Below are 112892 nucleotides of genomic sequence, written 5' to 3' on the forward strand. Positions count from 1 at the left end.
TTCCCCTCACCCTACCCTCTCCCCAAGGGGAGAGGGAAATGGCTTATTCGTCTTCCAGTAGTGCTTCGTACGCGGTCGCATCCAGCAGCGCGGCAACCTGCGCTTCGTCGCTGGCTTTGATCTTGAAGATCCAGCCGCCTTCATACGGTTCGCTGTTCACCAGCTCCGGGGAGTCGCTGAGCGCGTCGTTCACGGCAACAATTTCACCGCTTACCGGGGCGTAGATGTCAGAGGCCGCTTTAACGGATTCCGCCACCGCACAGTCATCGCCTGCGCTCACGGTTGCGCCCACTTCCGGCAGGTCAACAAACACCATGTCGCCCAGCAGCTCCTGCGCGTGCTCGGTGATCCCAACGGTGTAAGTGCCGTCCGCCTCTTTGCGCAGCCACTCGTGTTCTTTGCTGTATTTCAGTTCTGCTGGCACATTGCTCATTGAAGTTCTCCTGATAAAAATAGTTAGGCGACCGGCTTACCGGCGCGAACAAAAATCGGTTTGGTCACGTTGACCGGCATTTCGCGGTTGCGGATCTGCACCACCGCCGTTTCGCCAATCCCCGCCGGCACGCGTGCCAGGGCAATACTGTAGCCGAGCGTCGGGGAGAACGTTCCGCTGGTGATCACGCCTTCGCGATGATTGCCATCGGCATCGGTGAAGCGCACCGGCAGCTCGCCGCGCAGCACGCCTTTTTCTTTCATCACCAGGCCTACCAGCTGTTCAGTGCCCTTCTCGCGCTGCATCTCCAGCGCTTCACGACCAATAAAATCACGGTCAGCCGGTTCCCATGCGATGGTCCAGCCCATGTTGGCGGCCAGCGGAGAGACGCCTTCGTCCATCTCCTGACCGTAGAGGTTCATCCCCGCTTCCAGACGCAGCGTATCGCGCGCGCCCAGGCCCGCAGGCTTCACACCTGCCTCCACCAGCGCACGCCAGAAATCAGCGGCCTTCTCGTTTGGCATGGCAATTTCATAGCCCGCTTCACCGGTGTAGCCGGTGGTGGCGATAAACAGATCCCCCGCCTGCACGCCGAAGAATGGCTTCATGCCTTCGGTGGCTTTGCGCTGCTCGTCGCTGAACAGAGACGCGGCTTTCGCCTGGGCGTTTGGCCCCTGTACGGCAATCAGCGACAGATCGTCACGGACTGTGATGTCAATGGCGTAAGGTTCAGCGTGTTGGGAAATCCAGGAGAGGTCTTTTTCGCGGGTGGCGGAGTTTACAACGAGGCGGAAGAAATCTTCGGTGAAGTAGTAGACGATGAGGTCGTCAATCACGCCGCCAGAGGCATTGAGCATACCGGTATAGAGCGCTTTGCCCGGCGTCTTCAGTTTGGCGACGTCGTTTGCCAGCAGATAACGCAAAAACTCCCGGGTGCGGCTACCGCGCAGGTCGACAATCGTCATATGAGACACGTCGAACATACCGGCATCGGTGCGCACCGCGTGGTGCTCATCAATCTGCGAGCCGTAGTGCAGCGGCATCATCCAGCCGTGGAAGTCCACCATGCGGGCACCGCATAACACGTGCTGTTCGTACAAAGGAGTCTGTTGAGCCATCTTTTCCTCGTTGAAAAATTCACCGTGAAACCCGGTGTCGGCCTCGCGATCGGGGGCCGACGCAAACGTTCTCTTTTACCTGAACTTACCACCGAAACCGGCGGTTAACCATAAGGTAAAACGGGTCATCACATTAGCTTATGACCAAAAATCGCTGAAAAGCCTACAGAGTTATTCACTGGGAAAATGCGATTAAACCCGCATAAAATTAACAATGATCTAACAGGATTTAGCAGATGCTGATATTTCATGCGGAAAAATGGGCCGAATTTCCGTAACATAAAAATAGTAAGATTAGATTTTCTAATGCGAAAAATGACGTGAAATTAGATTATTTCAAACGAGGAAATTTCCCCGGCGCGGAGGCCGGGAAAATAAAGTGTGACGGGGATCGAGATTAACGTAACCAGTCGGGAAGATCGTTGAGGCCCATTGCCTGACGAAGAAGCTGCGGTTTTACGCCGGGAAGGGTGTCGGCCAGTTTGAGGCCAATATCGCGCAGCAGTTTTTTCGCCGGGTTCGCTCCGGCAAACAGCTCGCGGAAGCCCTGCATACCCGCCAGCATCATCGCCGCACTGTGTTTGCGGCTGCGCTCGTAGCGACGCAGATACAGATGCTGACCAATATCTTTGCCTTCCCGATGCAGGCGACGCAGCTCTTCAACCAGCTCAGCCGCGTCCATAAAGCCGAGGTTCACTCCCTGCCCGGCCAGCGGATGAATGGTATGCGCCGCATCCCCCACCAGCGCCAGACGGTGCGCGGCAAACTGACGCGCGTAGCGACCGGTTAACGGAAACGTCTGGCGTTCGCTTTCAAGCCCGCACAGGCCCAGACGGTTATCAAACGCCACGCATAGCGCCTGACTGAAGGCATCCGGCGTCGTCTCCTGCATCTGCTGCGCTTTCTCCGGCTCTAAGGACCAGACGATGGAGCAGAGATGCGGATCGGCAAGCGGCAGGAAGGCCAGAATGCCGTCATTATGGAAAATCTGGCGCGCCACGCCGCCGTGCGGCTCTTCGGTGCGGATTGTGGCCACCAACGCGTGATGACGGTAATCCCAGAAAGTCAGCGGAATATCCGCTTTGTTACGGAGCCAGGAATTAGCGCCGTCGGCACCCACTACCAGACGCGCAGTCAGCATATCGCCACTTTCAAGAGTGATAAACGCGTCGTTTTCGCCCCACGCCACCTGATGAAGTTTCGCCGGTGCGATCAGCGTGACGTCGCTGCACTGCTGCGCTTTCTGCCACAGCGCGTGGTGGATCACCGCGTTTTCAACGATATGTCCAAGGTGGCTGTAACCCATGCTTTCATCGTCAAACGCGATACGGCCAAAGCTGTCTTTGTCCCACACTTCCATCCCGTGATAGCAACTGGCACGGAGCGCCACGATTTCAGACCAGACGCCAAGGTGCGTCAGTAGCTTTTCGCTGGCGGCATTGATCGCCGAGACGCGAAGCTCTGGCGGTGCATCCTGCGCCACAGGCTGCGGCGCTTTTTGCTCAAGCACGGCCACGCGCAGGCCGCTGCCCTGTAAACCACAAGCCAGCGCCAGTCCTACCATTCCGCCGCCCACAATGGCGACATCAACATTTTGCACGGTCAATACTCCTTAACGCGCGACCCAACCCAGGGTCCGCTGCGCCAGCACGTCACGTGCCGGAATGAACAGTTCCATCGCCATAAGCCCAAGGTTGCGACCCGCAACCAGCGGTGCCCAGCGATTGGCAAACAGGTGGACTAAACCGTCGGTGACGCCAATGGTCGCCGCTTTGTCCGCCTGGCGTCGTTTCTGGTAATGGCTCAGCACTGAGTATGCGCCACAATCCTGTTGTTCGCTCCACGTCCGGGCCAGGAGCTCGGCCAGGCTCATCACGTCACGGAGGCCAAGGTTGAAGCCTTGCCCGGCGATGGGGTGTAGCGTCTGCGCGGCGTTGCCGACCAGGGCGACGCGATGGGAGACAGTCTGCGATGCGGTCGTCAGCGCAAGCGGATAGGCCACGCGTTTTCCGGCGTGGGTGATGCGCCCAAGCCGCCAGCCGAAGGCCTTTTGCAGCTCGGAACAAAAACGTTCGTCGGACCAGGAGAGAACCTCATCGGCCCGATCCTGCGCATGGCACCATACCAGCGAGCAGCGCCCGTTCGACATCGGCAGCATGGCCAGCGGGCCGTGCTCCGTGAAGCGCTCAAATGCCCTGCCGTTATGCGCGCCAGCCGTAGAGACATTAGCGATGACCGCCGCCTGTCCATAGGGTTCAGAGCGCCATTCGACGCCGCACTGCGTGGCGATCGCGGAGCGTGAACCATCTGCCGCCACCAGCAGTTGCCCCTCCAGCGTGGTGCCGTTGTCCAGCGTCACGCTGACGGCCTCGTCACGGCGGCTGAAGCTGGCGACGCGCGCCGGACAGTGCAGCGTGACGCCAGGGGCATCCTGTAACAGACGGAACAGCCGCAGCCCCACGTCATGCAGCTCGACGACCTGCCCCAGTGCCTCAATTCGGTAATCGTGGGCATCCAGCGTCACAAACCCGGCGTGGCCGCGATCGCTGACGTGAACGGTGCCGATGGCCGTCGCGCAGTCCGCTATCGCCTGCCAGATGCCAATGCGCGCAAGCTGCTGGCAGGTTCCCTGGGCCAGCGCGATGGCGCGGGCATCGAAGCCGGGATGATCGGCCGCCTGCGGCGCAACCGCCTCAACAAGATGCACCGGAAGCTGGCCTTTGGTTAACTGCGAAATGGCCAGCGCCAGAGTAGCGCCGGTCATGCCTCCGCCAACGATGATCACGCTCATACGCGTGCCGCCGCCATCAGCGCCTCGATGTCGTCGGCTTTTTTCACCACGGTCGCGGTCAGGTTTTCGTTACCGGTTTCGGTGATGACGATGTCATCTTCAATGCGAATGCCGATCCCGCGGTACTGTTCTGGCACGTCGGCATCCGGCGCGATGTACAGCCCAGGCTCAACGGTCAGCACCATGCCTGGCTCCAGCACGCGCGAACGTTCCGGACCGTATGCCCCGACGTCATGCACATCCAGCCCCAGCCAGTGGCTCAGGCCGTGCATAAAGTACGGACGATGGGCGTTTTCGGTTATAAGGGTGTCCACATCGCCTTTCAAAATGCCGAGCTTCACCAGCCCGGTAATCATGATGCGCACCACCTCGCCCGTAACCTCCTGGATGGAGGTGCCAGGGCGGAACAGCGTCAGCGCGGTCTCCAGAGACTCAAGCACGATGTCATAGATTTCACGCTGCGCGGTGGTGAATTTACCGTTCACCGGGAAGGTACGGGTGATGTCGCCCGCGTAACCCTGATATTCACAGCCCGCGTCAATCAGCACCAGATCGCCGTCGCGCAGTTCACTTTCGTTTTCGGTGTAGTGCAGAATGCAGCCGTTTTCACCGCCGCCTACGATGGTGTTATAGGACGGGAAGCGCGCGCCGTGACGGTTAAATTCATGGTGAATTTCGCCTTCAAGCTGGTACTCGAACATACCGGGACGGCACTTTTCCATGGCGCGGGTATGCGCCAGGGCGCTGATTTCGCCCGCGCGGCGCATCACGTTCAGCTCTTCTTCAGACTTAAACAGACGCATCTCATGCACCATCGGACGCCAGTCCGTCAGGGTGGCGGGTGCAGACAAATTCTGACGTGAGCCTTTACGCAGCTTATCCAGCGCGGTGAAGACAATGTCATCCGCATACGCGTATTCGCCCTGCGCGTGATAGAGCACGTCCAGGCCGTTCAGCAGTTGGTAAAGCTGCTGGTTGATTTCGCTGTAGGCCAGCGCACGGTCCACGCCCAGTTTTTCCGGCGCCGCCTCCTGCCCTAAGCGGCGGCCAAACCAGATTTCCGCGGTCAGATCGCGCACGCGGTTAAAAATCACGCTGTGGTTGTGGGTGTCATTGCTTTTAATCAGCACCAGTACCGCTTCCGGCTCGTTAAACCCGGTGAAGTACCAGAAATCACTGCTCTGGCGATAGGGGTATTCGCTGTCGGCGCTGCGCGTCACTTCCGGCGCGGCGAAAATCAGGGCAGCGCTTCCCGGCTGCATTTTTGCCAGCAGCGCCTGACGACGGCGAGAATACTCTTGACTGGAGATAACCATGACACCCTCCTGTGCGTTATTTTTCTTAGTGTAATGTTGGCTTGCGAACTTCCGGCGCGGTCGGCTGCGAGCGCGTAAAGTTGTCGTGGCACAGCAGAGACGCCACGCGCACGTACTCGATAATCTCTTCGAGAGACATTTCCAGCTCTTCCTGGTCTTCGTCTTCATCGTAGCCGAGCTGGGCGATATTACGCAGATCGTCGATCGCTTCACCCGCTTCGCCGGTCACTTTATCCAGTTTAGGCTGGGTTACGCCCAGGCCAAGAAGATAGTGGTTTACCCAACCCGCGAGCGCATCGGCGCGATCGAAGACGCTGACATCGTCGCCTTCAGGCAGATAAAGCTGAAAAAGAAAGCCATCGTCTTCCAGGGAATCGCTGGTTGCGGCGTGCATTTTACGCAGCGCTTCCGCCAGTTCGTGGCCAAACGCCAGCCCTTCGTTGGTGAGGTCGTGGATCAGCGGCTGCCATGAGCTGTCGCTGTTTCCGCCGCACAGTATGCCGCTGATCAGACCGTGCATTTCGGCAGGGGTCAGACCGACTCCCTGCTGGTTCAGTAACTGGTTTAAATCCTTGTAACCAGGCATTTCGTTCTGTATAGACATACGCATTCGTCATCAAAGGGAGGATATTCATGATATGCTACCACTTTGGACCCTGGTGATACCAGAAAAGGGCTTGTATCTTCACATCAGGGTAGCTATAGTGTCGCCCCTTCGCAGCCCCCGGGGCAGTAAGCGAAGGCAGCGCAGTCAATCAGCAGGAAGGTGGCATGTCTGCACAACCCGTCGATCTCCAGATTTTTGGCCGTTCACTGCGAGTGAATTGTCCGCCTGAACAAAGGGATGCCTTGAATCAGGCTGCGGACGATTTGAATCAGCGGTTGCAAGATCTAAAAGAACGCACTAGAGTCACAAATACTGAGCAGCTGGTTTTCATCGCCGCGTTGAACATCAGCTATGAACTGACTCAGGAAAAAGCGAAGACCCGCGATTACGCGGCAAGCATGGAGCAGCGCATTAAAATGCTCCAGCAGACCATAGAACAGGCATTGCTTGATCAAGGTCGCAGTCCCGAAAGACCGGGACCAAAGTTTGAATAACACTTCTCAGTTGACTATGGTAGAGTAACTGTGAAGACAAAATTTCTCTGAGATGTTCGCAAGCGGGCCAGTCCCCTGAGCCGATATTTCATACCACAAGAATGTGGCGCTCCATGGTTGGTGAGCACGCTCGGTCCGTCCGAGAAGCCTTAAAACTATGACGACACATTCACCTTGAACCAAGGGTTCAAGGGTTACAGCCTGCGGCGGCATCTCGGAGATTCCCTCTCTTTTCTTCTACCGACTACCATGACTCAATTCCCTGAAGTTTCTGCTTCACGCCAGGACATCCGTCAGCTTATTCGCCAGCGTCGTCGCGCCTTAAGCGCCGAGCAACAGGCACATTTTGCCCAGCAGGCCGCCGCCCGCATGATGGCCTATCCGCCTGTGGTGATGGCAAACACCGTCGCCCTGTTTCTCTCGTTTGATGGTGAGCTGGATACCCAACCGCTTATCGACCAGCTCTGGCGCGCCGGGAAAAAAGTTTATCTGCCGGTGCTACATCCCTTTAGCCGAGGCAATCTGCTGTTTCTGCACTACCATCCGCACAGCGAGCTGGTGGTAAATCGTCTGAAAATCACAGAACCCAAACTCGACGTGCGCGATGTGCTCCCGCTTTCCGGGCTGGATGTGCTGATTACGCCGCTGGTGGCGTTTGACGAGCAGGGCCAGCGATTAGGCATGGGCGGGGGGTTCTACGACAGGACGCTACAAAACTGGCAGCAGTACGGATTGCAGCCGGTGGGGTATGCGCATGATTGCCAGGGCGTGGAGGTATTACCCGTAGAGAAATGGGATGTGCCGTTGCCGGCGGTGGTGACGCCCAGTAAAACCTGGACCTGGTAGAATAAAGCCGGGTGGCGGCTACGCCTTACCCGGCCTACATAAATCATCGAACATTGTAGGTCGGGTAAGCGTAAGCGCCACCCGACACCACAGACCGCACCATCAGTACAGCAGACGCGCGCGAATCGTCCCCGGAATGGCCTTCATGCTCTGCAATGCTTTCTCGGCGATGTCTTCATCCGCTTCAATATCAATAACCACATAACCCATCTGCGAGTTAGTTTGCAGATACTGCGCAGCAATGTTAACGCCCTGCTCGGCAAAGATCTGGTTGATGGCGGTCAGCACGCCAGGACGGTTTTCGTGGATGTGCAGCAGACGACGCCCACCGTGCAGCGGCAGAGACACCTCCGGGAAGTTCACCGCAGAGAGCGTTGAACCGTTGTCGGAATATTTACTCAGTTTACCCGCCACTTCCAGGCCGATATTCTCCTGCGCTTCCTGAGTAGAACCGCCGATGTGCGGCGTCAGAATCACGTTGTCGAACTCGCACAGCGGAGAGGTGAACGGATCGCTGTTGGTGGCCGGTTCCGTCGGGAACACGTCAATCGCCGCACCCGCCAGATGTTTACGCTTCAGCGCGTCGCACAGTGCAGGAATATCGACCACCGTACCGCGCGCGGCGTTGATCAGCAGAGAGCCCGGCTTCATCAGCGCCAGCTCTTCTGCGCCCATCATGTTTTTGGTGGACGCATTTTCCGGCACGTGCAGGCTTACCACGTCGCTCATGTTCAGCAGGTCAGAAAGATGCTGCACCTGCGTCGCGTTACCCAGCGGCAGCTTGCTTTCGATATCGTAGAAAAACACGTGCATGCCGAGAGATTCCGCCAGAATACCGAGCTGCGTACCGATATGGCCGTAACCGATAATCCCGAGCTTTTTCCCACGGGCTTCGTAGGAGCCCGCAGCCAGCTTATTCCACACGCCGCGGTGCGCTTTGGCGTTAGCCTCCGGAATGCCGCGAAGCAGCAGCAGCAGCTCGCCAATTACCAGCTCCGCCACGGAACGGGTGTTAGAGAACGGCGCGTTAAAGACCGGGATACCGCGTTTTGCGGCGGCATTCAGATCAACCTGGTTGGTGCCGATGCAGAAACAGCCAATCGCCACCAGCTTTTCCGCCGCAGCAATAACGTCTTCAGTCAGTTGGGTACGGGATCGTAGGCCAATGAAATGGGCATCACGGATGGACGCTTTCAGCTCTTCGGTATCGAGCGCGCCTTTGTGAAATTCGATGTTGGTGTAACCTGCCGCACGAAGGCTATCGATTGCTTTTTGATGCACGCCCTCGACCAGCAGGAATTTAATCTTGTCTTTCTCCAGTGATACCTTTGCCATTTACCCGACCCTGTTTTTGTCTGAACTGATGTTGTGCTGGATATAAATCCGCTGTAGCCAACATATCAAAAAAAACTATTGCAGCAATATGAACGTTTGCGTCAGTACGCTGAAGGAAAGTCATACAGCGCAAAATGGCAGAGGAAAATGCTATGGAAATTTACAAACGCGGAAGGATCGGCAAAAGAGACATAAAAACGTGACACAAGTCACCGAATTTAGCGTTTCAAAAATTTTTTAGCGGGGGGAGGACTCCCCCCGTCAGATCATTTTACGATGGTTTTCACGCCGTCAGCGGTGCCGATCAGCGCCACATCCGCGCCACGGTTGGCAAATAACCCTACGGTAACAACGCCTGGAATGCCGTTGATCGCATTTTCCAGCGCAATGGCATCGAGGATCTCAAGGCCGTGAACGTCGAGGATCACGTTGCCGTTGTCGGTCACCACACCCTGACGGTATTCCGGACGACCGCCCAGCTTCACAAGTTGACGGGCAACCGCGCTGCGCGCCATCGGGATCACTTCGACCGGCAGCGGGAAATTCCCCAGAATGTCGACCTGCTTGGAGGCGTCCGCGATGCAGATGAACTTATCCGCCACGGAAGCGATGATTTTTTCGCGGGTCAGCGCCGCGCCACCGCCTTTGATCATCTGCATGTGGCCGTTGATTTCATCCGCGCCATCAACGTAAATGCCCAGACGGTCCACTTCGTTGAGGTCGAAAACGGTGATGCCGAGGCTTTTCAGCTTTTCCGTGGAAGCATCGGAGCTGGAAACCGCGCCCTCGATCTGCCCCTTCATCGTGCCCAGCGCATCGATAAAGTGCGCCGCCGTCGACCCCGTACCAACACCGACAATGGTACCCGGCTGTACGTACTGGAGAGCGGCCCATCCTACTGCTTTTTTCAGTTCATCCTGCGTCATGATCGTTTTGCCTGTGGTGTGAAAACTCAGGGCGCATTATAGAACACGTCGAATGGATTTCGTCTGCCACGAAGGGAAAATTGTGTCATAGTGCAGATTAAGCAAAATTAAGGAGTCAGCCAGAGCAATGAAACGTCCGGACTACAGAACACTACAGGCACTTGATGCAGTTATTCGTGAACGCGGTTTTGAGCGCGCGGCGCAAAAGCTGTGCATCACCCAGTCCGCCGTATCACAGCGTATCAAACAGCTTGAAAACATGTTCGGGCAGCCGCTGCTGGTGCGTACCGTACCGCCGCGTCCGACAGAGCAAGGACAAAAGCTCCTCGCCCTGCTGCGTCAGGTTGAACTGCTGGAAGATGAATGGCTGGGCGATGAACAAACCGGCTCCACGCCGCTGCTGCTGTCGCTGGCGGTGAACGCCGACAGTCTGGCAACCTGGCTGCTGCCGGCCCTTGCGCCGGTGCTGGCCGACTCCCCAATCCGCCTGAACCTTCAGGTTGAAGACGAGACCCGCACTCAGGAACGCCTGCGCCGTGGCGAAGTGGTTGGGGCGGTCAGTATTCAGCCGCAGGCGCTGCCAAGCTGTCTGGTGGATCAGCTGGGCGCGCTGGATTACCTGTTTGTCGGGTCAAAAGCCTTTGCAGAGCGCTACTTCCCGAACGGCGTGACTCGCGCCGCGCTGCTGAAAGCCCCTGCCGTCGCGTTCGACCATCTGGACGATATGCATCAGGCCTTCCTGCAACAAAACTTCGATTTGCCGCCGGGCAGCGTGCCGTGTCATATCGTTAACTCGTCCGAAGCCTTCGTACAGCTCGCGCGTCAGGGCACGACCTGCTGCATGATCCCGCATTTGCAGATTGAGAAAGAGTTGAAAAGCGGTGAGCTGATTGACTTAACGCCGGGGCTGTATCAGCGTCGGATGCTGTACTGGCACCGTTTTGCCCCGGAAAGCCGCATGATGCGCAACGTCACCGACGCGCTGCTGGCGTTTGGGCATAAGGTGTTGAGACAGGATTAATCGCTTGAATTCCCTCTCCCTGTGGGAGAGGGTTAGGGTGAGGGCAAACTACTGCGCCTTAGCCGCCTCAGTTTGCTGAGTTTGAGTTGGCTCCAGCTGGAACACCACATCGACCTGATCGTCGAACTGAATGGTTGGCTGCTCGTAGGTTTCCTGAGCAGAAACCGGCGCGGCGTCCGCCTTCATCATCCGCACCATCGGGCTTGGCTGGTAGTTTGAAACGTGGTAGCGCACGCTGTAAACCGGACCGAGCTTGGTCTTGAAGCCGGAAGCCAGCTGCTGCGCCTGATGAATGGCATCATCTATCGCCGCTTTACGCGCTTCGTCTTTATATTTCTCCGGTTGCGCAACGCCCAGCGAGACGGAACGAATTTCGTTCAGCCCTGCCTTCAGCGCACCATCCAGCAATCCGTTGAGCTTATCAAGCTGGCGCACGGTCACTTCTACAGTACGCACGGCGCGATAGCCTTTCAGGATGCTTTTGCCGTTCTGGTAGTCGTAATCCGGTTGGGTACGCAGGTTCGCAGAGCTGATGTCTTTTTTCGCGACACCGTTCTGTTCCAGGAAAGAGAGGTATTGCGCAACACGATCGTCTGCCTGTTTCTTGGCGGAAGCAGCATCTTTCGCCGCCACGTTCACTTCAATTGCCAGGGTTGCAACATCCGGTACCGCATCCACGCTTGCCGTGCCTGAAGTGACAATGTGCGGGCCGTTCGGCAGTTCATTCGCCTGCACCGACACCGCACCTAAACTTACTAATGCCGCCAGGGCCATCACCTTAAACTTCACTGTCATTCCTCCATGTTGCGAAGAGTGCCCTGTTAACAGGGCTCATGCCAGCAAGCTTAGCGGGTCTTGTTCAGATGTCCATAAGACAACGCTTAGTTGAACAATCCCTGTACGTGATGAATGCCCTCTTTCGCCAGCTGGAAGGCAATAAACCACATCACCAGCCCCACCAGGGTATTGATAATGCGCTGTGCTTTGGCGGTACGCAGTCGTGGCGCCAGCCACGCCGCCAGGATCGCAAGACCGAAGAACCAGAGGAAGGAGGCGCTGACCGTACCGAGCGCAAACCAGCGTTTCGGCTCAACGTCCAGCTGTCCGCCCAGGCTGCCCAGCACCACAAAGGTATCAAGGTAGACGTGCGGGTTAAGCCACGTCACGGCGAGCATGGTGACGATAATCTTCCAGCGCCCCTGCTTCATCACTTCGGCGCTCGCCAGCTCAAGATTGCTGCTCATGGCCGTTTTCAGGGCACCAAACCCGTACCACAGCAGAAACGCTACGCCGCCCCAGGTAACCAGCGCCAGCAGCCACGGCGACTGCATCAACAGGGCGCTGCCGCCAAAAATCCCGGCGCAAATCAGCAGCAGATCGCTCACCGCACACAGCAGGGCAATCATCAGATGATACTGGCGGCGAATGCCCTGATTCATCACGAACGCATTTTGTGGACCAAGGGGAAGGATCATGGCCGCACCTAACGCAAGCCCCTGAAAATAATAAGATAACATGACGTCATTCTCGCAGAGTTGTCCTGGGGCAGACTATACTGCGGGAACGTCATTAGAGGAAATGGATAATATTAATTGGGGATTAGCCGGGCTAATAAAAGAAAAGCCCGGTGTCGCTGACGCTTACCGGGCCTACGGGAGACGTTACTCTGCTTCTTTGACTTTTTTGACGTTTACGTCCATCTGCGGGTACGGGAAGCTGATGCCGTTGGCATCGAAATCACGCTTGATGCGCTCCAGCACATCCCAGTAAACGTTTTGCAGATCGCTGCTTTTGCTCCAGATGCGCACCACAAAATTAATAGATGACGCGCCCAGCTCGTTCAGACGAACGGTCTGCTCGCGGTCCTTCAGAATGCGATCGTCAGAGGCAATGATGTTGGCGATCAGCGACTTCACCTGATCGATATCGGAGTCGTACGCCACGCTGATGATCAGCTCGTTACGACGCACCGGCTCGCGGGAGAAGTTAATGATATTGCCCGCAATGATTTTCCCGTTCGGGACTACCACAATGCGACCATCCACGGTACGCAGGGTCGTGGAGAAAATCTGAACCTGCAACACGGTACCGGCAATACCGCCCAGATCCACATACTCACCGGAACGGAACGGACGGAAGGTCACCAGCAATACGCCCGCCGCCAGGTTAGACAGCGAACCCTGCAATGCCAGACCAATGGCCAGACCGGCAGCACCGAGCACAGCGATGACGGATGCCGTCTGCACGCCGACACGCCCCAGCGCCGCAATCAGCGTAAAGGCGATAATGCCGTAACGGACCAGCGCGGAGAGGAAATCGGCGACTGTGGCATCAATGTGTCGTGCGACCATCACCCGGTTGACAGCGTTCGAAACGATACGCGCCACGATCATCCCGACAATGATGATGGCAATAGCGGCAACAATATTCACGGCGTAGCTCAGCAGTAGCGCCTGGTTGCGCACCAGCCAGTTACCCGCGTTATTGATGCTGTCTACAACATCAAGTTGTTCCATTTATTCTTCCTTTTGTTAAACCAAAACACAAAATCCATCCCCCATGGAGACAGGCAGGTCAGTAAAGGGTAAACAAAAAGCACCGGCTTTGCCAAACAGATCACAAAATCAGGTATTGCAGGATATTGAAAAAGCATAAAAAAAGGCCCGCATATGCGGACCTTCTTGACGCTATGAACAGCTCAAATTACAGAACGTCAACCGCGTTCAGTTCTTTGAATGCCTGCTCCAGACGAGTAATCATAGAAGTCTGGGCAGCGCGCAGCCATACGCGTGGATCGTAGTATTTCTTGTTCGGCTGGTCTTCGCCTTTCGGGTTGCCCAGCTGACCTTGCAGGTAAGCTTCGTTGGTTTTGTAGTATTGCAGGATACCGTCCCAGGTTGCCCATTGGGTGTCGGTATCGATGTTCATTTTCACTACGCCGTAGCTTACGGAGTCTTTGATTTCCTGAGCAGAAGAACCGGAACCGCCGTGGAAGACGAAGTTCAGGCTGTTGTGCGGCAGGTTGTGTTTTTTGGACACGTATTCCTGAGAATCACGCAGGATGGTCGGGGTCAGAACCACGTTACCTGGTTTGTATACGCCGTGTACGTTACCGAAGGACGCTGCGATAGTGAAGCGTGGGCTGATTTTGCTCAGCTCGGTGTAAGCGTAATCAACGTCTTCTGGCTGAGTGTACAGTGCAGAAGCGTCCATGTGGCTGTTGTCCACACCGTCTTCTTCACCGCCGGTGCAACCCAGTTCGATTTCCAGGGTCATGCCCATTTTGGACATACGCGCCAGGTACTTAGAGCAGATCTCGATGTTTTCTTCCAGAGACTCTTCGGACAGGTCGATCATGTGAGAAGAGAACAGTGGCTTACCGGTTGCTGCGAAGTGTTTTTCACCCGCGTCCAGCAGACCGTCGATCCATGGCAGCAGTTTTTTCGCGCAGTGGTCAGTGTGCAGGATAACCGGAACACCGTAGTGCTCAGCCATCTGGTGAACGTGATGTGCGCCAGAGATAGCGCCCAGGATTGCAGCACCCTGAGGAATGTCAGTTTTCACGCCTTTACCTGCGATGAACGCAGCGCCACCGTTAGAGAACTGAACGATAACTGGAGCTTTAACTTTAGCAGCAGTTTCCAGTACGGCGTTGATGGAGTCGGTACCCACGCAGTTAACTGCTGGCAGAGCGAAGTTGTTTTCTTTAGCTACCTGGAACACTTTCTGTACGTCATCACCAGTGATAACGCCAGGTTTTACGAAATCAAAAATTTTAGACATGTTGCTTAGTCCTGTATCTTCGGCCGTTAGAAATGGTGCGAGCTCTGATAAGCGCGCTGAAAATTGGGCAGGTTTCCCTGCCCCTGAATGGCTTACTTCTTAGCGCGCTCTTCGAGCATTGCTACTGCTGGCAGAACTTTGCCTTCCACGAATTCGAGGAATGCGCCGCCACCAGTGGAGATGTAGGAGATCTTGTCAGCGATACCGAACAGGTCGATTGCTGCCAGGGTGTCACCACCGCCTGCGATAGAGAACGCTTCGCTGTCTGCGATTGCGTTAGCCACGATCTCAGTCCCTTTGCGGAAGTTCGGGAATTCGAACACGCCGACAGGACCGTTCCACAGGATAGTTTTTGCGTTTTTCAGGATTTCAGCCAGTTTCTGTGCAGAAACGTCGCCCAGGTCCAGAATCTGCTCTTCATCTTTGATGTCGTTAACAGATTTCAGGGTTGCGGTAGCAGTTTCGGAGAACTCGGTTGCCACGCGAACGTCAGTTGGAACCGGGATATCACAGGTACCCAGCAGACGTTTGGCTTCGTCAACCAGATCCGCTTCGTACAGGGATTTACCCACGTTGTGGCCTTGCGCAGCAACGAAGGTGTTCGCGATACCACCGCCAACGATCAGCTGGTCAGCGATTTTGGACAGAGAATCCAGTACGGTCAGTTTGGTAGAAACTTTAGAACCACCAACGATAGCGACCATTGGACGAGCAGGTTCTTTCAGTGCTTTACCCAGCGCTTCCAGTTCGTCAGCCAGCAGCGGACCTGCACAGGCGACGTCTGCGAATTTACCGATACCGTGGGTAGATGCCTGCGCACGGTGAGCCGTACCGAATGCATCCATCACGAATACGTCGCACAGCGCAGCGTATTTTTTGGACAGGGTTTCGTCGTCTTTCTTTTCGCCTTTGTTGAAGCGAACGTTTTCCAGAACAACCAGCTCACCTTCGGCAACTTCCACGCCGTCCAGGTAATCTTTCACCAGGCGAACCGGGCTGGACAGTTTGTCTTTCAGGTAATTAACAACCGGCAGCAGAGAGAACTCTTCGTTGTACTCGCCTTCAGTTGGACGGCCCAGGTGGGAGGTGACCATCACTTTAGCGCCCTGCTTCAGAGCCAGTTCAATGGTTGGCAGAGATGCACGGATACGCGCGTCGCTGGTCACTTTGCCATCTTTAACCGGTACGTTCAGATCGGCACGGATGAAAACGCGTTTACCTGCCAGATCCAGATCGGTCATCTTAATTACAGACATGGTGAATCCTCTCGTTGATTCTTAAAGTTTTGCAAGCGCAAGGTGCGCTCTACCTGAAACCTTTCGCGGCCATGGCTAACGTGGTGTCGAGCATTCGGTTAGCAAAGCCCCATTCGTTATCACACCAGACCAGCGTCTTGATGAGGTGCGCACCACTGACTCGCGTCTGCGTGCCATCCACGATGGCGCTATGCGGGTCGTGGTTAAAATCTACTGAGACCAACGGTAATTCCGTATAGTCAACTATACCATGAAATGCTCCCTGTGCCGCTTTTTGCAGCAACAGGTTGACTTCACAGGCTTTTACCGGTTTTTTCACCGTCACGCTAAGATCGATTGCGGTGACGTTTATCGTCGGAACGCGCACGGCAATCGCTTCAAAACGATCGTTAAACTGCGGGAAAATACGGGTGATCCCGGCAGCCAGTTTCGTATCCACCGGAATGATTGACTGGCTCGCCGCGCGAGTGCGTCGTAAATCCGGATGGTAGGCGTCGATTACCTGCTGATCGTGCATGGCGGAGTGAATCGTGGTCACGGTGCCGGATTCAATGCCATAAGCATCGTCTAACAGTTTAATGACCGGAATAATGCAGTTGGTGGTGCAGGAGGCGTTGGAGACAATTCGGTGTTCAGCGTGCAGCTCGTGCTGGTTAACACCAAACACGACGGTGGCGTCGAGGTCGTTACTGCCGGGATGGGAGAACAGCACTTTTTTCGCGCCAGCATTCAGATGCGCTTCGCCATGTTCACGGTTACCGTACACGCCGGTACAGTCCAGCACCACATCCACACCCAGTTCGCGCCAGGGCAGCCCTTCAATACTGTTCTCATGCAGCACGCGGATGGCATCGTCACCGACGAACAGCTGTTCCCTTTCCTGGCGAACATCCCAGGCAAAGCGACCGTGGCTGGTGTCATATTTCAACAAATGTGCCATGCCCGCAGCATCCGCCAGTTCATTGATTGCCACCACGGTGATTTCCGCACGACGCCCGGATTCATATAAAGCACGAACCACGTTGCGCCCGATGCGACCGAAGCCATTAATCGCTACGCGTACGGTCATAGATCTCCTGCAAAGCTATCCCTGAGTTTGAGGTGGCTGAAAGAGTAATCCAGCGACGCCCGAAGGGGAATCCTTGCTGTCACAAACTGCGATTGATTGGTCAATTGTCGAACATTTAATCGACTGAAACGCTTCAGCAAGAATAAGCGAATCGGGGAATAAAAGGAATGTCTGTCCAGATGAATAAGCGAGCTATATGACTTGCGTCACATTTTGGGTGGAATAATGCTTACAAAAAAGCCGGGTGGCGCGTTAGCGCTTACCCGGCCTACTTTATTCTCCCTCTCCCCGTGGGAGAGAGCCAGGGTGAGGGCATCAGCCCGCACCGGACAAACAATTACAGCAGTTCTTTCGCCTTAGCGACAACGTTTTCAACGGTGAAGCCGAACTCTTCAAACAGCTGTTCAGCTGGCGCAGACTCACCAAACGTGGTCATACCGACGATAGCGCCGTTCAGACCCACGTATTTGAACCAGTAGTCTGCGATACCCGCTTCCACTGCCACGCGAGCGGAGACCGCTTTAGGCAGTACGGATTCGCGGTACGCGGCATCCTGCTTGTCGAACGCATCGGTAGAAGGCATAGAAACCACACGCGCTTTCACGCCTTCGGCAGTCAGTTTTTCCCATGCGGCAACGGCCAGTTCAACTTCAGAACCGGTCGCGATGAAGATCAGCTCAGGCTGGCCTGCGCAATCTTTCAGCACGTAACCACCGCGCGCGATGTTTGCCAGCTGCTCTGGGGTACGCTCCTGCTGCGCCAGGTTCTGACGGGAGAGGATCAGCGCGGTCGGGCCATCCTGACGCTCAACGCCGTACTTCCACGCCACCGCAGATTCAACCTGGTCACATGGACGCCATGTGCTCATGTTCGGGGTCACGCGCAGGGAAGCCACCTGCTCTACTGGCTGGTGAGTTGGACCATCTTCGCCCAGACCGATGGAGTCGTGGGTGTAGACCATCACCTGACGCTGTTTCATCAGCGCAGCCATACGCACGGCGTTACGTGCATATTCCACAAACATCAGGAAGGTAGAAGTGTACGGCAGGAAACCACCGTGCAGAGCGATACCGTTGGCAATCGCAGTCATACCGAACTCACGTACACCGTAATGGATGTAGTTACCGGCAGTATCTTCGTTGATTGGCTTAGATCCGGACCACAGGGTCAGGTTTGATGGTGCCAGGTCAGCGGAGCCGCCGAGGAATTCTGGAAGCAGAGGGCCAAACGCTTCGATCGCATTCTGAGATGCTTTACGGCTGGCGATCTTGGCTGGGTTCGCCTGCAACTTCGCGATGAACTCGTTCGCTTTGGCGTCGAAGTCAGACGGCATGTCACCTTTCATACGACGGGTGAACTCAGCCGCTTCCTGTGGGAAGGCTTTCGCGTAAGCCGCGAACTTCTCGTTCCAGGCCGCTTCTTTCGCCTGACCCACTTCTTTCGCATCCCACTGAGCGTAGATTTCAGACGGGATTTCGAAGGCAGGGTGTTTCCAGCCAAGCGCTTCACGGGTCAGTGCAATTTCCGCGTCGCCCAGCGGTGCGCCGTGGGAGTCGTGAGTGCCCGCTTTGTTCGGAGAACCGAAGCCGATGATGGTTTTGCACATCAGCAGGGACGGTTTGTCGGTCACGGCGCGCGCTTCTTCTACGGCACGTTTAATCGAGTCAGCATCGTGGCCATCAACGCCGCGCACAACGTGCCAGCCGTAGGCTTCGAAACGTGCTGCGGTGTCGTCAGTGAACCAGCCTTCAACATGACCGTCGATGGAGATACCGTTGTCGTCGTAGAACGCAACCAGTTTACCCAGCTTCAGGGTGCCTGCCAGGGAGCACACTTCGTGAGAAATGCCTTCCATCATGCAGCCGTCGCCCAGGAAGGCGTAGGTGAAGTGGTCAACGATGTCGTGGCCAGGACGGTTAAACTGCGCCGCCAGGGTCTTCTCTGCAATCGCCATACCTACGGCGTTAGCGATGCCCTGACCCAGCGGACCGGTAGTGGTTTCAACGCCAGCGGTGTAGCCTACTTCCGGATGACCTGGAGTTTTGGAGTGCAGCTGACGGAAGTTTTTCAGCTCTTCGATTGGCAGATCGTAGCCAGTGAGGTGCAGCAGGCTGTAGATCAGCATAGAGCCGTGGCCGTTAGACAGCACGAAACGGTCGCGGTCTGCCCATGCCGGGTTCTGCGGGTTGTGGTTAAGGAAATCACGCCACAGGACTTCGGCGATGTCAGCCATGCCCATAGGGGCACCCGGGTGGCCGGATTTGGCTTTCTGTACTGCGTCCATGCTCAGCGCACGAATAGCATTAGCAAGCTCTTTACGTGAGGACATTTTAACTCCAGATCGGACTGTTAAAGGCCATGCCCTTGACGACAGCGCGTTTTGGGCTACGCCGGAAAAAAGTGCCAACAATGTAACCCAAGCCGCAGGGCATGTACATGGACCATTCTTTGGCAGCTTAAGAAATCTCTGGATCATGCTCGCATGTTGCGCAATCTGCTCGCCCGCCCCTGTAGATATTCCTTATACTTAGCCCGACACCGGCTTCGTTGACGGTGCATTTTTCGGAATTAATTCAGATTAACGAGTACGGAAGCAACATCATGAAAATGCGTGCAATCGGGCTGGCTGTGGGAACAACGCTCCTGCTAAGCGGCTGTCAGAATATGGATTCTAACGGCCTGATGACCTCAGGCGCAGAAGCTTTTCAGGCCTACTCACTGAGCGATGCGCAGGTGAAAGCGCTGAGCGACGAGGCCTGTAAGGATATGGATGGAAAAGCTACGCTTGCCCCGGCAAACAGCACCTACACGCAGCGTCTGAACAAGATTGCTTCCGCGCTGGGCGACAACATTAACGGTCAGCCGGTGAACTACAAGGTGTATATGGCGAAAGACGTGAACGCCTTCGCGATGGCTAACGGCTGTATCCGCGTATACAGCGGCCTGATGGACATGATGACCGACAACGAAGTGGAAGCGGTGATCGGCCATGAAATGGGTCACGTTGCTCTGGGTCACGTGAAGAAAGGGATGCAGGTTGCGCTGGGCACCAATGCCGTGCGTGCAGCGGCGGCCTCTGCGGGCGGCATTGTCGGCAGCCTGTCCCAGTCGCAGCTGGGCGACGTGGGTGAGAAACTGGTTAACTCCCAGTTCTCCCAGCGTCAGGAGTCGGAAGCGGATGACTACTCTTACGATCTGTTGCGCAAACGCGGCATCAATCCATCAGGTTTAGCCACCAGCTTCGAAAAACTGGCGAAACTGGAGGAAGGCCGTCAAAGCTCCATGTTTGACGATCACCCGGCCTCCGTTGAACGCGCGCAGCATATCCGTGACCGCATGGCGGCAGACGGTATTAAATAATACTCCGGCCCGGTGCGCGCCGCGCTACCGGGCAACAAGACTCAATCAGTACAGCGTTTTCTGTGGCGGCCCGGCAAACTTAAGGGCGCCAATCTGCCCCATCCGCACCTCTACCACCGACGGCCCCGGCATCGCTAACGCTTCCATCATCACCGCGTCAAAATCCTCGGCCTGCTCAACGCTCCAGGCCTGTAGACCAATCGCCTGCGCCAGCAGGGTAAAATCCGGCGTATGCAGCGCGTTATAATACTGACGCCCGCCAAAATATTTATCCTGAATACCACGCATTACGCCGTAGCCCCCGTCGTTCATGATCAGCAGCGTCACGTTGGCTTTCTCCTGCGCCAGCGTCGCCAGTTCGCCTAAATTGAGGCTCAGGCCGCCGTCGCCCACCAGCCCCACCACCTTGCGCTGTGGGTTGGCAATCGCGGTGCCGATAGCCATCGGCAGGCCCATGCCAATCGCCCCGGCGAGGGAGTGAATATTCATCAGCGGACCGTTAGCCCTGAACAGGCGGCTACCCCACAGGCTGCCGGACACGGTGATATCGCGCACCAGCAGGCCGTCTTTCGGCAGGGCTTTCTCAATGGCGTCGTTAAGCTTCGCATAGGCGCCGCACTGCTCGCGCAGCCCCTGCTCAGCTTGCCCGACAGCCTGCTGTACCTGCGTATCCCACTGGGCGTTGCCCCACTCGCGGCCCTGCACTTTTTCAGCCAGCGCGCCAAGCAGCGCGGAACAATCGGCTATCAACGTGCTATCCATCAGGTAGTTACGGCTTGCTGCCGCCGGGTCGATATCGAGCTGCACCCGCGGGGAAGGCAGCTCAAGCGTCCAGGATCGGGTTTCGTTGCTGCGCAGGCGAGAACCGGCCACCAACGTAAAATCACACTGCGCAATGAGCGCCTCCACCGACGGCGAGTTGTGGAACGCCCGCAGGCTGGCGCGGTGGTTGTCCGGCAGCACGCCGCGCGCGTGGGTGCTGGAAATCACGGTGATGCCCGCATCCGCCAGTTTTTTCACCGCCTCAGCGCTTCCCAGCGCCCCGCCGCCCAGCCACAGCAGCGGCTGTTTCGCCTGTTTGAGCTGCGCCCACAGCGCGTCAACCATTCCGGTATCCACGGCCGGAGCCGATACCGGTTTGATCGGAGCGGTTACCAGCGACAGCGGAATTTTGGCGCTCTGAATATCAATCGGGATTTCCACCGAGACCGGTCCGCACGGCGGGGTCTGCGCGTCCTGGATGGCTTTATGCAGAATCGCTATCGCCTGATTCGCATTGCTGATGCGGTACGCCCGTTTTGAGCTGGCCTTCAGGAAGGTCAGCTGGTCACGGGTTTCATGGATAAACCCGGTGTCGGCGTCCAGCCAGGCTTTCTCAACCTGCCCGGTTAAATGCAGCAGCGGCGTGCAGGCATTCATGGCTTCCACCAGCGCGCCTACCGCGTTCCCGGCCCCCGCGCCGGTGCTGGTCAGCGCCACGCCGAGGCCGGAAAAGCGCCCGTGAGCATCGGCCATGGTGACGGAACCGGCTTCACCGCGCGCGGGCACAAAGCGGATATTGCCCCGCTGCCCAACCGCATCCGCGATCGGCAGGTTGTGAATGGAGATGACGCCGTAGATGGCCTCAACCTGATACTGCTCCAGCGTTCTGGCGATGGCGTCGCCGACGGTTATCATTTCGCTCATTGCTCACCCTTTCTCAGTCGCACCAGTGGTTGACGCTGTTACCCGTCGCCAGATAAATGCTCTTTTGTTGCATCCAGGCTTTCAGCCCCTGGATACCCTTCTCGCGGCCCAGACCGCTCTCTTTAAAGCCCCCGAACGGGGTCGAAATCGCAAAAACCTTGTAGGTGTTGATCCACACCGTGCCTGCCTCCAGCTGCTCGCTGAGACGCAGGGCGCGACCGGTATCGCGCGTCCAGATCCCCGCCGCCAGGCCGTACACCGAGTCGTTCGCCTCGTGGATAAGCGTGGCTTCATCGCCAAACGGCATCGCCACCAGCACCGGGCCGAAGATCTCTTCCTGACAGGCGCGGGCGCTGTTGCTCAGCCCTTCGATAATGGTTGGCAGAAAGAAGCTGCCGTTTACCAGAGCGGGATCGGCGGGGATCTCGCCGCCGCACAGCACGCGGCCCCCTTCACGCTTCGCCAGTTCGACGTACTGGATCACGCTCTGGCGATGTTTTTCGTTGATCAGCGGTCCTACATGGACGCCGTCGGTAAACGGATGTCCGACGCGCAGCCCGCGTGTTAATTCCAGCAGCCTCGCCATCAGCGGGGCGTAAATACTCTCGTGGATAAACAGCCGCGACCCGGCGATACACGCCTGCCCCGCCGAGCTGAAAATGCCGTAGCAGATCCCGCGCGCGGCCTGTTCGATATCGGCATCCTCCAGCACGATGGTCGGCGATTTGCCGCCCAGTTCCAGCGAGGCCGGGATCAGTTTTTCCGCCGCCACGTGCGCCAGATGACGGCCCGTGGTGGTGCCGCCGGTAAAGGAAATTTTCCGCACGCGAGGATGACGCGCCAGCGCATCGCCAATCACCGAGCCTTTGCCCGGCAGGACGCTCAGCAGCCCGGCGGGCAGCCCGGCCTGTTCAAAAATCCGCGCCAGCTCCAGCGCCATCAGCGGCGTGGCTTCGGCGGGCTTGAGGATCACCGCGTTCCCGGCGGCAATCGCCGGTGCGACCTTCTGCATTTCGCTGGCAATCGGCGAGTTCCACGGCGTGATGGCCGCCACCACGCCAAGGGGCTCGTAGCAGCTCAGCGTCAGCAGATCCGGCTGGCGCGGCGTCGGAAGTTCCCCTTCCAGCAGCTCGCAGGCGGCGGCAAAGTAGCGCGCCGTTCCCGCCGCGCTCATCACCAGCCCGCGTGCTTCCGCCAGCGGCTTGCCGTTATCACGGCTCTGCATCTGCGCCAGCGCATCGACGCGGGATTCAATAAGATCGGCAACGTTATGCAGGATCTTCGCGCGCATGTGCGGCAGACTGTTACGCCATGCGGGATCGCGCCAGGCGCGCTCTCCGGCGGCTACCGCCTCCTCCAGGTCATCCAGACTGGCGGCATTCAGCGTCGCGTTGAGCGACCCGTCTGCCGGAAAGTGGCTCTGCATCGGGTTGCCGCCGCCGCGTCGCCACTGGCCGCCGATAAAAATCTTCAGATCGTCCATCGTCACTCCTCAGCTCAGGGCCAGCTCGCGGCAGGCGCGCACCGCGCTCAGTGCCGCCAGGGTGGAGGTTTTAGGATTAGAAGCCAGCGGCAGTCCGCTCAGTTCCAGATGGAACTCGCCGAATAATCCTTCGACATGCAGCGTGTGGGTGTTACGTTTCGTTGCCGGGTCAACCATCAGTTGCACGCGGGTGTCCTCCATCCCGACGCCGCCGAGCGCCACGGTCGCCGCCACGTTGGCGTTCGCCGGGAACAGGCGCGCCGCCTCGCGGGCGCTGCCCTCGAAGAAAACCTTTGCCTCTGACACCGCATTCAGATCGATAAGCTGCTCGGCATAGCTGCCGCGCCAGCTGGCCGGGCTTTTGCGCGACTGATAGGTGACGCGCTCAAGCCCGCCCTCTTTCGCCGCCGCCAGCCCGTCGATACCGGCCACCGCACCGGAAAGCAGGGTCAGTTTTCCGCCCGCGGCGAGCAGACGCTGCTCCAGCGCGCTGTCCGCCAGCGCGCCGGTGGAAATGATGGCCAGATGCCAGCCGCGACGCAGGATCTCTTCCCCGTACTGGGCCACCGCCTCCTGGCTGGCGCATTCCAGCACCAGATCCGGCGTTTGTGCGCACGCCATCGGCGACGTCAGCGCCTCAACCGCATCGCCAAACTGGTCGTGAATGGCGGGATGGTGAGACGCGCGCGCCACGATCCAGCCGATAGCCACACCGGCGGGCAGGCGCTCAATCACCGCCTGCGCCATGGCGCCTAAACCAATCAACATTACCTTTTTCATGATGTGTCCTTACAGATGGCGGCAGAAGCCGCCGGAAACGTCCAGCGCCGCGCCGGTGGTAAACGAGGCCAGCGGCGAGGCGAGGAACAGCAGCGCCTGCGCGGGCTCCTGCGGCTTGCCGAGGCGCGCCATCGGAATGCCGCGCTTGCGCGCGATCTCCGCCGTCCACTCCGGCCAGCTCTGGCTTTTATCCGCCCGGCTTTCAAAGCGGCGCTGCCACTGGCCGGACTCGACCATACCGAGCAGTATGGAATTGACGCGAATCCCTTTGCCCACCAGCTCTTTCGAGAGCGTCAGCGTCATGTTCAACAGCGCGGCGCGGGCTGCCGACGTGGCGATCATGTGCTCTTCCGGCTGAAGCGCCAGCAGGGAGTTCACGCAGGTGATGGAGGCGATGTCGGACCGTTCCAGCAGCGGCTGAAACGCCTGCACCGGGTTAATCACCCCGAACAGTTTGAGTTCGGCTTCGTGCAGCCACGCCTCGCGCGGGGTGTCATGGAAGTGCGCCACGTAGCCCTGCCCGGCGTTGTTGATCAGCATATCCGCCGCGCCAAAACGCGCCTGCACCGCATCCGCGAAGGCCTGAACTTCGTCGGCATTCAGCACGTCGCAGCGGAAAGCGAAAATCTCCCCGTGGGGAAATTCGTTTTGCAGCGTCGCATGGGCGCTGGCGAGCCGGTCCTCGTCACGGCCGCAGAAGGCGACTTTCGCCCCTTCCCCCAGCAGCAGGCGCAGCGTTTCAAAGCCAATGCCGGAAGAACCGCCGGTGACTACCGCTACGCGCCCGTCAATTTGTGCATTCATCGCGCACCTCTTCGTTAATGCGTAAAAGCTGTTGGTTGAAAAACGCGTCGTTATCGAGATAGCTGGCGTGCCCGGCCTGCGGAATGGCGATAAACGGCATGCCGTAGCGCAGCGCCAGACCCTGAACCAGCTCCGGCTGGGTGATGGCATCCTGCTCGCCGCACCAGACTTCAAAACTGCCGGAATAACGCTTCAGCCAGCCGTGGATGTCGTCATGCGCCAGCATCCACGAGGCGGCAAGGTAGCCTTCCGGGCGCAGCACCCGCATGCCCGCCGCGACGGTGGCGATATCTTCCGCGCGCGCGCCGGGGCGCAGCAGCTTCGGGGCGCGGGTCTGGGCGAGGATTTCGCCCCCCAGCGCCATCTGCTGCTCTCGGTTGCGCCAGACCTGCTCCCGCTGCTCCGGCGCGGCATTGCCGTACCCCTGCGCCGCGTCGGCCAGCACCAGATGAATGACGCGATCCGGGAACTTTGCCGCAAAGGCGCTGGCCACCAGCGCCCCCAGGGAATGGCCGACCAGCACTGCCTGCCAGACACCGGCGCGATCCAGCATGGCCGCCAGCGCGTCGGCGTAATCCCCCGCGTTTGCCCGCGCTACGGCCAGCATCGGGCTTTCGCCATAGCCCGGCATGTCCCACGCCAGCACGCGAAAACCGTTCAGCGCCATCTGCTTGTGCCAGGAGGCGGCGCCGGAGCTGATCCCGTGCAGCAGCATCAGCGGAATGCCGCTTCCCTGTTCACGAAAACCCGTCATCATGCCCCCTTAGTTCCGCTTCACTTTGGAAAGCGGATGATCGGACGGATAGGTCGGGATTTCCGGCTTATTGGTCCCCAGCATGACGCACATCAGCGCCTCTTCTTCACCGTGGTTAAACAGGCCGCGATAGATGCCCGGCGGAACGGAGATCAGGTCACGCTCGCGCAGCACGGTTTCGGTGTAGTTGTCGCCGTCCTGGATCATCAGCGTGATCTGCCCCTTGAGCATGAAGAACACCTCTTCCACGTCGTCGTGCAGGTGCAGCGGTCCTTCGCACTTCGACGGCAGCACCATGGTGGAGAAGGTAAAATGGTCCGCCTGCACGGTATTGGTGTCGTTCGCCACGCCGGTTGCGCCGGTGCCGATGTAGCGCATCTGCGCCCGGCGATATTTCGGATCAAAATCGGCCTGGAACTTCAGCGCGTTCCAGTCGTATTTACGGCCTTCGAAGCGCGCGATGCGCGACTCGACCCACTCTTCCATCGTCAGATGGTCAGGTTTGATGCCTGTTTTGTTGGTTACGATTGAATCAGTCATGACACTCTCCTCAGTAACGTCTCAGCAGCGGCAGTAACAGGACGCAGCCCACCGCCGCCATCACCGCCAGAAAAATCAGCCCGGAATCCATGCTGTGGGTAAAGGCGATCAGCGCGCCCATCACCGCCGGCGACAGCGCGCCCGCAAAGTTTCCCAGCCCGTTGAAGATACCGCCCGCCGTGGCGCTCACCCGGGGATGGGTGGCCTTCGCCAGCAGGGCGAAAATGTTGGGTGCGCCGGTGCCCCACATAAAGGTGCTGAAGCTCATCGCCGCAATGATGGCAAGCGGGGTGTCGAGGTGCATCACCGCCGCCAGGCCTACCGCCGCCCCCGCCATCGAGATAAAGCAGGCCGCCGCGCGCTTATCGACCCGGTCAGAGAGCCACGCGCCAATCACTTCCCCTGCCAGCATGGCGATGAACGGCATCGACGACAGCCAGCCCGCATGCTCCAGGTGGATGCCTTTGCCCTTAATTAAGTAGCCAGGCAACCAGCCGTTGATGCCCCACAGGTAGGTCAGGAAAGCGATGTTAAAGATGCAGATGATCCAGAAGTGCGGGCTGACAAACAGCTCGCGCCGTGCGGCGCGCCGCTCGTCCTGTGATGCCTGCGAGGTACCGGGTTTTGCCTCCAGGCGGATCCCGCGCAGACCAATGCGCACAAAGATAAGCACCGGCACGGTAAGCATGGCCATCACAAAGAAAGTGCTCTGCCAGCCAAAGGTGTTTAGCAGCCAGAGGGAGAGCGGGAAACCAATCGCCGCGCCCACCGGGGTGCCCAGCAGCCACAGCATGGTGGCGCGTGCCTGCAAATGCTGCGGGAAGTTGTGGCGTACAATGGCGAAGGCCAGCGGGAACAGCGGTCCTTCCGCCACGCCCAGCAGAATACGCAGGACGATCATCAGCGTGTAGTTATGGGTAAAGCCCATCGCCACCATCAGCACGCACCACACTGCCATCATCCCGGTGAGCAGGCGCAGCGGCGCGATTTTGTCGCCTAAACCGCTTAAAAACACCGATGAGAAGCCGTAGCTCAGCAGGAAAGCGCTCATCAGAATGCCGAGGCGCGTGGTGTCGAAATCAATGCCCATCGCCTGCTGGAAATGGGTATCTGAAAAGAGCGCCGCGATGCTGATTTTGTCGAAAAACGCCAGCAGCACGCAGGCCAGCAGCGACAGCGGGATGGCCCAGCGCACCGCTTTTTCGGGCGTGCGGGTCCCCTCACCGCTCGCCTCAACCGGCGCGGTGTTAGTCTCTAGTGTGGTCATTTCTCCCCCTACGGGTGCGGGTTAGCTATCGCAGTGACATCAGTGAAAATGTCGGGTCGGCAAGCGGTACGTCCGACAGATCCCGCCCTGCCGCCATCCAGCGCTTCGCCAGCTTGACGGTGCGCGCATCGTTGAACGCCACAAGCTGCGTTAGCCGCCCGTTGTCGTCCAGCGAGAAGTACAGCGCCTCTTCACGCAATATCGTTCGGCAGCCTGCCTGCGGAATGCCGAGGATCTGAATGTTGTGCTGGTATTGATCCGACCACAGCCACGGCGCGTCGTCATAACCTGGCGCATCGGGATTGAGCATCGCTTTCGCCGTCGCCACCGCCTGATTCTGGGCGAAGGCCCAGGACTGGATGCACAAGCCGTAGTGATGGTGCTGGGCGACATCTCCTGCGGCAAAGATGAACGGATCCGAGGTGCGTCCCTGGGCATCCACCACGATCCCGCGCCCGGTTTTCAGCCCCGCGTCACGCGCCAGCTCCAGATTGAGATCGACGCCGATCCCCACCACCACTGCATCAAAGGTTTCACGGTTGCCGTCGCAGTGGACGACCGGCAGGCCGCCGTCGTCCTCCAGCTCCAGCGCGCCGCAGCCGGTACGGATCTCCACCCCCTGCTCGCGGTGGATGGCCTCCAGGCGCTGCGACACCTCGCCGCTCACCGAGCGCATGCACAGCGCAGGCTGCTGCTCGAACAGCGTGACCGCCACGCCGCTTTTCCGCGCGGAAGCGGCAATCTCAAGGCCAATCCAGCCGCCGCCGATAATCGCGAGTTTGTGACTTTCCGACAGGCGACTTTTCAGGCGCTGCGCGTCCTGCCAGTGGCGCAGGGTATAGACCTGCGGATGGCTGGCCCACGCCTGCGAAGGCAGGCGCGCCCGACCGCCGGTAGCGATTAAAAGGATGTTGTAACTAAGCTGCTCGCCGTTGCTAAGAAGGACTTTTTTTTCAACGCGATCGACAGATTTTGCGCGCAGCGGTCGGTACCAGGTCAGGTTCAGCGCCTGCTGCACCTCGTCGGTAAACAGCCTTGGAAGCGCCGCGTCCGGTTCCAGCAGAGACGCTTTTGACAGCGGCGGGCGCTCATAGAAATCCCATTCCTCTTCCGCTACCACGCAAATCTCGCCGTCGAAGCCCTCGTCACGCAGGGTTTTCGCCGCCCAGCCGCCTGACTGGCCGCCGCCGATAATGACAATGCGCGATGTCATACCGCCTCCGGCTTTTTCTGCTGACGGCGCGTGTCGTGGTCAATCCCGCCTTCCACCGCCCACTCGGTGAAGGAGACCAGGGAATGCTCCAGCTCGCGCGGCTGCCAGTTTTCCGTCAGGTAATCATCGTTGGTGTAATACTCAAACGCGCCGCCGGTCGCGCTGTTGACGTACCAGAAGTACGCCGACGACACCGGATGACGGCCCGGCCCGATAAAGGTACTCCAGTCATGTTTATTCATCGCGATACCGCCGCCGATCACCTCGTGGATGTCGCGCACGGTGAAGGCCACGTGGTTAAGGCCGCGCTTGCGGTTCGGCAGTTGCAGCAGGAACAGGTTGTGATGGCCGCCACGCACGCCGCAGCGCAGGAACACGGCGCGGTTGATATAGCGATCCGAGACCTGGAAGCCGAGCACCTCGCGGTAGAATTTTTCCACCGCCGCCAGCTCCTCCACGAAGAACACCACATGCCCCACGTTGATCGGCTGGGCGCGATCGTAAACCGGGCTGGGGGTGTCGATACGGCGGGCGTCGCCCCACTGGTTTATTGGCTCGACGTTAAGCTCCACGTCGGTCTGCTGGGTCACCTGCACGCGCAGCGTCATGCCGTTCGGATCGAGGCATTCCAGCGCGTCGCCCACTTCGCGAAAGCCGGGCTGCTGCGCCAGCTTCGGGCGCAGCGCGTCGAGATCGGACTGTGCGGCAACCGCCCAGGTCATGCGGCGCAGGGTGTTGCCCGCTTCAAACGCGGGCGGCAGGTCGGGGCTGTCGATCGGGTTAAGCTCCACGCGCGCGCCGCTCAGGGTGGTGAAACGCTGGCCGCTGGCATCGCCCGTCAGGCCAAAATCACGCATAAATTTGGCGCAGTGCGTCAGGTCTTCCACACCAAATTCCAGCTTTTCAATTCCGGTTACACTCATCGTTCGTTGCCTCATCTGGCCCAGATTGGGCGTAAAACATGCCCGACGCAGTCAAGCGCCTGGCGTTAACTCACTGATTTAACTGGCCTGTGATAGATACCCTAAGAAGCCAGAAATTTTATCCGCCGCAAGGCGAACCTCGTTTTGCAGGCGCTCGCGGTCGCTCTGCGGGATCTCCTCCGACGGCACCAGAATGCTGACTACCGCCGCCACGCGGCCGCTTCGGTCATACACCGGGTAGACGATGGAAGAGATGCCGTGGCGGAAGAAGGATTCGCCGATGACATACCCGCGGGCTTTGTCCTGCTGCACCATCTGCCACAGGGCTTCACGGTCGTGAAGCTGCCCCGGCGTGTTGCCCGGCAGACGCTCATGCGGGAACAGCTGTTCGAAATCAGCGCGGGAAATATCGGTCAACAGCATGCGGCCCAGCGAGGTACAGTGCACCGGCAGACGGGTACCAATGCTGACCTGGTTGATACGCGACCCGGCGGCGCTGACGCGGGCGATGTAGATAATGTCGCGCCCGTCGCGGATCGCCAGATGGCTGCTGCACTGGCTCACGTCGCGCAGTTGCTCGATCACCGGCTGGCCGACCTGCGCCACGTCCAGCGAGGCGATGTACTCAAAGCCAAGACGCAGCACGTTCATGCCCAGCGAAAAGGTATTGGTGCGCGTGTTGCGCTCCAGAAATCCCATGTACTCCAGCGTCTGCACCACGCGATAGGCGGTCGCCTTCGGCATATCCACCAGCCGGTGCAGCTCGGCAAAAGTCAGATCGCGATGCTGCTCGCCAAAGGCCAACAGCAGCTGTAAACCGCGCTCCAGCCCCGGCACCAGATACTTCACTTCCTGATCGTTTGCCATCATCGCCCTACCTTAGTTAAAGACAAAACCGCCGTTGACCGGGATCAGCTGTCCGGTGATGAACCGAGACAGATCGCTTAACAGCCAGACCACGCTGCCGGTGACATCTTCCGGCTGCTGCGCGCCGGTTAACGCGCGTCCGTTTTCGTAGAGCTGATGCCGTTCGGCGGGGACATATTCCGTCGCCTCGACGCGGGTTAACCCCGGCGCGATGGCATTAATGCGTATACGCTTTTCACCCAGTTCGCGCGCCATTGATCGGGTCATGGCAATGACGGCCCCCTTGCTGGCGACGTAGGCCATCAGGCGCGGCGCGCCCCACAGCGCGGTGTCGGACGCCACGTTCACAATGCCCGCCCCTTCACGCAGCAGCGGCACGGCGGCGCACGTCACCAGCCAGGTGCCTTTGACATTGACGCTCATCACCCGATCCCAGAGATCCGGATCGTAATCGAGCATGTTTTTGCCGCCGACGCCCGTCGCCATCGCCGCGTTGTTCACCAGGCCATCGATCTGACCCTGCTCGCCAATGGCGCTGAACACCTGCTCAATGGACTGTGGATCGGCCAGATCGATAACGTGCGGTTCGATCGCATAGCCCCGCTCGCTCAGGGCGTGGGCGCTTTCGGCCAGCTCGCCCTTCAGGATGTCGCACATCACCACCGCCGCGCCCTGCTCCGCGCAGGCTTTGGCAAAGTGAAAGCCCAGCCCGCGCGCGGCGCCGGTTATGACGATGCGCTTGCCGCTCAGCAGCCCGTTCATCAGGCGGCTCCCTGCTGTGCTTCACGCATCGCCAGCTGCTCTTTGGCGGCCTTTTGCATCATGCGGCGCAGGCGCGAAAGACCGACGTCGTGCTGATACAGGTACTCATGATCGCGCGCGTTTGGCGCCAGGCTTTCCAGCACCACGCGGTCCTGCTCCAGCACTTCCCAGTGCAGTTTTTCCAGACGGTTGCGGTACATGAAACGCCACATATCGCGCTGCCAGCCCTGCACCCGGCGAATGCGCCAGAAGAAGACGCGGCAGTTGTCGTTATCTTCCGGCACCACCATGCCTACGATAAAGAAGTGGCCGCCCGGCCCGAAGCGCTTCTTGTACGGAATGGAGAGGCGCATCCAGCAGGTGCCGCTGTTGCCCAGCTCCACCCAGTCAAAATTGACGCCGCTCTGCCCTTTCTTCTCGAAAATAAAACCGGTTTTGGTCGGCTGGAGCACCATGTCGGCCTTGCGATCCCCTTCCGCCATCGAGTGCGACGAGGAGTGCAGATAGGTGCCGTGCATCGGGTCCATCACGTTTTCCAGCGCGTACTGGTAATTGCATTTCCACGCGGCGGTGCAGAGGAAGTTGCTGAAGCTGTCCGTATCGGCGAGCTCGTCCGGGAAGGTCAGCTCGTCCGGCTGCTGGTCCGCGGTGACGCCAAACCAGAGGAAGATGGCGCCGTGCGCCTCCTGCACGTTATAGCTGCGTACGCACTGCTGGCCGACCAGCGGACATTTATCTACGGCGGGCACGTCTTTCACTTCGCCGTTGCCCGCCACCTCTACGCCGTGATACCAGCAGGCAATGCGGTCCCCGAGGTTCCAGCCCATCGACAGGCGCGCGCCGCGGTGCGGGCAGCGGTCCTCCAGCGCCTGCACCTGGCCATCTTTATTGCGCCAGACCACAATCTGCTCGCCCAGGCGGGTGATGCCCACCGGCGCAGACTGCACTTCCCAGCTCGCCAGCACCGGATACCAGAGGCCACGCAGGCCTTTATCCAGATAATGTTGTACGGTCGTCGTCATCGCGTTGCCCTCAGTAGCCGTTAACCTGTAAGAATGCCTGGAAGCTGGCGTCGCTCCACGGCTCGCCCTGCTGGTCGTGCATGCGCACCGCGTTCAGCCCGCTTACCAGCTCCGGCAAGGTTTCAACGCCCTGCTCGAAGAGATCTTCCAGCGTCGCAATCAGCTTCACTTCCCAGCTTTCCGGCTCGCGGCTGCGGGTTTGCCAGATCAGGTTGGTGTAATCACCCGGCTTATGAATGGCGCCATTACCGCCCTCTGCCGGTGGGGTAAACTGGCGGCTTTCCGGCAGCGCCGGGTTGAAGTTCAGGGTGTCGCTCATGCCACGGTCTCCTCGACGAAGGTAATCTGAATCTGGTTTTCAAAGACCCGAACCGGGTAGCGGTTGAGGTTGCGCCCGCCGGGGCCGTGCAGGCACTGACCGGTTTTGACGTCGAATACCGCCTCGTGCAGCGGGCATTCCACCTTGCCGTCTTCCACGAAGCCCTGACTCAGCAGGGCATAGGCGTGCGGGCATACGTCCTCCAGCGCGTAATATTCACCGTCGATCAGGTAAACGCCGATCTCTTTACCGTCGACGTTGCCGCTAAAAGGGAAATCTTCCTGTACTTGCTCTGCGTCACATACGCCTATCCAGCTCATCACGATCCTCCAGGCTTTTGTTTCATATATGAAACTCTGTTTCTTATTTAATACGGTCAATATAAAAGCGATGAATGTTTCGTCAAGTGACAATGTGACGAATTTGTTAATTGATCAGCAATTAATTAACTAAGTGTGCAAGGGATCACGAAAAAATGCAGCGATATGAAATTTTCATTATTGCAGCGTGAGAAATACGTTTTTTTAATGGCCTCTTATTTTGAATAAAAGATATTGACTTCCTTTCTTTTTACTCTTTAAAAATAAATGAACGTCACCTCTTTCGCGTTTCACCTGTGAAACTCATTTTTAATTTATCTTTACTAAACAAAGAGTTTCACAGGTGAACCATTTTAGCTCCGTGACAATCACATTGATGAAAAATATAAGTTACAAAAAACGTAAGGCGGACATGATGACGGCAAGATGGCAAGGCACGATTGCGCTTTTATTACTCATTATTATTTCGTACGTCGATCGGGTAAATATCTCGGTAATGATTTTAAACCCGGAATTTGCCGAACATTTTCAGTTAAATGAAAACAGAATGTTACAGGGCCTGCTCATGACCTGCTTTCTTCTGGGTTATGGTTTTTCCGCTCTATTATTAACGCCGGTTATTGAAAGCAAACTTCATTATCGGCAGGGATTATTAAGCAGCATTGCGATTTGGGCCGCGGTCTGCGCGGCTTCACCTTTGCTCGGCTCGCTGACGGGAATGCTCATTGCCCGCGTGATTCTGGGGATCGCGGAGGGTCCGCTATTTTCGCTGAAAACGCGCTTTATCAGCGATAACTTTAGCGCGCAAGAGATCGGTAAACCCAACGCCGTGACCGCGCTGGGCGTCTCGCTCGGGCTGGCCGTGGGCTTTCCGCTGGTGACCTGGCTGATGTCGCATCTGGGCTGGGCCGGATCGTTTTATGCACTGGCGGCAATCAACCTTCTCCTCGGGGGCAGCTTAATCTGGCGTTTTCTGCCCGCGCCGCGCAAGCTCCCGACCGCGAAAAAACCGGGGTTTGTCCACACCTTCACGCTGGCCTGGCAGACGCCGCTGCTGGGCTGGATCATGGTGGTTGAAATCGCCACCCTGAGCTATCTCTGGGGGAGCAGCGCCTGGCTGCCCGCGTGGCTGCGTGACGAGCATCATTTCTCGCTGCATGCCACGGGCTGGCTTGCGGCGATCCCCTTCCTGCTCAGCCTGGGGTCAAAGTTTCTGGGCGGCGTGCTGCTCGACAAAATGCGTCCGGAACAGGCACCGGTGCTGTTTGTGGTGGCCGGGGCGATGACGGCGCTGTCCGTGGTCGCGCTGATGCTCAGCCATCAGCCTGCCTGGCTGGCGCTGTTTATGCTTTCGGCTAATGTCTTCTGGGGGCTACAGGGGGCGGCTATTCCGGCGGTGATCCAGCATCACGCCGCGCGGGAAGCGGTGGGCAGCGCTTACGGCATAATCAATGGGATCGGCAATATCTGCGCGGCGTTTATTCCGCTGCTGATGGGGATGGTGATGAGATCGGTGGGGTCGGTCAGTTCAGGCTTTTCGGTGCTGGTCGTTTCGCAGGTTATCACCCTGCTTGCCGGGGGAATGTTGCTGCTGCGCATGCGGCGCGCAGCAGCAATCAGCGCGTAAGGCTTATTCGCCTTTTTTCGCCGCCTGGATGTAGAGCATTTCCAGCGCCAGGGTCGCCGCGGCCAGCGCGGTGATCTCGGACTGGTCATATGCCGGAGCCACTTCCACCACGTCCATCCCGACGATGTTCAGATCCTTCAGGCCGCGCACCAGCTTGATGGCGCGGTCTGATGTCAGGCCGCCGATCACCGGCGTACCGGTACCCGGTGCGAATGCCGGATCCAGGCAGTCGATGTCGAAGGTCAGGTAGACAGGCATATCGCCGACGATCTGCTTAACCTGAGCCAGAATATCGTCCACGCCGCGATCGTTCACCTGGCCCGCGTCCAGCACGGTAAAGCCGTTGTCTTTGTCAAACTCGGTGCGGATGCCGATCTGCACGGAGTGGTTCGGATCGATCAGGCCTTCCTTCGGCGCGGTGTAGAACATGGTGCCGTGGTCGAACTCGCAGCCGTTCGCGTAGGTGTCGGTGTGCGCATCGAAGTGCACCAGCGCCATTTTGCCGAAGTGCTTCGCGTGGGCGCGCAGCAGCGGCAGGGTCACGAAGTGGTCACCGCCGAAGGAGAGCATGCGTTTACCGGCCGCCAGCAGCTTCTCGGCGTGCGCCTGCAATTTTTCGCTCATCTCACGCGCGTCGCCGAAGGCGTACACCAGATCGCCGCAGTCCACCACGTTCAGGCGCTCGCGCATGTCGAAGTTCCACGGGAAGCGGTTGTGCTCCCAGGCCAGGTTAGTGGAAACCTGACGGATCGCCGCCGGACCATGACGACCACCCGCGCGACCGGACGTTGCCATGTCGAACGGTACGCCGGTGATCACCCAGTCCGCATCGCTGTCGTACGGCTGGAAGTTCATCGGAAGGCGTAAAAAACCAAACGCGTTAGATACCAGAGAGTTATCGTACTGATGACCTAAAGTGCTCATGTCCTGACCTCTTATAAAGTCGATACATTAAAAACAGATGAAAAAAAATCCCCTCCGCGTCGTTAAACCCGACGAGGAAGGGATTGATTCGTAAATCGCTAATTGGGGCGAATTATCGCCGTTAATTCATACGGGTTCAAGTGAGTATAGGGCATTGTGCGGTCTGTTGCCCTCACCCCGCCCCTCTCCCACGGGGAGAGGGAGTTTACCTACTCATCTTCCAGGTAGGTGTACCCGTACAGACCCGCTTCAAACTCTTCCAGGAACTGCTGCTGCAAGGCATCGTCCAGACCGGTGTTTTTCACCTGATCGCGGAACTGGGTGAGCAGTTTTTTCGGATCCAGCTGAACGTATTCGAGCATGTCCGCCACGGTGTCCCCTTCGTCGGACAGCTCAACCTCCACGCTGCCGTCAGGGAAGACAAACACGTCAACCGCTTCGGTATCACCGAACAGGTTGTGCATGTTGCCGAGGATCTCCTGATACGCCCCCACCATAAAGAAGCCCAGCATTGGCGGGTTCTCCGGATCGTACTCCGGCATTGGCATCGTCGTTGCGATACCGTCACCGTCAACGTAATGGTCAATCGCGCCGTCAGAGTCACAGGTGATGTCCAGCAGCACGGCGCGGCGTTCCGGGGCGTGGTTCAGCCCTTCCAGCGGCAGAACCGGGAATAGCTGGTCGATACCCCAGGCATCCGGCATCGACTGGAACAGGGAGAAGTTGACGTACATTTTGTCCGCCATACGCTCCTGCAACTCGTCGATAATCGGACGGTGCGCGCGGTTGCTCGGGTCGAGCTGTTTCTGCACTTCGTGGCACATATTCAGGTAGAGCTGCTCGGCCCACGCGCGCTCTTGCAGGCTGAATGTGCCTGACGAGTAGCCGACGTGAATATCGTGCAGGTCCATCTGGCTGTCGTGCAGCCATTCGCGCAGGGAACGACGCGTGCCAGGCTCGTGCATCTCCTGCCAGGTTTCCCACATGCTTTGCAGGGAACGTGGGGCATCGTCTGCCGGAGGCGTGGCTTCGGTGATTTCGCTACGCTCAACGCCAATGATGTTAGAGACCAGTACCGTATGGTGCGCCGTGACCGCGCGGCCGGATTCGGTGATCACCGTCGGGTGCGGCAGGCCGTGCTCTTCGCAGGCATCGCCAATCGCCCAGATGATGTTGTTGGCATATTCGTTCAGGCCATAGTTTACCGAACAGTCAGACTGCGAGCGGGTCCCTTCGTAGTCCACGCCCAGGCCGCCGCCCACGTCAAAGCACTGAATATTCACGCCGAGCTTATGCAGCTCAACGTAGAAACGTGCCGATTCACGCACGCCGGTGGCGATGTCGCGAATGTTGGCCATCTGCGAGCCGAGGTGGAAGTGCAGCAGCTGAATGCTGTCCAGACGACCGCGCTCGCGCAGAATTTCCACCAGCTGAAGCACCTGGTTCGCCGCGAGGCCGAACTTGGATTTTTCACCGCCGGAAGACTGCCATTTACCGGAACCCTGCGACGCCAGTCGCGCACGCACGCCAAGGCGCGGGATCACGTTCAGACGCTCGGCCTCTTCCAGCACGATCGCGATTTCGGTCATCTTCTCGATCACCAGATAGACCTTGTGGCCCATCTTCTCGCCAATCAGCGCCAGACGAATGTATTCGCGATCTTTATAGCCGTTACAGACGATCACCGACCGGGTCATGCCCGCGTGCGCCAGAACCGCCATCAGCTCCGCTTTAGAGCCTGCTTCCAGGCCCAGCGGCTCGCCGGAGTGGATCAGGGACTCAATCACGCGACGGTGCTGGTTGACCTTGATCGGGTAAACGAGGAAATAGTCGCCGTTATAACCATACGATTCCCGCGCGCGTTTGAACGCGGCGTTAATAGAACGCAGGCGATGTTGCAGGATCTGCGGGAAGCAGAACAGTGCAGGCAAGCGCTGACCCTGCGCTTCACGGGTTTTCACCAGTTTAGCGAGATCCACGCGCGCTTCCGGGACGTCCGGATCCGGGCAGACACTGATGTGGCCCAGCTCGTTAACGTCGTAGTAGTTATTGCCCCACCAGGCAATATTGTAAGTGCGCAGCATCTTGCTGGCTTCCTGGGAGCTCATCGCAACCTCCTGCATAGAACGTAGTACACCCTGTTCGCCTGCTGACGAAGGCGAAAGCGAAGACATGTCGTCAGACATAGCGAACCTCAACTCTTTGTATTAAGTGTAAAACAGTTGACTACTATCGCAGCGTTATACGGCGATAACAACCCATTAACGGCTCCATTTCCCAGCAGAGTATGCTGAAATCCAGACCGTGCGACCGGTTTCTTATTCATATCATTGTAAAACACGTATCCGAACTCTGTATGACAAGGTTCGGCGAAACCACGAGAAAACTCCTGTATTAACAAGAGCGCCCTTGTTCAGTTTTCACAAAGCGTGACCGGCTCTGGAATCCTGAGAAGCACCGAGATGGGTATAACATCGGCAGGTGTTTAGACCAGAAGTGCGGGTGGGAATCAAATGCGCGCCAGAACGGCTGCGCTGAATGAGCGGAAAACGATGGTTCATTATCTGGTATCACCTCCACGGCCGCCTCTGCTGAAACGGACCACAAGCCAAAGCTAAAAGTTCACTGCTTAACCCGGCTGGAAGTGGCGACACGATGTGTTCATCGAGCGCTTATTTTATATGAGCCGCGCGCCGCGTTTTATACCGAGAAGGTCGCTAAAAAGCAAAACAAAAATGCGCAGGTTGCCAGCGTCGTCAGGAAAAATTTCCAGCAGCGTTTTCAACGCAATGAGAGGTGAGTCAAAAAAAACTGGAAATCGGGTGAAGAAGTGACCTAAAATAGACGTCCAGATGTTAATCCATCCATACCGATTAACACTCAGACTGCCAGTGTCAAAATCCTGTAGGCCTTGGTAGAATTATCTCCTATGGCTATTCCACACAGCAGCTTGAGCTAACCAAATTCCTCTTAGGTGAAATAAAACATGGCAAAACACCTGTTTACGTCCGAGTCCGTATCAGAAGGACATCCTGATAAAATTGCTGACCAAATCTCCGATGCGGTGCTGGATGCGATCCTCGCGCAGGATCCAAAGGCGCGCGTAGCGTGTGAAACCTATGTCAAAACCGGCATGGTTCTGGTTGGCGGTGAGATCACCACCAGCGCATGGGTTGATATCGAAGAGATCACCCGTAACACGGTGCGTGAGATCGGCTATGTACATTCTGATATGGGCTTTGATGCCAACTCCTGCGCCGTACTGAGCGCGATTGGCAAACAGTCTCCGGACATCAACCAGGGCGTTGACCGTGCCGATCCGCTGGAACAGGGCGCGGGCGACCAGGGCCTGATGTTCGGCTACGCAACCAACGAAACCGACGTGCTGATGCCAGCGCCGGTGACCTACGCACACCGTCTGGTGCAGCGTCAGGCTGAAGTACGTAAAAACGGCACCCTGCCGTGGCTGCGTCCGGATGCGAAAAGCCAGGTGACCTTCCAGTATGACGACGGGAAAATCGTCGGTATTGATGCCGTGGTTCTTTCCACGCAGCATGCTGAAGAGATTGACCAGAAATCCCTGCAAGAAGCGGTGATGGAAGAGATCATCAAGCCGGTTCTGCCAACTGAATGGCTGAGCTCTGCGACCAAATTCTTCATCAACCCAACCGGACGCTTTGTTATCGGCGGCCCAATGGGTGACTGCGGTCTGACCGGTCGTAAAATCATCGTAGATACCTACGGCGGCATGGCACGTCACGGCGGCGGCGCATTCTCCGGTAAAGATCCGTCTAAAGTTGACCGTTCTGCCGCGTACGCTGCACGTTATGTGGCGAAAAACATCGTTGCTGCCGGTCTGGCTGACCGCTGTGAAATTCAGGTTTCCTACGCCATCGGCGTGGCTGAGCCAACCTCCATCATGGTGGAAACCTTCGGTACTGAAAAAGTGCCTTCTGAACAGCTGACCCTGCTGGTGCGTGAGTTCTTCGACCTGCGTCCATACGGTCTGATTCAGATGCTGGATCTGCTGCACCCAATCTACCAGGAAACCGCAGCGTACGGTCACTTTGGTCGCGAACATTTCCCATGGGAAAAAACCGACAAAGCCGCCCTGCTGCGTGATGCTGCCGGTCTGAAATAATCGACTGCCAGCAGCTTAAAAAGGCCAGCCTTTGTGCTGGCCTTTTTTATGTCGGGTGGCGGCTATGCCTTACCCGACCTACGGGTAGTGAGTTTTTGTAGGCCGGGTAAGGCGCTAGTAGCCACCCGACAATGTTTGGAACCGTTTACACCTCACTCTCTATATCGCGCTTTCAGAATATTCTCTTTGCATGATCGCATTTCTTCTGCTGTTACATTCCCTTTCAGTTAAGTCTGAAATTTGTGCAAACGCGATGCACATCAATTAATTTACCTCTATATTTTCAAAGCTTTAATTATTTTTACGGTTACAAGCCAGTGTAACCGATTACACCGTTGTGATTTGACTCACATATTTTTATGAGCCGCTCACCTACTCTTTATATCGTAAAAACTGATAACCCAACTGGAGGGCATAATGCCTGACAATAATAAACAGGGGCGTACGTCCAATAAGGCAATGACGTTCTTCGTCTGCTTCCTCGCCGCTCTGGCAGGATTACTCTTTGGCCTGGATATTGGCGTAATTGCCGGTGCATTACCTTTCATCACCGATGAGTTCCAGATTAGCGCACACACTCAGGAATGGGTGGTTAGCTCCATGATGTTCGGTGCCGCCGTCGGCGCGGTCGGCAGCGGCTGGCTCTCCTTTAAGCTCGGGCGTAAAAAGAGCCTGATGATTGGCGCGATCCTGTTCGTTGCCGGCTCACTGTTCTCTGCCGCTGCGCCTAATGTTGAAGTGCTGATCATCTCCCGCGTGCTGCTCGGTCTGGCAGTGGGCGTGGCGTCTTATACTGCCCCGCTGTACCTGTCTGAAATCGCTCCGGAAAAAATCCGCGGCAGCATGATTTCCATGTATCAGCTGATGATCACTATCGGTATTCTGGGGGCTTATCTCTCCGATACCGCATTCAGCTACAGCGGCGCATGGCGCTGGATGCTGGGCGTCATCATCATTCCTGCCATCCTGCTGCTGATTGGCGTCTTCTTCCTGCCGGACAGTCCGCGCTGGTTCGCCGCCAAACGCCGCTTCCATGATGCCGAACGCGTGCTCTTACGCCTGCGTGATACCAGCGCCGAAGCCAAAAACGAGCTGGAAGAGATCCGCGAAAGCCTGAAGGTCAAACAGTCCGGCTGGGCGCTGTTCAAAGAGAACAGCAACTTCCGCCGCGCGGTGTTCCTCGGCGTGCTGTTACAGATCATGCAACAGTTCACCGGGATGAACGTCATCATGTATTACGCGCCGAAAATCTTCGAACTGGCGGGCTACACCAACACCACCGAGCAGATGTGGGGCACCGTGATCGTTGGCCTGACCAACGTGCTGGCGACCTTTATCGCTATCGGTCTGGTGGACCGCTGGGGACGTAAGCCAACCCTGACGCTGGGCTTCCTGGTGATGGCCGTCGGGATGGGCGTGCTGGGTACCATGATGCACATGGGCATTCACTCCCCAACGGCACAGTACTTCGCCGTGGCGATGCTGCTGATGTTTATCATTGGGTTTGCGATGAGCGCCGGTCCGCTGATTTGGGTGCTGTGCTCTGAGATCCAGCCGCTGAAAGGACGTGATTTTGGCATCACCTGCTCTACCGCGACCAACTGGATTGCCAACATGATCGTCGGCGCAACGTTCCTGACCATGCTTAATACTCTGGGTAATGCCAACACCTTCTGGGTCTACGCCGGTCTGAACCTGTTCTTTATTGTTCTCACTATCTGGCTGGTTCCTGAAACCAAACATGTTTCACTGGAACACATTGAACGTAACCTGATGAAAGGTCGTCCTCTGCGCGAAATCGGCGCACACGACTGATCCTCCTGCGGGAGGCGCCTCTTGCGCCTCCCCGCTTCCCGCTTTATGCTCTGCCCCTATGAAAGCACCCCGTCTCCCCATCGCCATTCAGCAAGCCGTTATGCGCAGCCTGCGGGAAAAACTCGCCCAGGCCAACCTGAAGCTCGGCCGCAATTATCCTGAACCGAAGCTGGTCTATCAGCAGCGTGGCACCGCGGCAGGTACCGCCTGGCTGGAATCGTATGAGATCCGCCTCAACCCGGTGTTGATGATGGAAAATCAGCAGGCGTTTATCGAAGAAGTGGTGCCGCACGAGCTGGCGCATCTGCTGGTGTGGAAGCACTTTGGCCGCGTCGCGCCGCACGGCAAAGAGTGGAAGTGGATGATGGAGGCGGTGCTCGGCGTTCCGGCCCGTCGCACCCATCAGTTCGAGCTGGAATCGGTACGCCGCAATACCTTCCCCTACCGCTGCCAGTGCCAGCAGCACCAGCTTACCGTCCGCCGCCATAACCGCGTAGTGCGGGGCGAGGCGACCTACCGCTGCGTTAAATGCGGCGAACCGCTGGTTGCGGAATAATCACGCGAACTTTCAGGAACTTTCCTGATCTGACTGATTGCATACGGGAACAACATTCGTTACGTTGCGGGCTCGTTTTGACACGGAGTGTAAGATGTCCCGTAATGTTTCTCTCGCGGTCGCTTTTCTGGCGACAGCGCTCTCCGGCCATGCTCTGGCCGACGGTATTCACAGTTTCTCTCAGGCAAAAACCGCAGGCGTAAAGATTAACGCCGACGTACCGGGTGATTTCTACTGCGGCTGTAAAATTAACTGGCAGGGTAAGAAAGGGGTCGTGGATCTGGGATCCTGCGGCTATAAGGTGCGCAAGAACGAGAACCGCGCCAGCCGAATCGAATGGGAACACGTCGTTCCGGCCTGGCAGTTTGGCCACCAGCGCCAGTGCTGGCAGGACGGTGGACGTAAAAATTGCGCAAAAGATCCGGTCTACCGCCAGATGGAAAGCGATATGCACAACCTGCAACCCGCCGTGGGTGAGGTCAATGGCGACCGCGGAAACTTCATGTACAGCCAGTGGAACGGTGGCGAAGGCCAGTACGGTCAGTGCGCCATGAAGGTCGATTTCAAAGAGAAAGTCGCCGAACCGCCTGCCCGCGCGCGCGGTAGCATCGCCCGCACTTATTTCTATATGCGCGACCGCTACGATCTCAATCTTTCCCGCCAGCAGACGCAGCTCTTCAATGCCTGGGACAAGCTCTACCCGGTGACGGACTGGGAATGCCAGCGCGACGAACGTATCGCCAAAGTCCAGGGGAATCACAACCCTTACGTCCAGCGGGCTTGCCAGGCGCAAAAGAGCTAACCTACACTACGGCAATTCGCTTATATCGCATGACACATGGAATTTCTGACTATGCGCATCCCTCGCATCTATCACCCTGAACTGATTACCCCAGGCGGCGAAATCGCCCTGTCTGATGATGCCGCAAACCATGTAGGCCGCGTGCTGCGCATGGGTGCAGGCCAGGCGGTTCAGCTCTTTGACGGCTCTAATCAGATTTTCGACGCTGAAATTACGCGCGCCGATAAAAAAAGCGTGCACGTGAAGGTGCTGCGTGGCGACGTGGATGACCGGGAATCGCCGCTGCACATTCACCTGGGCCAGGTGATGTCGCGTGGGGAAAAGATGGAGTTCACCATTCAGAAATCCATTGAACTGGGTGTAAGCCTCATTACGCCACTTTTTTCTGAGCGCTGCGGCGTTAAACTGGATGCGGAACGTCTGAACAAAAAGATCCAGCAGTGGCAAAAAATTGCCATTGCGGCCTGCGAACAGAGCGGCCGCAATCGTATCCCGGAGATCCGCCCGGCGATGGATCTGGAGGACTGGTGTGCAGAAGAGGAAAGCGGGCTTAAGCTCAATCTTCATCCGCGCGCCAGCGCCAGCATCAATACGCTGCCGCTGCCCGTTGAGCGTGTACGCCTGCTGATTGGCCCGGAAGGCGGCCTGTCGGCTGACGAAATTGCCATGACGGCGCGTTACCAGTTTACTGATATTCTGTTGGGACCTCGCGTTCTGCGCACTGAGACAACGGCACTCACCGCCATTACCGCGCTACAGGTGCGATTTGGCGATCTGGGTTGAAGCAAAGACCCATAACCGGAGAAGAAGATGATTAAGCTCGGCATCGTGATGGACCCCATCGCAAACATTAACATCAAGAAAGACTCCAGCTTCGCTATGCTGCTGGAAGCGCAGCGTCGCGGCTATGAACTCCACTACATGGAGATGAACGATCTTTACCTGATCAACGGTGAAGCCCGCGCACGCACCCGCATCGTTAACGTCGAGCAGAACTACGAAAAATGGTACGAATTCGGTACCGAGCAGGATATTGCCCTGGCCGACCTCAACGTCATCCTGATGCGTAAAGATCCGCCGTTCGACACCGAATACATTTATTCCACCTATATCCTTGAGCGTGCCGAAGAGAAAGGCACGCTGATCGTCAACAAGCCGCAGAGCCTGCGCGACTGCAACGAGAAGCTCTATACCGCATGGTTCTCTGACCTTACGCCGGAAACGCTCGTCACCCGCAGCAAAACGCAGCTGAAAGAATTCTGGCAGAAGCACGGCGACATCATCATGAAACCGCTGGACGGCATGGGCGGCGCGTCGATCTTCCGGGTGAAAGAAGGCGATCCGAACATTGGCGTGATTGCCGAAACGCTGACCGAGCTGGGAACCCGCTACTGTATGGCACAGAACTATCTGCCAGCCATTAAAGACGGCGACAAGCGTGTGCTGGTCGTAGACGGCGAGCCGGTGCCTTACTGCCTGGCGCGTATCCCGCAGGGAGGGGAAACCCGTGGCAACCTGGCGGCTGGCGGCCGTGGCGAACCGCGTCCGTTAAGCGAAAGCGACTGGGAAATTGCCCGCCGCGTCGGCCCTACGCTTAAAGCCAAAGGCCTGATCTTCGTTGGCCTCGATATCATCGGCGATCGTCTGACCGAAGTGAACGTCACTAGCCCAACCTGCATTCGTGAAATCGAAGCGGAATTCCCGATCTCGATCACCGGAATGCTGATGGACGCTATCGAAAAACGTTTACAGAAATAACCTGTGACAGCGCCTGTGTTTATCCCCATACTGGGCGCTGTCGCTTTTTAAACCAGGAAACAGTACCTCTGACAATGAATTTACAGCATCACTTTCTTATTGCCATGCCTGCTCTCCAGGATCCGATTTTCCGCCGCGCCGTGGTCTATATTTGTGAATACAACGAAGACGGCGCGATGGGGATTATCATCAATAAGCCGCTGGAAAACCTTCAGGTTGAAGGGATTCTGGACAAGCTGAAAATCCCTGCTGAAGCGCGGCTGCCGGAAATCCGTCTCGATAAACCGGTGATGCTCGGCGGTCCGCTTGCAGAAGATCGTGGTTTTATCCTGCATACCCCGCCGGTTTTCTCGTCCAGCATTCGTATCTCCGATAACACCGTCGTCACCACCTCTCGCGATGTGCTTGAAACGCTGGGCACTGCCAGTCAGCCTTCTGAGGTGCTGGTTGCGCTCGGTTACGCCTCCTGGGAAAAAGGGCAGCTGGAACAAGAAATTCTGGACAACGCCTGGCTGACGGCCCCTGCGGATATGAATATCCTGTTTAAAACCCCTATCGCCGATCGCTGGCGTGACGCGGCAAAACTGATTGGCATTGATATTCTGACCATGCCTGGCGTTGCGGGGCACGCGTAATGAGCGGCACCCTTCTCGCCTTCGACTTCGGCACCAAAAGCATCGGCGTCGCTGTGGGTCAACGGATCACCGGCACCGCTCGCCCGCTCACTGCGCTGAAAGCTAACGACGGCACGCCGGACTGGAACCTTATTGAGCGCTTGCTCAAAGAGTGGCAGCCGGACGACGTGATTGTCGGTCTGCCGCTGAACATGGACGGCACCGAGCAGCCGCTTACCGCCCGCGCGCGCAAGTTCGCGAACAAAATCCATGGCCGCTTTGGTGTCTCCGTTAAGCTGCACGATGAACGTTTGAGCACCGTCGAGGCACGCGCTGGCCTGTTCGAGCACGGTGGCTTCCGGGCGTTGAACAAAGGCAGCGTGGATTCAGCTTCAGCCGTCATTATCCTCGAAAGCTATTTCGACCAGGGTTACTGAGCGCCGGGGCCTACAGCCGCCCCTGCGCCCGTCGCTCCGCCAGACTCTGCTCAAAGTTCTGCATCCCCGCCTGCTGCCCCGTTTGAATAATGCCCGGCAGTTGCCAGGTTTTGCCTTCGCGGATCAGGTTTGCCGCCGCCGACGTATTCACCAGTAGCTCATACAGCGCCACGCGCCCGCCCTGGACATCCTGACGCAGCTTCTGCGCCAGAACCGCACGCAGGCTTCCCGCCAGTTGATTACGCACCGGATCTTTCTCCTGCGCCGGAAAGGTATCGACCAGGCGCTCGATCGCCTGCGCCGCACCGCGCGTGTGCAGCGTGGCCAACACCAGATGGCCGGTTTCCGCCGCCGTCAGCGCCAGGCGTATCGTCTCGCTGTCGCGCAGCTCACCAAGCAGAATCACATCCGGATCTTCACGCAGCGCGCTGCGCAGGGCCTCGGCAAAGGACGGGCTGTGCAGGCCTATCTCCCGCTGCTGGATCAGGCAACGTTCACTCTGGTACATAAACTCCACCGGATCTTCAAGGGTCAGAATATGCCCGTCCGTCTGGTGATTGAGGAAATCGACCATCGCGGCCAGGGTGGTCGATTTCCCACTGCCGGTGGCGCCGGTGACCAGAATCAGGCCATTGTCATTGGACAAAAGCTCCGGGATCGCGCGCGGCACGCCTAACGCAGAGAGCTGCGGGCACGTCAGCGGCAACAGGCGCAGCGCGATCGAAACGCCGTGCATATGCTTAAACGCACTGCCGCGCAGGCGCTGACGGTCTGCGAGGGTAACGGCAAAATCAACCTGCCCATTTGCCCACCAGGCGCCCTGCTGTTCATCGTTGAGCCACGCTTTTAATAACGCCTCCACATCCGGGGGCGGAAACGGCGCAGGTTCAAGACGGCCTGACCTGCGCCAGCGCGAAGGTGAATCACTGCACAGGTGTAGATCGGAGACGTTATGCTTTACACTAAGGGCCACAATTTCTTCCACATCCATAGACTACTCCTCGGAAAATGAACGACATTGCGCATAACCTGGCACAGGTCCGGGACAAAATCTCAGCCGCGGCAACACGTTGCGGCCGTGCTCCAGAAGAAATTACGTTGCTTGCAGTCAGCAAAACCAAGCCTGCGAGCGCCATCGCAGAAGCGATAGCCGCCGGTCATCGTGCCTTTGGTGAAAACTATGTGCAGGAAGGCGTAGATAAGATTCTCGCTTTCCGGGAACGGGGAAATGCAGACCTGCAATGGCACTTTATCGGTCCGCTACAGTCGAACAAAAGCCGTCTGGTAGCAGAGCACTTCGACTGGTGTCACACCATCGATCGTCTGCGTATCGCTACCCGTTTGAGCGACCAGCGCCCTATTGAGATTCCAGCGCTTAACGTGCTAATTCAAATCAACATCAGCGATGAAAACAGCAAGTCCGGCATTACGCTGAGCGAACTGGATGCGCTGGCGGCGGACGTGGCGGCGCTGCCGCGCTTAACCCTGCGCGGGCTGATGGCTATCCCGGCGCCAGAGTCAAGTTATGAAAGGCAGTTTGCCGTAGCACAGCAAATGGCTGTAGCATTTGAGGCGCTTAAAGCGCGCTATGACACGGTAGACACGCTTTCTCTGGGCATGTCGGATGATATGGAAGCCGCCATCGCGGCAGGCAGCACCATGGTGCGCATCGGCACAGCAATTTTCGGTGCGCGCGATTACCCCCAATAATAAGGAAACCTGAGGAACGCCATGAAGACGTTGACTTTCCTGCTTTCAACGGTCATTGAACTGTATACGATGGCGCTGCTGTTGCGCGTCTGGATGCAGTGGGCCCGTTGTGATTTTTACAATCCATTCTCACAATTTATCGTGAAAATCACGCAGCCCATTGTGGGGCCGCTTCGCCGCATCATTCCGGCAATGGGGCCGATTGACAGTTCATCTCTGCTGATGGCGTTTATTCTGAGCGTTATCAAAGCGATCGTGCTGTTTATGGTCATCACTTTCCAGCCGATTATCTGGATTTCAGCCGTTCTGATCCTGGTTAAAACCGTCGGCTCGCTGATCTTCTGGGTCCTGCTGGTGATGGCGATCATGAGCTGGGTAAGCCGGGGCCGTAGCCCGGTGGAGTACGCGTTGATTCAGCTGACAGAACCGTTGCTGCGTCCAATTCGTAGCCTGCTGCCTGCGATGGGCGGAATCGACTTCTCACCGATGCTTCTCGTTCTGCTGCTGTACGTGCTGAATATGGGTATCGCGGAACTGTTACAGGCGACGGGTAATATGCTGCTGCCGGGGCTGTGGATGGCGTTATGAGTGCAGTTAGCCCCTGCGCCGACGGGCTGGTTTTACGGCTGTACATTCAGCCGAAAGCCAGCCGCGACAGTATTGTTGGGCTGCATGGCGACGAGCTAAAAGTCGCCATCACGGCCCCGCCGGTTGACGGCCAGGCGAATGCGCATCTGACCAAATATCTGGCTAAACAGTTTCGCGTCGCTAAAAGCCAGGTCATCATTGAGAAAGGTGAACTTGGCCGGCATAAACAGGTAAAAATCCTTAACCCGCAATCTATCCCGACGGAAGTCGCGGCTCTGACAGAACAGGACTAAACCATGCAGAAAGTTGTTCTCGCCACCGGTAACGCCGGTAAAGTGCGCGAGCTGGCCTCGCTATTAAATGATTTTGGGCTGGACGTGGTGGCTCAGACCGAGCTGGGCGTGGACTCCGCCGAAGAGACCGGCCTGACGTTTATCGAAAACGCCATTCTGAAAGCGCGCCATGCGGCGCAGGTAACCGGACTGCCCGCGATTGCCGATGATTCCGGTCTGGCCGTGGATTTTCTGGGCGGTGCGCCGGGGATTTACTCCGCCCGCTATTCCGGGCCGGACGCCACCGACCAGCAGAACCTGGAAAAGCTGCTTGTGGCCCTGAAAGACGTTCCTGACGAACAGCGTACCGCGCAGTTCCACTGCGTGTTGGTCTACATGCGTCACGCGGAAGATCCCACGCCGATTGTCTGTCACGGCAGCTGGCCGGGCGTGATCACCCGTGAAGCGGCGGGCAACGGCGGCTTTGGTTACGACCCGATTTTCTTTGTCCCGACCGAGGGCAAAACCGCTGCGGAACTCACCCGCGAAGAGAAAAGCGCGATCTCCCACCGTGGACGCGCCCTGAAACTGTTACTGGAAGCACTGCGTAATGGCTAATTTGCCGCCTCTGAGTCTTTATATTCACATCCCATGGTGCGTGCAGAAATGTCCGTACTGTGATTTCAACTCGCACGCGCTGAAGGGTGAAGTGCCGCACGATGATTACGTCGCGCATCTGCTGGCCGATCTGGATGCCGATGTACCGTACGCACAGGGACGTGAAGTGAAGACCATTTTTATTGGTGGCGGTACGCCGAGCCTGCTTTCAGGCCCGGCGATGCAGACGCTGCTGGACGGTGTGCGCGCACGCCTGAACCTGGCAGCGGATGCTGAAATTACGATGGAAGCCAACCCCGGCACCGTTGAGGCCGACCGTTTTGTCGAGTACCAGCGTGCGGGCGTGAACCGTATCTCTATCGGCGTGCAGAGCTTTAGCGAGCCAAAGCTGAAGCGTCTGGGGCGCATTCACGGCCCGGAAGAGGCAAAGCGCGCGGCAAACCTGGCAACGGGGCTTGGGCTGCGCAGCTTTAACCTCGACCTGATGCACGGCCTGCCGGATCAGTCGCTCGAAGAAGCGCTGGACGATTTGCGTCAGGCGATTGAACTGAACCCGCCGCATCTGTCGTGGTATCAGTTGACCATTGAACCGAACACCCTGTTTGGTTCGCGCCCGCCGGTGCTGCCGGACGACGACGCGCTGTGGGATATCTTCGAGCAGGGCCACCAGCTTTTGACCGCGGCGGGATATCAGCAATACGAAACGTCGGCGTATGCGAAGCCGGGCTATCAGTGTCAGCACAATCTGAACTACTGGCGTTTTGGCGACTATCTCGGAATTGGCTGCGGTGCGCACGGCAAGGTGACCTTCCCGGACGGACGCATTCTGCGTACCGCCAAAACGCGTCATCCGCGCGGGTATATGGAAGGCCGCTACCTGGAGCGTCAGCACGACGTCGAGGCGGTGGATAAGCCGTTTGAGTTCTTTATGAACCGCTTCCGTCTGCTGGAAGCCGCTCCGCGCGCGGAATTTACGCGTTATACCGGGCTGCCGGAGTCAGTGATTCGCCCGCAGATTGACGAGGCGCTGGCGCAGGGGTACCTGACCGAGTGTGATGTGTCCTGGCAGATCACCGAGCACGGCAAGCTGTTCCTGAACTCCCTTCTTGAGTTGTTCCTCGCTGAAAATCCTGAAGGCTGATTCAGAATTTTACATCCCGTTCTGCTGGCTGAGGGAAAGGCTGGCAGAGTGTGGGGATGGAAACAATACGTTCATACGCAAAGCAGCTCAGACGCGAGCTGACACAGGAAGAAAGACGGCTTTGGTATTTACTGCGCAGCCGCCGTTTCGAAAATTATAAATTTCGCCGACAGCACCCGGTAGGTAACTACATTCTGGATTTCGCCTGTTGCGCGGCTCGGCTGGCCGTTGAGCTGGATGGCGGACAACATGATGAAAATCAGGAATACGATCGACAAAGGACATTGTGGTTAAACCATAAGGACTGGCACGTCATTCGATTCTGGAACAACGAACTCTGGAATAACGAAGAGGCGGTGTTAGAAAGGATCCTTGTAACGCTGCAAGCGCTGCAACCCTCACCCCGGCCCTCTCCCTGAAAGGGAGAGGGGGCAAACATCCCCTCGCCCCTTTGGGGAGAGGGTTAGGGTGAGGGGCTAAGTGAATTACTTCAGCGTCCCCACCAGCGCCTTCCGGCTGTCTTCCAGCGACACCACGCGCTTACACACGTCTTTGCCGAACTGCTGGAAATCGGCTTCCTGATTCTTCCACTCGTTCTGAATCGAGGTTTGCAGTCCGCCCAGACTACCCAGTACACCCTGCAAAGGATTACCGCCACCCTTCAGCACCGCTTTGGCGCCCATCTCGTTGATGCTGTCCTGGAGAATGCCGCCCATCGCCTGGTTCACCAGCTGCTGACCGTCGGCACGCACCTGATCGATCGCCTTATAATGGAACGTCAGGCCATCAGAGCGCGTCTCGATAATACGGTTCATCTGCTCTTTCAGCTGCTTATCCAGCTTCGTCAGGCGGGTGCGCATATTGCTGCTCTCCCCCACCTCTTTGGTGATGATTTTATCCAGCGCCACGCGGCTCTTTTCAACGCGGGTCAGCGCGCCATCGTTGATCCAGGGCAGCGCGGTACGCAACTCGGCCTGGTAGTCCATCGCCTGCTCGCGCTGGGCGGCCGTCAGGTTTTGCGGTTTGCCGTTAAAGGTCACGTTGCCATCCGGCGTAATCACCAGATTGCCATTCTCGCCCTTAACCTGCACGGTTTGCGGACTCAGCACCACGTCATCACGCGGGGTGACGCTACATTTATACTCCGCATGGGCGGTGGATCCGATTGCCAGTAAAGCAACAGCCAGCAACGTTTTGCGCATCTTAAACACTCCCTCAGACAAAATGGGCCAGCTAATGCTGGCCCCGTTCTTGCTTTATTAGTCCCACCAAACGTCGAAAAGTTCGCTAACGCGGACATCTTCCAGTTTGTGGTCTTCAAGCCATTTGCGTACCAGCGCCTGATGCTCTTCGGTGCATTTCCCCACTTCCTGGGTGCAAATCAGACCTTCCCACGCCAGATAGCCGCTACCGTCGAAGGCCAGCTTGTTTGGCTCGATCACCTCGTTGATGAACGCATCAACGTCCTGATCGATCTGCTCAACGCTGGTGCCTTCCGGGAAACGCCAGGCAACGGAGAAACCCACTTCCTGGAATTCTTCGATGTGCATCTTTTTACGCAGACGACGGCTACGATTCTTTGCCATTATTTCACCCTCTCGAACATTAAGTCCCATACGCCGTGACCAAGACGATGGCCACGCTGTTCAAATTTTGTCACCGGACGTGAATCCGGACGCGGTACGTAGTCGTTGCTTTCAGACTGATTTTTATACCCGTCCAGGGACGACATCACTTCCAGCATATGTTCCGCATAAGGTTCCCAGTCGGTTGCCATGTGGAAAACGCCGCCCAGCTTGAGCTTACTTTTCACCAGCTCGGCAAACGGTGCCTGAACGATACGGCGTTTATTATGACGCGCTTTGTGCCATGGGTCAGGGAAAAAGAGCTGAACCATGTTCAAAGAATTGTCAGGAATCATTTTGTGCAGCACTTCCACCGCGTCGTGACACATGACGCGCAGGTTCTCAACGCCCTCTTCATGGGCCGTTGCCAGGCATGCGCCGACGCCCGGCGAATGTACTTCAATACCGAGGAAGTTCTGCTCCGGGCGCGCTTTCGCCATAGTGACCAGCGAGGTGCCCATACCAAAGCCGATCTCCAGGGTCACTGGCGCGTCGCGGCCAAACAGGTCGGTGAAGTCGAGCGGTTGCTCGCTGAACTCAACGCCCATCACCGGCCAGTAGTTGTCCAGCGCGTGTTGCTGCCCTTTTGTCAGGCGCCCCTGACGGCGGACAAAGCTGCGAATACGGCGCAGCGGGCGACCGTTTTCATCAAATTCCGGTGAAATGACGTCGTTTTTCATAAAAGAGTTGTCTGCTTGTGAGAATGTTCGGGAAACGGGCATTATCCAAAGTTAAGGCTTCTATGCAAGCATGGGAAAGATCCGGTTTACAGCAGATTGACGCTGTGCTGCAATCTGCGTCCCTGATTAAGCGAATCGATGACCATGCAAGCCTCTCAATTTTCAGCCCAGGTGCTGGACTGGTACGACAAATACGGGCGTAAAACCCTGCCCTGGCAAATTGAAAAAACGCCGTACAAAGTATGGCTCTCCGAGGTGATGTTGCAACAAACGCAGGTCGCGACGGTCATTCCTTACTTCGAGCGTTTTATGGCGCGCTTCCCGACAGTCACCGATCTGGCGAACGCCCCGTTGGACGAGGTGCTGCACCTGTGGACCGGGCTTGGCTATTACGCCCGCGCGCGCAACCTGCACAAGGCCGCACAGCAGGTCGCGACGCGCCACAATGGTAAATTCCCGGAAACCTTCGACGAGGTGGCGGATTTGCCCGGCGTCGGGCGTTCGACCGCAGGCGCCATTCTCTCCCTCTCTTTAGGCAAACATTTCCCTATTCTCGACGGCAACGTCAAGCGCGTGCTCGCACGCTGCTACGCCGTAGATGGCTGGCCGGGTAAGAAAGAGGTTGAGAAACGCCTGTGGGAGATCAGTGAAGCGGTCACTCCGGCGAAAGGGGTGGAGCGTTTTAACCAGGCGATGATGGATCTGGGCGCGATGGTCTGTACCCGTTCAAAACCGAAGTGCGAACTCTGCCCGGTAAACAACCTCTGCGTGGCCTATGCGAACCACACCTGGGCGCAGTATCCGGGGAAAAAACCGAAGCAGACGCTGCCTGAACGCACCGGGTACATGCTGCTGATGCAGCATGGCGACGAGGTGTTTCTCGCTCAGCGCCCGCCGAGTGGCCTGTGGGGTGGTCTATACTGCTTCCCACAGTTTGAGGATGAAGCCTCGCTTCGGGCATGGCTTGAACAGCGCGGCATTGCGGCCGAAACCCTGACGCAACTCAACGCGTTCCGTCATACCTTCAGCCATTTCCATCTGGACATTGTGCCGATGTGGCTTCCCGTGTCCTCATTCACGTCGTGCATGGATGAAGGCACCGCTCTCTGGTATAACTTAGCGCAACCGCCATCAGTCGGGCTGGCGGCTCCCGTGGAGCGCCTGTTACAGCAATTACGTGTCGGTGCAATGGTTTAGCATCGGCAAGACAAAGAGGAATGAGTATGGCCAGAACCATTTTTTGTACTTTCCTACAGCGCGACGCTGAAGGCCAGGATTTCCAGCTCTACCCGGGCGACCTGGGTAAGCGCATTTACAACGAGATCTCCAAAGAAGCCTGGGGACAGTGGCAGAAAAAACAGACCATGCTGATCAACGAGAAAAAGCTCAGCATGATGAACCCGGAACACCGCAAACTGCTGGAGCAGGAGATGGTGAACTTCCTGTTCGAGGGTAAAGACGTCCACATCGAAGGCTATACGCCACCGGAAAAATAATAACGCGCAGCTGCTGCCCGGCTGCGCTGCGCTTGCACGGGCCTACGGTTTTGTAGGTCGGGTAAGCGCAGCGCCACCCGGCAACAGCAACCCCAAAGCAAACACAACACGCACTCCCGGAATGATGAAAAAACTTTTAGCGCTAGCCCTTGTTGCGCCGTTGCTTGTGTCTTGTTCTTCCAAAAAAGGCGATGAATACAACGAAGCCTGGGTCAAGGACACCAACGGTTTTGACATTTTGATGGGGCAGTTTGCCCACAACATCGAGAACATATGGGGATTTAACGAAGTTCTTATTGCCGGACCGAAGGACTACGTTAAGTACACCGACGCCTATCAGACCCGTAGCCACATCAACTTTGATGACGGTACGATTACGGTTGAAACCATCGCGGGGACTGAACCTGCGGCGCATTTACGTCAGGCCATCATTAAAACCCTGCTGATGGGCGACGATCCGGGGTCTATCGACCTCTACTCTGATGCCGATGACATCACCATCTCCAAAGAGCCGTTCCTGTATGGCCAGGTCGTTGACCAGACCGGTCAGCCGATCCGCTGGGAAGGCCGCGCCACGAAATTTGCCGACTATCTGCTGCAAACGCGCCTGAAAAGCCGTACCAACGGCCTGAAAGTGATCTACAGCGTCACCATCAACCTGGTGCCAAACCACCTCGACAAGCGTGCGCATAAGTATCTGGGCATGGTGCGTCAGGCGTCGCGTAAGTATGGCGTGGATGAGTCGCTGATCCTGGCGATTATGCAGACCGAGTCCTCGTTCAACCCCTACGCGGTAAGCCGTTCCGACGCGCTGGGGCTGATGCAGGTTGTGCAGCACAGCGCCGGTAAAGACGTGTTCCGCGCGCAGGGGAAATCCGGCACGCCGAGCCGCAGCTACCTGTTTGACCCGCAGAGCAACATTGATACCGGCACGGCCTATCTGGCGATGCTGAACAATGTCTATCTCGGCGGGATTGATAACCCAACCTCACGTCGCTATGCGGTGATCACCGCCTACAACGGCGGGGCGGGCAGCGTGCTGCGCGTCTTCTCGAATGACAAAGTGCAGGCCGCGAACATCATCAACAGCATGGCGCCGGGGGATGTGTACGCTACCCTCACCACCCGCCACCCGTCTGCGGAATCCCGCCGCTATCTGTATAAGGTGAATACGGCGCAGAAGAACTATCGTCGCCGTTAAAAACCAACACCATCCCTCACCCTGCCCTCTCCCCAAAGGGGAGAGGGTGTTCAAGTTCCCTCTCCCCTTTGGGGAGAGGGTTAGGGTGAGGGGGCATCAGGCCGCACTCACTCCACCCCACCCATACGAAAATGCTATTTGCATCACAATCCAGACTGCAAATTAATGTGGATTGCATTTTTTTGCGGGAGGTAACAAAACATAACGTTGCCAACTGATAGAATTGCATCAAATAACAACCCTGAATGTTCCTATAACAACATATCTCCCGCTCACTTGTGAGGAAAGTAACATGAACCTTAAGCTGCAGCTTAAAATCTTGTCGTTTCTGCAGTTCTGCCTGTGGGGTAGCTGGCTGACTACACTCGGCTCCTATATGTTTGTGACGCTCAAGTTCGATGGTGCGTCGATCGGTGCCGTTTACAGCTCGCTGGGCATTGCGGCTGTTTTCATGCCAACGCTGCTCGGTATCGTGGCGGATAAATGGTTAAGTGCGAAATGGCTATACATGCTTTGCCATCTGGTGGGTGCGGGGACGCTGTTTATGGCGGCCGAAGTGACCACGCCGGGGGCGATGTTTATGGTGATCCTGCTTAACTCGCTGGCGTATATGCCAACGCTTGGCCTGATCAACACCATCTCCTACTACCGCCTGAAATCTGCCGGACTGGATATCGTCACCGACTTCCCGCCTATCCGTATCTGGGGCACCATCGGCTTTATCATGGCGATGTGGGGCGTGAGCTTCGCGGGCTTCGAGCTGAGCCATATGCAGCTGTATATTGGTGCCGCGCTCTCCGTGCTGCTGGCGCTGTTCACCCTGACGCTGCCCACCATTCCGGTGTCTAACCAGCAGAAAAACCAGAGCTGGAGCACCATGCTTGGCCTGGACGCTTTCGCACTGTTCAAAAACAAGCGCATGGCGATCTTCTTTATCTTCTCCATGCTGCTGGGCGCGGAACTGCAAATCACCAACATGTTCGGTAATACCTTCCTGCACAGCTTCGATAACGATCCGCTGTTTGCCGGGAGCTTTATCGTCGAACACGCGTCGGTGATGATGTCCATCTCGCAGATCTCCGAGACGCTGTTCATCCTGACCATCCCGTTCTTCCTGAGCCGCTACGGCATCAAGAACGTCATGCTGATCAGTATCGCCGCCTGGATGTTGCGCTTCGGTCTGTTCGCCTATGGCGACCCAAGCGCGTTCGGCACCGTGCTGCTGGTTCTGTCGATGATTGTTTACGGCTGTGCCTTCGACTTCTTCAACATCTCCGGCTCGGTGTTTGTGGAAAAAGAGGTGAAGCCTGAAATCCGCGCCAGTGCGCAGGGCATGTTCCTGATGATGACCAACGGCTTCGGTTGTATTCTGGGCGGCGTGGTAAGCGGTAAAGTGGTTGAGATGTACACCACCAACGGCATTACAGACTGGCAGCCGGTGTGGCTGATCTTCGCCGGGTACTCGCTGGTGCTGTTCTTCGCGTTCATCGCGCTGTTCAAGTACAAGCATGTTCGCGTGCCGAATGGTGCGCAGCCGATCGCGCATTGATTGTTGTGCCCGGTGGCGCTGCGCTTACCGGGCCTACAAAACCAGACCGTAGGCCGGGTAAGGCGTAGCCGCCACCCGGCTATTTTATAGCAGACAGCACCCACCCCACCGACAGCAAATCCGCGCTGCCGCCCGGACTCAGGTTTCGTTCAATCAGTGCCTTATCCATCTTAAGCAACGCCTCGCGATCCCAGCCACTTGCCAGTAATTCACGCGCGTAGCCCTGAACATAGCGCAGCCCCTGAATGCCGCCGCGTGACACGAGATTACTGTCCTGATTGACCGCCATCAGGCGCAACAGCAGGTCGTGAAGCAACTGTCCGTTCCACTGCCCCAGCGCCTTACCCACCGTCGCAAAGCCGCTCTCCGCCTCGCCTCGCGCCCCGGTTAAGCCGTAATGCTGAAACTGCCGCTCCCCCGCCGTTGCCTGCCCGCTGCGCCCGGCCAGCTCCCGCGCCACCAGCCCGCGACAGATGTTACTTACCTCACAACAGAGGCTATCCGCAGAGATATTTTTCACACGACCGGCGGCGAAGCAGAGCAAACCAAGAGCAAAAATACCGCCCTTGTGGGTATTTACCCCGCCCGTGGCGGCGTACATTGCCTGCTCGCAGGCCATTCCCATTGGGCGGAGAATCCGCAACTGCCGATCGGCAGGTTTGGCCGCATGTGCTTCACCCAGTTCCGCAAACCGGGCAAACCACGGCGTAATCGCCATAATGCTGCGGACAAACAAGGCATGGTCCATATCCCGATGCGAGCCGTTATTGAGCCTGTCCACCAGCCCCGGCTTGGGCGTCAGCTCCAGCTCCTGCCACAGCGCCGCTTCGGCAAGCGCAGGCACGTCAACCGGGCGCGGTTTAGTCGCGAGCAAACCAGTCATCGATCATCTTCTCCACGCGGGAAACCACCTGCTCAACGGGATGGTGGCGCGAACGGGAACACGCGTGGGCGGGCTCGTCGCAAATCAGACAGCGTCTGAGGTGTGAACCCAGCGACTGACGGCCCACGAGGCCGTTTTCAGGGCAGATCACGTCCAGATCCCACAGTCTGCCGAGCGGGTGCGTCTGCTCCAGTTCTGCACAGTGCGCTTTGATTTCCGCCGCCGGATGCGCGACGCACCACAATGCTTCAGGTCCGGTGGGTAGCCAGAGCACCAGGCGGTCCAGCACCTGCCAGCGGTTTTCCCATAGCAGCTGGTCGCACATCTGTAACGCCACCCCCATGGTGTTGCGGTAGCGCAGGCTGTCTTTGATTTCCCCGGGCGTGACCAGCGTGAGGGAGATCACCGGTTGTTGATAGTGCGTAAGCCAGTCAGCCTGGCGGGCTGCGCGGCGCTCTTTCGCCGCCAGCAGTTCCTCCAGGCTGACACCCGCCCGCACGGGTGTCGCTAAAGTCATACTTCCTCCTTCACCTGTCGCACAGTGTCGATCACGCTGCCGTCGCGGTAGCGGATCACCCCGACGATTTTGTCGGTGAACTCAATCGGTTTCGGTACGCCTGTCAACGAAATCGCTCGCTCATACAGCGCGTTGATATCTACAACCTTCATCCCTGCTTCCATGAGTCGTTCGCGGATCTCCGGGCGCGCCGGGTTGACCGCAATACCGTGGTCGGTGACCAGCACGTCAATGCTCTCCCCCGGCGTGAGGCGAGTGGTAACGCGCTTCACGACGGTCGGGATGCGGCTTCGCAGCAGCGGCGCGACCACAATGGTCAGGTTGGCTGCCGCCGCCACGTCGCAGTGTCCGCCGGATGCGCCACGCATCACGCCATCGGAGCCGGTGATGACATTGACGTTAAAGTCGACGTCGATTTCCAGGGCGCTGAGGATCACCACGTCGAGCTGGTCGCAGCTTGCCGCCTTGCTGCCGGGGTTGGCGTAGACGTTGGTGGAGATCTCCACGTGGTTCGGGTTGCGCGCCAGCGAGGCCGCTGCCTGGCCGTCAAAGCACTGGGTGTCGAGCAGCTTTTCGATGAGCCCCTTCTCGTGCAGATCCACCAGGCTGCCGGTGATGCCGCCGAGCGCAAAGCGCGCCTTCACGCCGCTGCGCTCCATCTTCTCTTCCATAAAGCGAGTGCAGGCCGTGGCCGCCGCGCCGGAGCCGGTCTGCATCGAGAAGCCCGGTTTGAAGTAGCCGGAGTGTTCAATCACGTCCGCCGCATAGCGGGCGATCATCAGCTCGCGCGGGTTGCTGGTGACGCGCGCTGCGCCGACGCTGATTTTCGCCGGGTCGCCCACGCTCTCCACCTGCACGATGTAGTCCACCTGATCCTGCACCAGGCTGGCGGGCATATTGGGGAACGGCACCAGCGCTTCGGTCAGCAGCACCACCTTACGGGCAAACTGCGCGTCCACCATCGCGTAGCCCAGCGAGCCGCAGCATGATTTACCGTGCGTGCCGTTGGCGTTGCCAAACTCATCGCTGCACGGCACGCCGAGAAACGCCACGTCGATGTTCAGTTCGCCGTCCTGGAGTAGCTTCACGCGCCCGCCGTGGGAGTGAATTTGTACCGGCTCCTCCATCAGCCCGTGAGAGATGGCATCCGCCAGCCTGCCGCGCATGCCGGAGGTGTAAATCCGGGTGATGACGCCGCTTTCGATATGCTCGATCAGCGCGTCGTTGCAGGTCATCAGCGAGCTGGAAGCCAGGGTCAGATTTTTGAAGCCCATCCGCGCCAGCAGCGCCACGACGGTGTTGATCACCCGGTCGCCTTCGCGAAAGGCGTGGTGGAAGGAGATGGTCATCCCGTCCTGCAAGCCGCAGCGCTTAACCGCCTCTTCAATAGAGGCGCAGAGCTTGCGGCTGTGCTTCGCCTCGCTGTCCGCCAGCCACGGCGTCGCGCTGTGGGCGGTATCAAAGGGTTTCAGATCCCGCAGATGGGGGAAATTCATATGGAGAAGTTCTGTCTGATTCATTATGTCATCCTTACCGACGCACGCCGGAGGCCGCCGCGCGCTCCAGCACCACCTGCGCGTGGTTAATAATCGGTGCATCCACCATTTTGCCGTTGAGCGACACCACGCCCAGGCCGTTACGCTCGCCCTCTTCTGCCGCCTCAATCACCCGTTTCGCGTGTTCCACTTCTTCCCGTGTCGGGGCGTAGGCGTTGTGCAGCAGGTCTATCTGGCGCGGGTTAATCAGCGATTTGCCGTTAAAGCCCATCTTGCGGATCAGATCGACTTCGCGCAGGAACCCGGCTTCATCGTTAACGTCTGACCACACCACGTCGAAGGCGTCGATGCCTGCCGCGCGGGCGGCGTGCAGCACGGCGCAGCGGGCGTAGAACAGCTCGGTGCCGTCGCCGCGCTCGGTCTGCATGTCCATCACGTAGTCAAAGGCGGCCAGCGCAATGCCGATCAGGCGCGGGGAGCTGCGGGCAATCGCCACGGCGTTGATGACGCCAATGGCCGATTCAATCGCCGCCATCACGCGGGTGGAACCCACCTCGCGGCCGCACGCCTGCTCGATACGCTCGAGGTGGCCTTCCAGCTCGTAAATATCGTCCGGGGTGTCGGTTTTCGGCAGGCGTATCACGTCCACGCCCGCGCGCACGGCGGCCTCCAGATCCAGCAGGCCAAACGGCGTGCTCAGCGGGTTAATACGCACCACGGTTTCGATATCCTGATACATCGGGTGCTGCAACGCGTGGAACACCAGCATGCGTGCGGTGTCTTTCTCGCGCAGGGCCACGGCGTCCTCAAGGTCAAACATGATGGAGTCGGGACGGTAGATAAAGGCGGTAGAGAGCATGGCGGCATTGGCGCCTGGCAGGAACAGCATACTGCGGCGGAGTTTGCTCATTTCAGCGCCTCCCAGTTGATGGCCTGTTCATCGGCGGCACGCAGAAGCGCGCTTTGCAGGCGGGCGCGAATAACACAGTCCAGCGCCCCTTTGTCTTCAATAATGATTAATCCCTGGTGCACGTTCATGGCGCGCAATGTGTCGTTGACCACCTGGCGAATCTGCTCGCCAAACTGCTTAATCACTTCGCTGTGGATGACGATCTCCAGCTCACCGTGAGCGGGGGCGATTTTCACCATCAGGTCGCTGGACTCCTGCGTTCCGGCCAGCGCCTCCCTTACAATATTCATGATAAATTCCTGATAGTTATGCGACTTCCGCACTCGCACGATAATGTGCTTCGAGGTGCGCGAAGGTGGAGTCCGGGACAATCTCCCGGATCCGGGAAAACTGCTGTGTCTTGAGTAAACGGCGCACTTCCGAGGCCGAAATGGCGTTGCCGGTGGCCTTGATGCGCGGCATCTCCACCACGTCAATATGCGAGGCCAGCAGGTCGTGCAGCGTCTGGTTGTACTGGCGGGTGATATCGCAGAACGGCTCCGAGCCGATGAAGCGGTGCGTGATGCCCAGCGCCGGGGCGATAAAGTCCCGGAAGATCAGCACGTCGATCTCGCTCCACGCCTGCTGCACTTTGCCGGTCTCCTTCAGGAAGTAGGCCGGAAACGTGGCGCGGGAGATGATGTACTGCGAGCCTTCATGCACCACCACGTTCGGCAGATGCGCCACGCCCGCGCGCACCATCTCAAGGCGCGCGCTGAACGGGAAGAACGAGGCGTCTTCACGCACCACAAACAGATGCAGGGCATCGCACTGCGCCGCCGCCTGCTCCACCAGATGACGGTGGCCGAGGGTGAATGGGTTGGCGTTCATCACAATGGCACCAATTTTTTCCCCGCCCCTTCGCATCCGGCTTAAGGTACGGCAGTAGCGCGCGATCCCCTGCGGGGTGTTCTCCATTAGCACCGCGTTGTTCCCGCTCTGGGCAATCGGCCAGAAACCGCTGCGGCCAAAGCGCTCCTTATTGCACGGACGGGTGCAGAGGAAGAGGTGAAAATGGCCGCGCTCCAGCGCCGCATTTTCCACCTCTGCCAGCAGACGCGCGCTGAGGTTTTCCCCACGAAGCTGCTCGTTGACCGCCACGCATTTGATGACGTTGGCAGCCAGCCCGGCGCAACCCACCAGCTGCGCGCCGGACCAGGCTTCGACAAACAGCGTGATGTCGTTGTCCAGGCCAAGGCCGCTGTCTGCCAGCAGGTAGCGGATCTGGCTTAAGCGTTCCGGGTGTTTCGCCACCAGCGTGTGGCGAAAATCGATGGGTTGCGATTGCATGCTGCCGCCTTACTTAATGTGCTGCCGCAAGCCCGACGGCTGGCGCTTCCACGATCACGTTGCTGAGATGACCGATATGCTCGATCTCCACCTCAATGCGATCCCCCTCTTTCATAAACAGCGGCGGGTTGCGCTTTTTACCCACGCCGCCAGGCGAGCCGGTGATGATCACGTCGCCCGGGCTGAGACGGGTGAAGGTGCTGATGTACTCGATCAGCTCCGCCACCTTGTGGATCATGCTGCTGGTGTTGTCTTCCTGCACCATGCGGCCGTTCAGCCAGGTGCGGATTGCCAGTTGGTGCGGATCGGGGATCTCATCCGCCGTCGCCATCCACGGGCCGAACGCCCCGGTCTGCCGCCAGTTTTTCCCGGCGGTGAACCAGGTGTGCTGCCAGTCGCGGGCGGAGCCGTCCATGTAACAGCTGTAGCCCGCCACGTGGCGCAGGGCGTCGTCGCGGCTGATGTTCTCCCCGCCTTTGCCGATGATCACCGCCAGCTCGCCTTCGTAGTCGAACTCGCTGGAGTGGCGCGGCTTCAGCACCGGCTCGTTGTGGCCGGTCTGTGAATCAGGGAAGCGGACAAACAGGGTCGGGGCCGGGTTGTGCTGGTCAAACTCCTTGCGCTTGTCGGCATAGTTCATGCCCACGCAGAGGATTTTTTCCGGCTGTACAATCACCGGTAAGAAGGTGATGGCGTTCAGCGGTACATCCACCGCGTCGTTCAGGAATCGGGTGGCCTGCGCCAGCCCGTTCCCCTGCAACAGCGCTTTAAGGTCGCCATAGCGGTCGCCGAGGCGGCGGCCCAAATCAATCACGCCGTCGGCCTGAACGATGCCGTAGCTGCGTTTTCCCTGGTATAAAAAGCTTGCGAGTTTCATTGTTCTTTCCTGAAAACTTAAACGAGGAAGTTGCCCAGAATCAGCAGAGAGATGGAGACGTTAATCGCCCCGCCGATACGGGTAGCAATCTGGGCGAACGGCATCAGACTCATGCGGTTGCCTGCGGTCAGGATCGCCACGTCACCAGTACCGCCCTGGCCGCTCTGGCAGCAGGAGACGATGGCGACATCAATCGGGTGCATACCAATCTTTTTGCCGACGAAGAACCCGGTTGCCACCAGCGCGGAGACGGTGCTGATAATCACCAGCAGGTTGGTCAGCGTGAAGGCGGCCACCAGTTCATGCCATGGGGTGATGGCTACGCCAACGGCAAAGAGAATCGGGTAGGTCACAGAGGTCTGGAAGAATTTGTACACCACCTGAGAGCCCTCCAGCAGACGCGGAGAGGCACCGTTGCAGAGCTTCACCAGCACCGCCATAAACAACATGCCCACCGGCGCTGGCAGACCAATCAGCTTGTGACCGAGCATACCCAGCATGTACAGCAGCACCGCCAGCAGCGCGCCGGAGGCGATGGTCGTCACGTCCGCTTTGCCGGAGAACGCAGGCTGAGAGACAGTGGCATCGGCATTGGCGCGATTCGGCATCAGCTGGCCTTCACCGGTCAGGTGCGGGTAGCGTTTCCCGAGCTGGTTGAGGCAACCGGAGATAATGATCGCCGTCAGGCCGCCGAGCATCACCATCGGCAGTACGCGGCCGAGCGCCACGCCCTGATCCATATGCAACAGGGTGGCATAGCCGATGGAAAGCGGGATTGCCCCTTCCCCGACGCCGCCCGCCATGATCGGCAGAATGATAAAGAAGAAGATCTGGAACGGCTCGAGGCCCAGCGCCAGCCCAACACCCATGCCGACAATCATGCCGACGATTTCACCGCACAGCATCGGGAAGAAGATGCGCAGGAAGCCCTGGATCAGCACGGTGCGGTTCATACTCATGATGCTGCCGACGATAATGCAGCAAATATAGAGATAAAGAATGTTGGTGGATTTATAGAACTTAGTGGTGGATTCCACTACTACATCCGGCAGCAGGCCGTAATAGACCAGCGCGGAAGGGATAAAGGTGGCGCAAATTGCCGCCGCGCCGAGCTTGCCGACAATCGGCAGGCGTTTGCCGAACTCACCGCAGGCAAAGCCGAAGAAGGCCAGCGTGGCCACCATGACCACAATGTCGCTCGGTAGTTTTCCGCCCAGGCAATCAATCGCAATCAGCGCGCCCGCCAGAACGAACAGCGGCAGAGGTATAATGCCGATTTTCCAGGTATCCATAATATGCCACCAGCGCTCTTTGAGCGATGGCCGCTGAATATCAATCGGGTCGTGGGTAACAGAGAATGAATCGTCAGTTGTGCTCATAATAAGCCCCTTAGTTATTTTGTGCGTTCAGCTTAGAGTCACAAAGGCTTACTTTATGTGAGGGATGGCATATTAAAAGCGAAGTTTTAATGGACACTATGGTTTTAATGGTTTCTTTTATTTAATGTGATTTATGCCTTATTTATTGCCGTGGTTTTTATGGTTTCTTTTCTTAACTGAACAAAGAAATAACATTTATTCATTTAACCTTAAGAGGATGAGACTTTCGGAAAAATCTTTTACAGGCTGCGCTGTGCAAGGGATCACAAGTTTTCGGCAAAGCGGGCATCCTGGCCTTAAAAGATGATATATTCAGCCGACCTGTTGATATCTCGCGTGATAGTTATGAAAGTATCGTTTCAGATCAAGCTGTTTATTTCGCTGGTCGCCTTTTTCTCAGTGCTGTTCGCATTACTGGGCGGATATTATTATGTCGATGTCGGCAGGCAGCTTTATCAGGAAATGAGCGCGCGCGCAAAAATACAGGCTGAAGAAATTGCGCTTATTCCAACCCTGCGAAAAGAAGTCGAACAAAAGGATATCCAGGGCATCCATGACTTTATGCAGAAAATAGCCGCCCGCAGCGACGCCAGTTTTATTGTGATTGGTGACAATAAGGGGCTGCATCTTTTCCACTCCGTGTTTGCCGACCGGGTAGGCAAAACGCTGGTTGGCGGAGATAACGACGAGGTATTACACGGCAAAAGTACCATCACCATCCGCAAGGGCGGGTTAGGCATTTCACTGCGCAGCAAAGCGCCCATTTTTAATGATGCCGGGCAGGTGGTGGGGATTGTTTCGGTAGGCTATCTCACAAGCTATCTGGACACCATCACCGTCAGCAAGGTGGTTAATATCCTGATTGCCGCCGTGCTGCTGCTTATCGCCCTGTTTATTTTCTCCTGGTTCTTCACCCGCAGCATCAAGAAGCAGATATTCTCTCTGGAGCCGCGCGAAATCGGCCTGCTGGTGCGCCAGCAAAAGGCGATGATGGAATCCATTTATGAAGGGGTGATTGCCATCGATGACGATCTCCGCATTGAGGTGATCAACCAGGCGGCGCGTAAATTATTAGGCTTACGCCAGCCCGCCCGCGAACTGCGGGGTCAACTCATCAGCCAGGTGATCGCGCCCGTCCCGTTCTTCAACGCGCAAACCATGCTTGCGAAAGACACCCACGATGAGATCTGTCGCTTTAACGATCTCACGGTCATTGCCAGCCGGGTGCGGATAATGCTGGAAGATGCATTGCAGGGCTGGGTGATCACCTTTCGCGATCGCAACGAGATCGACTCGCTCAGCGCCCAGCTCAGCCAGGTGAAGCGCTACGTTGATAACCTGCGCATCATGCGCCATGAACAGCTGAACCGCATGACTACGCTGTCCGGCCTGCTGCATATGGGCCGTTATGACGAGGCAATTCGCTATATACAGGCGCAGTCGGAACACGCTCAGGAGCTGCTGGACTTTATCTCGTCCCGCTTTAGCTCTCCGACGCTGTGTGGTTTGCTGCTTGGAAAGGCCGCCCGCGCGCGTGAAAAAGGCGTTGAGCTGAGTTTCGATCCGGCCTGCCGGGTGGATAAACCGTTCCTGCCGCTGCTCGAATCGGAACTTATCTCGATCATCGGGAACTTGCTGGATAACGCCATTGAAGCGACCCAGCGTGCACCGCTCCCGCATGCCCCGGTGGACGTGCTGATAAAGCTGAACGAGCAGGAACTGATTATTGAAGTCGCCGACCAGGGCGTCGGCATCACACCGGAGATCCGCGACCGGATCTTTGAGCGCGGCATCACCACCAAAACGCGCGGCGATCATGGTATTGGCCTGTATCTGATTGAAAGCTATGTCACACAGGCTGGCGGTGCAATTGAAGTTGCCGATAACACCCCACGCGGTGCCATTTTCTCACTGTTTATTCCCGCCACGGGAACGGCCCGGCACCCCGTACAGGAACTGGAAGATACCGACTATGCAACATGAACTTATCGACGTACTGATTGTTGAAGACGAGAACGAACTGGCGCAACTGCACGCGGAGCTTATCGGTAAACATCCGCGTCTGAGGCTGGTGGGGATTGCCGCGTCGCTGGCCGACGCGCAGGTACAACTGGAGAGCAAACAGCCGAAGCTGATGCTGCTGGATAACTACCTGCCGGACGGCAAAGGCATCACCCTTATCAGCAACCCGATGCTCACCCGCGCCAACTGTTCGGTGATTTTCATCACCGCCGCCAGCGATATGGACACCTGTAGCCAGGCCATTCGTAACGGCGCGTTTGACTATATCCTTAAGCCGGTCTCCTGGAAGCGGCTCAGCCAGTCGCTGGAGCGTTTTGTGCAGTTTGCCGAACAGCAGCGCGTCTGGAAGATTGTCGACCAGCAGAACGTGGATTCACTCTATCAGTTACAGGCGAAAAACTATCGTCTGGACAACGGCAGCAAAGGGATAGAGGAGAACACGCTGGCGCGGGTGCAAATGCTGTTTAACAACAAGGCGGCGCACTGTTTTACGGTGGATGAGGTGGTGAGCGAGACGGGCCTGAGTAAAACCACCACCCGGCGCTATCTGGAACACTGCGTGGAGGTGGGTTTTCTGACGGTGGAGATGCTGTACGGTAAGATTGGACATCCGAGAAGGATGTACAGGCGTAGTGCGACTTAACTCCCCTCACCCCGGCCCTCTCCCCAAAGGGGCGAGGGTGAAAAGACGGCTCCGTGCAATCCCCTCTCCCCTTTGGGGAGAGGGTGAGGGTCCCTACTTCAATACGTACCCATACAGCCGCTTAATCCCGTCCGCATCCTTCTCGCTGTAAACGCCCTGCAACTCTGGGGAGAAACCCGGCAGCATATTAATGCCCTCTTCCAGTGCCAGGAAGTAGCGCTGTACTGCTCCACCCCAGACTTCCCCCGGCACCACGCACAGCACGCCCGGCGGGTATGGCAGCGCACCTTCGGCGGCAATGCGTCCTTCGGCGTCACGAATACGCACCAGTTCGACGTTCCCGCGAATGTACTCCTGGTTGGCATCCTGGGGGTTCATCACCACGGCAGGCAGGCTCTCCTGACGGAACATCGCCTTCTGTAAATCCTTCACGTTAAAGCTGACGTAGAGATCGTGCATCTCCTGGCATAGCTGACGGATCGTATAGTCGCGGTAACGCACCGGGTATTTCTGATAGATGGTCGGAAGCACATCCGCGAGCGGTGTGTCGTCTTCAATATGCTGTTCAAACTGCCCCAGCATCGCCACCAGCTGCATCAGCTTCTCCGCGCTCTCGGCTGGCGTCAGCAGGAACAGGATGGAGTTGAGATCGCACTTCTCCGGCACAATGCCGTTCTCGCGCAGGTAGTGGGCGAGAATGGTCGCCGGAATGCCGAAATCGGTATAGTGCCCTGTTTCAGCATCAATGCCCGGCGTGGTCAACAGCAGCTTGCACGGATCGACGAAATACTGTTCACGGGCATAGCCTTCAAAACCGTGCCATTTTGCACCCGGTTCAAAACTAAAGAAGCGACGCTCGCTGGCGATAGCCTGCGTGGGGTGATCCTGCCATGGCCGACCCGCCACCACCGGTGGGATAAAGGGTTTGATCATATGGCAGTTGGCAATGATGGCCTTGCGCGCTTCAATGCCCAACTCGACACACTCCGCCCACAGCCTGCGTCCGCTTTCGCCCTCGTGGATCTTGGCGTTCACGTCCAGCGCCGCAAACAGCGGGTAAAACGGGCTGGTGGAGGCATGCAGCATGAACGCGTTGTTCAGCCGCTTGTGCGGGCAGAAGCGCGGCTGACCGCGAATATGGTTATCCTTTTTATGGATCTGCGACGTTTGTGAGAACCCGGCCTGCTGCTTGTGGACCGACTGGGTCACGAAAATTCCCGGATCGTTCTCGTTCAGTTCCAGCAGAAGCGGAGACGTTTCCGCCATCATCGGGATAAATTGCTCGTAGCCGACCCAGGCGGAGTCAAAGAGGATGTAGTCGCAAAGGTGCCCGATCTTGTCGATCACCTGACGGGCGTTGTAGATCGTGCCATCGTAGGTGCCGAGCTGAATGATCGCCAGACGGAACGGGCGCGCCTCGGCGGCTTTCTGCGGCGCGACGTCACGGATCAGTTCCCGCAGCCAGGCCTCATCAAAGCAGTGCTCATCAATCCCGCCGATAAAACCAAACGGATTACGGGCTGCCTCAAGATAGACAGGCGTTGCCCCGGCCTGGATGAGCGCCCCATGATGGTTGGACTTGTGGTTGTTACGATCGAACAGCACCAGATCGCCACGAGTCAGCAGCGCATTGGTCACCACTTTATTGGCCGCCGACGTGCCGTTCAGCACGAAGTAGGTTTTATCCGCGTTGAACACTTTCGCCGCGAACTTTTGCGCGTGCTTGGCAGAACCTTCGTGGATCAGCAAATCACCGAGCTTCACGTCGGCATTGCACATATCGGCACGAAACACGTTTTCACCGAAGAAGTCGTAGAACTGCCGCCCCGCCGGGTGTTTTTTGAAAAAGGCGCCGTGCTGGTGACCCGGACAGGCAAAGGTGCTGTTTCCCATCGCCACATACTGGCTCAGGGTGTCAAAAAAGGGTGGCAGCAGGTTCTCTTCATACCGGCAGGCGGCAGATTCCAGTTCCAGCAATTCCTGTGCTTTACCCGAGATGATCGCCGTGACACCCTCTGGCACCTCTCCTGGCTCTGTTGAGAACATAAATACCGGTAGCTGAAAGCCCGTACGCTTCAGCAACGCGAGAATGCCGCTGTAGCTTTCAACAACCGTAATGACGACTGCCGCCACATCGGTGAAATCAGTGTTATCCAGCATAACCTTTTCGCGATGCGTAGAAACTTTGGATACCAGCTCGCGGCTGACGGCAATTTTCATGGTTTTCATAGGCGCAAATACCCTCACCGAACGGTGAGACAGGAAGGAGAAAATTCGCGCAATCATGTCACCTTTTATTTTCAGGTGCAAGAAGGAATCAGTATGCGTTACGCCTCCCAAAGCTAAGCGTAATCAGGGACGAACGTGCCATAATGATGCAATGCCAGTGCTTAAATAACAGGAGTTAAACGTGGTAATTGGACCCTTTATCAATGCGGGAGCCGTATTGCTGGGCGGTGTACTTGGGGCAGTATTAAGCCAGCGGTTGCCGGAGCGTATTCGCGTCTCCATGCCCTCCATTTTTGGCCTGGCGTCGTTAGGGATTGGTATCCTTTTAGTGGTGAAATGCGCCAACCTGCCGGTGATGGTACTGGCGACGCTGCTCGGCGCGCTGATCGGCGAATTTTGCTATCTGGAAAAGGGCATCAATCACGCGGTAGGCAAAGCCAAAAATCTGATTGCCCGACCGGGCAAGGCGAAGCACGGCACGCACGAGTCGTTTATTCAGAACTACGTTGCGATCATTATTCTGTTCTGCGCCAGCGGCACGGGGATATTCGGTTCGATGCAGGAAGGGATGACCGGCGATCCCAGCATATTGATTGCGAAAGCGTTTCTGGATTTCTTTACTGCCACCATCTTTGCCACCACCCTCGGCATCGCCGTCGCCGCGATTTGCGTGCCGATGTTGCTTATTCAACTGGCGCTGGCCACCTGCGCCACGCTGATCCTGCCGCTGACAACACCAGCGATGATGGCAGACTTTACCGCCGTCGGCGGCCTGTTGCTGCTGGCGACAGGGCTGCGAATCTGTGGCATTAAGATGTTTGCAGTGGTGAACATGCTCCCTGCCCTCCTGCTCGCGATGCCGCTATCCGCGCTCTGGACGCACTTTTTCGCTTAAGTTTGCGACGAAATGGTGAGAGAGTGTGCAGTCTGCACCGAAAGCAACAAATTTCGTTGACGCCGGAGGGAGGATCGGGTTTAATGCGCCCCGTTGCCCGGATAGCTCAGTCGGTAGAGCAGGGGATTGAAAATCCCCGTGTCCTTGGTTCGATTCCGAGTCCGGGCACCACTATTCATAAGGCCTCGCTGAAAAGCGGGGCTTTTTCCTTTTCTGGCTACGGTAGATTTCTGGTCGTTGCATCTCGTTATTAGTTTGCTGGATTTCTCGCCATTTTCTCAGATATTCGTTACTTTTACACACCTCAACACCCTCTGATGTGTCTCTTCCTTACCCCACTGCTACGGTCTTTCTACGGTCCTCTACGGTTCCTTTCTCTAAGATTATTCATAATGAAGCAGAGAATACGGGGGAAATGGGGGATTTCATAATTTACTTTATTTAACAACAAATTACCTTCCATTACCCCCGGGGGAAGACCGGGGAGACTCCTCTTCAGGCAAGGGGGAAGACCGGGGAGACTCCTCTTCAGGCAAGGGGGAAGAACTCAGCGTTATCAACTCCCCTTGTCAGTCGGGTGTTTCCACCATCTACTCCACCTGTAATATTCCTGTTTTTCACCTTATGATTCTTCGCATCAGCAAAATCCCCCGCTTTCCACGTCATTAAAAAATGACTCAGCCCCATCGGAATTCCTTACCTGAACATAAACTTTGAACTGTAATACTTACATTAAACAATGTGTATTACCGATTTAAAATAGCCATAACCCAGCCCCTTTATAAGGGGCTAGATTTTGTTAGAAAATAATATTACTTATATCAGAAATAGCATTCAAAGATCCTCTATAGTCGCTCCCTGTTTTAGGAAGAATGTAAGAGTATCTGGAATCACCATTATATACTAACTTCCAATGCTTACCTTCCTCAGACAACTCAAACCCAAGTTCCTTAAGCTGCCTTGACGTTGCCTTATCCATACTCCTGTAGCCATTAAGTGCTCTTTTCAAATGAGTTTGACGCGAATTTGCTTCCATAGTTTGAGGGTTATTGGAAATTAAAGAAGATAATATATGATTACTTCGACTACCCTCTTTCGTATTCACAATAGCAACCTTCAGTGCTTCTATTATTACATCTTTGATCTCACCATTGAAAAAGTCAGTTTCTTCCCCTGCATTCATTACTATACTTCCTTGAGCTGAAGCTTGTGATTGAAGCATTCGAACACGATATTCTAAAGATAATATATTACTTTTGAGTTCTTCTATTGTTTCATCTTTTGCAACATTATCGGCCTCATACAAACCCATCAATTCACTTGTGTATTCACCTCTAATCTTAAGTGTATTAATAGAATCCTTAGTTCTTCTTTTTTGTATTTCACTCCATCCCCCCTCAGAGACGGGAGCCATTGTAGATGTGGCTTTTACGACATCATCAAATAATTCATCTTCAAACTCCTTCGCTGTTTTCTCACCCCGACGGTAAAAGGAGATATTTTGTCCTCGCGGCCAGTAAATTCCGACTGCACCTGCGTAAGCATTTTTAGAATTTGTCTCATTTTTTAGTTTTATTGAAAACATTTTCTCACGAGGTTCAATTAGAACATGAGCTATGCCACACACTTTTCTTGCTAATCGCTCAGGAATAATGTTATGAGGATGTTCATTGTAAAAATATTTCGAACTGACATAGATTATTGGCAGCCTGTTTTCAGTTTCTCCATTGATAACTTTTGCCGCCAACTTTAAATGCTCTTCAGAATTCGAAAGGTAATCAGGTTCTATTGATGTTTTGAAGGCATCATCCAAACCACCAGAAAATTTATCTATCAACCTAATTACTATCAAAGGTTTTTTAGGTTGAGGTGCTAAATACGCAGCCTCCTGACTAACCACACTTGATTCAACTTGGATCCATACCGTATTATTTATTAAGTTCTTATTTATAGATATATCAGTTACCCATTTGTGTGGTTCGGAAATTTTAGAATATCTGAAGCAACCTAACCGAACATCTTGGTTGCCATGAGTAATTACATCAATCCTTTCATTACTTGACTCTACATAAAAATCTTCACTAAGATAGTCACACGCCAATTGTGCAGGTATAAAGTTTGTGTGTGGTGATTCATGAATCCAAGAAAAGCACTCATTGAATACATCGTCAAATAAAACATCATTCGAAACATAGAAACCAGTGGAGAAAAACTTCATTGACATTGTCCCTTTGATATGAGGTTACCTTAAGAAGATAATGAAAATTAAATTTAAAATCAACCCACAAGCCCTCCCTTCCCAAAAAAAAACAACTATATCAACTGAGATAGGGGGGTCAGAACAAAGACGATGTATTCCACATAATCATGAAATAAACCTACAACACCAAAATTAAAAAATGTAGCCCTATAAAAAACAACACCTACTAAATTAATGATTAATCATTAATGCAGAAGCATGCTCTCAAAATAAGCACATACTCTCCAATAAGGTATTTCTGGATAATGTCGCCCATACATGTAATTAAAATCAACCAAAGCACATATTATTTTTTTGAATACATCCCCCACCGGTATTTTTTCCATTAAGACCAGAAACAGACCGTAACACCTATTTTTGCGGCATTTCTCGCCTTTAATCATCTCATGTAACACCAGCATCCCCTTCGCCACGCTAGAAAATCAACTTAGCCATTTACAACGCCGTGCCGGGGATGGGTCAACCCTGACGTTCTTTACACCAGTCACAGGAGGTAATATGTCCACTCCCAAACGCTTCCGTTTTACTAATCAGCTCATTAAATCCCTGCCCCCTAACACATCAGAGGCACGCAGCACCGATGCCGAATACAGCGACACCGAGATTTCCGGCCTCAAGTGTCTGGTCAGCAGAAGAGAAGGTCGTAAAAAGTTTTTGCTCCGCTACCTCTATCATGGACGAAAACGCGCCATCGCCATTGGTCACTGGCCTGAAGTGGATGTCACCCTTGCCCGTCAGATTGCCATAGAGCATAAACGTTCCCTTGCCACCGGCACAGACCCTAAGCAGGAGCGTGAAAACAAGAGAAAGGAGCTGACGTTCGATGAACTCTTTAATCAGCATTATCTGCCATGGGCAAAATCTGCTAAACGTAGCTGGGGAAAGGATGTTCAGCGCTACCGGGATCATATCCGTCCCGCCATTGGTCAGAGGCTGCTGAGCGATATCACACCAGCCAGCATTCTCCGCCTCCAGCAGACGTTAAGTACTTCTCTGTCAGCGGCTACCTGTAATCGTGTCATCGTACTGATTAAAGCGGTGTTTACATGGGCTGGAAGGCAAAGCATGACCGCTGTTCATCCTGCCAGGGTGGTACAGCTTCTCAGGGAAAACAACGCCCGACAACGCTATTTCACCGAGGACGAAATACGTCGTATTTTTCTCTCCGCCGATAACGATACCAGCCCCGTCGCGGCCCGCTATGTCAAACTGCTGTTATTGACCGGCCTTCGCCGCGATGAGCTGCGTCTGGCAAAGTGGGAGCATGTTGACCCGGTTAAACACACTCTGTGGCTCCCGGAAACCAAGAATGGCTATGGACGGATTGTTCACCTTAACTCACTGGCGATGGACGTAATCAGAACGCTGCCAACACAGCGTGGAAATCCGTGGTTGTTTATCGGTAAAAAACAAGGAATGCCGCTGAATAACCCCGTTAAAGCCTTTCAGCGTATCGTTCGTCGGGCGGGAATTTTCGACCAGGAAGTGTGTATTCATACCTGCCGCCATTCGGTTGCCGCCCTCATCGTGTCCTACGGCGGAACACTGTATGACGTTCAGGCTCAACTGGGGCACCGCAGCAGTCAGTCTTCACAACGTTATGCGCATCTTCACCCTCAGCGCTTACAGAACACCAGTCAGCTTCTGGCGGAGCGAATCACCGCTCAGTTACCTTCCTTGCGATAACAAAAAAAGCAGAGGCAAATGCCCCTGCTTTTTTTTACTGTTAAGCTATCAGTCAGAACGGGATATTCTCATAATCTTCATCCGGCCCCCGGTGATCATCAAATCTGTTATAGAGTTCACGTGCTCGTTCACGCGCGACGTTAACGGACATACGTGGAAATGTGCCGAGGAGTTCATAATAGCAGGCCCCTTGAAGCGTATAACGAGCCAGGAATTTAATCTTACCGTTGGCAATGACGGCCCGGAGCGCCGGCTCACTGCCATCGAAGATTTCACGAGAGATGCGGTGATACAGGCACTCCGCCAGTGTGTTAATCAGAGCGAAATCATTGAATGACGTGTTTTCTTCATTTTCGCTGCTGATAGCGTGAGGAAAGCCCTCATAGTACTCGTCTGATTCAGGAACCATACATCACCTTTTATTCGTTGTGGTTCAGTCAAAATGGTTATATTCAGGGTTAAAATTCGGTCATCACATTGCATTTCAGAAACGCTTTTTTGACCTGGTAGTAAGACTGCGCCATCGTCTTCAGCGCTCTTTTTTTATAGTGACCCGCACTTTCGCCAGACAGATAACCGGTACGCTCTAACGGTCTGGCCACATCAACAGTCTTAAGCCCCTTTTCAGAGCAGAGCTTTTCAAACACCGATTCATAAATCAGGAAGTCGCCGGTTTTATGGTGAACGAATCCCCACATATCCCCCGGGCATCGTGCATGGTCCTCACGCAGGGTGATAAAGTGCCTGCTGCTTTTTGTCACCAGCGTCAGCTGAAGCTCCTCCAGCATGTTACGCACCGGGTTATACTGATTCTGGTTATCATCCAGCCAGCGTCGTGCAGCGAACATAACGGATTCAGCCACCGCATCGCTTTCGAAAGGTAAAAGCCCGTATTTCAGCGCCTTCTCTCCTGCCAGCCATACCAGCGCAAACCTTTTCAGTCCACGTCGCTGAACGCGGGTAATATCACGCCCTTCATCCCTCAGGGCCTCTTCCAGTGCGTTACAGCACGCATCTGTCTGTTCCTGGAGCCAGGATGAAAACTCTGCGTAAGTGCGAAGACCGCCAGCCGCATTTTTTTCGGATAACAGTTTGCCGATAAATGCAGGCCCGGCATGACCATAAGCCTCTGCCAGCCCCGTCTTCAGTGCATCTGCACGGGCACGTGTTTCTGATACCGGTTCATCCGGTTTTTGAGCATCCTCAGGCAGCAGTTCCATACTGATGGCCCTGTGCTCCTGCCCTCCCTGTAGCACGGCTTTCTGTTCAGCCAGCTTTTCGGAGATTGACATCTCCCCGGTGGAGAGAATAAACATGCGCCATTTAAATGGCTCATCTGCTGTCAGGCCACGGGTCAGGCGCTCTTTTGCCGTACCTGACGTAATGTTGTAAAGCAGTGAGGAAAGTTGCTTATGATTACTCGCGCCCAGTTCATCGACGCAGGCGACCAGACCGGAATAGTCAGCGAGAAGGCGCTCCATCGCGTTCGGCGTGGTATTCCAGCGAATAATATTCACTTGTCCCCCACTGCCCGGCTCGCTGCCATCACCATGAACCGATGCGCCCAGCATCAGAAGAAGCGTTTTACCCGTCGTGGATACGCCGTGGAAATGAAACATGCCCACATCCATACCGGCAGGAACCAGAAGCATCGAAGCAAAGGACGCACTCAGCGCAAAGGTCTGCGCCCAGCCATGGACATTTTCCCGGATGAGGTTAATCCACTCCTCCAGAGCCCCACCTTTGTGCAGTCCGGGACGCACGCGGAATCCCGGCAGCAGATAATCAAACCCGGTCAGAGAGGTCACAACAGGCTCATGACCATGTAAAAAGGCCATATCCTCCGAAACGAATCCCATTGCATCTGCCATCAGATAGACAGGCAGCGGTAAACTCCGGCAGCACTGAATAAAACGGTCAAAAAGAGCAAGCTGCTGTGGAGAGGGGCCAACACAAAATCCACGACCTGCCAGTCTGCCCATAACCTGAGCACCACTCTGAACAATATCCTCAAAGCTCACCTGGGCCTTAACATACTTACCCAGCCCGTTACCGGTCATCAGGCTGATCCCAAGACCGGACGCCTTATCTTTTCCACAAAACAGGGCGACAGGCACAACTGGCGTGGTGCAAACCTGCACAGGTTTCTGTCCACCGATGTAGAAAAGGCCATTAGCCGTATTCACATAATGCCGTGGCAGCCCATCACCAGTACCGAGTGAAGCAATATCATCTTCACCGACCTCAGTGTTTTCAGCGCGCCTGATAATTGCTTCCGACATTTTGTTGAAATTTTTATCGCGGTCAGCAAAAGCGCGAATACGCTTAACCCCGGAAACCTTCGGAACATTGGTTGTTACTTTTTTATTCATGTGTATTACCATCAAATTACGCCACCGTCAGAAAACGGGTGGCATCAGAACCATAGTTAAAAACCATACCGTTGAGTGAAGGTTGTTACCCCATCGCCCGGTTAACGACTTCGTGGTAACGCGCAGGGCTCGAATGAACATATATTTCGGTTACTTTGATAGTGCTGTGACCGAGTAAGTCTTTGATGGTGTGAATGTCGGCCCCGCTCTCAATAAGCTTTGTCGCAAAGGTATGGCGCATCTCATGGATGGTGAACGGAGGAATACCCGCAGCCTCACAAAGCCGTTTTTGCAGGCGACGCGGCTCAGAAACCGGATTGTCGGTCCCCTTGCCCGGAAATACCCAGCCTTCATCCCCCAGATGCTGACGCTGTTCTGTCAGAAGAACGAAAGCCTTATCACATACCGGTACACGGCGGAGTTTGCCGTTTTTGGTATGGCGCAGGGTGATAACCTTCCGGCTCCAGTCCACATCCTCAAGGCGAAGATGACGGGTTTCCCCCAGACGCAGTCCCGTCAGGGCAAGGAACATGAGCAGAGCAAGGGCTTCATGATCGGGTTTACCATTACGCCAGCGCTCACAGACTTCCATCCAGCGCTGAAGCTGGGAGTCATCCATGGCGCGGCGATCTGACGTCACTTCAGGCAGCGCTTTGATATAAAGCGCCGGAGAGCGGCTGGTGTATCCCATGCGTATAGCCCAGGTAAACACCGCTTTAATGAGCGCCAGATGGCGGTTGCGGGTGGCAGGCTTGAGATCGAGATTATGCAGATAGCTCAGAATATCTGCCTCCGTCATACCTGCCAGCTTTTTGTCACCGAGAAGAGGGCGCAGGTATTTACGGATCTTAGAAAGATCGGTGTTAGCTGAACGCTTAACGCCCGTGCTGAGTACGCTTTTCTCATACTCATCCACAAGCTCATTAAACGTCATTTTACTGTGAGTAAGAAAACGCTCACCATAAGTCTCAACGGAAGCCTTAAGCTCCTGAATTATTTTAAAGGCATGCTCCCTTGCGTTATTAATGGAAAATTCAGGGTAACTTCCTACGGAAACGTAAACATTCTTTCCGCGAATACTTTTGCGTACAATAAACTTAATGCGTCCGGACGAATGGAATATAGCCTTAAGCCCGGTACATTTTGTATCGCTGGCTTCGATAGTCCGGCCGGTTTGTACTGCACGGGCTTTACACTCATCAAAATAAGCTTTAGTGAATGCCTCTCTTTGATTCTTTGGGCTGCGATGTCGGGTCATCGATTCAACACAGCAATTATCGACGTCAACGCTGTTTTTCATGTTTTGCGCTGACTCACAAAAGCGATCATCCACAGAATCAACATCATTCCGTTTCATTGCCTGCGTTATTTGGTTTAAAGAACTATCGGGTTTCATAATGCATACATCTCGCTCAATTAATACAGATTAAGGGTATTGAGTTAGATGCTGGCCAGCACATGGAGCGAATAGTATTGGCAGAAATACTGAAGTGCAAATCACCGGCTCTGACATTTTGGTGAGAAAAACACGCGTTAAAGAGGCCTGTTTGCCCCCTTAATCTCCTGAAAGTGCCACTCCCCCACTTTCAGGCTTAAACGTCGTTTCTCCCCATAAATAATATCGATTATGGGGTGTTGATTATTTTTTAAACTATTTAAGGCGTTTTGTGATTGAGAAAATAAGTAAGAAAATCAATAGCAATTGTGCACAAGCCTTCTCTCATTTTCAGTTAAAACAGCACATACTAGTTTCTTTATGAAATGCTGATAATCAAACAAAATCAGGATTTAGTGCCAGACAATCACTAAATTTAAATCCATAAACACCAGAAAAATTATAACACACGCAATAATGTAACTGAGACTCATTCAAAAACATATTATCAATATGAATCAATTAGTTATGGAGATAATCATGTTTAAGCTTACTACCCCCACCAGTCTTCCTCTCCTCAACCTGCCCGCCTCCGCGCTGGAAGCCCTCAGCAATGAAATCCTTGGTCCCGTCGATGATTTCGACCTGTTTACCGATTTCTGGAATGAAACGGGAACCCTGCTCTGGCATCTCAACCACGATGACACGCTCCCCGAAGACCCGCTGCTGGCAGTGGCGCTGGCTAACCCGGAATACGTCACCGCGCTTGATGATGGCTGGTATCTCCTGCTCGGTATCGTCTGCGATAACGGACAGGGCATCTATCTGGTGTTCCCGGACACGACCGTTATCAATGAGCTACATAATCTGATTGAGGCGCTGAACCATGAGTAAGAAAAAAGGCGCTACCGAAGCCGCTGTCACCGAAAGCTATACCGTGTTCTACAGCGGGGAAGCAGAGAAAATCAGCCCCCACAGTAAGGGCCTGCTGACGTATGAGCTGGGTAAGGAGGATGAAACCGGAAGCCTTGCCCTACGCTTAAGCGCCAATGGCGAAGGGGGTCTGTTTTCCCGTGAATGGATAGCGCTTGATGCGATTCACGCCATTCTGGAACAGCAGCAAGACAGCTTTCCGTCCCGTGTATTCCGCCCGCTGTTTGGTCAGGGCAGCACCAACAACGCCGGGTTTCTTGCCGCTGTACTGAGAAGCCCGGATATCTGTCTTATCGAAGCGGACAGCAGCAGGCTCTTTATGCACCGCTGCTACGCCGACTGGCCGCATCGTCTGACGCAGCTTGCCGTGCTCAGCCAGGACTAACCCCGCTTTTTCTGTGTTCCGTTAAACCAAAATCAGGAAATTCACTATGTCATCACCCGCTATATTGCAGGGCGGCTATGTGCTGCCTCTCTCCCGGTCGTTCACCCGAATGCTTCTGGACATCGTCGCGCAAAAACCGCCTCATCGTCACCCCCTCACCGGATTAACCATTAACTTCCGTGACCCTGAATACTCACCGGAAACGGGTGGCTGGCATCCGGTCGAAATACGCCTCATCCCAGCCGGAGAAGACTGGCAGCTCGATTACGTCACCGATTTTCACTATGCAGGACATCCGTGGCCTGAGCTTGAAAAAGATGTCGATGTGAGCTGGACGCAACAGTACACGTGGCTCTCCCGCTGCGGCGATATCTCTCATGCCGACGCCCGTGAGTTCTGGTCGCTGTGGGAGCGTAACTTTATGGCTTACCACGAGATGGGGGTTTTCACGGTCCGTACGTTGTGGGAAAGCTGAGTATTCACCCGGTTTCCCACGCATCCCCCCCTCTCCCCCATAGTAAGGAACTGAATGTTATGTACCGGCTTCTGCTGCTGAACTTCGTGGATTCATTTATCGATAACTGCATTCTCTCCTGCGTCGATGAACCGGCTTACGGTGGTATCGTGCAGTGCGAACTGCTTTTTGGCCTTGCCGCACACAGCGGTATCTATGTGGGTAACGGCGATATTGTTCATCTTGATGGCGATGGAACCGTTATCAAAAGTAAGGCTAAAGGGTTTCTTGACCGGCTCGACGGCTGGAATTCCGCTATCTCGGTGTATACCGACTGTATGGATTTAACGCCACAGGGCTGTACGCAGGCCGCTGAACGGGCAAAGGCGGCAGTGGGTCAGCGCTATCCCTACAGCCTGCTGGATTTTAACTGCCACCGTTTTACTGCCCGCTGCGTTACCGGCAACTCATGCCCTGATATCTGGCTTGCCAGGCACCTCGATAGATTTCAGAAAGGGGACCGATGGCGCGTATGGCAACGATGAATGTTAATCGTCGCAGGCAACACGCTACCGCACAGGGAGAACGGCTTATCCGGCTGACCATGGTGCTGTTTTACGGTCAGACAATATCGGTACGCTATATCACCCGACGGTTTGACGTCTCTCCCCGCACGGCAAGACGGGACCTCACCTGTCTGGCCTTTGTGCTGGAATCCGCAGGTCCTCACCGCTGGCGACTGGCTCCCTCGCTGAAACCCTGACTTTTTTCTCTGCCGGACATCTCCTGACCACCCCGCGTGGCAGGCTGTCTCCGCTTTTCAATCCATAAGGGAACATGATGAAAATTCTTAAACTGTTAACCGCAACCATTCTGCTTTCCGTCTTCAGCCACAGTGCATTTGCCGATGAGCAGGCTGACGCTCAGATGATTACCAACTCGACCTTCTGCGCGATGTACTCCACCCGCCTGACCCAGACCAGTGACAGCGGCCTTCAGGTAAAAGGCGTCAATCTCAATGCCCGCTTCAACGGACCGGTATTCAACCGGGTGCTCCAGGTGATGAACAAAACCTATGGCAGAACCTGGCTCGAATCAAATGCGCGTAGTGGCAGCATGACCGCCATGCAGCTTTCGCAGTCGGAGCTGCTCTATAACCCGGAATATGCGCGTCAGTGCGATGCCTTCGCGAATAAAGTGGAAAAGGAATGGCGCAAAAAGTAACCACAACAAAATAACCGGTGAACAAAAACCTGCTTTGGGGCAGGTTTTTTTTTACTTTTTCTTTTTCAGCCGGACACGCCCTGTCCGGGGACATCCTTAAACTGTCAGGTCCAATATCTGCTATGAGGTGAAATATGGCGACCTACCGACACGACCCTGACCTTGAGTTTCTGCGCCACTGCCATCGTGACGATCTGGATTTACTGGTTTCTGTGCTGATTTGCGATCCAAAAGACGGACTGGCACGTATCACGGAAACGTTGACTTACGATCCTCAGTATAAAAAACACAAGCCCAACCATCCGCGCTACTGGGATGCCATTGCCGCCGAGGTTCAGACATTTGGGGCGAACAGCTTCGCCACGCTGCTCCGCTGGGGTAAAGGGGTGCTGTACCGGGAAATTCTTACCGATGCCTGCGATAAAATGAAGGTGAACTACAACAGCAAGTCCAGCGTCGAGACGATTGAAATGAATCTGCTCATGAAGATCCTGGATAAAAGCCTTGAGAAGATGACGCCTGACCAGTTAAAGACCGTGGCAGAAGAGTTGCAGACGGGCTACAGCAATCCCACGCCGGAGCTGCTGACCATGGCAATCCAGGCGGGAATAAAAACATCCGGGTTTGCGGCCTATCAGATGGCGCTTGTGGTCACAAATGGCGTGGCAAAAGCCCTGTTAGGCAGAGGACTGACCGTTGCAGGAAATGCCATGCTGACGCGTACCATGGGCGCTTTTGCAGGTCCCGTGGGCTGGGTGCTCAGTTCTCTCTGGCTGCTGATAGATTTAGCCGGTCCGGCATACAGGGTGACGCTACCATCCTGTATTTTTATTGCCTACATGCGCCAGAAGCATCTTTATTCACCTGAGAGTACTGACGTTTAACACTTAGCATTTAAGGTTTTCAGGCTTTAAAAAACATCAGAGGGCGGACAAACCCTGTCCGCTACTGCTGGCATCATTTCCCGGCTAAATTCGGGAACGATGTATGACGCTGATAACACAAGAAAACGAACATGACAGACTGGCAACCCGCCTTTCCATCATCCTGAGCCGTTTGTTTCAGGGTGAAAAGCTACATATTGGAACACTGGCAGAAGAATTCGGGGTGACGACGCGAACGCTGCGACGGGATTTCAACGTCCGTCTGACGTACCTTGATATTGAACAGAGCAACGGCGTGTATCAGCTTGCCTCCCATTACTTTCGTCGCCGCACGGAACGGGATATGAAGATACTGGCGAGACTGCTGCATCTTGACCGTCTGTTACCCGCGATGGATGCCAAGCTGCTGAGCCTGATGCTTGACGGGGAGCACCCTTCCCCCTACAGGATTATGCTACCGGAGCCGCGCCAGAAACCCACGCTCTTTGGGGATTTCAGCAGACTGACGCTCGCCATACTTAACCAGACCCAGGTACGTATCAAAACCGATAAAAACGTCAGCCATACCGTTCATCCCTATCGTCTGCTTTGCAGCCATGCGGAGTGGTTTCTTGCCGGGTGTACGTCACCGGGCGTGTTCGTTATCTCCCTGTCCCGAATCAGGCTGGTTGAGGTATTACCGGATACAACATTTGAAATCGATGACGCGCTCATTTCGCTGATTGAACAGTCTGACTTTATGGAAGCCCTACCCCACATGGACATTATTCATCAGATAATGCATTACGGGAGCAAACAGACGAATAATCGTAATTAAAATCACAACATATTATTAGTGATGATTAAATCACATTAACATGATAAGTGAGAAAGTTATGATTATTGATAAAGAATACGCACTTGTAGATGCAACAGCAAGACTTAACACTGACCTGAGAGATTATGAAATTGAAATAAATAAGGCTGCAAGCGTAACGTTTGGCAATGACCTGACAGACATAAAGGTATACCAGTCCAGTTTTATCATCAGTATCAGGGCAGACGGTGAAAAAATAAAGCACGGCCTTCTTGTTAACTTCGGTAAAAATATAGCAAGACAGGTTTCATCACTTTGTGCATCCGCAATGCGCGTCTACCCGAATGAAAAACACAAACCGAGCCGTCAGCTTTTCCATTGCATAAATTAGTTTGTACAAAGACTGTACTACCGACACGTATTAAATTAAAATAGGCCAGCTAATATAACATATGAGGTTTATGATGGCTGGCCAGTATGAAAAAGCAATAACGATAAAACAAGCGATAGATTCAATTAATTTACGCCACTATCTTCTGCCTGCAATTCAGAGGAAGTTCGTCTGGAGCAGCAGTCAGATATGTCTGCTGTTTGATTCCATCATGCGAGACTACCCGATAAACTCTTTCATGATGTGGGATATCCGTAGTGCCAGTATTAAAAACGAGGCTTTGTTGAATAAATCAGATTCGGGGCGAGTGTCCCTGTAGCAGGGCAGATTTTCAGGCAATACGCACGCTTTCCGGCATTCCTGCCTTTGTCATCCTGTTCAGCGCCCGAACCATGGCCAGAGCCTCTGCCACCTGCCCGTCATAATCACGCAGTGTCAGTGAACCTCCGAACAGCTGCTTTATCCTATACATCGCCGTTTCCGCTATCGAGCGACGGTTGTAATCTGTTGTCCACTTCCACCGCGCATTGCTTCCGCTCAGACGCTGATTCGCAACAGCACGGTTGCGGTCTGCATACTCAACGGGCCAGTAGCCCGCTCCCTTTCGGGGAGGGATAAGCGCTCTGATATTCTTACGCCGCAGTTCATCGTGACACAGGCGCGTATCGTAAGCTCCGTCGGCCACTGCTGCTCTGATTTTTCTGTGAGTCTGCCGGATAAGACCCGGGAAGGCTTCTGAGTCTGTTACGTTGTTCAGTGACAGGTCCGCGCAGATGACTTCATGTGTTTTACCATCAACAGCAAGATGCAGCTTTCGCCAGATGCGGCGGCGCTCTTTGCCGTGCTTTTTAACTTTCCATTCGCCTTCACCGAAGACCTTCAGCCCGGTGGAGTCAATCACCAGATGCGCGATTTCACTCCGGGTGGGTGCTTTAAAGCTGACATTCACCGACTTTGCCCGCTTGCTGACACTGCTGTAGTCCGGGCAACGCAGTGGGACATCCATCAGGGAAAAAATGGAATCAATAAAGCCCTGAGCGGCTCGCAGGGTCAGCCGGAATACGCGTTTAATTACCAGAACGGTAGTGATGGCAAGGTCTGAATAGCGCTGAGGCCGTCCGCGCGATGCGGGCGTTGCTGACTCATACCAGGCCTGAATCGCCTCATCATCCAGCCAGAAAGTGATGGAACCACGATTAATCAGGGCCTTGTTATAGTTGCACCAGTTGGTGATTCTGAACTTCTGCTTTGCCACGGAACTGCCTGCATTATCAGGATTATGCGTGATCTGATCCTTCAACTCAGCAAAAGTTCGATTTATTCAACAAAGCCCCGACACCACTCAAAGCCTTGGCCCGGTATCGTCTGTATCTGGCCTTGGTGCTGTCTGCAAAGACTATGAAGAAAATGCGATGGCAGCAGAAAAGAAATGGACTGGCAAAAGGATTTCTATCACCAATGCCACTGTTCTTGAAGTAACAAAGGGCAGAAGTGCCAGCGACATGATGACGGGAATGCCCATGTCAACCCCTAACTATTACCTGCTATTCAAAACAGCCGATACAAGCTATTGTGGTGGTATGGTCTGGATTGATTACTATTCTGGCCTTTATGATGCGGTTCTGACTTACAAAAAAGGTCAGAAAGTCAGTGTCACTGGAACAGTCAACAACTTCGAAGTTCGTGGCTTTGCTACCGTCAACAATGCCGATATGCCAGTTCGTCTGGTTGTTCTGAGAAATGGCACTATCAATCATTAATACAGGGTTAATAAAATGCATAAAATATCGTTAGTGGCCGTGGGGACTATTTTTCTTGTCGGTTGTGGAGATAAGGGAGATTTTGAGAAAACGATAAATAAAGAAATCAGTAAGGAGCCTGTTTGTTATTCTTTTAATACAAAAGAAAATAACAGTGATGCTTATGAAAGCTTCAGCGAACCCGGAGTTTTCGTCAGAGTTAATGTTCGAGGAAATGATGTGAGTCCTATCTTGGAAGGACTTAAAAAATCGGGCTTAATCGATATTGAATTCGAACAACAAGGGTTTACCCGTGTTGCAGCCTTATCAGCAACAGATAAAGGTGCTAAAGCGAAATTTTGGGATAAGGAGCATGGGGCTTGCGTAGGTACTAGAACAGTAGATGAAATAAAAGAGTGGACTGAACCCAGCGACGCTGGTGGTCAAAAAGTAACACGGGTATCATATACATGGAAATTGTCAGATATCCCAAACTGGGTTGATAAGGACGCGTTTGCCAGATCTGGGGTCAAAGGCATTGACAAATCTGAGAACGCTACTGCGATATTAGTGAAAACTAATAATGGTTGGAAAGCTAGCGGTTTCTAATGTCAAAGCGAGACAATAATTATATCAAGAAAATACTTGAAGGTATTTTCTGTATCATTTAAAGGAATAATTATGCGTAAGTCATTAGTACTGGTTCTAGGATTTACTATTGTTCTGATTGGTTGTGATAAAGCTGTTGAAAATAAAAGTATTTCTGAGCTTACAAGTGAAGAAGCAGATGGTATTTGCAAAAGACCAGAAGTTATTACACAGATAGAAAATAGCTTCAGAAAGGGGAGTGTTGAATTCTTAAATCGTAATCCATTAAACTATTCCCCGTTTATTGATAGATATAACTCTGTAGAACAACTTTCTGACAATAGAAGAGCGTCAAGGATTGATGTTACTTATAAATATAGTGCGGATGATTTTTCAAAAGGATTCGGAACTACCGATAAAGTTAAAGTAAGTAATGCAAGGCTAACTGGCACAGGTAAAGACGATTTATCATGTAGTGCTAAAATAGAGTTCACATCTGATAAAATCTATGGGATTTCATTTTCAGATAATTTCACTTACAATATAAAAAAAGAAAACGATAAATTTGTCACTGACATTAAACTTTCTCTTGAAGGACTAACACGTAGTAAAAGTGAACCTACGGTATCTCAAAAGGAGTGGCGTGATAAGTATGAAGAGAAACTTAATGCAGATGATGATGTGTTGAGGAATATTCCTGATTCTGATTATAAAGTCATCTCACAGAATGATATATATTACATTTACTTTGCGCAAGCACCACGTAAGTTCAGCGATGATGAATTGATGGGTTTCTTTAGCTCTAAGTGGAACAATACGACTGATGTCTTTGCCAAAGAAGATATTAAAAAAGAAGAGCTTCCTAAAATAAAAGAAAAAATTGAGCAATTTAAAAATCTAAAAAACATATTGTCTTACTCAACTTTTAATTTGAGTCAGCAATTGGCAGACAAAAATGCTCTCAAAACAGAAAATGGTGAAAAATCTATAGAAACTTCTACTAGTTGGTTTTCTACACGTGATAGCTATGACATGACCAAGAAGGGTTATAGCTATGAAGCGCCCTCATGTAATATGAACGGCGGTTTAACAATCGAACGACGTGGAATCCGCTTCACTACAGATGATTCTTTACGTGGGTGTGTAGTTGGCGTACCGGATGACAAAGCTCGCGAAGTATCTGCTAAGCTTGCTGCCATAGGTAGACAAGGAGGTAATGCTGGCTTCTTTGTTAAATCTTATCTTCATATCTCTAAGGTCGATGGTAGTGACAATACCATTCATACGACTGTGATTAAGGATGAAGTTAACGTTTACGATCCTGAAACCAATGAGCTTATTCTTGATACCGTAGTTAGATAGCTGCTATTTACATATACACTTCATGGTGCATGCTTACTGGTTCTGGGATAAACATGCACCTGAAGTGGAGTGCTAATAGGCTGGAGCTTCAACACACTCATAAATAGAAGGAATATATGATTCAGTTAATAATAGTGGTTTTCTTGGGGCTTCTGTTAAACATACCATCACTTACACCGGTGCTTTTTCTCAAAAAGACACAAAAGAGCGTGAAGGTATCGATGGCGGTAAGACTGTTTCTACTTAACGCTTTCTTGGTGCTGTCATTGGTGACGGTTTCGCAGAATATTACGCAAAAATACGGGCTGTTTCCTATATGGCTGGTATGTGTTGCTATCGCTCTTTTTATGGCTACTCTGGTATCAACAGTTAAATTCGTGCGTAAGAATTTAACTGTTGGTAAAAGTCGGGCTATTATCCTTTCATCATTCCTGATTGTCTATGCCACCAGATTTCATGCCGTGTTTTCAGATGTGTATGGAAGTGGATATACGCTTAACGGATACAACACCGCATGGACATTTTTCTTCTTGTTTGCAAGTCTGTTGGCTTATATCGGTTGCTCTGGGAGTAAAACATATTCTGGTTATTCTGCGCCGTCATCTGCATCGCAACCTGATTATTCCAAACCGACCAAAGAGTATGAAACACAATCTCAAATTGACTACGATATTGCTGTAAAGGGGCGGAGTGTTCTGTCTGATCCCAATCTGAGTATTGTTGAGCAGCAGCGTTATCGAGATGCTCTTGAGAAAAAAGAAAAAGAAGATTGGTAAAATATATTTATATTACTTAATAAAGCCGATGGAAATTGGCTTTGATGTTTCTTATTTAAATTCATTGGCATAAATCTGGCCTTTTATTTTCTATATCCCGGTGGCCTCATACGTGTGGCTTTATCTTTGCTGGCATGTGGTATGAGATCCATGCGATGATCGCTTTCCGGCTGTTCGTTCTTAGGGCGGTTTGGGAAACGGTTGATTTCATCAGACGTTGGCTTATAGTCATCTTGGTTAAACTTGGCTTTTTTCTCATATTCAGAACGAGAAACATGATGACCTAATACTTCATCAAAGACATAGTTTTCAGCAATACGTTTATCATGTTCTTCACTGATAAGATCAACTTTAGCTTTGTCTGTTTTAGCCCATATAAATTTATTCCTGATAAAATCAACCAAAAGAGCTGTAAAGCGTTTAAAGATATTATCTTGCCGTGGAGTAGCCTGTTTCCTCTTAACACGTTCAGGGGCGCTTCTGGATGCCTTGTTTGGGTTTTGAGAGGAGGATGTTTTCAGAATAGTATTTGTTCCAGAGTCAGAATTACTGACCGATGGTTTCTTACCAGCAACAACCTTACTGACTTTGTATTGATCACGATAGGATTTAACGCCACGCATACGAGTATGAGGTGCCGGGGCTACCAGCACAGGTCTTTGCGGTTCACTGGCAGAAGAACCGGAGCGTGCTTTAGGTAATACAATCTCTTCTGGTTCAGCAAGAACGGAGACAGTAAAGCTTCTGACATCAACGACGATTTCAAGGTCAAGTTCACTGAATGTTTTGTAGACTTCAACGGCTTCTTGCTTGGCAGCATCACGAACAGCCTGTTCTTTGGCTCTTTGTTCATGAGCTGCCTTACTAAGCCATTTAGCGCGATGAACACGCTGCATTGCAGGGCGATTGGTTTCGGTTGCCTTGGCAAGCCAGAAGGCTTTTTCTTCAGCGCTGAATGCTTCTTCTGCTTTGGCAAGGGCATCAGCACATTGTGTCCTGAGAGAACGGTGATCGATACGTTCTTCACTGCCTGCGGCTTCAAGGTAGCTGTTTGACATTGTGGCCCACGACTCACGCCATTGGATCATTATCTTCTTGTCATTCCAGCTTCTTTCTTTTTTACCAAAACCCTCCGGGCCTATGGTTTTTAATGTCAACATAACGTGAGCATGAGGATTATCGCTATCAAGATCATGGAAAGCGATATCAGCAATCATCCCTTTATCAACGATAATTTTTCTGACAATATTCAAGAACAAGTTTTTTCTTGTCTTCATTATTTAACTCGGCAGGAATAGCAACATCGAAATAACGGGCTGTTTGTCCATTACTTTGACGCTCAACTCTTTCAACTTCATTCCATAATGCTGTAGAGTCTTTTACGATATGTTCTGGAGCATTAACTGGTGCTAATATGAAATGCCCGTATAAATCAGTGCGGCGGCTGTAATCATAGGTATCACCTGTTCTTTCATCTGATATGCGTGTACGAGCATGATATGAATAGCCACAGATAATCTAGACACTTCCGAGCCGTTGATAATACTGGTTTTCATATTCTGTCGGTGACATCTGATCGCTAGAACCATGCCGACGCTTACTGTTATAAAACATTTCGATGTAATCAAAAATATCGCTGCGGGCTTCTTCCCGCGTTCCGTAGATCTTTTTCTTTATCCGTTCGCGTTTCAACAACTGGAAAAAGCTTTCTGCAACCGCATTATCATGGCAGTTACCGCGACGGCTCATGCTGCCCTCCAGACCGTGTGATTTCAGGAACGACTGCCACTCATGGCTTGTGTACTGACTGCCCTGATCCGAATGAACCAGCACCTGTTTTTGGGGATTACGCCGCCATACAGCCATCAGCAGTGCGTTCAGGACAATGTCCTTTGTCATCCGGGATTGCATGGACCAGCCGATAATTTTGTGTGAGAACAGATCAACAACCACGGCAAGATACAGCCAGCCTTCGTGGGTCCTGATGTAGGTTATGTCCGTTACCCAACGCTCATCCGGAGCATCCGGATTGAACTGTCGCTGGAGCCTGTTGGGCGACACGATACTGGCCTCGCCTTTACGTGCCCGCGGGCTCCGGTATCCGACCTGAGCCTTTATCCCGACACGTTTCATCAGTCGCCAGACTCTGTTCACTCCGCACTGTTGCCCGCTGTCCCGCAGATCCAGATGGATTTTGCGATAACCATAGACGCATCCCGATTCCAGCCAGAACTGTTTAATCTGTCCTGTCAGTCTCAGGTCTGCCTGATGGCGTTGTGAATGCGGCTGCTGAAGCCAGGCGTAAAAACCACTGGGATGAACATCCAGCACCCGACAGAGCAGGCGAACAGGCCAGCAACAGGTGTTGTCACGGATAAAGGCGTACCTCAGTCGGACAGCTTTGCGAAGTACGCCGCGGCTTTTTTTAATATGTCCCGTTCGTCGGTAACCCGCTTCAGCTCTTTCTGGAGACGGCGGATCTCGGTCTGAGCAACTGACTGTTCTTTATTAGCGGAAGAATCCGGACCGTACTTCTTTATCCAGGCGTAAAGGCTGTGGGTGGTGATATCGAGACGTGTTGCAACGCTGGCAACAGAATGACCGCGATCAACAACCTGTTTGACTGCTTCAATTTTAAACTCTTCGGGATAACGCTTACCGCTCATGGGCACCTCTCTTTAAGCCATCTTAAATGACTCTGAGGTGTCTGTTAAACCTGTGGCGATTCACTTGTAGATGCAACAGCAAGACTTAACACTGACCTGAGGAATTATGAACATGAAATAAACAACGCCGCCATCATAACATCTGGCAAGGCTGGGACGGAAGTCACTGTCGTTCTCAAAATCGGTGGAGCTGCATGACAAGGTCATCGGGCATTATCTGAACATAAAACACTATCAGTAAGTTGGAGTCATTACCGCGATTTAAGACGCCATTATCATGCATTCAGCCACCACAACAAGGGAAGACCCATTTATGTACAGTTATTTTGTTGCCCGGATTTCTGCCTATGCTTTTGATTCCCTTACACAACCCCGACCGCCTGCCCCTTCCCTTATTCCTCGAATGTTGCCCGGCGGGGTTCCCGTCAATTGACTATCGTTACCTCTGGCGTATACTCTGGAAAACTGGAGCCTTTTTAATTAGAAGTCAATCAAGAATGATTAGAGAACTGGTTTCAAACATGTGCTGTCTTAATATCGAACTTGCTCAGTATATAGTAATAAACAGATGAGTTGAGGAAGTACTTTAATTCCTCCATTCAATGAATTAAACATATGCAACACTTAAATATCAAAGGGTTTGTTATGGGTGTATATAGAGATCGTCAAGGTAATTATGTAACAACGGAAAATCCTACTGAATCACATCGCAATATAACAGATGCTTACATTTCGGAAGACACACACCGTTTGAAAAGTGATCCAAGTCGTCGGCAGGCGGAGTTTGAAGGGAACCTAGCTATTAGTAGATTTATCGGCATCGTCATGCTAATTTGCTTTCTTTGGGCCGCGATTTTTTATTTAATTCTCATTCCCGGGCTGAACTCCGCCGGGATGTTAATTTATAATGGTGGTATTCTAGGCATTGTTGGTCAAATTATTTGGATTATCTTTAAAGCTGCATTTACATTACTCACCGTTCCAATGATGGTTGCGGGTATCGTTTCGCCGTATGATCCAGGGACACATTATATATCGCAAGCAGTAGTGATGGCCGTTGTATCAGGCATCATTTTTAAATTCAGAAAAAACGTAAAAAAACCGATTGTTTCCACTCTGGGATTTCTCGCTATCTGTACATGTGTATCAGTCGGATTGGTTGCGACCAATGCGGATCTATGGTCACAATTTCAAATGTTCCCGAACCTTTGAGTTAGAGAACAGACCATTATACTTATCAGATAAATAATGCTTTATTATCTAAAAAATGGTTCGTTTTTATAGTGAGGTCGGCGTTGTTGAATAAATCAGTTTTGAGATACGACAATGCCCTCGTCACCATCTATAAGGCAATACGCTCGCTGACAACGAGAGGCTGAAGACGCTCTTGAGCATCAGGGCTGTGGTGATAGCTGTATCGGCGTAACGCAAAGGTTATACCCCGACTTTTAGCGTCAGCGATGTCGTACCCTGCGTTGTACTGATTTTCTCTCGATACCAAAGCGTTCAGATTTACAACGTGTTCCATCTTTTCCTGCAAGGTAGTGATTAACTACTACTAATCTGGTTTCGAGGGGATATTTTGGCTTTACCATAAAAAACTGCACCTTACTCAGTTGCGTGTCCAACTTTTGGGGTGCAGTCCAGCTTGCGGGGCTTGGCTATTCAGAATGCTATTTATATTATCAATCTTTCTGTATTATCAACTGCGAAAAGGCTGTGTTTTTACTCGGGTCAGACAAAGATGTCGACGCACTCACATCGAACATTTGCACAACTTTCCAGCCCTGTTTTGCCAGTTCAGGCAGCGTTGCTTTGATTCCACTTCCGCACGTAAAAACAGTACTGTCATTAACATTATGACTTTCTAATACGGGATATTCAGGGGAGTGACAAACATGTGCATCCCCAGCTGTCGCCGATGCACTCAATCCGAGCAGGACTATAACTATCAATGTTTTTTTCATCATATGCTTCACTTTGTATAATTGGAACAGTTACATTTTCACATCGTTCCATGTGAAGAGCTTGGGTTCTTGGAAGCGATTATTTGCGCTGCCAAACCTCATTGGCATTGGTTCAGCGCTAGTTACTGGGTATTTGAAATCAAATCTGAAAAACAAGTGCTCCCCGCACTTATATATAATATATTCGGACCATATTTTTTCATCACCTTCTCTGTCTGATTTGTAGGTGTCTACATCGCAAGTTTTATTTTTATCCTTAAACCCCCCTGCAAACTTGTTTGCGGATAGTTCTAGTTTGTGACCTTCAATAGTAATTGTACGTGATTTAAAACCGTTGTCGTTGCAACCTACAATGAGTAGTGTAAGCATTCCGATTTTTAGTGCGTGAATTATTTTCATATCAGTCCCATTGATAGATAAACAAAAGCCTCAGATTAATCTTAACGTGTTTTTTAAGGTTTTCAAGGCGTTAATGAATAAATCATTTTTGAGATGCGGCAAAGGTAATCCCCGCGAAAAACCAACGTGTTCATAAGTAGAATTTTCTCGTAATCTGAACCGGGGAGATCTCTATGTAAAAATCACGTTTTACTGACAGCCAGATCATGGCCATCCTCAAGCAGGCCGAGGCCGGAACGCCGGTAACTGAACTGTGTCGCGTGCATGGCATAAGCAGTGCCAGTTTCTACAAGTGGCGTTCACGCTTTCTCTGACCTGCTCCCCGTTGATTAATACACCGTGATGTTAGTAATGTCTTCATAAGCCACATGAGGACACCCCCATGAAGAAGCGTTTTTCCGACGAACAGATCATCAGTATTCTCCGCGAGGCTGAAGCCGGGGTTTCTGCCCGTGAGCTCTGCCGCAAGCACGCCATTTCCAACGCCACCTTTTACACGTGGCGCAAGAAGTTTGGCGGTATGGAAGTGCCCGAGGTTAAGCGCCTGAAGTCGCTTGAGGAAGAGAACGGCAGACTCAAGAAGCTGCTTGCCGAAGCCATGCTGGATAAGGAGGCACTCCAGGTGGCTCTGGGGCGAAAATACTGACGACAGACCAGAAACGGGAAACCGTTGAGTTTATGTGTGATGCGACCGGTCTGTCGCAACGTCGTGCCTGCAGGCTTACAGGTTTGTCCCTGTCGACCTGCCGCTATGAGGCTCAGCGTCCGGCGGCTGATGCACATTTTCAGGGCGTATCCCTGAACTGGCACTCGAACGAAGGCGTTTTGGTTACCGGCGCATCTGGCAGTTATTACGTCGGGAGGGCCTTCACGTCAACCACAAGCGGGTATACCGCATTTACCACCTTAACGGCCTGAGTGTGAAGTGCAGACGACGTCGTAAAGGTCTGGCGACTGAGCGGCTTCCGCTTCTTCGCCCGGATGCGCCTAACCTGACATGGTCGATGGATTTTGTCATGGATGCACTTGCCAGCGGCCGCCGGATTAAGTGCCTGACTTGCGTGGATGATTTCACGAAGGAGTGTCTGACGATCACCGCTGCTTTCGGTATTTCAGGTGTTCAGGTCACGCGTATTCTGGACAGCATCGCGCTCTTTCGTGGCTATCCGGCGACAATAAGAACCGAGCAGGGCCCGGAATTTACCTGCCGCGCGCTCGATCAATGGGCCTTTGAGCATGGTGTGGAGTTGCGACTTATCCAGCCAGGTAAGCCAACGCAGAACGGGTTTATTGAGAGTTTCAACGGTCGCTTTCGGGATGAATGCCTGAATGAACACTGGTTCAGCGATATTCTTCATGCCCGGAAAATCATTAATAACTGGCGGCAGGACTACAACGAGTCCAGACCTCATTCATCGCTGAATTACCAGACGCCGGCTGAATTTGCAGCAAGCTGGAGAAATGGAAAATTAGAAGGTAAACAAACCGACATTACTAACTGATCGTTGTATCTAATACTGGGGGCAGGTCACTCTCACCTAATGCAATATAGTTGAGAACTGGGATACGAAGATGGGCCATCTTAAACCAAGGCAATTTGATGGTAGGATTATGGTAGTTTTGAAACACCGTATTTAAGCATTGCTTACATCATATTGCAGCAAACTTAAACATTTTTCTCAAGGCAAACCAGTAAAAAACTGTTAGTGCTGATAGAGCATTTGGTCTTTTTTGAAGGGATTGAAAATCCCCGTGTCCTTGGTTCGATTCCGAGTCCGGGCACCAAATTTCATATTAACGGACCTCCACGGAGGTCCGTTTTTGCATTCTGAGCCCGCCAGAATCATTACTTCTGCATTCCCTTAACGACACCCCAACCACTGCGTCAGTAGCGAATGCAGTTTAGCTGGCTCCAGAGGCTTGCGGAGTACCAGGTACCCCTCCTGCTCCGCCTCCAGCAGAACCGGTGAATTAAATTCGCCGCTAACTATCGCGCCGCTCATATCCGGCAGACGTTCAAAAAGCGCTTTCAGGATATCGAAGCCGCTTTCGCCGGATCGCAGGCGCTGGTCGCACAGCACGGCGAACGGCGTAAAGCCGTCGTCGATTATGGCAAACGCTTCTTCAGCGGAGGCCGCACAGCGTACGTCGATTCCCCAGACGCTCATCAGGCTCTCCCAGGCAGACGTCACCAGCGGGTCGTCATCGACGACCAGGCAGGAACCGTGCAGCGGCGCATAGCGTACCGGCGTGGCGGTGTTATCAGCGGCGGGCGGGGTATCCAGCACGCTATCTTCGCCAGCATATTGGGTAAAGCGCATCCAGAAGCGTGAGCCTTTCCCTTCAATGGATTGCATCCCGTATTTCACCTTCATCAGCTTGGCACAACGGGCAACGACGGCCAGTCCCAGCCCGTGTCCGGCGCTGTCGATCTTCCATGCCAGCTCGGGGCGGTAGTAAGGTGAGAAGATTTTGCCCTTCTCTTCATCGGCGATACCGACTCCCGTGTCCCACACCTCCACCATACACTCGTCACCGCGCGGTCGGATGGCGACCAGCACCCCGCCCTGGAGCGTGTAGCGAAGGGCGTTTTGAATCAGGTTGATCAGGGACTGTCGCACCAGTAGCGGATCGCCCATCACGTAGATATGGCGTTTAGGCCGCCGGATGCACAGCCTAAGCGCGCGGCTGTTGGCCTCTTCACGAAACAGCGTGATGACCGAGTCGAGCAGAGCACCGATATCCACTTTGGTCGGGGCAGAGAGGACATTCCCGGATTCTATTTTGCTGAGATCGAGCAGAGAGTTGAGCATTAAATGTACCGAGCGAACGCTCTGCTGAAGGTCAAGAAGCTGTGGCGTCAGGCTGCCGTCCCGGTTTCGATGGAGGATGGCTTCGATCAGAAAGCCCATAGCATGCACAGGCTGGCGCAAATCGTGGCTGGCGGTGGTCAGAAACTGATTTTTATCCAGCAGTGCCTGCTCCGCGTCCTCTTTGGCCTGACGAAACTGTTCCGCCAGCCGTGAGCTTTTTTCCTCAAGCAGTGCCTGCTGAATAAAGAACGCATGGGAAGTTAACGCATGGCGGTAAATTGCGAAGCCGTAAAGCAGATTCAGCATGAGCACGATGAACATCAACTCATCCAGCCGCCAGATAATACCGAGGTTCAGCACCCCCCAGGAGGCGAAGAAAAAACGCGTGAAGGTGCTGATGACAGGCGTCAGATGTGTCGCATTGGCGGCGACGATGGCGGCGATGCTGATATTAAGTAACAGGAAAAAGTCAAAATTCTGCGTCTGTGGCGTAATTAAATAGAGTGAAGAAATTCCCAGCCCGTGAATAAAGGCAATATTATTAATACGCGGAAGCCAGCGTCGCAGGACGTCCCTCTCACCGTTTTCTTTCGCTTCACGCTGATAGCATCGGTGCAATAGTCGTATCGCCACGGCACATAGCAGATAAATAATTATCCAGATAATCGTTGGGCCGAGGTCGTCCCCAAGCATATAAATCCAGATGGCGAAAGGAATACCCACAAAGGGCACAGCACTAAAGCTAAATACCAGCCGAAGAAAGGTGTTGTTTAGCAAACGGATCTGCGCCGGAGCAGAGATACCATCATTTTGTAAGCTCTGGAAAAACCTCATTCCGACGGTTCCTGCTTGCCATGCAGAAGCGTGATGGCTTCAACCCGGCTGTTAACGCCTATCTTTTTCAATATATTGCTGATGTGTTCTTTGACCGTGGGCTCAGAAATTGAAAGCTGTGCGGCGATTCGTTTATTTGGCAGGCCGCGCATAATCATATTTAACACGTCTATTTGTCGCGGCGTTAAGTTAAATTTACTTAACTTCTCATTATTGGCCTTAACGGAAATTTCGTTTCCCTCAGGAAACCAGGTCTGATTATCAGTGAGCGCGAAAACGGCCCGCGAGAACATCTCAGGTGGCTCGCTTTTCAATACAAAACCGTGTACCCCGGCGGCATTAACTTTGCGCCAGATATCATTATTGTCATCCCCGCTGACCACCAGGAGTCGTACCTGTGGGTAAAGTTGTTTTACTTCTTTGAGTAATTTCAGGGCCGTTCCGGAAGAGAGCCAAAAATCGATTACCAGCAAACGTGGCGGGCCATGATCTCTAATTTGTCGGTAGCAATCATCCTCATTCGTCACCACACACGCCTGTTTAAACTGGCAATGTGTAATCAGAAAATTGGCGATGCCGCTTGCTACCAATGGATGGTCATCAACGACTAACGCATAATTCTGTCCCAAAGGAGCCTCCTTTTACCTTCGCATATCTTAGAGTACAGATGAATTATTATCTACCCACCCTACTTTAGGAGGGTTTTTTCGATTAGGAAAGAGAAATATATTATTCGCTGATTTGGGTAAAAGAAAACATAAATACAATCAGTGAAATTAACTGGTTGGATATCAAGGATAATTTATGAAAAAACCACTAATCGTTTTAACCGTTACGTTGATGTTAGCCGGTTGTTCCACGTTGAAAACCGATCAGGCTATTCCACTCCTGCAAGCGGAGACCGCTAAAATGCTGGGATTGGGCTCATCGGATGAAATAACTGTGACCAACGTTAATGGTGCCCAGCCGGACGCACTGGGAGGACAAAAACTCTCTTATCGCGCCACGACGGAAAAAGGGCGTATTTTCGATTGTTCATCGATGATGATGCCGGGAATTTTAGGATCCGCACCGACGCTGAGCGCGCCAACCTGTACACCTGTTGTCACACATAAATAATTAACGCCGCATCAAAAGGCGTACATAAATAACGCCTTTTACATTATCTGGCGTATCTGAGTTTTCATAAAAAAACGATGTTCCTGACATCATGCTAATGAGTACGGAGATAGCCCGTGAATAACTCTACATCGCATTCTTTAGCGGTTAAGACACCGCTTTCCAGACTTTACCTCGCTCTATTTTCCGCGCCGCTGTTACTGTTTTTACCTGCCGATATCGTGCGTGCAGCCGATGCCTTTTTTGATGGCGACTCGCGTATTACCGAAACGCTGGGTTACACCGGTGATGTGTATGTTGGACGTAATCAACGCGGAAATCTGTTGATCGATAATGGCAAAATCACCGCCTATAACATCAATATCGGTCGGCTGTTCGACGGCAAAATTTATGAAAGCGTGGTCACGGTCCGTGGGCCAGACGCTGAGCTTAACGCGGTGAACGATCGGTACGTCCTGCGCGGCGACCTGAATCTTGGCCTCGGCACCCTGCGAGTCGAAGAGGGCGCGCTGGCGAGTGCAAAGGAGATTGTTGTCGGCACCACCCGCGGCTACGACAGCCACCTTATCGCCACGGGTGCTGGCTCTCGTGTGACCAGTAATTTTCTCAGCGTAGGCACCGATCTGGGCGCACGCTCCACGCTTGCGATTGAAGACGGCGCTGCGCTCAATACCGCTTACGATGCACGCATCGGCAACGGTACCGGACCGGGTGAAACCGACACGCTGAGCCCGAAAGCCACCGTCACAGGGAGCGGCTCACAGTGGAACGTTGGCCGTACGTTGACGCTTTATGGCGACCTGGACGTGCTGAACGGCGGAACGGTTAACGTTGGCGGCGTGCAGGTGGCAGGCGTCTCCGGGGCAGGGAAAACCGCCGAGCTGGTTATTGCGGGCGAGGACTCGCGCTTTACCAGCGGCAGCAGCGTGAGCGTGGGCGATTACGGCAATGGCGTGCTGTCTGTGATTGACGGCGGTTCATTTTCCGCTGGCAGCAATGCGCTGATCGTGGGGACATCGGGTTCCGGCTCGAACCGGGGTGCGCTCATCATCGGCAGCCGCGGCAATATGGACACCGGCACGGGTTTAACTGAGCCAACGCTTGGCACGGCGGGCGGCGCAGGTACCCTCGATGCGAAGACGGCAATAAGCCTGCGTGGCGGACTGTTCGGCAGCTATGTCTACTTCAACCATACCGACGGAAATTACATCTTCAGCAACACGATGAGCGGTGAAGGTGATGTGATCAACACCTCCGGGCAGACGACGCTGAACGGCGATCTTTCCGCACTCAAGGCGAACGTCACCGCGCGGGGCGGTAAAGTCATTATTGCCAGCAATATTAATACCCAACCAGAAGACGATATTTTTGACGTCCAGACGCTTAGCGCGGAGAACGGCGGCACGCTGATCCTCAATGCGACGGCGGGTTCAGACGTCAGCAACGGGGTGGGTTACAGCAGCGCCGCGTCAATCAAGTCCGGCGGCACGCTGGGCGGCAACGGGACGCTGGGCCAGACCGAGATCCTGTCCGGCGGACATATCTCGCCCGGCGACGGCAATATCGGTACGTTGACGCTGAAACGCTATCTGAACTTTATCGGCGAATCCTTCTATGACGTCGATATCGCAGGAGATGGCCGCAGCGACCAGCTACTGGTATCGGGCAAAACCACCATCAGCAATCAGGCTAAGGTACAGGTCACCGCGCTGGATCCGCAAACCAGCTATAAAACGGGCCAAAGCTACCGCATTTTGACCTCCGACGGGGGAATTGACGGTGAGTTCGCCGGCGCGATCTCCAAATCCGCCTTCCTCGACGTGGCGCTTAAGCAAAGCACCAACGCCGTCGATCTGACCATCGCGCAGAAAGAGACCGGTGGCGAGAATCCTGGAGGAGAAAATCCCGGAGGCGAAAACCCTGGCGGTGAGAATCCTGGTGGTGAAAACCCCGGAGGCGAAAACCCTGGCGGTGAGAATCCTGGTGGAGAAAACCCCGGAGGCGAAAATCCTGGCGGTGAGAATCCTGGCGGTGAAAACCCCGGAGGTGAAAACCCGGGCAGCGGCAAGCCGGGCATTTTCCAGACCGTGGCCCAAAGCAGCAACCAGTGGAATACCGCTGGCGCGCTCTCCACGCTGACGCAAAGCGGCCCGTCTCTGGCGCTGTATAACTCGCTGCTTCTGCTGAGCGCACCGGAAGCGCGCGAGGCGTTCAACCAGCTTTCTGGTGAAGTTTATCCGTCAATGCAGTCCAACCTGATCGCTGGCAGCACGCAGGTGTTTAACGTGTTAAACCAGCGCATGCAGCGCGCGTTTGATAACGACAGCCTGCCGATACCACCGTTAGCCATGTCGCTGGTGCAGCAGCCGGAGCCGCAAAACAATGGCGTCTGGGGCCAGACCTTCAGCTCCTGGAGCCGAAACAGCGGCGACGGTAACGTGGGCAAGCTGGACGGCAACACCACCGGCTTCCTGCTGGGGGCAGATCGCAAGCTGGCGGACCATAACGTGCGTGTCGGCGGCTACTTCGGCTACAGCCGGGGTGATTACGACGTCGACAGCCGTCGCTCCTCAACGGATACCGACAACTATCACCTTGGCCTGTATGCGGCGGGTCAACAGGATGCGTTCTCCCTTCGCGGCGCGCTGGGGTACACCTGGCACAAGATTGAAGGCGAGCGCAATGTTGATTTCAGCGGTTTCTCGGATCGGCTGAAGTCAGATTACGACGCCAACTCCCTGCTGGCGTTCACCGAAGCGGGCTACCGTTTCGGCCAGCCAGACAGGAATATTGAGCCGTTCGTCAATTTATCGTACATCCGGCTGCATACCGACAGCTTCAGGGAAGACGGCGGTGCCGCTGCGCTGAGCGTCGGTAACGAAACGATGAACACCTTCTACACGACACTCGGGTTGCGCGGTGTGACCGAGCTGCCGAAGCACGTTAACCTCTACGGTTCATTGGGCTGGCAGCACGCCTATGGCGATAAGAATACCTCTTCGCGCATGGCGTTTGCGGGCAGCGACGCGTTCATTACTCAGGGACAGGCCGTGGATGAGGATGTGATGGTCGGTGATATCGGCGTGAGCGTACAGCTGTCGCGTGCTGCGACGCTGGATGTGGGTTACCAGGGACAATATGGTGCGGATACCCGCGTCAACTCGGTTAACGCCAATCTGCGCTGGTCGTTCTGAATTATTTCCATTAAAAGAACCCGCCCTCGTGGCGGGTTTCTGCTTTTGGCTTCTGACGAAGCTAGGGATCGTTCCCAACCGCGTCCAGCAGTTTGTTTTTAAAGATAAACAAACACGCCTCGTTGAAGTTCCCTGCCCCTAACCGCTCCGACAGCACCGTTCGCTTGCGATAGAGGCTTTTAACCGACATATTCAGCTTATCTGCAATCTCTTCCATTGACCTCCCTGCCTTCAGCAACCGGATCATTATCGCTTCGTGTCGACTCAGCCGTAAGTTAAGCAGCCATTTGGTTGTCAGACGCCTGCCTTTCATATCGAGCACCAGATTGAATAACAACGCCATATCCGGAGCCGTAAGCGACGTGTTCATAAACAGCTTCATACTGAGAAGATCCTCCTCTCGAGGACGCATATCCAGCATAACGCAGCAGATCGTTTTTCTCGTTCTGGCCGGATGGCGTATCAGGTAATCATATAAACGGAGCGGCGTACGGCTATCAATCAGTACAGTATATTCATTTGCGTCGGTATCAAATATGTTTCTGTCTATCGAACTGAGGCAAATTATATCCGGGAAAAATAGCCGCATCCCCCTGACAAGGAAACAATCCTGAGTCACTAACACTATTGAAGTCGCCACTAACCATCCCTTTTAGATTAAAGCAAGCCCGCCTCTTAAGAAACAAGAACGCTTTCGTTTATAGCGTTTTACATTAACGGCAAATGTTTTCTGGCTTTGATCATCCCTCAATATGACATTGGTGAGCTAGACTTTTTGCAGACTATCACTCAATGCCTGGCGTTAATTATAAATAAAAAAGAATTTCAGAAAAGTCACTTCTCTGAACATTAAGAATTTTTGTCATGAAACTTCCCAAACATGCACCAGAAAGTACTTTAATTAACTCAGAAGAACTTCATTTTGAATATAACAAAACAGGAAGCAGAGAAAGAAAAATCATTTAATATCAATTAATTAAAAACATCAACCCTGCACTAAATTATCTAAAAAACTTACTTCCCCCAGAATTATCTCAAAACCTCCCAGCCGCTTTTCAACTTATTTATCCCCCAACACATCGGGTGTACATTAAGCCCAATCAGACCACTGAGATGAGGGCTCATAATTACCTTTAAGTAAGTACCCCATAACGTAGCATCATTCAGATTTAATGTTCTCCTTTATGCCCTTTAACACAGAGTTAAAAGGCGGCCGTGTTATGCAATGGATTCACAATAAACAAATGGCAAATAGATATGGAAAGATCGCTTAGCTTCACTACGTTATTCTTTTATCGCACCACAATATTATTGTTCCTGCTTTTACTCTTTCCTGTTCTGGTTCAGGCTGATGAATCCGTTTATGAGCATCAGATACAACAGGCACGTAACGGTAATTACGCTCTGTTTCTTGATTACCTACAGCGCTATGAGCAACAACATGCTTTAACACCCGGACAGGTTGCGGACTGGTTACAGGTAGCCTCCTGGGCAGGACGCGATGACGAAGTTATCCGGGTCTGGCAGCGTTATGGTATTTATATGCCGCTGCCCGCTCGCGCCATCGCTGCCGTCGCCCAGTCCAGAAGAAACCAAAAAGCCTGGCCATCCGCCTTATCGCTGTGGAAAGAGGCGCTCAGCCTTGCGCCGGATAACGACGATTACCGCATCGGCTATGTGAAGACTCTGGCCGATGCCCGCAAAGATCGCCTCGCGCTTTCGGAAGCCCGGCAGCTGGTTAAAGACAATCCTTCTCCCGCGCACCTTGAGACGCTCTCCTATGTCTGGATGCGCCAGGGAAAAAACGGGGATCGGCTGCTGGCTGACATGCGCGCACTAAGCGCCGCGCCAGGGAATGAGGCCCTTCTTCGCGAGACGATCGATGCGCTAACGGATAACCGGGTAAGCACGCCCGCACTCTGGCTGTCACAAAACGCGGCGCTCTCTCCTGCGGAGCGCCGCCGCCTTGAGCGTAACGCCGCGGCTGAACGGGTACGCCTGGCGGATGTGCCTGGCAGAACGGAGAAAGAGCGCCTGCGGCTGGCACAAAACGCATTAGATCGCTATCACGCCCTGCTTTCCCGCTGGCAAAACGACCCGCAGGCGGCTGAAGACGTCATCCTTGCCCGTATCGATCGGCTTGGCGCCCTGTATGCGCAGGGTAATTACCGGCAGGTCATTAGCGAATATGAGTCGCTGACGGCCGCACAGCATCCGGTGCCGGACTGGGCCATCGGCTGGGTGATCTCTGCATATTTGCAGGAGAAAAACACCGTTGCCGCCTTCTCGCTTGTGCAACGCTATCCACACTACGCCTCCGATCCGCAGGATGAGGAGCATGCGCTTTTCTACGCCTGGCTGGATACGGGGCAATATCAGGCCGCCCGCCGCTACGTTGAGCGCGAGACCCGCAGCGTTCCCTGGACCCGCTACGATTTCGGGTCCCCCGCCGCCCAGCCAAACGATCGGTGGCTTACCGGGCAGTCACTCAAATTTAACTATTTGCTGGCAACCAACGCCCTGCCGGAGGCCGAAAAGCTGTCGTATCGTCTGGCGTCAACGGCGCCGGGAAATCAGGGATTACAGATTGATTATGCCGCCCTGCTTCAGGCCAGAGGCCTGCCGCGCGCGGCCGAGCAAAAGCTTAAACGAGCAGAGGCGCTCGAACCCACGAATCTGGAGCTTGAAAAACAGCAGGCTTACGTCGCAATGGACCTTCAGGAGTGGCGCCAGATGGATTTACTGGCTAATAACGTAATTGCTCGCGCCCCCGCCGATCGCAGCGCCCGTCGCCTGGACAGACTCAGAATGGTCCACCATATGTCTGAGCTGCGTCTGAACGCGGCTAAAGGATTGCACTCAGATAACCCCGTCAGCGGTAGCCACGACATGAACTGGGACGCCACGCTCTATGGCCCGCCCGTGGCGGATAACTGGCGGCTGTTTGCCGGCACCCGCTATGCCCAGGGGAATTTCGACGAAGGTAAAGGCATCAGCCGCCACCTGTTGGGCGGCGTTGAGTGGCGCCCCCGTGACCTCACGCTCGAAGCCGAGCTCTCCGGCAACCACTATCACGGCAAAAACAGGCCGGGCGCACGGCTCTCAACAACTTACAGCCTGAGTGATAACTGGCAGGTCAGTGGTAACCTCGAGCGCTTGTCACGCGCCACACCCTTACGGGCATTACGCAATGGGATTAGCGCCAACCGGGGTGAAGGTGGGGTGCGCTGGTATCAAAACGAGCGACGTGAATACCAGTTCAACGCCGCAATCAGCCGCTTCTCAGACCACAACCGCCGTCAGGAATACACCCTCTCTGGGAAAGAGCGTCTCTGGCAGACCCCGACCCTGACGCTGGAGCTCGAACCGGGGATCGCCGCCAGTAAAAACAGCCTGCGGAATACGCTCTATTACAACCCGGCACGGGATCTGTCCGTGACGGCTGCCCTGTCCGTTGACCATGAGATGTACCGCCACTACGACACTCTCTGGAGCCAGCAGTTCGTGGCAGGCGGGGGCAGCTACTGGCAGAAAAATCAGTCACCTGGCGCCGTTACCCTGCTGGGTTACGGGCAACGCATCCAGTGGAACAACGTTGTCGATACTGGCGTGATGCTGAACTGGGATAAGCGCCCTTACGACGGCAAACGCGAGAGCAATCTCTCCGTCACGTTAGATGCGACTTTACGCTTTTAAGGATGAATATGCTGAACACACGTTTTTCTGTAAGCCTGATCGTCATCGGCTGGCTCTGCCTCAGCGCGAGCCTCTGCGCGCAGCCGCTCTCCTTTATGGCCCCTGAAGAGAGGCCGCAGCTGGAGGCCAGCAAACCCTGGCCGGAGAATCAGTTTTTGGTCCTGGCCTACCACGACGTCGAAGATGATGCCGCCGATCAGCGCTACCTCTCCGTTCGCACCAGCGCGTTAAACGAGCAGATAAGCTGGCTTTTGCACAACGGCTATCACGCCATTAGCGTGCAGGACATTCTGGATGCGCATGAAGGAAAAAAAGCGCTGCCGCCGAAAGCCGTTTTGCTCAGCTTCGACGACGGTTATAGCAGTTTTTACACCCGGGTCTGGCCCCTGCTTCAGGCCTGGAACGTTCCTGCGCTGTGGGCACCGGTGGGCAGCTGGGTGGATACGCCGGCAAATCAAAAAGTTAACTTCGGCGGTCTGATGACGCCCCGCGATCGCTTTGCCACCTGGGATATGGTTCGCGAGCTCAGCCAGTCCCCGCTGATTGAGATTGGCTCGCATACCTGGGCCTCGCATTACGGCATTCCGGCCAACCCGCAGGGAAGCCGTGAACCCGCCATCGCTAACCGTTTTTTTGATAACGCGACGGGGCATTACGAAACCGATGAACACTTCAATCAGCGGATCGCCGCAGACGTACGGAAAGTCACCGATAAAATCACCCAGGTGACGGGAAAAGCGCCGCGTTCCTGGGTGTGGCCCTATGGGGCTGCTAACGGTACATCGCTCGCTATCGCCCAGAAACAGGGCTATCAGCTGGCCTTTACCCTGGAGGACGGGCTGGCAAACGTGCGCGACCTCGGCAACATCCCGCGCCTGCTGATTGCCGGAAATCCGTCGATAAAAACCTTTGCCAACACGGTTAGCCGCGTTCAGGAGTTTGAACCGGTGCGCGTCATGCATGTTGATCTTGATTACGTCTACGATCCCGATCCGGCCCAGCAGACGAAAAACATCAACAAACTCGTCCAGCGGGTCTACGACATGAAAATCAGCCATGTGTTTCTCCAGGCGTTTTCGGATCCGCGGGGCGACGGCAGGATCAGCGCGCTCTATTTCCCCAACCGTCGTCTTCCGGTCCGGGCCGATCTCTTTAATTTTGTCGCCTGGCAGCTACAAACCCGCGCGGGAGTGAAAGTCTTCGCGTGGATGCCGGTTCTCTCTTTCGATCTCAGTCCAGCCTTGCCGCGCGTGCAGCGCCGGGAGCGTCAAACGGGAGAGTTGACCGTGGCCGCCGAGCCCTATATCCGGCTCTCCCCCTGGAGTCCGCAGGTTCGCCAGCAGTTGACGGAGATCTATGAAGATCTGGCCCGCTATGCCAGCTTCAACGGGATCTTGTTCCATGACGACGCAGTGCTGACGGACGTTGACGATGCCGGACAGGATACGACCCGGCAGAAGAGCCAGCGGCTTATCGGCTTTACCCGCACCCTGAGCCAGGCGGTGAAAAACATCCGTGGCCCGCAGATCAAAACCGCGCGGAACATGTTCGCGTTACCCATTCTCGAGCCGGAAAGCGAGGCATGGTTTGCGCAAAATCTGGATGATTTTCTGGCGGCCTACGACTGGACGGTGCCGATGGCAATGCCGCTGATGGAGTCCGTCCCGGCAGAAGAGAGCAATGCCTGGCTGACGCGTTTAGTCAAAGCCGTCGCCGCACGCCCCGGCGCGCTGAATAAAACGATTTTTGAGCTACAGGCCAGGGACTGGGCGCAGAAACCGCAGCGTGCCGTAGCCGATGAACGTCTGGTGGAGTGGATGCGGGTGCTCCAGCTGAACGGCATCAAAAATTACGGTTATTACCCCGACGACTTCCTCAACAACCAACCTGATATTTCGCGTATCAGACCTGAATTTTCTTCGTACTGGTATCCTGACAATGACTGATCGCATTATCGCCTTCTCTATTTTGTGTCTGGTATTCGGGTTGCCGTTAGGCGTAGCCGCGCTGTTTACTGGCGAACTGATTCTGGACTTTGTCTTTTTCTGGCCGCTGTTTATGTCCGTGCTCTGGGTAACCGGCGGCCTCTATTTCTGGTTTCAGCTTGAACGGCACTGGTCGTGGGATAACGCAACACCCGCCCCCGCCTTAGCCGGTGAGCCGTTAATCTCGATTCTTATTCCCTGCTTCAATGAGGAACGCAACGCACGGGAGACCATTAGTGCCGCGCTGGATCAGCGGTACTGGAATGTAGAAGTTATCGCCATCAACGACGGTTCTTCTGATAACACGGCGGAGGTACTGCAACAGCTGGCGCGGGAGCAGCCGCGCCTGCGGGTGATTAATCTCGCGGAGAACCAGGGGAAAGCCGTGGCGCTCAAGGCCGGCGCTGCGGCGGCCCGGGGCGATCTGTTGGTCTGCATTGACGGCGACGCCCTGCTCGACCGCGACACCGCGGCGTATCTGGTGGCACCGCTGATTCAGTATCCCCACGTTGGGGCCGTCACCGGAAATCCGCGTATTCGCACGCGCTCAACGCTGATTGGTCGTATTCAGGTGGGCGAGTTTTCTTCCATTATTGGCCTCATCAAGCGAACGCAGCGGATCTATGGCCGGGTCTTTACCGTCTCCGGCGTCATCGCCGCCTTTCGCCGACAGGCGCTGGCGGATGTCGGGTACTGGAGCCCGGATATGATCACAGAGGATATCGACATAAGCTGGAAGCTTCAGCTTCGCCACTGGGATATCTTTTTCGAGCCACGGGCACTGTGCTGGATCCTGATGCCGGAGACGCTAAAGGGACTGTGGAAGCAGCGTCTGCGCTGGGCGCAGGGGGGGGCAGAGGTGTTTCTGGTTAACCTGCGCAAGATGGCCCGCTGGGAGCATCATCGCATGTGGCCCCTGTTTCTCGAGTACGCCCTATCAACGCTGTGGGCATTTGCCTATGGGGCGACCGTGGTGTTGTTCATTCTCAGCCATATTATCCCTCTTCCCGCGAACCTGGCCGTTGCGAGCCTGTTTCCCCCGGCGTTTACCGGGCTGCTGCTGGGCGTAATGTGCCTGCTGCAATTCCTCGTCAGTTTGTATATCGAGCGGCGCTACGAGCGGAATGTGGCAGGCTCGCTGTTCTGGGTAATCTGGTTCCCGATGGTGTACTGGATGATTGGCCTGTTTACCACCCTCGTGGCATTTCCGAAAGTCATGCTTAAACGTAAACGCGCCCGCGCGCGCTGGATCAGTCCGGACCGGGGTAAAGGGAGCATTCAATGAACGAGAGTACGTTAATTTTGACTGAACATCGGCTGGCACCGCGTCTTTTCGATGCTGCATTAACGCTGATAGCCTGGGGAGGATTCCTGTTTTTCCTGTACGCCAGGCTGTGGATGCAGTTAACCGAGGAGGGCGATCACCGCTGGAACGTAATTATCGCCTCGTTTAATACAGTGCTGGTTTATCTGCTGATTGCCGCGTTCAACGGCTGGCTGCTGATCCTGTGGTATCAGTACAATCGCCGCCGCGCGCATGTGAGGCGGCGTCATCCGGAAATGTTGCGCCATGACGAGCTTGCCCAAAGTTTTAACGTCACGCCGCAAATTATGTCCGAGATGAGCCAGTACAACCTGCTGACGGTTTACCATGACCAGATTGGCCGGATCATTGATTTGAAGATCAGCGAGCAGCAGGACGAGAAAGAAGAGTAAGAAAAAGCCCCCGCAGGTTATCCGGCGGGGGCTTTTTTGTCGCGGGTATGAATTAGTTATCCTTCACCACAATCAGCGGTTCAATATCGCTCTCTTTCTTCACCACCAGCGAGTTATCCCCACGCAGGCAGGTTCCGCCATAATTCCCGCCCACGGTAAAGGTGCAGACCTGAATGTATCTGCCGTCAACCTTCGGCAGGCACCATAGCTGCTGGTAGATATTCTTGCGGTCAACAAACTTGCCGCTGGACTGGTCCAGCAGTTCGTCCTGGGCGCCGATCAGATCGATATTGCTCCCGCAGCGTCCGGCGATCGGTTTAACGGCATAACCGGTCCGTTTGAGCAGATCGTTGACCTCAAAATCGGTATCCAGCAGGTAACGGTGGTTCGGGAAGAGCTGCCACAGCACCGGCAGGATCGCCTTGTTACCTGGGATCACCGTCCACAGCGGTTCAAAGACCAGCACTTCCGGGCGCAGCAGGACGTCAATCAGGCGCACTTCACCTTGCGGGTGACCGGTGCGGATAGGCACGGCGGCGTACTCGGTTTCGCTCACCTCGCGGATCTGCTCAATCGCCGTTTCCCAGGCCCAGGTTTTCCATACGCAGTTAACGTGACGGCCTTCATCATCAATCAGTTGCCCGGCGGCATCCCAGCTCAGCGCGCCCAGTCCATGCAGGATTTTGGTTTCAAACCCGGCCTGGATCAGCGAGCGCTGAATAAAGAGCGCGTGGTAATCCTCTTCAATATCGTTGTCCTGCATGATATGGACGAACGGCCGCGCGTGGCTGTGCTTCCATGCGCCGGTCAGCTCCTCCAGCAAGCCTTCCGCCGGATTGTGGCCGGTGCCGCGATAGCCGTTTTTCACCCACTCTTCAAGAATCAGCCCGCCCTCGGTATGGCAGGAGGCGGAATCCGCGTTGTACTCGTAAACCTTAATGCCGCGCTCATCCATGCAGAAATCCATACGACCGGTGATCATATGGTGACGACGCCACTGCCAGGAGAGGCGCAGACGCGGCCAGAGGATTTTTGGGATGTCGAAAAGCGCGAGTAAGCTGTCGTCTTTCAGCACCTTGTCGGTGGCATGAAGGTACATCAGGTGCAGTTCGTTGGTGGCTTTGATCAGCTCCTGCTCGGCGCTTTCGGTAATGGTGAAATACTGGCAGGGATCGTTGTTGATAACGTGGCCGTTGGCGCGAACGTACGCCTGTTGCAGGGCGTCGTCTTCATTGAGCCATTTCCCGTCGAACTGGCGGTTGTTCTTCAACCGCGCGCCGCTGATTTTCAGCAGTTCACCGTCGATCTCCGGCTGAGGAATACTGTGTTCCGTCTCCTCCGTCTGGATCATCCAGCCGAGGATCTCGGTATCGTTGAACGTGTCATGAAGCGTATAGCAACCGTCCTCCACGCTCAGACGCAGCTCGCGCGTCCACTGCTGCCCCATCGGCAGCGGGGAGTGAATAACGTTCTGCTCGGCAATGCGTACTCTGTCATCCAGCAGCTGGGTAATGACGGCGACGTGGCCGGTCTCATGAAACTCACCGCCCTTTTGCCAGATGAGCAGCGCACCGGCCTGCGGCGCACGTTTTGAGCCATTAGCAAAGGCCTGTAGCGGCAGAATATTGTCGTTTACCACCTGGCGCAAAAAACGCAGGGAGAAGATCTCCCACGCCATCCCGACGTCGGTAAAGACAAACCCGTGATTGAGAAACAGGAAACGGCGCGCAAACTCAACGCACTGCCATTTATGGCCCATGTACTCGTTGCCGATATAGCTGCGGAATTCCGCATCTTCCGGGTAGTGACGCGGATCGAGACTGCCGTAATTTGAAGAGTAAATCGCCACGCCACCCGGCGCATAACCTAATAACGTCCCGAAGGGGGCGTCACTGCTTAACGTTCCTTTACGCATGTGTCCAACCTAAAACAGGCAGGCGGCAATTTTTTTGTGGGGTTGTCGTCGTCTGCACGTTGTAATTAACTGACAGAGGTGGCGTTATCATACACCCGCCCTGCCCATTACGCTCGCATCGTTAAACGGTTCCTGCATCTCCTGCTACACTGCCTCAACACAACACCAAAGAGGCAGGCCAACATGTCAGATAACACCTATCAGCCACCGAAAGTGTGGGAATGGAAACAGAATAACGGCGGCGCGTTCGCCAATATCAACCGTCCCGTCTCGGGCGCGACGCACGAGAAAGAGCTACCTGTGGGCGCGCACCCGCTCCAGCTGTACTCTCTCGGTACGCCGAATGGACAGAAAGTTACCATCATGCTGGAAGAGCTGCTGGCGCTGGGCGTGACGGGCGCGGAATACGACGCATGGTTGATCCGCATTGGCGAGGGCGATCAGTTCTCCAGCGGTTTTGTCGACGTGAACCCGAACTCGAAGATCCCGGCCCTGCGTGACCACTCCACCACCCCGCCGACGCGCGTCTTTGAATCCGGCAATATCCTGCTCTATCTGGCCGAGAAATTTGGTCACTTCCTGCCAAAAGATCCGGCAGGACGAACGGAAACCCTGAACTGGCTGTTCTGGTTACAGGGCGCGGCCCCGTTCCTCGGCGGCGGTTTTGGCCACTTCTATAACTACGCGCCAGTGAAGATTGAGTACGCTATCGATCGCTTCACCATGGAAGCTAAACGCCTGTTCGACGTGCTGGACAAACAGCTGGCGCGCGGTCGTTACGTAGCGGGTGAGGAATATACCATTGCGGATATGGCAGTCTGGCCATGGTTTGGCTGCGTGGCGTTGGGCAGCGTCTATAACGCCGCCGAGTTCCTGGATGCCGGGAAGTACACCAACGTGCAGCGCTGGGCAAAAGATGTGGCGAATCGTCCGGCCGTGAAACGCGGGCGCATTGTTAACCGTACCAACGGCGAGCTGAACGAGCAGTTGCATGAGCGTCATTCAGCAAGCGACTTCGATACCCAGACGGAAGATAAACGTCAGGGTTGATCCATGACCGGGCGGTTCGCCGCCCTTCTTCCGCGATGAGAAAAATGCGTCAGCACGCGTGCGCAAGGAGCCTCGTATGTCAGACCAGACGCTAAAAGCGACCCGACAGCAGAGCCTTATCACCCTGCTGAGTCAAAGCGACTGGCTGACTACCGAGGTGCTGGCTGAAAAGCTCTCCGTCAGCAAAGAGACGATCCGCCGGGATCTGAAGTCGTTGCAGCAGCAGGGGAAGCTTCTGCGCCAGCACGGGCGCGCGCGTCTGATTCACCCGGACAGCCGCGACAGCGGTGAACCCTTTGGCGCACGCCTGAAAAGCCATTATGCCGACAAAGCCGATATTGCCCGCCACGCGCTGGGCTGGATCAGCGAAGGGATGACCATCGCCCTCGACGCCAGCTCAACCTGCTTTCATCTGGCGCGCCAGTTGCCGGACATCGACCTCACCGTATTTACCAACAGCCTGCCTGTCTGCCACGAGATGGCAAAGCGCGAGCGGATCACGCTTATCTGCTCCGGCGGAACGCTTGAGCGTAAGTATCGCTGCTATGTTAATCCGGCGCTGGTGACGCAGCTAAAAGGGCTGGAGATCGATCTGTTTATCTTCTCGTGTGAAGGGGTCGATGAGCATGGCGTTCTCTGGGATCCGTCCGAGCACAACGCGGGCTTTAAGGCGCTGCTGTTAAACCGCGCCAGCCAGTCGCTGCTACTGATCGACAAAAGTAAATTTATGCGGGCAAGCGAAGTGAAAATTGGTCAGCTGTCGCAGGTAACACAGATTATTCAGAGCGATAAACGTCAGGCCGCCAGAGACGGCCTGACACGATGAGGTTACGCGGTGAGACGGAATTTCTGCACTGAGCGCTGGAGTTCTTCGGTCTGCCGTTCCAGTGCGGCGGCGGCGGCGGAAACCTGCTCCACCAGCGAGGCGTTCTGCTGGGTCACGCCGTCCATCTGCGTGATGGCAACGCCGACCTGAGAAATTCCTTTGCTCTGCTCCTCTGACGCGGTGGCGATCTGCTTCATAATGACGGTCACTTCCGTCACGTCGCGCAGGATTGCTTCCATCGTGGTGCCGGTATCGTTCACCAGCTGCGCCCCCTGCTCCACGCGGGCAACGGAATCCGCAATCAGCCCTTCGATCTCTTTGGCCGCATTCGCGCTGCGGCTGGCCAGATTACGTACCTCACCCGCCACGACCGCAAAGCCTCGCCCCTGCTCCCCGGCCCGGGCGGCTTCCACCGCGGCGTTCAGCGCCAGAATATTAGTCTGGAAAGCGATGCTGTTGATAACGGTGGTGATTTCAGCGATTTTTTTCGAGCTGTCCGAAATGCCGCTCATGGTCGTAACCACATCTTCCACCAGCGACCCGCCGCGGCTGGCCGTGCTGGAGGCGACATCCGCAAGCTGGCTGGCCTGGCGCGCGCTTTCGGCGTTCAGATTCACCGTTGCGGTAAGCTGCTCCATGCTGGCCGCGGTCTCTTCCAGCGCGGCGGCCTGCTCTTCGGTACGCGAAGAAAGATCGTTATTCCCGCTGGAGATCTCCGTTGCCCCGCGCCAGATATTCTCGCTGCCGGAACGAATCGTGCTGACCGCCTCCCGCAGGCTGTCCTGCATTGCACTCAGCAGCGGTACCAGTTGCCCCACGCAGTTGCGGCCCAAAGATTCAATCGGCTGGCTGAGGTCGCCCTGCGCAATCTGGCGGAACTGCTGACGGATACGATCCAGCGGTTTTACCAGTATCGCCACCAGGTAGCGGTCGGTGAAAAGCAGGATCAGCAGACCCACGATCGTGGCGGTGATAATTACCGTCCGGGTCATGCTGGTGAGGCCGTCGACCACCACGCGCGTGCTGTCGAGCGCCTTCGCCGCGGTATTGTTAAAGTTCTCAGCCGCTGACCCGAATGCACGGCTTAGCGGCGGCGTGACGTTGTTGGCATGCTGACGATAACCTTCGAGCGTCGCCTGCTTCGCCTGCGCCATCTGCGGTGTAACGCCCTGATCGAGCAGCGCCTGCCAGGTGGAAATCACCTGCGCAGACACCTTTTCATCCATCGGGCCCGGGGAGATAGCTTTCATCTCTGCCAGCTTTTTACTCATGTTATCCAGCGCCTGCTGAGCAGGAGCCAGGTCCGGCGTGCCGCCCGCCGCTTTAACTTCCATTGCCCGGCTCAGGCGGGTGACGAAACGGAAATACTGATCGTTGCCCTGGCTCAGCACCGTCATTTGCCGGACCAGCTGGCGGTCAACGTCATTACCATCAGAAACACGAGACAGAGACCAGGTGCTGTAAAGCCCCACGCCTGCCCACATGACACAAAAGATCCCCAGTATCGTCAGCATGACGAAACGGATGGTGAAATTACGAAGCATCTTCATTGAGTATTCCTTGCCGTGAGGGTGAATTCGCCCAGAGGCGAGTACTCCCCTCGTTATCGGCAGATACTGTAGAAAATATACTTTTTTCATTATCGAGTCGGCATAGAA

The 112892-nt window shown here is 54.9% G+C and carries 108 protein-coding genes, 1 tRNA gene, 1 other RNA gene and 5 pseudogenes; 55 read left to right on the top strand and 60 right to left on the bottom strand.

The window, feature by feature from the left end; all coding sequences use genetic code 11:
* Positions 1–43: 43 nt before the first annotated feature.
* From gcvH to ACOTZD_RS05780, 6 genes are all read right to left on the bottom strand, one after another.
* The gene (gene gcvH, locus ACOTZD_RS05755; protein ID WP_006811885.1) at positions 44–433 is read right to left on the bottom strand and encodes a glycine cleavage system protein GcvH; all 390 of its coding nucleotides are present in this window, start codon (positions 431–433) and stop codon (positions 44–46) included.
* 23 nt (positions 434–456) lie between these two features.
* Positions 457–1551 (bottom strand): glycine cleavage system aminomethyltransferase GcvT, encoded by a 1095-nt coding sequence (gcvT, locus tag ACOTZD_RS05760; RefSeq protein WP_003860107.1) that lies wholly within the window; start codon positions 1549–1551, stop codon positions 457–459.
* A gap of 397 nt (positions 1552–1948) precedes the next feature.
* Complete coding sequence (ubiI, locus tag ACOTZD_RS05765; protein ID WP_022651816.1) at positions 1949–3151, bottom strand: FAD-dependent 2-octaprenylphenol hydroxylase; 1203 nt, start codon at positions 3149–3151, stop codon at positions 1949–1951.
* Positions 3152–3163: 12 nt separating this feature from the next.
* Positions 3164–4342, bottom strand: coding sequence for a 2-octaprenyl-6-methoxyphenyl hydroxylase (gene ubiH / locus ACOTZD_RS05770; RefSeq protein WP_003860103.1), 1179 nt, complete (start codon positions 4340–4342; stop codon positions 3164–3166).
* Positions 4339–5652 carry a Xaa-Pro aminopeptidase gene (gene pepP / locus ACOTZD_RS05775; RefSeq protein WP_086527952.1) on the bottom strand — a complete coding sequence of 438 codons (1314 nt, stop codon included), beginning with the start codon at positions 5650–5652 and terminating at the stop codon, positions 4339–4341. Before pepP ends, ubiH begins: the two co-directional genes overlap by 4 nt.
* 31 nt (positions 5653–5683) lie before the next feature.
* Positions 5684–6262: a YecA family protein gene (locus tag ACOTZD_RS05780; protein ID WP_003860099.1), complete on the bottom strand. Its 579-nt coding sequence runs from the start codon at positions 6260–6262 to the stop codon at positions 5684–5686.
* 167 nt (positions 6263–6429) lie between these two features.
* Between ACOTZD_RS05780 and zapA the strand changes: the two genes are divergently transcribed.
* The 3 genes from zapA to ACOTZD_RS05795 all read left to right on the top strand — a co-directional run bounded on the left by zapA (position 6430) and on the right by ACOTZD_RS05795 (position 7605).
* Positions 6430–6759, top strand: coding sequence for a cell division protein ZapA (gene zapA, locus ACOTZD_RS05785; RefSeq protein ID WP_003860096.1), 330 nt, complete (start codon positions 6430–6432; stop codon positions 6757–6759).
* 41 nt (positions 6760–6800) lie between these two features.
* Positions 6801–6984: non-coding RNA, 6S RNA (gene ssrS, locus ACOTZD_RS05790), on the top strand.
* A gap of 24 nt (positions 6985–7008) precedes the next feature.
* A complete protein-coding gene (locus ACOTZD_RS05795; protein ID WP_032610088.1) occupies positions 7009–7605 on the top strand; it encodes a 5-formyltetrahydrofolate cyclo-ligase in 597 nt (198 codons plus the stop codon).
* Between the two features lie 102 nt (positions 7606–7707).
* Here the strand turns inward: ACOTZD_RS05795 and serA are convergent, their stop codons facing one another.
* Positions 7708–8940, bottom strand: coding sequence for a phosphoglycerate dehydrogenase (serA, locus tag ACOTZD_RS05800; RefSeq protein ID WP_032610090.1), 1233 nt, complete (start codon positions 8938–8940; stop codon positions 7708–7710).
* A 266-nt stretch (positions 8941–9206) separates the two neighbouring features.
* Positions 9207–9866 (bottom strand): ribose-5-phosphate isomerase RpiA, encoded by a 660-nt coding sequence (rpiA, locus tag ACOTZD_RS05805; protein WP_003860091.1) that lies wholly within the window; start codon positions 9864–9866, stop codon positions 9207–9209.
* A gap of 127 nt (positions 9867–9993) precedes the next feature.
* Between rpiA and argP the strand changes: the two genes are divergently transcribed.
* Positions 9994–10887 (top strand): DNA-binding transcriptional regulator ArgP, encoded by an 894-nt coding sequence (argP, locus tag ACOTZD_RS05810; RefSeq protein ID WP_003860089.1) that lies wholly within the window; start codon positions 9994–9996, stop codon positions 10885–10887.
* 48 nt (positions 10888–10935) lie between these two features.
* On the opposite strand, the gene ACOTZD_RS05815 is transcribed toward argP, so the two are convergent.
* The 7 genes from ACOTZD_RS05815 to tkt all read right to left on the bottom strand — a co-directional run bounded on the left by ACOTZD_RS05815 (position 10936) and on the right by tkt (position 19324).
* Positions 10936–11676, bottom strand: coding sequence for an oxidative stress defense protein (locus ACOTZD_RS05815; protein WP_155023615.1), 741 nt, complete (start codon positions 11674–11676; stop codon positions 10936–10938).
* Between the two features lie 92 nt (positions 11677–11768).
* Positions 11769–12404, bottom strand: coding sequence for an arginine exporter ArgO (gene argO, locus ACOTZD_RS05820; protein WP_003860085.1), 636 nt, complete (start codon positions 12402–12404; stop codon positions 11769–11771).
* 144 nt (positions 12405–12548) lie between these two features.
* Positions 12549–13403, bottom strand: a complete 855-nt coding sequence (gene mscS, locus ACOTZD_RS05825) for a small-conductance mechanosensitive channel MscS (RefSeq protein WP_003860082.1) — start codon at positions 13401–13403, stop codon at positions 12549–12551.
* 187 nt (positions 13404–13590) lie between these two features.
* Entirely contained in the window at positions 13591–14670 is a 1080-nt protein-coding gene (gene fbaA, locus ACOTZD_RS05830; protein ID WP_003860079.1) for a class II fructose-bisphosphate aldolase, read from the bottom strand.
* Positions 14671–14762: 92 nt separating this feature from the next.
* Positions 14763–15926 carry a phosphoglycerate kinase gene (pgk, locus tag ACOTZD_RS05835; protein WP_003860077.1) on the bottom strand — a complete coding sequence of 388 codons (1164 nt, stop codon included), beginning with the start codon at positions 15924–15926 and terminating at the stop codon, positions 14763–14765.
* 49 nt (positions 15927–15975) lie between these two features.
* The gene (gene epd / locus ACOTZD_RS05840) at positions 15976–16995 is read right to left on the bottom strand and encodes an erythrose-4-phosphate dehydrogenase (RefSeq protein WP_003860076.1); all 1020 of its coding nucleotides are present in this window, start codon (positions 16993–16995) and stop codon (positions 15976–15978) included.
* A 337-nt stretch (positions 16996–17332) separates the two neighbouring features.
* Positions 17333–19324, bottom strand: coding sequence for a transketolase (gene tkt, locus ACOTZD_RS05845; protein WP_003860074.1), 1992 nt, complete (start codon positions 19322–19324; stop codon positions 17333–17335).
* Positions 19325–19596: 272 nt separating this feature from the next.
* Here tkt and ACOTZD_RS05850 point away from each other — a divergent pair, with 272 nt between their 5' ends.
* A complete protein-coding gene (locus ACOTZD_RS05850) occupies positions 19597–20355 on the top strand; it encodes a M48 family metallopeptidase (RefSeq protein WP_003860073.1) in 759 nt (252 codons plus the stop codon).
* A 45-nt stretch (positions 20356–20400) separates the two neighbouring features.
* On the opposite strand, the gene ACOTZD_RS05855 is transcribed toward ACOTZD_RS05850, so the two are convergent.
* The 14 genes from ACOTZD_RS05855 to ACOTZD_RS05920 form a co-directional block, all read right to left on the bottom strand.
* Positions 20401–22041 (bottom strand): thiamine pyrophosphate-binding protein, encoded by a 1641-nt coding sequence (locus ACOTZD_RS05855; protein WP_022651819.1) that lies wholly within the window; start codon positions 22039–22041, stop codon positions 20401–20403.
* Between the two features lie 13 nt (positions 22042–22054).
* Entirely contained in the window at positions 22055–23524 is a 1470-nt protein-coding gene (locus tag ACOTZD_RS05860) for an aldehyde dehydrogenase (RefSeq protein WP_174401937.1), read from the bottom strand.
* Between the two features lie 9 nt (positions 23525–23533).
* Entirely contained in the window at positions 23534–24304 is a 771-nt protein-coding gene (locus ACOTZD_RS05865) for an aspartate dehydrogenase (RefSeq protein WP_045332859.1), read from the bottom strand.
* Between the two features lie 9 nt (positions 24305–24313).
* A complete protein-coding gene (locus ACOTZD_RS05870) occupies positions 24314–25108 on the bottom strand; it encodes an SDR family oxidoreductase (RefSeq protein ID WP_045332860.1) in 795 nt (264 codons plus the stop codon).
* Positions 25092–25862: an alpha/beta fold hydrolase gene (locus ACOTZD_RS05875; RefSeq protein ID WP_022651823.1), complete on the bottom strand. Its 771-nt coding sequence runs from the start codon at positions 25860–25862 to the stop codon at positions 25092–25094. The genes ACOTZD_RS05870 and ACOTZD_RS05875 overlap by 17 nt, the downstream gene beginning before the upstream one ends.
* 9 nt (positions 25863–25871) lie before the next feature.
* Complete coding sequence (locus tag ACOTZD_RS05880; RefSeq protein ID WP_003860061.1) at positions 25872–26402, bottom strand: cupin domain-containing protein; 531 nt, start codon at positions 26400–26402, stop codon at positions 25872–25874.
* 10 nt (positions 26403–26412) lie between these two features.
* Positions 26413–27669 (bottom strand): MFS transporter, encoded by a 1257-nt coding sequence (locus tag ACOTZD_RS05885; protein ID WP_003860059.1) that lies wholly within the window; start codon positions 27667–27669, stop codon positions 26413–26415.
* 25 nt (positions 27670–27694) lie between these two features.
* A complete protein-coding gene (locus tag ACOTZD_RS05890; protein ID WP_003860056.1) occupies positions 27695–28882 on the bottom strand; it encodes an NAD(P)/FAD-dependent oxidoreductase in 1188 nt (395 codons plus the stop codon).
* A complete protein-coding gene (locus tag ACOTZD_RS05895; protein WP_174401938.1) occupies positions 28879–29805 on the bottom strand; it encodes a VOC family protein in 927 nt (308 codons plus the stop codon). Before ACOTZD_RS05895 ends, ACOTZD_RS05890 begins: the two co-directional genes overlap by 4 nt.
* Before the next feature lie 78 nt (positions 29806–29883).
* Positions 29884–30672, bottom strand: a complete 789-nt coding sequence (locus ACOTZD_RS05900) for an IclR family transcriptional regulator (protein WP_003860053.1) — start codon at positions 30670–30672, stop codon at positions 29884–29886.
* Positions 30673–30684: 12 nt separating this feature from the next.
* Complete coding sequence (locus tag ACOTZD_RS05905) at positions 30685–31434, bottom strand: SDR family oxidoreductase (protein ID WP_174401939.1); 750 nt, start codon at positions 31432–31434, stop codon at positions 30685–30687.
* Entirely contained in the window at positions 31434–32456 is a 1023-nt protein-coding gene (locus tag ACOTZD_RS05910) for an aromatic ring-hydroxylating oxygenase subunit alpha (protein WP_003860047.1), read from the bottom strand. Before ACOTZD_RS05910 ends, ACOTZD_RS05905 begins: the two co-directional genes overlap by 1 nt.
* A 10-nt stretch (positions 32457–32466) precedes the next feature.
* Positions 32467–32775: a recombinase-like helix-turn-helix domain-containing protein gene (locus ACOTZD_RS05915; protein ID WP_022651826.1), complete on the bottom strand. Its 309-nt coding sequence runs from the start codon at positions 32773–32775 to the stop codon at positions 32467–32469.
* On the bottom strand, positions 32772–33095 hold the full coding sequence (locus ACOTZD_RS05920; protein ID WP_003860044.1) for a Rieske (2Fe-2S) protein: 324 nt from the start codon (positions 33093–33095) through the stop codon (positions 32772–32774). The genes ACOTZD_RS05915 and ACOTZD_RS05920 overlap by 4 nt, the downstream gene beginning before the upstream one ends.
* A 415-nt stretch (positions 33096–33510) precedes the next feature.
* Here ACOTZD_RS05920 and ACOTZD_RS05925 point away from each other — a divergent pair, with 415 nt between their 5' ends.
* Positions 33511–34722 carry an MFS transporter gene (locus tag ACOTZD_RS05925; protein WP_174401951.1) on the top strand — a complete coding sequence of 404 codons (1212 nt, stop codon included), beginning with the start codon at positions 33511–33513 and terminating at the stop codon, positions 34720–34722.
* Positions 34723–34725: 3 nt separating this feature from the next.
* Here ACOTZD_RS05925 and speB read toward each other — a convergent pair whose 3' ends face one another.
* The 4 genes from speB to ACOTZD_RS05945 form a co-directional block, all read right to left on the bottom strand.
* Complete coding sequence (speB, locus tag ACOTZD_RS05930) at positions 34726–35646, bottom strand: agmatinase (RefSeq protein WP_017382921.1); 921 nt, start codon at positions 35644–35646, stop codon at positions 34726–34728.
* Between the two features lie 209 nt (positions 35647–35855).
* The gene (gene speA, locus ACOTZD_RS05935; protein ID WP_017382922.1) at positions 35856–37832 is read right to left on the bottom strand and encodes a biosynthetic arginine decarboxylase; all 1977 of its coding nucleotides are present in this window, start codon (positions 37830–37832) and stop codon (positions 35856–35858) included.
* 8 nt (positions 37833–37840) lie between these two features.
* A complete protein-coding gene (yqgB, locus tag ACOTZD_RS05940; protein ID WP_057979949.1) occupies positions 37841–37972 on the bottom strand; it encodes an acid stress response protein YqgB in 132 nt (43 codons plus the stop codon).
* Between the two features lie 94 nt (positions 37973–38066).
* The gene (locus tag ACOTZD_RS05945) at positions 38067–38207 is read right to left on the bottom strand and encodes a hypothetical protein (RefSeq protein ID WP_418235904.1); all 141 of its coding nucleotides are present in this window, start codon (positions 38205–38207) and stop codon (positions 38067–38069) included.
* A 425-nt stretch (positions 38208–38632) separates the two neighbouring features.
* Between ACOTZD_RS05945 and metK the strand changes: the two genes are divergently transcribed.
* The 8 genes from metK to ruvX all read left to right on the top strand — a co-directional run bounded on the left by metK (position 38633) and on the right by ruvX (position 45769).
* The gene (gene metK / locus ACOTZD_RS05950) at positions 38633–39787 is read left to right on the top strand and encodes a methionine adenosyltransferase (protein ID WP_003860037.1); all 1155 of its coding nucleotides are present in this window, start codon (positions 38633–38635) and stop codon (positions 39785–39787) included.
* Positions 39788–40204: 417 nt separating this feature from the next.
* The gene (gene galP, locus ACOTZD_RS05955) at positions 40205–41602 is read left to right on the top strand and encodes a galactose/proton symporter (protein WP_015571832.1); all 1398 of its coding nucleotides are present in this window, start codon (positions 40205–40207) and stop codon (positions 41600–41602) included.
* A 58-nt stretch (positions 41603–41660) separates the two neighbouring features.
* A complete protein-coding gene (locus tag ACOTZD_RS05960) occupies positions 41661–42158 on the top strand; it encodes a SprT family zinc-dependent metalloprotease (RefSeq protein ID WP_003860035.1) in 498 nt (165 codons plus the stop codon).
* A gap of 94 nt (positions 42159–42252) precedes the next feature.
* A complete protein-coding gene (gene endA / locus ACOTZD_RS05965) occupies positions 42253–42960 on the top strand; it encodes a deoxyribonuclease I (protein WP_003860034.1) in 708 nt (235 codons plus the stop codon).
* Between the two features lie 51 nt (positions 42961–43011).
* Entirely contained in the window at positions 43012–43743 is a 732-nt protein-coding gene (gene rsmE / locus ACOTZD_RS05970; RefSeq protein WP_174401940.1) for a 16S rRNA (uracil(1498)-N(3))-methyltransferase, read from the top strand.
* A 27-nt stretch (positions 43744–43770) separates the two neighbouring features.
* The gene (gene gshB / locus ACOTZD_RS05975; protein WP_003860032.1) at positions 43771–44718 is read left to right on the top strand and encodes a glutathione synthase; all 948 of its coding nucleotides are present in this window, start codon (positions 43771–43773) and stop codon (positions 44716–44718) included.
* A gap of 74 nt (positions 44719–44792) precedes the next feature.
* Positions 44793–45353 (top strand): YqgE/AlgH family protein, encoded by a 561-nt coding sequence (locus tag ACOTZD_RS05980; protein WP_003860031.1) that lies wholly within the window; start codon positions 44793–44795, stop codon positions 45351–45353.
* Positions 45353–45769 (top strand): Holliday junction resolvase RuvX, encoded by a 417-nt coding sequence (ruvX, locus tag ACOTZD_RS05985; RefSeq protein ID WP_003860030.1) that lies wholly within the window; start codon positions 45353–45355, stop codon positions 45767–45769. The genes ACOTZD_RS05980 and ruvX overlap by 1 nt, the downstream gene beginning before the upstream one ends.
* Positions 45770–45779: 10 nt before the next feature.
* Here the strand turns inward: ruvX and ACOTZD_RS05990 are convergent, their stop codons facing one another.
* A complete protein-coding gene (locus tag ACOTZD_RS05990; protein WP_174401941.1) occupies positions 45780–46760 on the bottom strand; it encodes a type IV pilus twitching motility protein PilT in 981 nt (326 codons plus the stop codon).
* 17 nt (positions 46761–46777) lie between these two features.
* Between ACOTZD_RS05990 and ACOTZD_RS05995 the strand changes: the two genes are divergently transcribed.
* Genes ACOTZD_RS05995 through ACOTZD_RS06020 form a run of 6 tightly spaced genes read left to right on the top strand, consistent with a single transcriptional unit; the run spans position 46778 to position 50517 of the window.
* Complete coding sequence (locus ACOTZD_RS05995; protein WP_045345615.1) at positions 46778–47479, top strand: YggS family pyridoxal phosphate-dependent enzyme; 702 nt, start codon at positions 46778–46780, stop codon at positions 47477–47479.
* A gap of 21 nt (positions 47480–47500) precedes the next feature.
* Positions 47501–48067: a YggT family protein gene (locus ACOTZD_RS06000; RefSeq protein ID WP_003860024.1), complete on the top strand. Its 567-nt coding sequence runs from the start codon at positions 47501–47503 to the stop codon at positions 48065–48067.
* On the top strand, positions 48064–48360 hold the full coding sequence (gene yggU / locus ACOTZD_RS06005) for a DUF167 family protein YggU (RefSeq protein WP_003860023.1): 297 nt from the start codon (positions 48064–48066) through the stop codon (positions 48358–48360). Before ACOTZD_RS06000 ends, yggU begins: the two co-directional genes overlap by 4 nt.
* Positions 48361–48363: 3 nt before the next feature.
* Positions 48364–48957, top strand: a complete 594-nt coding sequence (locus ACOTZD_RS06010) for an XTP/dITP diphosphatase (RefSeq protein WP_022651831.1) — start codon at positions 48364–48366, stop codon at positions 48955–48957.
* Complete coding sequence (gene hemW, locus ACOTZD_RS06015; RefSeq protein ID WP_045332868.1) at positions 48950–50098, top strand: radical SAM family heme chaperone HemW; 1149 nt, start codon at positions 48950–48952, stop codon at positions 50096–50098. The genes ACOTZD_RS06010 and hemW overlap by 8 nt, the downstream gene beginning before the upstream one ends.
* Positions 50099–50154: 56 nt before the next feature.
* Positions 50155–50517 carry an endonuclease domain-containing protein gene (locus tag ACOTZD_RS06020; RefSeq protein WP_045337264.1) on the top strand — a complete coding sequence of 121 codons (363 nt, stop codon included), beginning with the start codon at positions 50155–50157 and terminating at the stop codon, positions 50515–50517.
* 66 nt (positions 50518–50583) lie between these two features.
* On the opposite strand, the gene ACOTZD_RS06025 is transcribed toward ACOTZD_RS06020, so the two are convergent.
* The 3 genes from ACOTZD_RS06025 to trmB are packed head-to-tail and all read right to left on the bottom strand — an operon-like array spanning position 50584 to position 52403.
* The gene (locus tag ACOTZD_RS06025) at positions 50584–51300 is read right to left on the bottom strand and encodes a DUF2884 domain-containing protein (protein ID WP_003862419.1); all 717 of its coding nucleotides are present in this window, start codon (positions 51298–51300) and stop codon (positions 50584–50586) included.
* Positions 51301–51357: 57 nt separating this feature from the next.
* Positions 51358–51684 (bottom strand): YggL family protein, encoded by a 327-nt coding sequence (locus ACOTZD_RS06030; RefSeq protein WP_003862421.1) that lies wholly within the window; start codon positions 51682–51684, stop codon positions 51358–51360.
* Positions 51684–52403 carry a tRNA (guanosine(46)-N7)-methyltransferase TrmB gene (trmB, locus tag ACOTZD_RS06035; RefSeq protein WP_015571843.1) on the bottom strand — a complete coding sequence of 240 codons (720 nt, stop codon included), beginning with the start codon at positions 52401–52403 and terminating at the stop codon, positions 51684–51686. Before trmB ends, ACOTZD_RS06030 begins: the two co-directional genes overlap by 1 nt.
* A gap of 144 nt (positions 52404–52547) precedes the next feature.
* Here trmB and mutY point away from each other — a divergent pair, with 144 nt between their 5' ends.
* The 4 genes from mutY (at position 52548) to ACOTZD_RS06055 (ending at position 56649) form a co-directional block, all read left to right on the top strand.
* Positions 52548–53600 (top strand): A/G-specific adenine glycosylase, encoded by a 1053-nt coding sequence (gene mutY, locus ACOTZD_RS06040; RefSeq protein WP_023314826.1) that lies wholly within the window; start codon positions 52548–52550, stop codon positions 53598–53600.
* 26 nt (positions 53601–53626) lie between these two features.
* Positions 53627–53899, top strand: a complete 273-nt coding sequence (locus tag ACOTZD_RS06045; protein ID WP_003862425.1) for an oxidative damage protection protein — start codon at positions 53627–53629, stop codon at positions 53897–53899.
* 124 nt (positions 53900–54023) lie between these two features.
* Positions 54024–55100 (top strand): membrane-bound lytic murein transglycosylase MltC, encoded by a 1077-nt coding sequence (mltC, locus tag ACOTZD_RS06050; RefSeq protein WP_003862427.1) that lies wholly within the window; start codon positions 54024–54026, stop codon positions 55098–55100.
* A 292-nt stretch (positions 55101–55392) separates the two neighbouring features.
* Complete coding sequence (locus ACOTZD_RS06055; RefSeq protein WP_003862429.1) at positions 55393–56649, top strand: nucleoside permease; 1257 nt, start codon at positions 55393–55395, stop codon at positions 56647–56649.
* A gap of 79 nt (positions 56650–56728) precedes the next feature.
* On the opposite strand, the gene citG is transcribed toward ACOTZD_RS06055, so the two are convergent.
* Genes citG through ACOTZD_RS06095 form a run of 8 tightly spaced genes read right to left on the bottom strand, consistent with a single transcriptional unit; the run spans position 56729 to position 64040 of the window.
* On the bottom strand, positions 56729–57532 hold the full coding sequence (citG, locus tag ACOTZD_RS06060; RefSeq protein ID WP_174401942.1) for a triphosphoribosyl-dephospho-CoA synthase CitG: 804 nt from the start codon (positions 57530–57532) through the stop codon (positions 56729–56731).
* Positions 57510–58049, bottom strand: a complete 540-nt coding sequence (citX, locus tag ACOTZD_RS06065; RefSeq protein ID WP_003862433.1) for a citrate lyase holo-[acyl-carrier protein] synthase — start codon at positions 58047–58049, stop codon at positions 57510–57512. Before citX ends, citG begins: the two co-directional genes overlap by 23 nt.
* Positions 58046–59569, bottom strand: a complete 1524-nt coding sequence (gene citF / locus ACOTZD_RS06070) for a citrate lyase subunit alpha (RefSeq protein ID WP_023314829.1) — start codon at positions 59567–59569, stop codon at positions 58046–58048. The genes citX and citF overlap by 4 nt, the downstream gene beginning before the upstream one ends.
* Positions 59570–59579: 10 nt before the next feature.
* The gene (citE, locus tag ACOTZD_RS06075) at positions 59580–60455 is read right to left on the bottom strand and encodes a citrate (pro-3S)-lyase subunit beta (RefSeq protein WP_003862436.1); all 876 of its coding nucleotides are present in this window, start codon (positions 60453–60455) and stop codon (positions 59580–59582) included.
* Positions 60452–60745: a citrate lyase acyl carrier protein gene (gene citD, locus ACOTZD_RS06080; protein WP_126296857.1), complete on the bottom strand. Its 294-nt coding sequence runs from the start codon at positions 60743–60745 to the stop codon at positions 60452–60454. Before citD ends, citE begins: the two co-directional genes overlap by 4 nt.
* Positions 60746–60761: 16 nt before the next feature.
* Positions 60762–61784, bottom strand: a complete 1023-nt coding sequence (gene citC, locus ACOTZD_RS06085) for a [citrate (pro-3S)-lyase] ligase (RefSeq protein ID WP_023314831.1) — start codon at positions 61782–61784, stop codon at positions 60762–60764.
* 13 nt (positions 61785–61797) lie between these two features.
* Positions 61798–62661 carry a fumarylacetoacetate hydrolase family protein gene (locus tag ACOTZD_RS06090; RefSeq protein ID WP_023314832.1) on the bottom strand — a complete coding sequence of 288 codons (864 nt, stop codon included), beginning with the start codon at positions 62659–62661 and terminating at the stop codon, positions 61798–61800.
* Positions 62662–62678: 17 nt separating this feature from the next.
* Positions 62679–64040, bottom strand: coding sequence for a 2-hydroxycarboxylate transporter family protein (locus ACOTZD_RS06095; RefSeq protein ID WP_022651841.1), 1362 nt, complete (start codon positions 64038–64040; stop codon positions 62679–62681).
* 345 nt (positions 64041–64385) lie between these two features.
* On the opposite strand from ACOTZD_RS06095, the gene ACOTZD_RS06100 reads away from it, so the two are divergent.
* On the top strand, positions 64386–66023 hold the full coding sequence (locus tag ACOTZD_RS06100; RefSeq protein ID WP_003862446.1) for an ATP-binding protein: 1638 nt from the start codon (positions 64386–64388) through the stop codon (positions 66021–66023).
* Entirely contained in the window at positions 66013–66705 is a 693-nt protein-coding gene (locus tag ACOTZD_RS06105) for a response regulator (RefSeq protein WP_003862448.1), read from the top strand. Before ACOTZD_RS06100 ends, ACOTZD_RS06105 begins: the two co-directional genes overlap by 11 nt.
* A 93-nt stretch (positions 66706–66798) precedes the next feature.
* On the opposite strand, the gene ACOTZD_RS06110 is transcribed toward ACOTZD_RS06105, so the two are convergent.
* The gene (locus ACOTZD_RS06110; protein WP_174401943.1) at positions 66799–68934 is read right to left on the bottom strand and encodes an ornithine decarboxylase; all 2136 of its coding nucleotides are present in this window, start codon (positions 68932–68934) and stop codon (positions 66799–66801) included.
* Between the two features lie 181 nt (positions 68935–69115).
* Here ACOTZD_RS06110 and ACOTZD_RS06115 point away from each other — a divergent pair, with 181 nt between their 5' ends.
* Both ACOTZD_RS06115 and ACOTZD_RS06120 read left to right on the top strand, forming a co-directional pair.
* Complete coding sequence (locus ACOTZD_RS06115) at positions 69116–69829, top strand: DUF554 domain-containing protein (RefSeq protein ID WP_003862452.1); 714 nt, start codon at positions 69116–69118, stop codon at positions 69827–69829.
* 95 nt (positions 69830–69924) lie between these two features.
* Positions 69925–70000: transfer RNA gene (locus ACOTZD_RS06120), tRNA-Phe, on the top strand.
* A gap of 628 nt (positions 70001–70628) precedes the next feature.
* Here the strand turns inward: ACOTZD_RS06120 and ACOTZD_RS06125 are convergent.
* A complete protein-coding gene (locus tag ACOTZD_RS06125; RefSeq protein WP_058671498.1) occupies positions 70629–72047 on the bottom strand; it encodes a hypothetical protein in 1419 nt (472 codons plus the stop codon).
* A 540-nt stretch (positions 72048–72587) separates the two neighbouring features.
* On the opposite strand from ACOTZD_RS06125, the gene ACOTZD_RS06130 reads away from it, so the two are divergent.
* Positions 72588–73775: a tyrosine-type recombinase/integrase gene (locus ACOTZD_RS06130; protein WP_058671499.1), complete on the top strand. Its 1188-nt coding sequence runs from the start codon at positions 72588–72590 to the stop codon at positions 73773–73775.
* Positions 73776–73827: 52 nt separating this feature from the next.
* Here the strand turns inward: ACOTZD_RS06130 and ACOTZD_RS06135 are convergent, their stop codons facing one another.
* From ACOTZD_RS06135 to ACOTZD_RS06145, 3 genes are all read right to left on the bottom strand, one after another.
* Positions 73828–74184: a DUF4102 domain-containing protein gene (locus tag ACOTZD_RS06135; RefSeq protein ID WP_421636257.1), complete on the bottom strand. Its 357-nt coding sequence runs from the start codon at positions 74182–74184 to the stop codon at positions 73828–73830.
* A 49-nt stretch (positions 74185–74233) separates the two neighbouring features.
* Positions 74234–76147 (bottom strand): DUF927 domain-containing protein, encoded by a 1914-nt coding sequence (locus ACOTZD_RS06140; RefSeq protein ID WP_058671501.1) that lies wholly within the window; start codon positions 76145–76147, stop codon positions 74234–74236.
* A gap of 85 nt (positions 76148–76232) precedes the next feature.
* The gene (locus ACOTZD_RS06145) at positions 76233–77543 is read right to left on the bottom strand and encodes a tyrosine-type recombinase/integrase (protein WP_058671502.1); all 1311 of its coding nucleotides are present in this window, start codon (positions 77541–77543) and stop codon (positions 76233–76235) included.
* Between the two features lie 519 nt (positions 77544–78062).
* Here ACOTZD_RS06145 and ACOTZD_RS06150 point away from each other — a divergent pair.
* The 10 genes from ACOTZD_RS06150 to ACOTZD_RS06195 all read left to right on the top strand — a co-directional run bounded on the left by ACOTZD_RS06150 (position 78063) and on the right by ACOTZD_RS06195 (position 82908).
* On the top strand, positions 78063–78416 hold the full coding sequence (locus ACOTZD_RS06150) for a hypothetical protein (RefSeq protein ID WP_058671503.1): 354 nt from the start codon (positions 78063–78065) through the stop codon (positions 78414–78416).
* Positions 78409–78840 carry a hypothetical protein gene (locus tag ACOTZD_RS06155; RefSeq protein ID WP_058671504.1) on the top strand — a complete coding sequence of 144 codons (432 nt, stop codon included), beginning with the start codon at positions 78409–78411 and terminating at the stop codon, positions 78838–78840. The genes ACOTZD_RS06150 and ACOTZD_RS06155 overlap by 8 nt, the downstream gene beginning before the upstream one ends.
* 46 nt (positions 78841–78886) lie before the next feature.
* Entirely contained in the window at positions 78887–79315 is a 429-nt protein-coding gene (locus ACOTZD_RS06160) for a DUF2787 family protein (protein WP_058671505.1), read from the top strand.
* Positions 79316–79374: 59 nt separating this feature from the next.
* A complete protein-coding gene (locus tag ACOTZD_RS06165) occupies positions 79375–79839 on the top strand; it encodes a lecithin retinol acyltransferase family protein (RefSeq protein ID WP_058671506.1) in 465 nt (154 codons plus the stop codon).
* On the top strand, positions 79827–80057 hold the full coding sequence (locus ACOTZD_RS06170) for a DeoR family transcriptional regulator (RefSeq protein WP_109949201.1): 231 nt from the start codon (positions 79827–79829) through the stop codon (positions 80055–80057). The genes ACOTZD_RS06165 and ACOTZD_RS06170 overlap by 13 nt, the downstream gene beginning before the upstream one ends.
* A 74-nt stretch (positions 80058–80131) precedes the next feature.
* Entirely contained in the window at positions 80132–80518 is a 387-nt protein-coding gene (locus tag ACOTZD_RS06175; protein ID WP_227793118.1) for a hypothetical protein, read from the top strand.
* Positions 80519–80652: 134 nt separating this feature from the next.
* Positions 80653–81402, top strand: coding sequence for a DUF3944 domain-containing protein (locus ACOTZD_RS06180; RefSeq protein ID WP_421636258.1), 750 nt, complete (start codon positions 80653–80655; stop codon positions 81400–81402).
* Between the two features lie 103 nt (positions 81403–81505).
* Positions 81506–82219, top strand: coding sequence for a WYL domain-containing protein (locus ACOTZD_RS06185; RefSeq protein WP_058671509.1), 714 nt, complete (start codon positions 81506–81508; stop codon positions 82217–82219).
* A gap of 58 nt (positions 82220–82277) precedes the next feature.
* Complete coding sequence (locus tag ACOTZD_RS06190; RefSeq protein WP_058671510.1) at positions 82278–82589, top strand: hypothetical protein; 312 nt, start codon at positions 82278–82280, stop codon at positions 82587–82589.
* A 73-nt stretch (positions 82590–82662) separates the two neighbouring features.
* Complete coding sequence (locus tag ACOTZD_RS06195) at positions 82663–82908, top strand: DUF262 domain-containing protein (RefSeq protein WP_061856830.1); 246 nt, start codon at positions 82663–82665, stop codon at positions 82906–82908.
* 12 nt (positions 82909–82920) lie between these two features.
* On the opposite strand, the gene ACOTZD_RS06200 is transcribed toward ACOTZD_RS06195, so the two are convergent.
* Positions 82921–83889 (bottom strand): IS5 family transposase, encoded by a 969-nt coding sequence (locus tag ACOTZD_RS06200; RefSeq protein ID WP_072199656.1) that lies wholly within the window; start codon positions 83887–83889, stop codon positions 82921–82923.
* A 37-nt stretch (positions 83890–83926) separates the two neighbouring features.
* Here ACOTZD_RS06200 and ACOTZD_RS06205 point away from each other — a divergent pair.
* The 4 genes and pseudogenes from ACOTZD_RS06205 to ACOTZD_RS06220 form a co-directional block, all read left to right on the top strand.
* A pseudogene (locus ACOTZD_RS06205) lies at positions 83927–84349 on the top strand (hypothetical protein); the annotation flags it as partial.
* Between the two features lie 15 nt (positions 84350–84364).
* Positions 84365–84937, top strand: a complete 573-nt coding sequence (locus ACOTZD_RS06210; protein WP_058671513.1) for a hypothetical protein — start codon at positions 84365–84367, stop codon at positions 84935–84937.
* 72 nt (positions 84938–85009) lie between these two features.
* A complete protein-coding gene (locus tag ACOTZD_RS06215) occupies positions 85010–86278 on the top strand; it encodes a hypothetical protein (protein ID WP_058671514.1) in 1269 nt (422 codons plus the stop codon).
* Positions 86279–86394: 116 nt separating this feature from the next.
* Positions 86395–87054, top strand: a complete 660-nt coding sequence (locus ACOTZD_RS06220; protein WP_058671515.1) for a hypothetical protein — start codon at positions 86395–86397, stop codon at positions 87052–87054.
* An 83-nt stretch (positions 87055–87137) separates the two neighbouring features.
* Here ACOTZD_RS06220 and mobQ read toward each other — a convergent pair.
* Both mobQ and ACOTZD_RS06230 read right to left on the bottom strand, forming a co-directional pair.
* Positions 87138–88557, bottom strand: a pseudogene (mobQ, locus tag ACOTZD_RS06225) (MobQ family relaxase); the annotation flags it as partial.
* A 15-nt stretch (positions 88558–88572) separates the two neighbouring features.
* A protein-coding gene (locus ACOTZD_RS06230) for an IS3 family transposase (protein ID WP_099544308.1) occupies positions 88573–89720 on the bottom strand; the annotation gives its coding sequence in 2 pieces (ribosomal slippage) (positions 88573–89483 and positions 89483–89720; 1149 coding nt in all).
* Positions 89721–89859: 139 nt separating this feature from the next.
* Here ACOTZD_RS06230 and ACOTZD_RS06235 point away from each other — a divergent pair.
* Positions 89860–89961, top strand: a pseudogene (locus ACOTZD_RS06235) (IS1 family transposase); the annotation flags it as partial.
* Between the two features lie 374 nt (positions 89962–90335).
* The gene (locus ACOTZD_RS06240) at positions 90336–90932 is read left to right on the top strand and encodes a hypothetical protein (protein WP_045269761.1); all 597 of its coding nucleotides are present in this window, start codon (positions 90336–90338) and stop codon (positions 90930–90932) included.
* Positions 90933–91405: 473 nt separating this feature from the next.
* Here the strand turns inward: ACOTZD_RS06240 and ACOTZD_RS06245 are convergent, their stop codons facing one another.
* Together ACOTZD_RS06245 and ACOTZD_RS06250 are read right to left on the bottom strand one after the other, a co-directional pair.
* Positions 91406–91690, bottom strand: coding sequence for a hypothetical protein (locus ACOTZD_RS06245; RefSeq protein WP_126514695.1), 285 nt, complete (start codon positions 91688–91690; stop codon positions 91406–91408).
* A gap of 27 nt (positions 91691–91717) precedes the next feature.
* Positions 91718–92086, bottom strand: a complete 369-nt coding sequence (locus ACOTZD_RS06250) for a hypothetical protein (protein WP_058671575.1) — start codon at positions 92084–92086, stop codon at positions 91718–91720.
* 182 nt (positions 92087–92268) lie between these two features.
* Between ACOTZD_RS06250 and ACOTZD_RS06255 the strand changes: the two are divergent.
* Both ACOTZD_RS06255 and ACOTZD_RS06260 read left to right on the top strand, forming a co-directional pair.
* Positions 92269–92394 (top strand): annotated as a pseudogene (locus ACOTZD_RS06255) (transposase); the annotation flags it as partial.
* Between the two features lie 74 nt (positions 92395–92468).
* Positions 92469–93588, top strand: a pseudogene (locus tag ACOTZD_RS06260) (IS3 family transposase).
* 360 nt (positions 93589–93948) lie between these two features.
* On the opposite strand, the gene ACOTZD_RS06265 reads toward ACOTZD_RS06260, so the two are convergent.
* Both ACOTZD_RS06265 and ACOTZD_RS06270 read right to left on the bottom strand, forming a co-directional pair.
* Entirely contained in the window at positions 93949–95733 is a 1785-nt protein-coding gene (locus tag ACOTZD_RS06265; protein WP_045350806.1) for a hybrid sensor histidine kinase/response regulator, read from the bottom strand.
* Positions 95730–96362, bottom strand: a complete 633-nt coding sequence (locus tag ACOTZD_RS06270; protein ID WP_174402426.1) for a response regulator transcription factor — start codon at positions 96360–96362, stop codon at positions 95730–95732. The genes ACOTZD_RS06265 and ACOTZD_RS06270 overlap by 4 nt, the downstream gene beginning before the upstream one ends.
* 175 nt (positions 96363–96537) lie before the next feature.
* On the opposite strand from ACOTZD_RS06270, the gene ACOTZD_RS06275 reads away from it, so the two are divergent.
* Both ACOTZD_RS06275 and ACOTZD_RS06280 read left to right on the top strand, forming a co-directional pair.
* Positions 96538–96852, top strand: a complete 315-nt coding sequence (locus ACOTZD_RS06275; RefSeq protein ID WP_003862457.1) for a lipoprotein — start codon at positions 96538–96540, stop codon at positions 96850–96852.
* Between the two features lie 116 nt (positions 96853–96968).
* Positions 96969–100046, top strand: coding sequence for an autotransporter outer membrane beta-barrel domain-containing protein (locus ACOTZD_RS06280; RefSeq protein WP_100154218.1), 3078 nt, complete (start codon positions 96969–96971; stop codon positions 100044–100046).
* A 61-nt stretch (positions 100047–100107) separates the two neighbouring features.
* Here the strand turns inward: ACOTZD_RS06280 and ACOTZD_RS06285 are convergent, their stop codons facing one another.
* Complete coding sequence (locus tag ACOTZD_RS06285; protein ID WP_174402430.1) at positions 100108–100635, bottom strand: helix-turn-helix transcriptional regulator; 528 nt, start codon at positions 100633–100635, stop codon at positions 100108–100110.
* A 668-nt stretch (positions 100636–101303) separates the two neighbouring features.
* On the opposite strand from ACOTZD_RS06285, the gene pgaA reads away from it, so the two are divergent.
* The 4 genes from pgaA to pgaD are packed head-to-tail and all read left to right on the top strand — an operon-like array spanning position 101304 to position 107443.
* Complete coding sequence (pgaA, locus tag ACOTZD_RS06290) at positions 101304–103742, top strand: poly-beta-1,6 N-acetyl-D-glucosamine export porin PgaA (RefSeq protein ID WP_096947221.1); 2439 nt, start codon at positions 101304–101306, stop codon at positions 103740–103742.
* 8 nt (positions 103743–103750) lie between these two features.
* Complete coding sequence (gene pgaB, locus ACOTZD_RS06295; protein WP_174402427.1) at positions 103751–105688, top strand: poly-beta-1,6-N-acetyl-D-glucosamine N-deacetylase PgaB; 1938 nt, start codon at positions 103751–103753, stop codon at positions 105686–105688.
* A complete protein-coding gene (gene pgaC, locus ACOTZD_RS06300; RefSeq protein WP_003862462.1) occupies positions 105681–107012 on the top strand; it encodes a poly-beta-1,6-N-acetyl-D-glucosamine synthase in 1332 nt (443 codons plus the stop codon). Before pgaB ends, pgaC begins: the two co-directional genes overlap by 8 nt.
* Complete coding sequence (gene pgaD, locus ACOTZD_RS06305) at positions 107009–107443, top strand: poly-beta-1,6-N-acetyl-D-glucosamine biosynthesis protein PgaD (RefSeq protein WP_023323741.1); 435 nt, start codon at positions 107009–107011, stop codon at positions 107441–107443. The genes pgaC and pgaD overlap by 4 nt, the downstream gene beginning before the upstream one ends.
* 52 nt (positions 107444–107495) lie before the next feature.
* Here pgaD and gss read toward each other — a convergent pair whose 3' ends face one another.
* Positions 107496–109358 (bottom strand): bifunctional glutathionylspermidine amidase/synthase, encoded by a 1863-nt coding sequence (gene gss / locus ACOTZD_RS06310; protein WP_047053898.1) that lies wholly within the window; start codon positions 109356–109358, stop codon positions 107496–107498.
* 183 nt (positions 109359–109541) lie between these two features.
* On the opposite strand from gss, the gene yghU reads away from it, so the two are divergent.
* Both yghU and fucR read left to right on the top strand, forming a co-directional pair.
* Complete coding sequence (gene yghU, locus ACOTZD_RS06315) at positions 109542–110408, top strand: glutathione-dependent disulfide-bond oxidoreductase (protein WP_003862465.1); 867 nt, start codon at positions 109542–109544, stop codon at positions 110406–110408.
* Between the two features lie 76 nt (positions 110409–110484).
* Positions 110485–111234, top strand: a complete 750-nt coding sequence (gene fucR, locus ACOTZD_RS06320; protein ID WP_023314843.1) for an L-fucose operon activator — start codon at positions 110485–110487, stop codon at positions 111232–111234.
* A gap of 2 nt (positions 111235–111236) precedes the next feature.
* Here the strand turns inward: fucR and ACOTZD_RS06325 are convergent, their stop codons facing one another.
* On the bottom strand, positions 111237–112784 hold the full coding sequence (locus ACOTZD_RS06325) for a methyl-accepting chemotaxis protein (protein WP_174402428.1): 1548 nt from the start codon (positions 112782–112784) through the stop codon (positions 111237–111239).
* Between the last annotated feature and the right edge of the window lie 108 nt (positions 112785–112892).

The sequence above is a fragment of the Enterobacter cloacae complex sp. SHL022 genome, from assembly GCF_049237785.1.
Classification (GTDB): Bacteria; Pseudomonadota; Gammaproteobacteria; order Enterobacterales; family Enterobacteriaceae; genus Enterobacter; species Enterobacter hormaechei_C.

Excerpts from the sequence above, each read along its gene's own strand:
- citF (WP_023314829.1), bottom strand. The coding sequence starts at position 59,569 with ATGAATCAGACAGAACTTCTCCATATGAATTTCCCCCATCTGCGGGAT.
- metK (WP_003860037.1), top strand. The coding sequence starts at position 38,633 with ATGGCAAAACACCTGTTTACGTCCGAGTCCGTATCAGAAGGACATCCT.
- fucR (WP_023314843.1), top strand. The coding sequence starts at position 110,485 with ATGTCAGACCAGACGCTAAAAGCGACCCGACAGCAGAGCCTTATCACC.
- pgaB (WP_174402427.1), top strand. The coding sequence starts at position 103,751 with ATGCTGAACACACGTTTTTCTGTAAGCCTGATCGTCATCGGCTGGCTC.
- ACOTZD_RS05920 (WP_003860044.1), bottom strand. The coding sequence starts at position 33,095 with ATGAGCTGGATAGGCGTATGTGACGCAGAGCAAGTACAGGAAGATTTC.
- speA (WP_017382922.1), bottom strand. The coding sequence starts at position 37,832 with ATGTCTGACGACATGTCTTCGCTTTCGCCTTCGTCAGCAGGCGAACAG.
- ACOTZD_RS06195 (WP_061856830.1), top strand. The coding sequence starts at position 82,663 with ATGGCTGGCCAGTATGAAAAAGCAATAACGATAAAACAAGCGATAGAT.
- fbaA (WP_003860079.1), bottom strand. The coding sequence starts at position 14,670 with ATGTCTAAAATTTTTGATTTCGTAAAACCTGGCGTTATCACTGGTGAT.
- ACOTZD_RS06105 (WP_003862448.1), top strand. The coding sequence starts at position 66,013 with ATGCAACATGAACTTATCGACGTACTGATTGTTGAAGACGAGAACGAA.
- ACOTZD_RS06150 (WP_058671503.1), top strand. The coding sequence starts at position 78,063 with ATGTTTAAGCTTACTACCCCCACCAGTCTTCCTCTCCTCAACCTGCCC.
- citD (WP_126296857.1), bottom strand. The coding sequence starts at position 60,745 with ATGAATATTGTAAGGGAGGCGCTGGCCGGAACGCAGGAGTCCAGCGAC.
- ACOTZD_RS06020 (WP_045337264.1), top strand. The coding sequence starts at position 50,155 with ATGGAAACAATACGTTCATACGCAAAGCAGCTCAGACGCGAGCTGACA.
- ruvX (WP_003860030.1), top strand. The coding sequence starts at position 45,353 with ATGAGCGGCACCCTTCTCGCCTTCGACTTCGGCACCAAAAGCATCGGC.
- pgaC (WP_003862462.1), top strand. The coding sequence starts at position 105,681 with ATGACTGATCGCATTATCGCCTTCTCTATTTTGTGTCTGGTATTCGGG.
- ACOTZD_RS06030 (WP_003862421.1), bottom strand. The coding sequence starts at position 51,684 with ATGGCAAAGAATCGTAGCCGTCGTCTGCGTAAAAAGATGCACATCGAA.
- ACOTZD_RS05865 (WP_045332859.1), bottom strand. The coding sequence starts at position 24,304 with ATGAAAAAGGTAATGTTGATTGGTTTAGGCGCCATGGCGCAGGCGGTG.
- epd (WP_003860076.1), bottom strand. The coding sequence starts at position 16,995 with ATGACCGTACGCGTAGCGATTAATGGCTTCGGTCGCATCGGGCGCAAC.
- rpiA (WP_003860091.1), bottom strand. The coding sequence starts at position 9,866 with ATGACGCAGGATGAACTGAAAAAAGCAGTAGGATGGGCCGCTCTCCAG.
- ACOTZD_RS06100 (WP_003862446.1), top strand. The coding sequence starts at position 64,386 with ATGAAAGTATCGTTTCAGATCAAGCTGTTTATTTCGCTGGTCGCCTTT.
- ACOTZD_RS06325 (WP_174402428.1), bottom strand. The coding sequence starts at position 112,784 with ATGAAGATGCTTCGTAATTTCACCATCCGTTTCGTCATGCTGACGATA.
- ACOTZD_RS06110 (WP_174401943.1), bottom strand. The coding sequence starts at position 68,934 with ATGAAAACCATGAAAATTGCCGTCAGCCGCGAGCTGGTATCCAAAGTT.
- ACOTZD_RS05915 (WP_022651826.1), bottom strand. The coding sequence starts at position 32,775 with ATGAGCGACACCCTGAACTTCAACCCGGCGCTGCCGGAAAGCCGCCAG.
- ACOTZD_RS06140 (WP_058671501.1), bottom strand. The coding sequence starts at position 76,147 with ATGAATAAAAAAGTAACAACCAATGTTCCGAAGGTTTCCGGGGTTAAG.
- ACOTZD_RS06055 (WP_003862429.1), top strand. The coding sequence starts at position 55,393 with ATGAACCTTAAGCTGCAGCTTAAAATCTTGTCGTTTCTGCAGTTCTGC.
- speB (WP_017382921.1), bottom strand. The coding sequence starts at position 35,646 with ATGAGCACTTTAGGTCATCAGTACGATAACTCTCTGGTATCTAACGCG.
- ACOTZD_RS06000 (WP_003860024.1), top strand. The coding sequence starts at position 47,501 with ATGAAGACGTTGACTTTCCTGCTTTCAACGGTCATTGAACTGTATACG.
- yghU (WP_003862465.1), top strand. The coding sequence starts at position 109,542 with ATGTCAGATAACACCTATCAGCCACCGAAAGTGTGGGAATGGAAACAG.
- pgaA (WP_096947221.1), top strand. The coding sequence starts at position 101,304 with ATGGAAAGATCGCTTAGCTTCACTACGTTATTCTTTTATCGCACCACA.
- ACOTZD_RS05850 (WP_003860073.1), top strand. The coding sequence starts at position 19,597 with ATGAAAATGCGTGCAATCGGGCTGGCTGTGGGAACAACGCTCCTGCTA.
- ACOTZD_RS06240 (WP_045269761.1), top strand. The coding sequence starts at position 90,336 with ATGCAACACTTAAATATCAAAGGGTTTGTTATGGGTGTATATAGAGAT.
- ACOTZD_RS05925 (WP_174401951.1), top strand. The coding sequence starts at position 33,511 with ATGACGGCAAGATGGCAAGGCACGATTGCGCTTTTATTACTCATTATT.
- ACOTZD_RS05795 (WP_032610088.1), top strand. The coding sequence starts at position 7,009 with ATGACTCAATTCCCTGAAGTTTCTGCTTCACGCCAGGACATCCGTCAG.
- yggU (WP_003860023.1), top strand. The coding sequence starts at position 48,064 with ATGAGTGCAGTTAGCCCCTGCGCCGACGGGCTGGTTTTACGGCTGTAC.
- yqgB (WP_057979949.1), bottom strand. The coding sequence starts at position 37,972 with ATGAATAAGAAACCGGTCGCACGGTCTGGATTTCAGCATACTCTGCTG.
- ACOTZD_RS05890 (WP_003860056.1), bottom strand. The coding sequence starts at position 28,882 with ATGACATCGCGCATTGTCATTATCGGCGGCGGCCAGTCAGGCGGCTGG.
- ACOTZD_RS06220 (WP_058671515.1), top strand. The coding sequence starts at position 86,395 with ATGATTCAGTTAATAATAGTGGTTTTCTTGGGGCTTCTGTTAAACATA.
- gshB (WP_003860032.1), top strand. The coding sequence starts at position 43,771 with ATGATTAAGCTCGGCATCGTGATGGACCCCATCGCAAACATTAACATC.
- ACOTZD_RS05990 (WP_174401941.1), bottom strand. The coding sequence starts at position 46,760 with ATGGATGTGGAAGAAATTGTGGCCCTTAGTGTAAAGCATAACGTCTCC.
- ACOTZD_RS06155 (WP_058671504.1), top strand. The coding sequence starts at position 78,409 with ATGAGTAAGAAAAAAGGCGCTACCGAAGCCGCTGTCACCGAAAGCTAT.
- ACOTZD_RS05945 (WP_418235904.1), bottom strand. The coding sequence starts at position 38,207 with ATGAACCATCGTTTTCCGCTCATTCAGCGCAGCCGTTCTGGCGCGCAT.
- ACOTZD_RS05780 (WP_003860099.1), bottom strand. The coding sequence starts at position 6,262 with ATGTCTATACAGAACGAAATGCCTGGTTACAAGGATTTAAACCAGTTA.
- ACOTZD_RS06265 (WP_045350806.1), bottom strand. The coding sequence starts at position 95,733 with ATGAGGTTTTTCCAGAGCTTACAAAATGATGGTATCTCTGCTCCGGCG.
- mltC (WP_003862427.1), top strand. The coding sequence starts at position 54,024 with ATGAAAAAACTTTTAGCGCTAGCCCTTGTTGCGCCGTTGCTTGTGTCT.
- tkt (WP_003860074.1), bottom strand. The coding sequence starts at position 19,324 with ATGTCCTCACGTAAAGAGCTTGCTAATGCTATTCGTGCGCTGAGCATG.
- ACOTZD_RS06025 (WP_003862419.1), bottom strand. The coding sequence starts at position 51,300 with ATGCGCAAAACGTTGCTGGCTGTTGCTTTACTGGCAATCGGATCCACC.
- ACOTZD_RS05870 (WP_045332860.1), bottom strand. The coding sequence starts at position 25,108 with ATGAATGCACAAATTGACGGGCGCGTAGCGGTAGTCACCGGCGGTTCT.
- argO (WP_003860085.1), bottom strand. The coding sequence starts at position 12,404 with ATGTTATCTTATTATTTTCAGGGGCTTGCGTTAGGTGCGGCCATGATC.
- ACOTZD_RS05960 (WP_003860035.1), top strand. The coding sequence starts at position 41,661 with ATGAAAGCACCCCGTCTCCCCATCGCCATTCAGCAAGCCGTTATGCGC.
- rsmE (WP_174401940.1), top strand. The coding sequence starts at position 43,012 with ATGCGCATCCCTCGCATCTATCACCCTGAACTGATTACCCCAGGCGGC.
- ACOTZD_RS06210 (WP_058671513.1), top strand. The coding sequence starts at position 84,365 with ATGCATAAAATATCGTTAGTGGCCGTGGGGACTATTTTTCTTGTCGGT.
- pgaD (WP_023323741.1), top strand. The coding sequence starts at position 107,009 with ATGAACGAGAGTACGTTAATTTTGACTGAACATCGGCTGGCACCGCGT.
- ACOTZD_RS06245 (WP_126514695.1), bottom strand. The coding sequence starts at position 91,690 with ATGATGAAAAAAACATTGATAGTTATAGTCCTGCTCGGATTGAGTGCA.
- endA (WP_003860034.1), top strand. The coding sequence starts at position 42,253 with ATGTCCCGTAATGTTTCTCTCGCGGTCGCTTTTCTGGCGACAGCGCTC.
- mscS (WP_003860082.1), bottom strand. The coding sequence starts at position 13,403 with ATGGAACAACTTGATGTTGTAGACAGCATCAATAACGCGGGTAACTGG.
- gcvT (WP_003860107.1), bottom strand. The coding sequence starts at position 1,551 with ATGGCTCAACAGACTCCTTTGTACGAACAGCACGTGTTATGCGGTGCC.
- ACOTZD_RS06010 (WP_022651831.1), top strand. The coding sequence starts at position 48,364 with ATGCAGAAAGTTGTTCTCGCCACCGGTAACGCCGGTAAAGTGCGCGAG.
- ACOTZD_RS05905 (WP_174401939.1), bottom strand. The coding sequence starts at position 31,434 with ATGAACGGGCTGCTGAGCGGCAAGCGCATCGTCATAACCGGCGCCGCG.
- trmB (WP_015571843.1), bottom strand. The coding sequence starts at position 52,403 with ATGAAAAACGACGTCATTTCACCGGAATTTGATGAAAACGGTCGCCCG.
- ACOTZD_RS06285 (WP_174402430.1), bottom strand. The coding sequence starts at position 100,635 with ATGCGGCTATTTTTCCCGGATATAATTTGCCTCAGTTCGATAGACAGA.
- ACOTZD_RS06135 (WP_421636257.1), bottom strand. The coding sequence starts at position 74,184 with ATGGTTCCTGAATCAGACGAGTACTATGAGGGCTTTCCTCACGCTATC.
- ACOTZD_RS06175 (WP_227793118.1), top strand. The coding sequence starts at position 80,132 with ATGATGAAAATTCTTAAACTGTTAACCGCAACCATTCTGCTTTCCGTC.
- mutY (WP_023314826.1), top strand. The coding sequence starts at position 52,548 with ATGCAAGCCTCTCAATTTTCAGCCCAGGTGCTGGACTGGTACGACAAA.
- ubiH (WP_003860103.1), bottom strand. The coding sequence starts at position 4,342 with ATGAGCGTGATCATCGTTGGCGGAGGCATGACCGGCGCTACTCTGGCG.
- ACOTZD_RS05895 (WP_174401938.1), bottom strand. The coding sequence starts at position 29,805 with ATGAGTGTAACCGGAATTGAAAAGCTGGAATTTGGTGTGGAAGACCTG.
- ACOTZD_RS05875 (WP_022651823.1), bottom strand. The coding sequence starts at position 25,862 with ATGACGGGTTTTCGTGAACAGGGAAGCGGCATTCCGCTGATGCTGCTG.
- ACOTZD_RS06215 (WP_058671514.1), top strand. The coding sequence starts at position 85,010 with ATGCGTAAGTCATTAGTACTGGTTCTAGGATTTACTATTGTTCTGATT.
- serA (WP_032610090.1), bottom strand. The coding sequence starts at position 8,940 with ATGGCAAAGGTATCACTGGAGAAAGACAAGATTAAATTCCTGCTGGTC.
- hemW (WP_045332868.1), top strand. The coding sequence starts at position 48,950 with ATGGCTAATTTGCCGCCTCTGAGTCTTTATATTCACATCCCATGGTGC.
- ACOTZD_RS06145 (WP_058671502.1), bottom strand. The coding sequence starts at position 77,543 with ATGAAACCCGATAGTTCTTTAAACCAAATAACGCAGGCAATGAAACGG.
- ACOTZD_RS06180 (WP_421636258.1), top strand. The coding sequence starts at position 80,653 with ATGGCGACCTACCGACACGACCCTGACCTTGAGTTTCTGCGCCACTGC.
- ACOTZD_RS06170 (WP_109949201.1), top strand. The coding sequence starts at position 79,827 with ATGGCAACGATGAATGTTAATCGTCGCAGGCAACACGCTACCGCACAG.
- ACOTZD_RS06275 (WP_003862457.1), top strand. The coding sequence starts at position 96,538 with ATGAAAAAACCACTAATCGTTTTAACCGTTACGTTGATGTTAGCCGGT.
- ACOTZD_RS05910 (WP_003860047.1), bottom strand. The coding sequence starts at position 32,456 with ATGACGACGACCGTACAACATTATCTGGATAAAGGCCTGCGTGGCCTC.
- citX (WP_003862433.1), bottom strand. The coding sequence starts at position 58,049 with ATGACTTTAGCGACACCCGTGCGGGCGGGTGTCAGCCTGGAGGAACTG.
- ACOTZD_RS06045 (WP_003862425.1), top strand. The coding sequence starts at position 53,627 with ATGGCCAGAACCATTTTTTGTACTTTCCTACAGCGCGACGCTGAAGGC.
- ACOTZD_RS05885 (WP_003860059.1), bottom strand. The coding sequence starts at position 27,669 with ATGACCACACTAGAGACTAACACCGCGCCGGTTGAGGCGAGCGGTGAG.
- zapA (WP_003860096.1), top strand. The coding sequence starts at position 6,430 with ATGTCTGCACAACCCGTCGATCTCCAGATTTTTGGCCGTTCACTGCGA.
- pgk (WP_003860077.1), bottom strand. The coding sequence starts at position 15,926 with ATGTCTGTAATTAAGATGACCGATCTGGATCTGGCAGGTAAACGCGTT.
- argP (WP_003860089.1), top strand. The coding sequence starts at position 9,994 with ATGAAACGTCCGGACTACAGAACACTACAGGCACTTGATGCAGTTATT.
- ACOTZD_RS06130 (WP_058671499.1), top strand. The coding sequence starts at position 72,588 with ATGTCCACTCCCAAACGCTTCCGTTTTACTAATCAGCTCATTAAATCC.
- ACOTZD_RS05980 (WP_003860031.1), top strand. The coding sequence starts at position 44,793 with ATGAATTTACAGCATCACTTTCTTATTGCCATGCCTGCTCTCCAGGAT.
- citG (WP_174401942.1), bottom strand. The coding sequence starts at position 57,532 with ATGACTGGTTTGCTCGCGACTAAACCGCGCCCGGTTGACGTGCCTGCG.
- ACOTZD_RS06125 (WP_058671498.1), bottom strand. The coding sequence starts at position 72,047 with ATGAAGTTTTTCTCCACTGGTTTCTATGTTTCGAATGATGTTTTATTT.
- ACOTZD_RS06185 (WP_058671509.1), top strand. The coding sequence starts at position 81,506 with ATGACGCTGATAACACAAGAAAACGAACATGACAGACTGGCAACCCGC.
- ACOTZD_RS05880 (WP_003860061.1), bottom strand. The coding sequence starts at position 26,402 with ATGACTGATTCAATCGTAACCAACAAAACAGGCATCAAACCTGACCAT.
- gcvH (WP_006811885.1), bottom strand. The coding sequence starts at position 433 with ATGAGCAATGTGCCAGCAGAACTGAAATACAGCAAAGAACACGAGTGG.
- ACOTZD_RS06095 (WP_022651841.1), bottom strand. The coding sequence starts at position 64,040 with ATGAGCACAACTGACGATTCATTCTCTGTTACCCACGACCCGATTGAT.
- galP (WP_015571832.1), top strand. The coding sequence starts at position 40,205 with ATGCCTGACAATAATAAACAGGGGCGTACGTCCAATAAGGCAATGACG.
- ACOTZD_RS06165 (WP_058671506.1), top strand. The coding sequence starts at position 79,375 with ATGTACCGGCTTCTGCTGCTGAACTTCGTGGATTCATTTATCGATAAC.
- ACOTZD_RS06090 (WP_023314832.1), bottom strand. The coding sequence starts at position 62,661 with ATGAAACTCGCAAGCTTTTTATACCAGGGAAAACGCAGCTACGGCATC.
- ACOTZD_RS05995 (WP_045345615.1), top strand. The coding sequence starts at position 46,778 with ATGAACGACATTGCGCATAACCTGGCACAGGTCCGGGACAAAATCTCA.
- citE (WP_003862436.1), bottom strand. The coding sequence starts at position 60,455 with ATGAGCAAACTCCGCCGCAGTATGCTGTTCCTGCCAGGCGCCAATGCC.
- ACOTZD_RS05860 (WP_174401937.1), bottom strand. The coding sequence starts at position 23,524 with ATGGACGATCTGAAGATTTTTATCGGCGGCCAGTGGCGACGCGGCGGC.
- ACOTZD_RS06190 (WP_058671510.1), top strand. The coding sequence starts at position 82,278 with ATGATTATTGATAAAGAATACGCACTTGTAGATGCAACAGCAAGACTT.
- ACOTZD_RS05855 (WP_022651819.1), bottom strand. The coding sequence starts at position 22,041 with ATGAGCGAAATGATAACCGTCGGCGACGCCATCGCCAGAACGCTGGAG.
- gss (WP_047053898.1), bottom strand. The coding sequence starts at position 109,358 with ATGCGTAAAGGAACGTTAAGCAGTGACGCCCCCTTCGGGACGTTATTA.
- ACOTZD_RS05900 (WP_003860053.1), bottom strand. The coding sequence starts at position 30,672 with ATGGCAAACGATCAGGAAGTGAAGTATCTGGTGCCGGGGCTGGAGCGC.
- ACOTZD_RS06160 (WP_058671505.1), top strand. The coding sequence starts at position 78,887 with ATGTCATCACCCGCTATATTGCAGGGCGGCTATGTGCTGCCTCTCTCC.
- ACOTZD_RS06250 (WP_058671575.1), bottom strand. The coding sequence starts at position 92,086 with ATGAAAATAATTCACGCACTAAAAATCGGAATGCTTACACTACTCATT.
- citC (WP_023314831.1), bottom strand. The coding sequence starts at position 61,784 with ATGCAATCGCAACCCATCGATTTTCGCCACACGCTGGTGGCGAAACAC.